Raw genomic sequence first — 115,343 nt, forward strand, 5'->3', positions numbered from 1 at the left:
TGCCGCATTATTAAACGCTACTACTCGATGCCATTGTGTGTCTGTAATTTGCTCGCCTTGTTTGTTTGTATAGCGATCTGTAGTGGCGATAGAAAATTTTACTAGTTTCTTACCATCGTTAAGATTTACGATTTCTGGATCTTGTCCTAGGTTACCGATTAATTGTACTTTGTTGCTTAAATTGTTCATAATAAATTAGTTTGTATGGATTATAAATGAGTTAACGCCATCGTTTGTTTTGATGACAGTGCAAAGATGAGAAGCTATCCAAGTTACAAACGTCTTTTAACCGTTTGCTTACGTTTAATTTCGTTTGTAAGTGTTTATCATCATAAATATAGGCTTCAGCATTCTTTGAGTCCACTCTATGAGAAAGAAAAAACTATAGCATTTATAGGACAGGTATATGATGAACCAAAGGAAAAAGCATGGTAAAGGCGTATTTGCAATGGTATAATTAAATTTATAAACAATTGTTGAAACAGCATAAAAGTTCTCATATACAACTAAAACCGCAATAGGTAGAACAAAGACAAAAAGTTCTTATATACGCCTTAAAAAAGGTGGTTAGTATATAGTTTTTGATTAAAATGCTCATATATACTAGTTGCTAAAAATCAACGATTTCGCAACATTGAAATTCATCGATCTTATTCTGAGCACGGTCTTAATTAAGTAGTATTAGGCTGGATATAATAGTGTAGTTTACCTCTCAAGTTGTTTCGATTCCATCATAACAACTTGTGTTAGGTAGCACAAATAGAATAGAAATCCGCACTAATACTCTGAAATTATGTCAGCTACAGAATGAACTTACAGAAATCAACGTCCCTTATACTCAGGTATAAAGGGCATAGATTCCTTATGAAGTTTTATTTTCATTTATTGACGAGTGGCAAATGATTGACATTTAACAACATTAGCGATAATTCATTTCAAAGAGAAGGCGGTAATTTAGATCAATGTAATATCTTTAAAGCAATCAACTAAGAATTTACGGTAAGGGTTGATGCGTGAAACGAATCATAGCCTTACCGTTAGGCTTCATTATAAACAACTAATAACCAATATAAATTCTGAGTCTAATTTATATATTTAGAGTTATATTTAAATCCAAAAAAAATAATGAAATATTACATCTACATATTTGTACTTATCGGATCAATTTTAATGGTAAATCAACATGCAATTGCACAAATAACTGTTCCCCAAACAGAGCAATTTCAAAATCGAATAGTGGATTCAATATTTTCTAAAACTTTAAATGAAAGCCGTAACTTTTGGGTAAGATTACCAGATAATTTTCAGCCAGGTAATGATGAAAAATATGCCGTGATTTATCTAATGGATGGATTTTCATTAGAAAGTACTTTGGAAGCTGTTTATGGTAATTATTGGGGGCATTACCTGCCACATATGATACTTGTTGGAATTTCTAATCGCAACAACCGAATAAGAGATTTAACTACTTCGCAGATAAAAATGAGACGTGGTAGTGCAATGAACGATGAAACTGGAGGTGCAGAAATCTTTACTAAATTTATGGAGGAGGAACTCATCCCATATATTGATAGTAAGTATCCAACCATGAACTATCGTACATTAATTGGACATTCTTATGCCGGATTGTTTACTATAAATATGTTGGTTAATCATAAACATCTCTTTCAAAACTATATAGCCATAGATCCAAGTTTGGATTGGGATGACCAAAAATTATTGAAGGAGGCAAAACAAAAGCTGAGTACAGAAAGTTACAAAGGCAAGTCCCTCTTTGTATCTTTAGCTGCAGAGCAGCTGCATATGTGGAATGAAGAAATAAACATGGAGAATATTATGGATGACTCTTCGGAATTTACTTTGTTTGCGCGTTCAATCATTGAGTTTTCAAATTATACTAAATCTCAAAAACAGAATGGACTAAATTTTTCATGGAAAGTTTATAATGAAGATTTACATGGTACAGTTCCATTACCATCCATAAGAGATGGGCTGATTTTTCTTTTTGAATGGTATCAATTTAAATCACCTCAAAAATATAATAATCCAGAGACCCCTATAGAAGAATTGGTTTCACTATTGAAGGTGCAGGAACAAATCTATACCGAACATTTTGGTGTTCCTACTGCACCAATGATAGACGAAATGTTAAATGGCTATGGCTACATGAATATGCAAATGGGACAACCTAAGAAGGCGTTCATGTTTTTTGAAATGAATATAAAATATAATCCAACAAGTGCAAATGCTTATGATTCGATGGCTGATTATTATGAATCTGAAAACGACAAAGAGAATGCCTTAAAATACTTAAACAAGGCCTTTGAATTAAGTGGTAAAGATTACTTTAAAGAAAGGATTGAAACTCTAAATAAAAAATAACGAAAGGCTAACAAAGTACTGTGGTAAAAAACAAGTAAAATCTGCTTTATTTAATCACTAAAGTACTTCTATAAGAATCATCGTAAATGAGTCCTGATTTTGCTATAGCAAAGGCTTGTTTTAAGAGCTTATTACAGACAGCAATCAAGGCTAGTTTTTTGCTCGTGTCTTCCTCTCGATCGTGCCTCAATCGTCGGAGACAAGTCGCAACAATTCGCTCATAAATTTCTCTACAGGTCTTGTTGTATTTGCACGCGTTAAAACTGCACATAAATAATAGGTTTCTTAATTTTTGATTTCCTATTTTACTGATTCTGGCGCGTCCTCTTACACTACTACCTGACTCTCTGATAGTAGGCGTTATTCCTACATAACTACATAATTGTGCTGCATTCTCAAACTTAGAAAAACCATCGGTCACCACTATTAAAAACAAGGCCGTTTTCTTGCCTATTCCTGGTACGGATGTTAGTAAGGTTAACTGAGCTTGTTGATCTGTACAACAAATATTTCCGTTAGTTCCAAAAACAGAAATATCGCAACCAGATTAGTAAAAATCAGCAGGTCTTTTGATTCCATATCCATGTTGTTTTATTCAAGTAATTGGATTTGTTTTAAGTAAATATTAGAACTATCGAACAAAGGTTGGTGTCCATGTTCCGCTTTCGCGAAAGCGGAATTATTATATAATTCTTAGAAAAAAATCAATGAGTTAAGGATATCGGTAGTATCGTTTTATAGATTCCTGTCATACACAAATGGTGTTTGATAATTTTGAGTAAGTCTTTCACTTTTTATTAAATTACCTATATGTACAATAGAATTTAAAAATGTTGATCAAATGAAATACAGCTTAATAATAATTTGTTTTTTGTTCTTGTGTAGTTGTGAAAAGAAAAAAAAAAATAAGCTCGATCCATACAGAAAATTGGTCAAAAAGAGCTGCGGCAATCAATGATGTAGATTCTTTAGTGTATGGAAAATCTTACCTATCTGTCTATTCTCAAATTTACAGTATTTCTGGTGAAAAAACACAAAATTTAACAGCAATGGTAAGCCTGCGCAATGTAAGTGAAACCGATACTATTTATGTTCTTAAAGCAGATTACTATGATACACATGGGAAGTCGATACGGAGGTATTTTGAACATCCTATTTATTTAGCGCCATTAGAAACTACTGAAATAATTATCGATCAACTAGATATCTATGGTGGCACTGGTTCTAACTTTATATTTGAATGGAAAATACCTCAAAACGCACCAGAACCACTTTTTGAAGGTATTATGACTTCTATTCTAGGAATTAATGGTTTATCCTTTACAACGGAAGCTAGAAGGCTGGAATAGGTTTCTGATAATCTCAAAATAGCTTAAAGAAAGAATAGGAACTGACAGATATTAATGGCTTTATCAGTGACTTAATTTGCGTAAAAGTTATTGAAATATGTCTTAATAATTAAGTTGACGATTATAATAATTAATGTTTACATTGATCAATTACCTGATAAAATAAGTATGAAATCTGAATACATCTTTATAATAGTCTGGATAGGATTAGTTATCGTTTCATTTATCGTTTTTTATATTTTAGGTAAAAAGACACTGTCTATCTTTCCAGAATTGAATAATGATCAAATTACTTTTAGAGTAAAAGGTGTTACTGGAAACTCAGATCGCTCTGCTTTGACTTATTTGGGTGGAGCGAAAAATGTCCTGGATGTAATTATTACTATTCACGAATTATGGGTTAAAACTCCTTTAATTTTTGCTCGATTTACCAAATTTTTTGACTTGCTACATAAAGTTCCATCAAAAGATATCTATGTTCTAAAAATAAATGATCGTTTTTTAAGTGTCACTTTTAGGACCAATAGCATTAACCCAACCACATTAAACTTAAGAATTAGAAAAAAAAGTTTGAAGCACTTTTTACCCAAATTATAAGTGAAAACACATCTTCTTTTTAACCCTAGAAATACCAGTTTTAAAAGACCTCTTTAGCCGTATCTTTGCAGCTTTCAATTTTGGTATATTCCACAGTACTTTTCTATGACATTACATGTCCAAATTACCACAAGAGCATAAGTTTATTGATCTTTCTGATTACGGAAGACCGGTAGCAAGAATCATTGCAGACTCTTTAAAAAACACGCGTTTTACTCCTATTCATGTGACCATATGGTTCATTATATCTGGCCTTCTTGCCATTTATTGTATTCTTAATGGTTATTTCTGGTTAGCAGCTTTCTTTTTAATTTTTAAATCTATTCTTGATGCAGCAGATGGAGAGCTGGCTAGAGTAAAACAAAAACCTTCTTATACGGGACGTTTTCTAGACTCTGTAGCAGACATTATTTTAAACGCAATGTTCTTACTTTCCATATGGTATATTACTGAAGGTAGTATATGGGTTTGTATTCTTGCCTTTTTAGGGTTACAGCTTCAAGGAACACTTTACAATTATTACTATGTCATCCTGCGCAGCAAGTTTAATGGCGACACCACTAGTCGCGTTTTTGAGACAACCACACCTATAGCTCTTGAAGGAGAAAAGCAATTGCATGTAAATATTTTATTTAAATTATATAAGTTGCTATACGGTACTTTTGACAAGTCTATTTATTATCTAGATCGTACTGCTGGAATAGGAAAAATATTTCCTAAATGGCTGATGACTAGCATATCTACTTTTGGATTAGGATTTCAACTACTTATAATAGCGATCATGCTTGTGCTAGGGTTAAAAGCTTCTATATTACCTTTCTTTTTAGGTTACACCATCATGGTATTTGTATTTATTGTGATCAGAAAGAGTTTTTATTAAATCGAGTATATTTAGAATAAGAGTTTTGTAAGAAGATTAAACGAACTGGTATTCAGTTAATTCAGTTAAAAAAAACTCTTATCAATCTGTAATGTTTTAAAGAAAACTATACTTAATAGAAAGGTGTAACTTACGGTATCAATTGATATTTTTGTTAAACCCTAACTAATTCAACCACTTTGGGAACTTTCAATAATATCATACGTTTTTTATTTAAAATATTTCTCTCTGCTGAAACGCGCGATAAAACAGAAAAGGTCATTCTTACTATCGCGATTGTAAGTTTCTTTTTGCATCTAGCATTTATATTTCTTGTTCAATTAAAGGTTCTAGAATTACCCTTTGAATCTGATTTGCTTGAAAACCCTATTTCGGCCGCTTATACTCCATTTTCATTCATATTGATTTATGAGGTATATCTCTTGATCTACTACTTACCTAAATCGTTTACAACCTATATTACAAAGCAATATGAAATTATTACATTAATCATTATACGTAAACTTTTTAAAGATTTATCTGCTTTAGAACTTTCTTCAGAGTGGTTTGAAATAAAAGGAGATTTGCAATTCACTTATGATTTACTAGGCTCTTTGCTTCTATTTTACCTCATATTTTTATTTCAAAAACAAGGACGAAGAAAGGTCATGGATCAAGAAAAGATTGAAAAAAGCGTTAAAAGCTTCATCAGTAAAAAGAAAATTATAGCGACGGCTTTAATTCCTTTATTGTTTGGAATGGCGCTTTATACTTTTATAGATTGGACGCTTTCTTTTTCTTTTAACTCTAGCGATTTAAATCCATTTGAAAGTATTAATGATTTATTTTTTGATGAGTTTTTCTCGGTGCTCATTATTGTTGATGTGGTGCTTTTATTGATATCGTTGTTCTACACAGATCAGTTTCATAAGATCATTAGAAATTCTGGTTTTATAATTTCCACTATTTTGATACGTATGTCTTTCGGTGTAAGCGGTGCTATTAGTACCATTCTAATTGTAGTAGCTGTATTGTTTGGTCTATCTATTATTTTCATTCACAATAAATATGAAAAAGATCTATCAAATATAGATAACGATACGATGCCATAAGATCGATACCTTCTCCCTATTTTTACGTCAGCTTTTAATCAAATGTTATTGATTAATTTGTTTTAATTTTCTATTCACTTATACCTTATTATACATCGTTTGTGCTGACACGTAAAATCATTCTTCCCGTAATAGTCGTATCTCAATTTTGTTGTACGTCCTTATGGTTTGCAGGAAACGGAATCATCGATGATCTGGTGAGAACTTTTCAATTAGAAGTTACCGCGTTAGGTCATTTAACCATTGCCGTACAATTAGGTTTTATTATTGGAACTTTATTATTTGCGATATTTTCCATTGCAGACCGATTCTCACCTTCAAAAGTATTTTTTACTAGTGCAATTCTTGCAGCTTTGTTCAATTTATGCATTTTATGGGAGAGTAATAATCTGATTACCTTATTACTATTTCGCTTTTTAACTGGTTTTTTCCTTGCTGGTATTTATCCCGTAGGAATGAAAATAGCCGCAGATTACTATGATAATGGTTTGGGAAAATATCTAGGTTTTTTAGTTGGCGCATTAGTTCTAGGAACCGCATTTCCACATGTGCTTAAAGGAATAACTACTGGCGATCAATGGAGATATGTATTGATGGCTACTTCTCTTCTTTCTTTAACTGGTGGACTGCTTATGTTTAGTCTAGTCAAAGATGGTCCTTTTAGAAAAGAAGGTTCAAAACTACAATTAAACGCTTGTTTTCAAATATTTAAAAACCCAGATTTTAAAGCAGCTTCGTTTGGATATTTTGGCCACATGTGGGAATTATATGCATTTTGGGCATTTGTACCAATCATTCTTAAAGAATACCTGCAATTGCATCCATCTATAGATTTTAACGTCGCACATTTATCTTTTGTTGTAATAGGAATAGGAAGTTTATCATGTGTAGCGAGTGGTTATATCTCGCAGCATATAGGAACCAGACGCACTGCATTCATGTCTTTATTATTATCAGGAATTTGCTGCTTAGTTGCTCCACTTCTTTTCAAGGTAGATTCAGAATATATTTTTATAAGTTTTTTACTTTTTTGGGGTATGACCGTCATTGCAGATTCTCCATTATTGTCTGCTCTTGTTGCTCATAATGCTCCAGCGGCGATTAAAGGAACCTCATTAACGATAGTAACTTGTATTGGTTTTGCGATAACTATTATAAGTATTCGGTTGCTTAATTCGTTAACGGCGATTTCAAACAGTGGCATGATGTATATGCCTCTTGCTATAGGGCCCATATTTGGTCTATTAGCTTTGAGAAAAAAGAAATTTAATAAAAAAGTATTGCCATCTTTATAAATTGAGAACCAAATCAGTTTATGAATTTTAATAAAATGATGGATGTTTATTCCGCTTTCGCGAAAGCGGAAACAAAAAAAGCAGCTCTATTTCTAAAGCTGCTTTGATTGTTTAAGAAAGGCCTTATCTATTGACCTTGCCCAAGAGAATAACCTAATTCTCCATCAAACTTATAAAGATTCTCTGTTTTTATAGCGTCAAGTTGCTCTACTCCTATCTTTTGAAGTAGATCTACAACACTTTGATTAAAGACCTTTTCTGTTCCTTCTGATTTTTCAAATCTACATCTCCAGTGATCCGTACAAAAAGTTTCTTCAAAACCTTGTGGCCATACTTTTACACCTCGATTTGTTATCATTTTCAATTCTAGATCTCCATTAGCTTTTCCTAAATGAGCGGCAAGATCATCTGCATTTGCTCCTTTCCAGTCTATAAATACATCAACACCTACGAGCTGTTTTGCCTGCGGCTGGCGACGTACATATTTTTTTATGGTGATTTTTGCATTGGTATCGTAGGCTACTTCTGGAAGATGTTTTGGTTTTCTACCTAAACGCTCAATAACGGCATCTGCAAAATCCATAGTATTAACTAGTCGCTTACTTGTACCTTCTTTATAAATATCTGCCGTGTGGATTCCTTCTTCAATCGCACAAGACCATGCATTTTTTATTTTCATCGCTACTTCCTGCTCTCCTAGATGATTTAACATCATAATCGCACCTCTTAATAATCCAGACGGATTTGCAATGTTCTTTCCTGCAATTAATGGAGCAGAGCCATGAATGGCCTCAAACATAGAACACTCTTCACCTATGTTAGAAGATCCTGCTAGACCTACAGATCCTGAAATTTCTGCTGTTATATCTGATACGATATCTCCATATAAGTTAGGCAAAACAACCACGTCAAAAAGTTCTGGCTCGTTTGCGATTTTTGCCGCTGCAATATCTACAATCCAGCTATCAGATTCAATTTCTGGATATTCGACTGCGATTTCTTTGAAAACCTTATGAAATAAACCATCTGTAAGCTTCATAATATTGTCTTTTACAAAACAACTTACTTTTTTACGATTATATAATTTTGCATATTCAAAGGCATAACGAACAATCTTCTCGCAGCCAGGACGTGTAATCAATTTCAAACACTGATAAACCTCATCAGTCTGTCTGTGCTCTATTCCAGCATACAAATCTTCTTCATTTTCTCGTACAATAACTACATCCATATCTGGATGTTTTGTAGCGATGTATGGAGCAAAACTATTGCAAGGACGTACATTTGCAAAAAGTCCCAAGGTTTTACGTAAGGTTACATTTAGACTCTTATATCCTTTACCTTGAGGTGTAGTTATAGGAGCTTTTAAGAAAATCTTATTTCTTCTTATGGTATCCCAAGCTTCATTAGGAATTCCAGTTGTATTACCAGAGAGATACACTTGTTCACCTATTTCTACTTCATCCCATTCTATCGGTGCATTTGCAGCCGTTAAAATTTTAAGTGTCGCGTCCATAATTTCTGGACCTATTCCATCTCCTTTTGCAATTGTGATTCTTTTCATTAGTTGTTATTTTAATATTTTACAAATAAACAGATATAATTACATAAGTAATAATTTATATTTATAATGATATGCATTATTATAATTTATGATTTAATCAAAAGAAATAAACTTTTTATGAATGAAACACCTTACCATTATATTTCAAGACACACAAAAATTTAGGCCAAATCACTGGCTTTAACAAAGAGTTTAAGGAACTATTAGAAATTGTTTATTTTTAAATAAAATAATATCAAAATGAGATTCATATTACTATCAATGATGATTTTTTTGAGTCTGGCATCTTATTCTCAAAACGCTGCTTTAACTCAATCTCCTTGGTACTTTACTCAATTAGAGCAAGGAACTACCATTACAACACAGCCGGTTTTGTTCCGTGGAGTAGGCACGACCATAACATTTAATACAACTACCTCTTTTGAAACTTATGCTTATAATGATATAACTGGAGACATAACTTTTGTAGCTAATAACACAGAGTTCATTTTCAACTTTGGAGTGGCGACCTTATCATTTGCAAATGATCCGGTAATAGACGGCTTTGATCAGGAATACACACAATTCTTTTTACCTTATCAAGGACAGACATTTACCTATTCCATTGTTACCTTAGGAAATATAACCACCTTGCGCATTACTAATCCGGTAGGAAAAATAGCGGTTTATCGAAATGCACCGTTAAGTGAAGCCTCTTTTCAATTTCCCAGCACAGAAATCTTTTTGTCACCAGACGGCAATAAAATCACCATTGATCCTAAGGGTAATACCTTAAGTCTTTTAAGTTTTGAATTATTTGATTTAAGCGGTAAGAGAATAGCAAAATCTCAAAATTTAGAAAATGCACAGATGGACATCAGTTATCTTCAAAACGGTTTTTATATTTTAAAAATATTAAGTAAAAATGGTAATTCTAAAACCTTTAAATTCTCTAAATAGTTCAATTCTTACCTCCTAAAAATGGTACAAACCTAAACTCGCCAAAAGTTTCTTTTGAAAAATCGGTAGCACTTTCTCTTATGATTAAAGTCATAATTTGAGGATCGCTACCTACTGGAATAACTAACCTTCCACCTATTTTCAGCTGCCCTAATAAAGTTGGTGGTATTTCTGGTGCACCACAAGTAACAATTATAGAATCAAAAGGCGCTTCTTCTGGTAATCCTTTGTAACCATCGCCAAAAACATATTTTCTAGGTCTGTAATTCAGTTTTCTAAAGAGTAAATTGGTTTTTTTGTACAATTCATTTTGACGTTCTATCGTATAGACATTTGCTTTCATTTCTAACAGCACAGCACATTGGTAACCGCTACCGGTTCCTATTTCCAGAACCTTATCACCTGCTTTAAGTTGCAACAATTGACTTTGAAAAGCAACCGTATATGGATGTGATATCGTCTGGTCTGCTCCTATAGGAAAAGCTTTGTTTTGGTAAGCATGTTCTAAAAACGAACTATCTAGAAACAAGTGTCTAGGCACCTGATTCATAGCCTCAAGTACGGCTGGATCGGTAATACCTTTTGACCGCATCAATTCTACTAACTGGCGACGTTTTCCTTTATGTATGTAGTTGTCTTTGATAAAGTCAAAAGTAGCTACCTGTGGTCTATAATCCGCTTTATAATTCCATCTTTTTTTCAACAATTTAGGATCCATAAAATGAACTTAAAATTTGCTATTCATATTTTTAATCAAAAATCATTTACCTACTTTTACAAAAATGCAATAACTATGCTCAAAGCAGGAGTTCTAGGCGCTGGTCACCTAGGTAAGATACATCTCAAATTATTACAACAAAGCAAGCGTTACGAACTTGTAGGTTTTTATGATGCAAATCCAGAGGTTGCTACTCAATTAGAAAAAGACTTAGGTTATAAATATTTCTCTAATGTAGATGAATTAATTGCAGCTTGTGATATGATAGATGTAGTGACGCCTACTTCCTATCATCACGCTAGCGGTGTGAAAGTTCTAGAAGCTGGCAAGCACTTATTTATTGAAAAACCAATAACTGTAACTGTAGAAGAAGCAAATGATTTGATCTCGCTTTCGCGAAAGCGGAATTTAAAAGGTCAAGTAGGCCAGGTAGAACGTTTTAATCCTGCATTTAAATCTGTGGCAGACCGTTTTGATAATCCTATGTTTATTGAAACACATCGACTGGCAGAATTCAACCCTCGTGGGACAGACGTGAGTGTGGTATTAGATCTTATGATACACGATATTGATGCTATTTTAAGTGTTGTAAAAAGTCCAGTAAAAAATGTAAGTGCAAGCGGCGTAAGTGTTATTTCTAAAACGCCAGATATTGCAAATGCACGTATTGAATTTGAAAACGGATGTGTAGCAAATCTTACCGCTAGCCGCATAAGTCTAAAGCAAATGCGCAAAGCTCGTTTTTTCCAGAAAGATGCTTACATATCTATAGATTTTCTGACTAAAAAAGTAGAAGTCGTACGTATGAAGGATGCTCCAGAGGTTCCTGGAGATTTTGATATGATCCTTAAAAATGCTGAAGGTATTAAGAAACAAATCTATTTTGACAATCCCGATGTAGAGGATAATAATGCCATTCTAGATGAGTTAGAAACCTTTGCAGATGCAATTGAAAATGATACCAGACCTATTGTTAATTTAGAAGATGGAACTCATGCGCTAGATGTTGCTTTGAAAATTATTGAAAACTTTAAATCTTTATGATAAACTATAGACTACTGATCATTGTACTTATTTTTTGCGGTCTATATAGTTGTAAAAATACTAATCCCAACCCTGTAGATGAAAATATCATTGTTAACGCGGTAGAAGTAGAACTTGATAAAAAACTGGACAGCATTCATAAACTAGGTCACACAAATGGTCTAGGCGTTGCACTAGTAAATGAAAAAGGATCCATTTTTGAATCAGGTTACGGTTACAGCGATCGAAAAATACGTGCTAATTATACCGCAAACACCATTCAACCTATAGCTTCTATTTCAAAAGTAATTTTAGGATTAACACTAGCTAAAGCCATTGAAGATGGTCATTTAACCCTAGAAGATGATATCAATAAGTTCCTAGATTTTGAAGTGCGTAATCCACAGTATCCTGAGATTCCTGTATTAGTAAAACATCTCGCTTCACATACCAGTAGCATCAATGATGGTGACTATTATGACCAGTCGTATATCAATCTTGAACCTGATGCCTCTGAGAATCCTAACATAGATCAAGAAGAGCTAGATAACTTTTACCCTATGGAAGATGCTAAATGTCTGGAAGCTTTTTTAAAGAATGGACTTACTAATCTGGATGTAGAAAGCTTAGATTATATTTATTCAGGACATTCACCAGGAACTGCCTATGATTATTCTAACATAGGTGCAGGATTGACTGCATTGGTTATTGAAAAAGCAACAGGCACCTCTTTTAAAGAATATTCTAAGAAAAATATTATTGCCCCATTAGGTTTAAAAAATACTTCATGGAATTTATCAGATTTAGACTCTAGAAAAGCGTCTACTTTATATTCTACGCTCGAATTGCGTCATCCTAATTACAGACTCATCACCTTTGCAGACGGTGGATTGTACACCTCACCTCATGATTTAGGTATAATTCTAACGGAATTAATACGCGGTTACAACGGTAACGGGACGCTGCTTAATACAGCTTCTTATGTTCAGTATTATAAGAAACAATTAGAAGCATCTAACTTTTCTGACCCTAAAACTATAGATCGAATCAATGATAATTTGAATCATGGAATATTCATTGAATATAATAATGAATATATAGGTCACACTGGCGGTGATCCCGGAGTGAATACCGTAATGTTTTTTGAACCAGAGAACAATTTGGGATTTATCATATTTCTAAATACAGATATTAACACACAAGAATCTTACAATAGCTTTTTAGATATTGGAAAAATATTAAGTGAAACTAATAAGAACATATTGAAAAAGAAAAATAGCATAGAATGAAAAATATTACAGTTATAGGTGCAGGAACCATGGGAAATGGTATTGCACACACATTTGCCCAATCAGGATTTAACGTTGCTCTAGTAGACATCTCTCAAGAAGCAATAGATAGAGGTTTAGGAACTATTTCAAAGAACCTAGATCGTATGATTGCCAAAGAACGTATTACTGAAGAAGATAAAGCAGCTACTTTAGGTAATATTACTTCATTTACAGATCTTAAGGAAGGTGTTTCAAAAGCAGATCTTGTTGTAGAGGCAGCAACTGAAAATGTAAATCTTAAATTGAAAATATTTGCTGATATGGACCAATTTGCTCCAGCAGATTGTATTCTATCGACCAATACTTCTTCTATCTCTATTACTCAAATCGCAGCCGTTACTCAACGACCAGAAAAAGTAATAGGCATGCACTTTATGAATCCTGTGCCAATCATGAAATTAGTAGAAATCATACGTGGTTATTCTACCAGTGATGAAGTTACAGAAACGATCATGACGCTTTCACGTGAGTTAGGTAAAACACCAACTGAGGTCAACGATTATCCTGGCTTTGTTGCTAATAGAATATTAATGCCTATGATTAATGAAGCGATTGAGACTCTTTACAACGGCGTTGCTGGTGTTCAAGAAATCGATACCGTGATGAAGTTAGGTATGGCACATCCTATGGGACCATTACAACTAGCAGACTTTATAGGACTAGATGTTTGTCTAAGTATTTTGAACGTAATGCACGACGGCTTCAAAAACCCTAAATACGCTCCTTCCCCATTATTAGTAAACATGGTTATGGCAGGTAAAAAAGGAGTAAAATCTGGAGAAGGTTTTTACGATTATTCTGAGTCTCGCAAAGCAGAAGTAGTTAGTAAGAGTTTTCTATAGTTTAAGAGCAATTAATGCCTAAAATAAAACCATTTAAAGGAGTAAGAGCCGCTGCAGATAAAGCTGCGCATTTGATCTCGCGCACTTATCAAGATTATGGTAAAAAAGAATTAAAAGCACAGCTTAAATACAATCCTTATTCTTTTTTACAGATTTTAAATCCAGGTTATAAGTTTAATCAAGAAATTTCTGGTGCAGAGCGTTTTAATCTAGTACGCAATAGATATTTAGAATTTAAGGAAGAAAATTATCTAGTTCAAGATAAGCAAAAGGCCTTTTATGTTTATGAAAACATAGATCCACATCATAGTTATACCGGTATCATTGCTGGAATTAGTACACAAGATTATGAAGATAACAAGATCAAAAAACATGAGGATACCTTAAGCTTAAGAGAGACTCTTTTTAAAGATTATCTGAAAGCCGTAGGTTTCAATGCAGAGCCTGTTCTACTTACTTATAAAGACAAGTCTAAGATTAATGAACTTATTAAAGAGATTAAATCTGAAGCGCCAGATCAACATTTTTCCACAACAGACTTTAATTCTCATAAAATATGGGCGGTTACCAGTCCAGAATTAATAGAATTGATCGAACAATATTTTGCAGATATTCCAGAACTTTATATTGCAGATGGACATCATCGCAGTGCTAGTTCTAGTTTATTATCTCAAGAAATGAATCCTGATCAAGAAAGCTATCATTATTTCATGAGTCTTCTAATTGCCGAGAGCCAATTGAACATCTATGAATTCAATAGACAGGTAAAGGACCTCAATGGACTTACTAAAGAAGAGTTTTTGATGAAATTAGATCAACACTTTAGAATCCAAAATCGCGGTCTCGAATTATACAAACCGTCTAAAAAACATCATTTCTGTATGTATCTAGATGGAGAGTTTTACAGCTTATACCTGCGCAAAACCGTTTATCAAATCAATAATGTATTAGATGACCTTGATGCACAGATGATGTATGATTTGATACTAAAACCTATACTAGGAATTGAAGATTTAAGAACAGATGACCGCATCCATTACAGTTATGGAAAGCACGATTTAATGCACATGAAAGATCGTGTGGATAATAAAGAATTTCAAGTAGGGTTTGGACTTTATCCTGCCACGGTAGAACAAATGAAATCTATTGCAGATGCAGAGCTTATCATGCCTCCTAAAAGCACCTTTATACGTCCTAAACTGCCTAGCGGATTAATAATTTACGAATTTTAGAAATGAGCAATATAAAAGAATCCTTGTTACGCTTTCGCAAAAGCGTGCAACCACAAGCGACATTAGTAGCAGTAAGTAAAACCAAACCTGTAAGTGATCTGGAAGTAGCTTATGAAGCTGGTCAACGACATTTTGGTGAGAATAAAATTCAGGAAATGACCGATAAATGGGAAACCATGTCCAAGGATATCCACTGGCATATGATAGGACACACACAACGTAATAAGGTCAAATATATGGCTCCTTACGTTCATTTGATACATAGTGTTGATTCTCCTAGATTACTGAAAGAGATCAATAAACAGGCAAAAAAAAACGATCGCGTCATTGATTGTTTGCTACAAATACATATCGCACAAGAGGATTCTAAATTTGGTTTTGATGAAGAAGAATTGATAGCTTTATTGAATGATGAAGCGTTCAAAGAATATAAAAATGTCCAAATTAAAGGACTGATGGGAATGGCCACTTTTACAGAGAATAAAAAACAAGTAAGAGAAGAGTTTCAATCACTTGCAACTACTTTCAAAAAGATAAAAGAAGACCATTTATTAAGTTCTAGACATAATTTTACAGAACTTTCAATGGGTATGACCGGTGATTATGAAATTGCATTAGAAGAAGGCAGCACAATGGTGCGTATAGGAAGTGCGATTTTTGGTAGTAGGAATTAGTCGCGTTTGTGTGATTTGCGTTTTATAAAAGATGAAAAAACAAATATGAAAGAGCGATAAAAAAAGGGATCTTTACATGTAAAGATCCCTTTTTTTAATGGATTATTTTTTCCTCTTCCTCAAGACTCCAGAAAGATCATAACCTGCAAATTTCTTCATATAAGATCTAGTCGTACTACCATAAGCATCTTTACTACCTCTATAACCATTTGATTTTAAAAACTTTTTTACGCCACCAGGTCCTGATAAGTGGGCAGCTGCTAATATTCCGCTTTCTGTAATTTCTACACCAACCATAGATTTACCTTTGTATTTCTCAATATAAGGTTTCAAGATTTTGTAATTGTATCTCAGATTTTGAATAAAAACTCTCTCTTGTAATCTTACAGAATTTAAGAAAGCAATCGTATCAGTAACACCAAAGTGTCTTAATGTAACTGCACCAAACTGATATTTACCCATGTAGCCTAGCGTATTCACTTGCCAGTGTTGACCTCTAGATTCTTTGAAAGCAAGCGCTTCTTTAAAAGATACAAAACTATCTTTACTAGAAGTAGCAAGAGAATAATCTCTTAAACTTATATCTTCACTTTCTTGTTGTTCTTCAAAAGGTCCCATTTCTAAAACCTCGGCAATAGTGGTCTCTTCAGATTTACTATTAGAAGAATCAGTCTTTACATAAGTATAAACCGAAAAGCTCATCAGTAATACAACTGGATAAGCTAGAAAACTCACATATTGTGATCTCATATTCTTTGTTTTCGAAAGCTACTGTCACTCTTTCTTTAAAGCGGCGCAAATTTACGACACTTTTCTTCTTAAAATTCAGGAGAATGTTAAAGAAGTCTTTTTAGCGCTCTTTATCTTGTTTTTATGTATTTTAACGATAAATAAATGATTGAAAAGAAAATATAATGCATTTCAACCTTTTTTAGCGACTTATAATTAACTAAAGATAAAAACAATAGAAATCTCTTATGATCTTTTAAGCGCAGTTATTAACAATAAATAACAATTAAAGAAAAAACGAACCGTTTTAAGGTTCATAATCAGAAGATTAACTTTGAATCTATTGAAGAATGAAGTAATTCTTACTTATTATTCTTTGCGATCCACCTTCTATATGCTGCAGCATTACGATTGTGTTGTGCAAGAGTTTTGGCAAATTTGTGGTAACCAAAATTCTGCACATTTGCTACAAAAAATAAATAGTCGTGACGTTCTGGATTCAATACTGCATTGATCGCGGTGAGGTCTGGTGTCACAATAGGTCCTGGTGGCAAACTTAAATATCTATACGTATTGTACGGACTATCAATTTCTAGATGCACATACAAGACCTGCTTTATTTGTTGGTTAAAATCTTTCTCTGATTTCTTTTTGGCATAAATAACAGTTGGATCTGCTTCCAGCTTCATACCTCTAGAAAGACGGTTTAAGTAAACCCCAGCAACTCTAGGCATCTCATCTACCTTTGCTGTTTCTTTTTGAACTATAGATGCAAGTGTATAAACTTCGGTAGGCGTTAGATCTTGTTTTTTGGCCTTTGCAAGCTTCTCTGCCGTCCAGAATTGTTTGTGATAAGCAAGCATTTTATCTCTAAAGCCAGCAGCACTGGTATTCCAGTAGGTCTCATAAGAATTAGGCAAATAAATACTCAATGCGGTATTTTCATTCAGTCCATTTTCCTTTAAAAAAGCTGGATCTGTCATTGCCTTCAGTAAACTTAGACTATCTGGTTCGATTTGTTCTGACAGTCTACCTGCCAGATTTTCTATACGCTCTTGATTATTAAAAGTTACCTTGATGGGTACATTTTGACTACGTACGGTGTTAATGATATCATTATTGCTAGAACCTTTTAGAATTAAAAAACGTCCAGGCTTCACATTTTCATTGTATTTTTTCTTTACCGCTGTAGTATGTAAATCGTCTCTATTCTCAACAGCTTCAGCAATAATCAAGAAGGCTTCATTATAATCTGCATCAGTAGGAATAAAAACTTCATAGGTTTCTGTCTCAAAATTAGTATTGGGCGCAAATAAAACAGCATATACATTATAAGCAAACAGCGCCATGATAACCAGTCCAACAAGGACGATTCCTAAGATGACTTTTTTATAGTTACTATTCATTAATCAGTTGATAAAGATGTTCGTTTTTATAAGATTTTTCTGTGGCAATCCAGTCTTTTTTAATTCCGCTTTCGCGAAAGCGTAACTTCTCAAACAACCTGCGACTGGATAAATTATCTTCACTTATACTTGCATATAATTGATGTAATCTGAGGTGTTTAAAAGCGTATTCTATAATAAGTTCTAATCCAGATGTGGCAAGTCCACGAGCGCGATCAGACTCTTGGGAAATCACGATACCAACGCCAGCACGTTTATGATAGGGATCAAAATCATACAAATCTACAACACCTTTAATTTCATTCTTAGCATTACAGATCGCAAGGCGCAATTGTTTTACTTCGTAAATATCACGATGTGCATTTTCTAGATATTCTCTAATCGTAAATTTTGAATAGGGTGTGATAGTATGACCAAATTCCCAAAGAGCAGGATTGTTCTCTAGTTCATAAATAAATTCTAAGTCTTCAGGATCTACAGCGCGCAAACTACATATGTCATTTTGTAACATCATACGTCTATTTCTCCTTTAAAAACCTGAACAGCAAGACCAGTTAACCAGATATTTTCATAACCTTGTGGTGTAGGCTGAAACGATACTTTTAAATCGCCGCCAGGTGTTAAAAGTTGTACTTCATTAGTACTAGTTTGTTGTGTGCTGTGCATGGCAAGCGCCACAGCTGTAACACCTGTACCACAACTTAATGTCTCGTCTTCTACGCCACGCTCATAAGTACGAACCTTAAAGAGGTTGCCACCTTGAGGTTCTACAAAGTTAATATTAGCACCTTCTTTCCCATAAACCTCGTTTCTTAAATGTCTTCCTTGCGTAAAAACATCGGTGTGATCTACATTATCTGTTAATTGCACATGATGTGGTGATCCTGTATTTGTAAACACATATCCATCAAACACTTGTACCACTGGAACATTACTCATTTGTAAACTTACCTGTCCGTTGTCAAATAAGTTTGCATGATGAACACCATCTGTAGCTTCAAAACTGGCAGAATCTTGAACCAGACCTAAATACTGCGCAAAACTAACAAGGCAACGGCCACCATTACCACACATACTACTTTCATTACCATCTGCATTGTAATAGACCATGGTAAAATCTAATGAATCATGGTTTTCTAGTAACATGAGTCCGTCAGCACCTATGCCAAATTTGCGGTCGCAAAGTCTGGCAATCGTATGGGTATCTTTTTTGTCAAAATTATTCTGACGATTATCGATAATAATAAAATCATTACCAGTTCCTTGATATTTAAAGAATGTGACCTTTTTCATATTTACAAAAATACAGTAAGTGATTGAATTTTTTGAGTGTTAAACAGCGTTAAACCTGTTTTTAAAAAACAATTATGGCATTATTTTTATGTTATTATAAAACAAAAACAAAACGCATATGAAATCATTTATTAAAACATTAGGGATAGCCATCCTAGGTGGCGTGATTGTTCTAGGATCTTATAAATATTTTCTTGAGAAAGATTCTCAGCAATTTACTCTTAAAGAAAAACAAACAACAGAAGAAAGCACTCCTGTAGTGCCAGTTAATTATGTGTCAACCACTTCTATAGGTGGCGTAGATTTTACAGAAGCTGCAGAAAAAACAGTTCATGCTGTGGTGCATGTTAAAAATAAAACCATCGCCAGAGGAAGACAAACCATGGCCGACTTGATGTACGGTCGTGTTCCCTATCGTGAAGCAATAGGAACTGGTAGCGGCGTCATTATTACAGAAGATGGCTACATTGTCACTAACAATCATGTTATCGATAACGCGCGCGAGCTAGAAGTGACCTTAAATAACAATACAACCTATAAAGCAGAGCTTATAGGAACTGAACCTAATAGCGATATTGCTCTTTTAAAAATTGATACGGACGAGGCACTTCCTTATATCGTATTTGGAAATTCTGACCAGACTAAGATAGGAGAATGGGTTCTTGCTGTAGGAAATCCTTTCAACCTAACCAGTACCGTTACCGCAGGAATAGTGAGCGCAAAAGGTCGTGATCTAGACACTAACGATCGCAAGGCACAAAGCTTTATACAAACAGATGCAGCGGTTAATCCAGGAAACTCTGGTGGCGCACTCGTAAACACAAACGGCGAATTAATAGGAATTAACACAGCGATTGCCTCAAAGACTGGATCTTATGTAGGTTATTCTTTTGCTGTTCCTTCAAATAATGCACGTAAAATCATTAACGACATTATGGAATACGGTTACGTTCAAAAAGGAATGTTAGGTATAAGTGGCGGAGATTTAAACGGAAATATCGCTGATGAATTAGGAATAGACGAAAGTGAAGGAATAGTAGTCGGTGATGTTATAGAAGATAGCGGCGCGGCAAATGCTGGATTAAAATCTGGAGACGTCATCACCATGATTGATGGTATCAAAATGACAAGGTTTTCTGAACTTACCGGTTACGTTACCAGCAAAAACCCTGGAGATAAAGTAGTTGCAAGAGTAATAAGTGATGGTAACTTTAAGGATATTACTATAGAACTTACTAAAAACAACACAGTGAGCATTCCATCTATAGAAATGGATTTACGCAACCTGACGGAAGCTGATCTTAAAAAGTATCAAGTAAAAGAAGGAGTAAAAATCGTTCAGACCACTGGTAACCTAGCACGATACAATATGAGAGATTACATTATTACAAAAATCAATGATTATAAAGTAAGTGATATTGATGATGTTCAAAAAATATTAAGAAATGTAGATCCTAATGCAACATTATTGATTCAAATGATGAATAGTAATGGAGAAATAGAACGATTTAGGTATACGCTGGATTAAGTTTAGGTTTAAGTTTAAGTTTAAGTTTAAAAATGCAAAATCTCCTGATAACTAATACGTTATTTGGAGATTTTGCATTTTATCAGTCTACTAGTTTGTACTCTGGATAAGTTTCTTCTAAGTATTCTTCTGCTTTTTGAGGGATTTCAACGTGCATGATGTAAATCATAATGAACATCAATACAAGAATAAAACTAAAAGAGCCTAATACCCAAATATTCATGGTCTGGAAGTTGAGACTTTTAGGTATTAAAATATTAAAAAGATATAGAGGCAAGAGTCCTATTCCTAATCCTGCACCGTAATTCAAAATAATCTCTTTAAATAGCCAGCTCTTTTCATTGCTCAAAAGAGCCTTTTTCTTTTTACGATAGCTAGAAATTACAAGTAATACAAAGTAAGCTGCAAAAATTGCGATTAAAACACCATAAAAAATATCAGAACTACCATCTACTAATCTTAAAACGTAAAATACAGTAACACTAAGCAAAACCAACATCAAAATTTTAGGCAGCTTAAAAAACTCCAAAACATGTTTCAAAATCAATTTAGAGTACTTTTTACCTAACGATTTCTGGCGCTCTTCTACCACTTCCATAAAACCAAAAACACCAAATTTCTTGAACTCTTTTTGAAGAGCATCGTCAAAGGATAATTCTGGATCAACTAGCCATTGTCTTTCAATGCCATTAGCGAGGTGATCTACCAATTCTGATTGAAGATCATACCATTCTACGTAATGTTTTCTTGTAAACTGGAATAGTTGCTCTATTTGAATTGCATTAACTTTCATATCAATAAGCGAGTTTAGGGTTGATAATTGCCTGCATGTTTTCCATATATTCTCTAAGTTCTGAAAGCATATTTACAGCTTCTTTTTTACCTTGTGGTGTGAGCGAATAATATTTTCTAATTCGGTTCTCTACTTTCTCTGCTTCTACTTTTAAATGACCTTCTGCCTGTAGTTTATGTAAAGATGGATACAAGGCTCCTTCTTTAATCTGCATACTACCACCAGTTATCTCTTTTACTTTTTGTGTAATTTCATAACCGTACATTTTTCCTTCTTGTTCTAGCAATCTCATGATTATAGTAGTAAGACTACCTCTATATAATTGATTATTTGACATACCTAAGAATCTTAGGTGTAAATATACATAAGATTCTTAGGTAAACTTAATTAAAATCGAAAAAAAATCAAAAATAAGTTTGTAGTCGCAGTTTTTTGTATGGCAAAAAACTGTGAACCAAATAATAATTACCTAATGAGTATAACTAATAGGCATGTCATTTTCTCGCTTTCGCGAAAGCGTGATGACCATCATACTCCATCATTAGATTTCGCAAAAAAGCTATAAATAATTGCAAAAATGTTTCACTATAACGTTGTAGTATGATTACTTTTGCAAAAAATTAAACACATTAAACCCACATTTATGAGTAACCATATAGATACTTATGAAAAAGAGCTCGCTTTTCAAACCGATAGGCGACGTGCAGCTGTTGCATTTATCAAAGCCGTAAGTGATTTATGGTACGATCGTTCTATCGAATTGGTTCTTTTTAGAAACCAACTGATCGATAGAAACGTAAGCGAGATCATCAATTTGCACGAGTATGCTGGTGAATTTGTACAGAAGCCTATATCCGTTTTTGATAGTGTGGAAATCGCACAGGCTATTTTAACATTAGACTTGCCACCTTCAAAACTAGATATAGGTAAGCTTACCTATGAGTACCACCTAGAGGAAAACGAGATGCAGGACATCATGAGTTTTGTAGTCAATAAACTAGGAGAAGCACAAAAATCTGAAGAAATTACTCCTAAGGATGTGGTATTGTATGGTTTTGGAAGAATAGGAAGGTTACTAGCACGTGAATTGATGTCTAAAGCTGGCAAAGGTAGTCAGCTAAGATTACGTGCAATTGTTACTAGAGGTGCCATCACAGAATCAGTTCTTGAAAAACGCGCTTCTTTACTGGCTCAAGACAGTGTTCACGGAGACTTTTCTGGTACGGTAAATTATAATCTAGAACAAGAGGCCTTAATTGTTAACGGTACTACTGTAAAAATGATTAGTGCAAATGCTCCTGAGGAAATTGATTATACCGCTTATGGTATTAATGATGCGCTTATTATAGACAACACTGGTGCTTTTAGAGATGATGTTGCTCTAGCGCGCCACTTAAAAGCAAAAGGCGCACATAAAGTATTGCTTACAGCACCTGGCAAAGGAATACCTAACATCGTTCATGGTGTAAATCATTTAGAGCACCATCCTGATCAGGTAGATATTTTCTCTGCTGCTAGTTGTACAACAAATGCCATTACACCTATTTTAAAGGCTATAGAAGATAGCTTTGGAGTAGTAAAAGGACATCTAGAAACCATACACGCCTATACTAATGATCAAAACTTAGTAGATAATATGCACAGTAAATACCGTCGTGGTCGTGCAGCTGCATTAAACATGGTGATTACAGAAACTGGTGCTGGAAAAGCAGTAAGCAAGGCATTACCATCCTTTGAAGGTAAACTTACTTCTAATGCTATACGTGTTCCTGTGCCTAATGGTTCTCTAGCTATTCTTAATTTAGAATTAGAAAACACTACTTCTGTAGATGCTTTAAATGCTACCTTAAAGAAATATGCCTTAGAAGGCGATCTTGTAGAACAGATCAAATATTCTATTGATAATGAATTAGTATCTAGCGATATTATAGGATCTAATGCTCCATCGATTTACGATTCTAACGCTACCATCGTAGGTCCTGACGGTAAAAACGTCGTGGTATATGTATGGTATGATAATGAATACGGATACAGCCATCAGGTGATACGTCTAGCTAAATACATTGCTAAAGTGAGAAGATTCACTTATTATTAGTCTGTTACTTGCTTAAGATTAGACTAAAACGTGAAAAACCATCTCAAATTGAGATGGTTTTTTGATTTTATATAGTTTCGCTTTCGCGAAAGCTTAACACTACAAATTCACCTTGCTCATGGTATCCACAGCCTTACTTATCAAAGTGTCTCCTTTAATTATTTCAAACGTTTCTCTATTTGCAGTATCATCATTTAAAACTCTTACTAATGTCTGGGCAACATCTGCTCTAGAAATTTCTCCTTTTTGATCTAGCTTATGAGAGAGTTTTATATGATTTGTGGCGCCATCATTAGTCAGTGAACCTGGTCTAACAATAGCATAATTAAGCTTTGAATTTTTTAAATATTTATCTGCATTATGTTTAGCTTCTAAATACTCTTTTAGATCTTCAGCTTTTTCTGGCTGGTCTGCTCCTAAAGAGCTGAGCATTACAAATTTCCTTATGTGATGCTTCATTGAAGCATCCATAAGTTTTTTAGCTCCTTCTTGATCTATTTCTTTTACGTTTTTCCCGCCTGAACCAGCAGCAAATATTACCTTATCCATGTTCTTGCAAGTATCCTCTATATTTTCAGATAAATCTCCCATGATCCATTTCACGTTTTGAGCTTTAAATTGAGCATTTTGATCTTCCATACGAATCATTGCATGAGGCTCAAAATATTGAGATTCACTTAATAAATTAATTATTTGTTTTCCCGTGGTGCCTGTTGCACCTGCTACTAATACTTTTTCCATATATTAATATACGGAAACAAAAAGAACACAACTCTTATGAAAGCTTAATTAACCTTAGTTTAAGTTAGTATTAGCGAGAAATTAATCTTTAATTAAGCTCGATTTAACAGATTTTGTAAAAGCTGACTAGCCTTAGTAATATGAGCCCATCTTTAAAATGGAATGAAAATCACCCAAAATAAAAATGGTTGTACTTTTACAGGAGAATCTATAAATAATACAGTCGATTGAAAAGTCTCGATTACTATCTGGAAAGAGCAGGAATCATCTCTAATTTTACTTTAGAATTACCTATAAATGCCTACGATTTTGCTAGCAGATTAGGTAACGCTAGCAGATATAGTACCATAGGCTTCTTCTCTGATTTTGAAGACGTTTTTTCATCAGATTATCGCACTTTAGTTAAAGGGTTGGTAACAGATAGGCAGTTTAAAATAAAACACCAGGCTAGACTATTAGACTTTTGTAAACATACGGCTATAGCTACCGGTCATATACAACCGACAAACTATGGGATAAAAGTTTCTGTAAAAATGAACTCCTTTAAAATCATCCTTTTTATCTACATGATAATAGCAACGGCTTACTTTATTATCGCGGCTTTAAGCGTTCTTATCGGCTTAATTTATGGAGATGTAATGTCAATAATATTTCTTCCTTTTTTATTCCTATTTGTCACCATAACTATAATTTTACCATATTTATTATTGTGCAATAGCACGAGAACTATGCAAGCCTTTTTTAAAAAGCAATTTCAATACTTAAGTCAATAAAACATATATGCATCTTAAACCGCTCACTTCTTTGCGTTTTCTTTTTGCTTTAATGGTATTTGTATCGCACCTAGATTTCTTAAAAACAAGTTCAACAAGCTGGTTGCGGTCTATTTATAAAGATGTTTTATCACATGGTTATATAGGAGTGAGTTTCTTTTTTATATTAAGTGGTTTTATATTGACTCATGTATATGAATCAAAATTAAACGGAACTAAAAATAAAAAAAAGAACTTCTTTATAGCTAGGCTAGCTAGAATTTACCCATTACATGTAGCGACTTTTATCATTGCAATTCCTCTGATGTTTTGGGGACAGGAAATTAATGGTAAAGGACTGCTTTTAGGACTTTCTAATATTTCACTTACACAAAGCTACTTACCTATTAAGGAGCTGTATTTTTCTTTTAACGGACCATCATGGAGTATTTGCTGCGAGGTCTTTTTCTATTTATGTTTTCCTTTTTTGCTGAGCTTATTCAAAAGATTAGAAAAGGGTAAGTATTATTTTACTGTTTTACTGGCTATTAGTATCATAATTCTCCCTCATTTTATACAAGAAAAATGGCATCACGGTCTCTTTTATATCCATCCGTTATTTAGGTTAGTTGATTTCATTTTAGGTATTATTCTATACGGCCTATTTAAAGAATTGAAATCAAAACAAGCTTTGGTGGATTTTACTAAGCTAGAATGCCTTGCTATTGCCATTTTTGTTCTGTTTTTTTCCTTGCGTAACTATGTTACAGAAACTAGTCTTTATAGCGTTTTCTACTGGATTCCTATGATGATGATTATCTTAGTATTTGCTTTTCAGAAAGGTAAAATTTCAAAGCTACTTAGTCACAAAACAGCTATCTGGTTAGGTGAAATCAGTTTTGGATTCTATATGCTTCACCATTTAATTATGCGTTTTTTCTTATTAGGTAATGGAAGGTATGAAGTGTTAAATAACGATTACATGATTATCGCCCTATTATTGACTACTTCTATAATTGCAGCAGGAATAAGTCATAAATTTTTTGAAGTACCTATGAATAAGTGGATACATAAAAAGTGGAATTAATCTATTGTGTTTTCAATTTTGCTTTCAAAACTTTTGAGGCTTGAGTGTAACCGCCATTATCACCATCTAGAAAATGAATGTGATAATCGTCAATAGCAGTTACAAAACAAGAAAGAATACTACTCGTACTGCTGTAATAACCATATGTGATTAAACCTTGTTTTTCTATTTCATTTAGATAAGTCAGTAACACCTCTCTTTGCTGGACTTTTCCAGTAATAACTGTGTTAATGGCGCCATCGAGTAGCAAAGTCTCTGTTAGTTGAATCATGTCGTTAAGGTAATTTCTACCGGTAGCAGTATTCTTAACAAACCAGCTGCCTATAAACGAACGCCACCAATTAGCTGCAAATTTTTGCCCAGTTACTTTTTTAAATTTCATTTTAACTTCGGCTTTGATCCGGCTAAAACTATGAACCATTTTTAATCTTTTAGCAGTAACGGGATGTCTATTCACATCACTACCATAAACATCCTCTATTTTTTCAAGTACCTGACTGTATACTTTAGATTGGTCAGCTACTTTATTAGCAGCTATTATAAGAGTTAATATCTCGTTTTGGTTTCTAGGCGGTTTTATCTTATCCCATTTACATTCCATTCCGTTTAAATCCAGGTTGTATTCTAGACCTTTTATCTCTTCTTCTTTTGAAGATGATTTTATGGAACGTTCTGCCATTTGCAAGGCATCACCTAAAATAATAGGCATCACATGCAAATCATTACGTTTGTATTTTAAAATTCTTAAACTAGCGCCTTCTTCTATCATAGCGCCTACTTTACGATAACCTACTCTAAGAAAGAAATTAAAAGATATAGAACATCGTTCTTGATGCAGCTGTAAAGCAAAAAGACAATCTGGTAAAATATCATCTGGAACAATGATTGTCGCCCCATCACCACCAAAAAAAAACGGGATTTCGATTCCTTTACTTCTTGAAATATTGAGGCAGGCTACAATACTTCCTGTTGCTGCTAGATTCACTAACTGCTGTTGACCATCTTTAACCGCTTGTGTAGAATTCTCAACGTCTGTTACTATAATATTCCACGATGTTGGAACATTTGTAAACGCTTCTTCATCTGCCATTAATTCATGTAAACTACCATGATGCAGCAATAATTTAGAATAAAAGGAGGTTTGGTTGACATTCATATTCAAACTTACATTTTTCAAAACGCGTCAATCACAAGGATTTGCCAAATATTTTTATGGTTCAAAGCTAACAAATTGTTTAAAAAACATAGATCCTATAACCATTTCTTAATGTCAGACGCTGTAAGAAGTAGTATTTTTGCAAAAAATCTCCCCTGATTATGAAAAATATATGGTTAACTATTGTTGTTGTTCTCGCTTTCGCGAAAGCGGAATCGCAAGTAGTCATCAACGAGTTAGACGCAGATACTCCTAGTACTAACGATAAACAATTTGTAGAACTTAAGTCTGATACACCTTTTTATTCTTTAAACGGATTTGTGCTAGTGTTTTTTAATGGCTCCTCAAATGTTAATAGTGGTATGGGAAGAAGTTATTATGCGGTTGATCTGGACGGATTAACTACAGATAATAATGGACTAATTGTTTTAGGAAGTTCTCTTGTATCTCCTGTTCCAGATTTTTACCTAGCAGAAAGTAATATACAATTAGGTGCAGATGCTGTTGCTGTTTACAGAGGTGATGATACAGACTGGCCGGACAGAACGTTTGCCACACAAACAGATCTTGTCAGCGCTTTAATTTATGATACAGATGATCCAGATAATGCCGCATTAATGTCATTGCTAGGCATTACCGTTCAATACAACGAGGACGAAAACAATAATAAAACAACTGAGTCCATACAAAGAAAAGCAGATGGAACTTATGAGACTAAAGCTCCTACTCCACACTCTTTTAATGATGCTACCGTAACTACATACAATGGCGTTAGTTTTACAGCTAGCAAAAACGAACTTACTGAGCCAGATACATTTGACATCACTTTTACATTAACTCAAACTCCTACAGTAGATTTTACATTAGGTTTTAGTTTAAACAATGGCAGTTTTGATAATACAGATTACACAGGTAACAATTCATTTACTATTCCAGCAGGACAGACTAGCACTACTTTATCGTTTACCATTGTAGATGATGCAATTGATGAAGGTGATGAAACCTTAGAAATAGATCTGGATAACAACTTACCAGTAGGTTTTAAACGACTAAAAGACAATGAAGAAATTTTTGTGATAGATAATGATTTTGTAGTAGCAAATTATGGAACACCACTAGCGCCTACTTATGGAAATGTGGCGAGTACAGCGCCAGCAAACTATTACAGTTCCTTAAATAACCTGTCTTCTCCACAATTAGAGCAAGCTATTACAGATCTAATTTCTGAAGAATTCACTGTGCGCATACACACCTATGATGATGTAACTGAGATTTTAAAAAAGGCAGACGTTTCTCCTTTAAACTCTAATAACATCTGGTTAATGTACACCGAGCAAGAAAGAAGAATTATAGATTTTCAAACTGGTAGCACTAATACTGGAAAATGGAATAGAGAACACATATGGTCGCGTTCTAGAGGTAGATTTTCTTCTATTGAATACGACGAAACAAATGATGGAATGTCTGTATGGACAGAAACAAATGCAGACAGCTTGCGCCATGGCAATAGCGATGCACACCATTTAAGAGCTACAGATGGTCCAGAAAACAGTTCTAGAGGAAATCAAAATTATCCTGAATACAATGGTCCAACAGGTTCACAAGGAAGCTGGCATGGCGATGTTGCTAGAGCTCTTTTTTACATGGATTTGCGATTTAACAACCTTAATATTGTTAATGGTACACCAGGAACTTCACCAGAAGGACAAATAGGTGATCTAGCTACCTTGATACAATGGCACAGAAACGATCCACCAGATGATTTTGAAATGAATAGAAACAATGTGATCTACACCTGGCAAATCAATAGAAATCCCTTCATCGATAATCCAGATCTAGCAGAGTATATTTACGGAAATCTAGTAGGACAAAACTTTACTTTATCAGAAAGTACAGAAGAACTTTCTAAAATTATTTTAAGTCCTAATCCATCTAAAGATATACTGAAGATTCAAAACATCAGTAATCCAATTGATATAATAATTTATGACACTTTTGGAAGAAAAACGCTTTCGCGAAAGCTAACACAAAATACAAACCTTACTCATAATCTAGCTTCTGGAATGTATCTGGTTCATTTAAAAGAAGGTGATTTTACTAAAGTAGAAAAACTGATTGTAAAATAATTTCAAAATAATATTTTTTCAAAAACCCATCTTAATAATCTTGAGATGGGTTTTATTTTGAATAAATTCTAATCCCCAATTTTAAATTTTCTTAAGTTTTTGAACAAAATAATTTTCACTAAATAATCCAATTAACATATCCATTTAAGCATGTAGAGTTGATCAATAATTACCTCTAAAACAAACGATCACTCTTTATAGAAATTTATAAATATTGTCAATTAATATTAGACATAAAGTTCTATAAGGCACAAATATTGATTACTATTATATTATAAAAAAACCATCCTACTTTTATGTGCGTGCATTATGGGATATACTGCTACAGCACAAACTGCAAATGATTCTGAAGATCGATTTGCAAAAAATGAAATCTCTTCAAACATTCTAGACCTCGTAATTGCCCGTTCATTAAATGTTACTTACGAGCGATTTTTTGATAATAATATTAGTATCACTGGTAGCGCTACTTTCTTTGACACCTATGGATATTATGATGCTGGATATTTAGAAGATACTAATGCATTTTCTTTTAGAGCAACTGCAAACTTTTATATAAGCAAAAGACGTCAATTTGAAGGGCTATTTTTTTTACCCATTATTAAAAATTCGCAGTAGTGAAGTAACAAGCGATTATGATATTTTCATTATAAACAGCCAAGGTGACTTTATACAAACAGACCGCCGCAAGTATGATATAAGCGGCTTTTCAGCCGGTGTTGAATTAGGTAATAAATGGGTAATTCAAGATAAATTTACCGTTACTGTTTTTGGTGAAGCAGCAAGAAATTTAGGTGGCAACCTAGAAGATGAAAATGCAGATCTAGGAAATGTAGAACCACGTTTAGGTATTAATTTTGGATACCGTTTTTAAGAATAAAAGAAATAGATATACAGCAGAGAAACATAAAAAATCCGATTTCAAAGAATGAAATCGGATTTTTACTTTTTATAAAACTTCTATAGGTTTAGTCCCACTTAGAACCAAAAAATTTAGAACGGTTTCCTTTTTTTCCTCCTGAACTATCTGAAGAACCAGAGTTTTCTCTTTTAGGCTTAGAATCACGGTTCTTAAAACTGCTTCCACCACTTGAACGTGAATCATCACCAGATCTAGAACTGCGACCTTTAAAACCACCGCCAGAGCTAGAGCTATCATCACGACGTCTTCCTTTAAATCCGCCGCCACTAGAATTTGAATCTCTACGACCTTTGAAACCTCCACTACTACCGCGGCCACCATCACGTCCACCGCCACGACTATTTCTTGATTCTCTTACTTCACCGTCATGAACATTTGCTCTTAGTTCGCGACCATTACGCTCTGCACTATTCAGCTTATCCATTTGAGAAGCTACTTCTTCTTTTACATCCATAAAAGAATGAGCACCATCTAATACTATACGTCCTATATCGTTACCTTTAATACCAGTAACGTCACAAACAAAACCTAATAAGGCTCCTTTATTCATATCATCCTTGCGACCTAGGTTGATAAAGTAGGTTTTCATACCTTCTTCTCTACCTCTCGATCTAGGCTTTCTCTCGCGATATTCACCACTATCTTCACGTGGTTTAGAGCGGTCATTAAGATCTGTAATAGAATTACGTTTATAAATCTTATTAAATTCTTGACTTAAAAATTTACCTATCAATTCATCTTTAGAAACATCTTCAAGACTAGTTTTCACCTCTTCAAAAAGCTCGTCTGTAATTTTATTATTTACTTCGAGACCTTTAATTCCTTCTGTCCATCTAGAAATACGTTTTGCGGTAATCGCTTCAAGAGCAGGAATTTCTCCTCTTTCAAAACTTATAGAGAGTTTTTTCTCCATAAATTTTAATTTACGCATATCGCCTTTGGTGATCAGTGCAATAGATGCTCCTTTTTTACCTGCGCGAGCAGTACGGCCCGAACGGTGCGCATAAAACTCAGGATCGTCTGGCAATGCAAAGTGAATTACATGAGTAATATCATCTACATCTATACCTCTTGCTGCTACATCTGTAGCGATAAGTAGTTTTAGGTTTTTATTTCTAAAACGTTTCATTGCGGCATCGCGTTGTGCCTGCGACATGTCTCCATGAAGTGCTTCAGTCGAATAACCATTATTATTTAGCTCATCTGCAACATTTTGAGTATCTCTTTTTGTACGACAAAATACCACACCGAACATGTCTTGATCAAAATCAAGCATTCTTCTTAAAGCCTCTGTTTTATCACGAGCCTTAAGTTGAACGTATTGGTGCGTAATATTTGTGTTAACAATATCTTCTCTATTAATGCGTACCTCTTCTGGATTTACCATGTAAGTGTCCACAATCTTTTTGATTTCTCTTGCCATAGTAGCAGAGAATAACCAGATGTTGCGACCTACGTCTGTTTTAGAAAGAATAAAATCAATGTCTTCACGGAAACCCATGTTCAACATCTCATCTGCTTCATCAAGAATCAAGAATTTTAATGCGTCTAGTTTAACCTCGCGACGTTTCATTAAATCCATAAGACGTCCAGGAGTAGCTACAATAACTTGAGCGCCACGTCTGATGTCTTTGATCTGTCCCATGATATTTGCACCTCCAAAAACAGGTACGACATTAAGTCTTCCCATTTTTTGAGACATCGCTTCTATCTGACGACAAATTTGTTGTGCTAGTTCACGCGTTGGGGCTAGAATTAATGCCTGCGTTTCTTTTGAGCTGGTATCCATTAGTTCTAGTAATGGTATTCCGAATGCTGCGGTTTTCCCTGTACCAGTCTGCGCCAGACCTATAAAATCTCCATCGTGCTTTAGCAAGATTGGAATTGCTTGCTGTTGAATCTCTGTTGGATTCTCAAATCCCATTTCAGCAAGGCCGTCTAATAACGGCTGAGTAAGCCCTAAGGCTTCAAAATTTTTCAAATAACTGTGTTTAATTATTTTGCAAAAATACAATTAATATATGAGAATTAATGTAGATCAAATAGCATTGATAAATTCCATACAATAAAGAGATTCACATCATAATTTGAAAAGGTAAATTAGTTTTTACCTATTTGATAAACAAATACTTGACATAATTTCTAAACATCCCATGAACCACTTGCACAAAAGACTTTGCTACAAGGTTGCTTGTTGCACAAGAACTTTTTTAAGAATTTACACATCTTAATGCACAAATTGAACAAATTCTTCTACAGATTTCCTTTCTGGTAAGTTTACTGGCATAGCTTTTTCATAAGTTCCTATATAAAAGAATCCTAAAAAGTCTTCTCCTTCAGCTACTTCAATACTTGCAAACTTTGTCATATCTGCAAATGCCTTAGGTGAACTCCAGTAGCAGCCATATCCTAAATCATGCGTTGTAAGCCACATATTTTGAACGCTCATACTAACCGCAGCTATTTCTTCCCATTCTGGGATGGATTCTTTTTCATCTCTTGATTTAAAAATAAGAATCATAGCACTGGTCATAGCCAGCTTATCTTGTAGTTTTTTAAGTTTAATAGAAACAGGCTTGCCCGTTTGCTCTACATAATGATCACACATAAAAACACCCAGCTGTTTTATAGCATCACCTTGAAGCACTTTATATCGCCATGGCTCTGTTTTTCTATGATTAGGTGCCCATCTAGCGCTTTCTAATATTTTCAACAAATCTTCATTTGGAATGTTGCCACCTGTATATTGCGCAGGGAAAACACTACGTCGCGTCTGGATCAATTGTTCTAATGTCTTTTTCATGATTTAAAGATAGTTGTTGTTCCGCTTTCGCGAAAGCGGAATACATAAAAGCTACTTCAACCTATTATAAAAAAGCATTACACGGAATTATACAAGTGCCAAACAAAGTAGTTATTTTCAAAAAGGTAAATGAAGAAACGTTTTTTAAGTAATGAACAGCACCTATGTTCTTGCAATTCTAAACTGTTCCAAAATGGTAATTGTTCTAATTGATTTATTGAATCCATTAGCTCTATAAAAACCTAGGCTTCATTCACCAACTATTTAACTGAAAAGGTTTTAAACTTTGGAAAGACGTATAAATAACTTCAACTTCCTTAAATTTAGATTCTAAATTTAACTTATGCTTACAAAAGTTTACGGAAGTGCCGTTTTTGGTGTGGAGGCTACCACTATTACTGTAGAGGTGAATGCAGATAAAGGAATAGGTTACCACCTGGTAGGTCTTCCTGATAAGGCGATTAGTGAGAGTTCTTATCGCATCACCGCAGCTCTTAAAAACGTAGGCTATAGAATGCCTGGGAAAAAATTAATTCTCAACCTTTCTCCAGCAGATCTTAGAAAAGAAGGTAGTGCTTATGACCTGCCGTTAGCCTTAGGTATATTAAATGCCTCTGGTCAGATCAAAACCGATTTATTCAAAGAGTACATCATCATGGGAGAACTATCTCTAGATGGGCAACTACAACCTATAAAAGGAGCTTTACCCATAGCGATTAAAGCAAGAGAAGAAGGATACAAAGGTTTTATTTTACCTAAACAAAATGCAAGAGAAGCAGCCATTGTAGATAATTTAAATGTGTACGGAGTAGATAACATTCTAGAAGTAATAGAATTTTTTAATGAAGGAAAAGAGTTAGCACGCACTATTGTTGACACTAGAGATGAATTTTTTCAAGCGCTAGAACATCCAGAATTTGACTTTGCCGATGTAAAAGGACAAGAATCCATTAAAAGATGTATGGAAATTGCCGCTGCAGGTGGCCATAATATCATTTTAATCGGTCCTCCAGGAGCGGGAAAAACGATGCTGGCAAAAAGGTTACCATCCATCTTACCACCGATGACCTTGCATGAAGCTTTAGAGACGACAAAAATACATAGTGTTGCTGGCCGTACTCAAGAAAAAGCGGGGTTAATGGCACAGCGCCCTTTTAGAAGTCCGCATCATACTATTTCTGATGTTGCTCTCGTCGGCGGTGGTGCTTATCCTCAACCAGGTGAAATCTCTTTAAGTCATAATGGCGTTTTATTTCTGGACGAGTTGCCGGAATTTAAACGTACTGTACTTGAAGTAATGCGACAACCACTGGAAGATCGCGAGGTGACCATATCTAGAGCAAAATTTACCGTTACCTATCCTTCCAGTTTTATGCTAGTTGCTAGTATGAATCCTAGTCCTGGTGGTTATTTCAATGACCCTAATGCACCAGTTCAAAGCAGTCCGGCAGAAATGCAGCGCTATCTAGGTAAAATTTCTGGACCACTACTAGACCGTATTGACATACACATTGAAGTAACACCTGTACCTTTTGAAAAATTAACAGAAGAACGTCTGGCAGAAAAATCTACTATCATCAGAGAACGAGTTACTGCAGCAAGAGATATTCAGACCGCTCGCTTTGTGGACAGTGAGAATACGCACTACAATGCACAAATGAGCGTTAAGGATATTAGAAAACATTGTATTCTAGACGACGCGAGTAAAGACATGCTTAAAAATGCGATGGAAAGATTAAACCTTAGTGCAAGAGCTTATGACCGTATTTTAAAAGTTTCTCGCACCATTGCAGACCTAGAAGGCGTGGAACAATTGAACGGATCGCACATTGCAGAGGCTATTCAATATAGAAGTCTAGATCGGGAAGGCTGGCTAGGATAACGGTAAAAAGTCTATTATATTGCTACCTAATTATATTTCACAATAAATCATTGTGGACTTTTTATGTAAATAATTACTATTGTCAAATAAAATAAATCTTTTAACTATATCAATGAAACCTACTGTACTTGCTTTAACAGATTTAAGAGAATCATTTCAAAATGATGCAGATATTCTATCTTCTATTTTAGATATGTTTCTAATAGAAGTACCGCAGGATTACCTTATTCTCAAAAATTGTATTGAAAACAAGGATTTTAAAGCGGCACGTCTACAAGCCCATAAAGTAAAATCTAGTTATAAAACCTTAGGTATTGACGATATGGCAAGTATTCTTCAAGAAATTGAAGATTGTACTAGAACAGAAACCGATCTCAACACGATTCCAGAATTGTTGTCAAAGTTTAATGAGAAATATGAGCATATAAATGCGCAAGTACTTTACACTAGAGAACAACTTTAAGCTTCTATAAAATCCTTATACTCGACAAAAAAAGATTCCATCTTATCCATATTTTTATGGAAAAAATCATAAACCGCAGGCCAGTCGGTTTGTTTCTGTATTTTAACTCTTTCGAGCATTATAAAAACACGAGAAATCATTTTCCCAGACTCTAATAAATAGTTTTCCTCAAAAATAATCTCATCGCTTACCTCTTCTAACATTATGTTTTTAAGGCTTACCAGTTTATCATAATAGTAGGCTCTAAAAACATCATCTTCGTGATTGATATCTATAGAAACAAGAGCCCTGCGATCTTCAAATGAAAACTTAAGAACAATATCTTTAAGTTTTGTATCATACAACATCCATTTGCGATCATATCGTTTACCGAACATGGTCCAAAATTGTTGACGTATTTGTTTTGCTTCTTCTTTAGAATACATTTTACAAAATTAATGTTTTAAACATCTGCTTAATAATAAATGGTCTTTAAAGTATTGATAACAGCATATAATCTTTGCTTGATTCATACTTAGAACCCACCGCTTATTTTTACCTTTGTATTATGTTTAAAAATGATACTATTGTTGCACTCGCAACTCCAGCTGGTAGTGGTGCCATCGCTGTGATACGACTTTCTGGATCTGAGGCTCATAAAATTGCCGCAGGTATTTTTATTCCCGCTTTCGCGAAAGCGGAATTACAACCATCTTCTGAAACCTATGCAAAACTAGGTGCTAACACGGTTACCTTAGGACACATATATGATGGTGATCGCATAATAGATGAAGTATTACTCACTAAATTTGATGCACCTAGATCCTATACTGGTGAGCATGTAGTAGAAATATCCTGCCACGGTTCTATTTATATTCAGCAAGAAGTTATTGCCGTTTGCTTGAAAAAAGGGGCGCGAATGGCACAAGCAGGAGAATTTACCCTTCAAGCATTTTTAAACGCAAAAATGGATCTTTCACAAGCAGAAGCTGTAGCAGACCTGATTGCAAGTGAAAGTGAAACGGCACATCAAATTGCTATACAACAAATGCGCGGTGGTTTTTCTAGTGAGTTGAAAGACTTAAGGTCACAATTACTCAATTTTGCTAGTTTAATAGAATTAGAATTGGACTTCAGTGAAGAAGATGTGGCTTTTGCAAATCGCGACGATTTAAAAAAATTACTGAACGCGAGTCAACAAACCTTGAGAAAATTGATCGATTCTTTTGCTTTAGGAAATGTATTAAAAACAGGTATTCCTGTTGCTATTGTAGGTGAACCTAACGTAGGGAAATCTACTCTACTAAATGCCTTATTAAATGAAGAAAAAGCTATTGTAAGCGATATTGCTGGTACTACTCGTGATTCTATAGAAGATGAAATTAATATAGAAGGAATACGTTTTAGATTTATCGATACCGCTGGATTAAGAGAAACGACAGATACTATTGAAGGAATGGGAATCCAGCGTTCTTATGCAAAAGCAGAACAATCTAAACTGGTTCTTTATCTACTAGATGCTACACAATTAAATACGGCGCCTCGCATTATCCATTGTTTAATGCGCATACAAATCATGCGAGAGAAATTTCCAGATAAACCATTAGTAGTCATTTTAAATAAAATAGATCAAATTACTGGATTAGAACATGCTGAAATCACCAAACAAATTACACAGAAATCTCCAGAAACTATTTTGATTTCTCTCAGCGCAAAATCTCATACAGGTGTAGAAGAATTAAAAACAGCGTTAGTACATAGCTTTAATAGCGGTGCACTTTCTCAAGATGAATCTATTGTGAGTAATGCTAGACATTTTGATGCTTTACAAAAGGCTTATAGCTCTTTATTAGAGGTTCAAGAAGGTATTGAAAACGATATTACAAGTGAATTTCTCGCCATAGATATACGTGCCACAGTAGAGTCATTAGGCATTATAACTGGAGAGATTACTAACGATGAGTTACTTGGCAATATCTTTAGTCAGTTCTGCATCGGGAAGTAACCTCTACAAAACAGATTTGAGCTGCCAAACAGTCTATAAGCATTCAAAAAACGCAAACCATGCGCTTTAATTAGTTCAAATAGAGCAATTTAAATTTATGTTTGTAAAGATTTTCATTTTGCAGTAAATGTAGATACAGTAGCGGCAAAATTTAATTTTAATGTGGTAGGCTTTGTAAATAACGGTCACACTCAAAACAATGTTTTATTAGAAAACCGCAACAACTTTATTCCAATCAATAGAACTGTTTTAAGTCAGGAAACCGTTAAGCGTTAAGGCTAAAACAAATTTAATATTATTGAAACAGTCTTAAAAAAAAGTATTACCACAACCCAACCTTTTGGAAATTGAAAATTTGAGTTTACGGAATTAAGGGAAGGAAATTAATTACGTTTAAAAACCAAAGAACTTTAGAATAACTCAATACCCTTATTAAAAATCAATAAGGAGAAAGTTTTAAGATGTTGGCAATAGTTATAGCCATGCTCTTTATTTTATATTGCATTTATAAACCTGTATTTCAACTACTTACTAACTCAACTACTTTCGTTTCTTATGTCCACAAATACCCATTAAACCAGTTGAATGGTCCCAATTTCTTCACTATTTAAATGATTATTTCAATATGATTATGATACTCGCTGAAAACCATCTATTTTATATAAATCAATACAAGTTAAACGAGTACAAATATTTTCTTTAAACGTTTCATCACTCATAAAACGATCGCTTATATAAGTTATAGATATGGTTACCATATGAAAATGATCTTTTTTCACTATAGCATTAAGACTTTTAAAAACCGATTGTATTTAAATTAATTAAACAATCTCAGAACTAAACTCTGATCCAAAATGAAAGGGTTGTCATTCCCTTGTTGAGCCTTTACTTTAACGTTTCTATCAATTTCATCTTGATCAACTGGATCTTGAATATGCCATAGAATTAATGTGTTTTTCATTGAATTGAAAAAATTATCATTAGCATAAGCAGCATACGTGTTTACGTTAGTGTTATTGTATATTGTGTAGAAGTAAAATACTGCTCTTGCTATATCTCCCTTTTTGCTTTCTCTAGGTTCAAAAGAACATTGTTGACTTGCGTCTAATAATGGAAAAATAGCATCGTTATCTTTTTCACTATAATCATCAATATTAGTAGAAGGAATTGAATTTAGCTCCGTATTCAAAACGTACCATGAATCAGCATCGGCATCATCAATTTCGCCAAATGGGCAATTATTTCTTGATGAATTAACGTTGTCCTTAGCAGGAAATAGGCTGTGCATGTCAGACCTATTAGGTTCTTCGTTTGCTCCCATACTTTGAGGGTATGCATGCTCTGCGTTAATGCCTAGATTAAAAGCGTGAATTGAAGCATCAGGATCAGTTGAGTAATCCATAATAATTGTAAAATCAGTATAAATTCCTTTTAATTCCAAGTTTATTGGGTTCATATCGATTGAACCATACATAACATCTCTTGCCGTAGCATACCCTAAAGTCCCAGCAGGTGTATAATTAGATTGCAAACAACTTAATAACCCTGCGTATGTAGTTTCAGTAGTACAGATTGTTGCGGTATTCACATTAACAATAGCATGCCACACTATACCATCAAAAATATTTAAAACATTTTTATCTAAATTATAAATTATTAATCCTTTAGAAAGAGTACTTACGTTTACAGCATCTCTTTCTAAAGTTGTCATCCTTGCAAGTAAAAAACCACCTTCAATACCAGAAATTTCAAGAGCAGCAGATGGATCAGGTGTCATCGTATTAACACCGACTTGTGCGACAGAAATAAAAGAGCAAAATAGAAACGTAATGATTAGAAAAAACTTCATATACTATTTACTAGACCTTTAGAATTATTGTTATTATCTAAATTCCAACCTCCAGAAATAGTTCGTTCAATTGATCCATTAATTGTTGTGCTATTTGATTCTTGTACACCAACGTCTATACTTAAAACACCGTTTGCAATTCCGTTGGCTGCCGTAAATGTCCCCCCATAACTAATGAATTCTACAAGACCTGAAGGATCACTTAATGCAATTCCATCGGGAGCACCATTTTGCAACACTACATCCCAAGTGTAATAACAATAAGAACCATCACAGGTTTGAGTGAAATTATCTAAGGTTTCAGTTTCATAACCAGTTCTTTCAGTAGCACTACCATTGTAAAGAGTAACTGTATATTGAGATAAATCTGATGGTTGACTTGTTACATCGCCACTTATCCTGATCTCAACAAACTCATTTACATCAATACCAACGTTTTCATAATGAAATTCATTAATACGACTCACGGGAGTTGTAATCACGGCCCCTTTCCAAGCAGATAAGACTTCTATTCCGTTTAACGCTCCAGTACGTGCAATTGGAGTTACACCAAAGGAAATGTATTTGGTTAATTCATTGTTTGTAAGTGTATAATTTAAGGATGTTGCTCCCACTATCGGACTGCTATTCGTTCCTATATTATCATCAGCAATAAACCATTGAAATTGCGATGTATCTTCAGAATCAAACTCATCATCTTCAAAATCATAATCCCCAGTTAAAGTACTAGACTCATTTAAGACACCAGTAAAATTAACATTTACTGCTCTAGGTACTGTATTCGTTGTGGGACAATAAATATCCTCCCATGCAGTACCATTGTAAACTTGTAAACATTGATCTGTACCATCAATTAAATAAATCATTAAGCCAGTTGCTGGATTTATAATATTATCTCGTTGTGATGCATCCATTCTAGGAATTAAAAGTCCTCCCTTTGTAGAAGTGATGTCTAATATTGCAGACTGGTCTGGTGTGCTAGTACCGATGCCTACTTGGGCGTTTATAGCCAAAGTTCCTATAAAATAAAATAAAAACCACCATCTCATATTCTAACCAATTTACAATATCAAATACATCAAAGTTTTACAATGAAAAGTTTTAATAATTTGGACTTTAAAAAGCCATTTTCTTTATCCTTTAGAACCTTATTTGTAATTCGTATTTACCAGATTCTGAATGTGAAAGTTAATTACTATTTGTATTGGGAAATAATCCTATACGAATGGAATCATTTTTAAGAACTACCAATTGAGTTAACATGGTTAATCAGGCACATTACTCATAAAGTATTTCAGAAATAGTTTATAGAATACTTTATTTTTATAAGAGGTTGATCCAGAAAATCTGATTTTCTTTAGTTTTTCGATCTGAAAGAAGATAACAAGAAAAAGTAAAAAACTAAGCGTGATTACGAAAAACAGGTGGTTTGCTAACATTTGAAAAATAAATTGTAATGATAAATGTACTCATTATGAATCAAATCAAGTCAATAAACAGTACAAACAAACCTTTTATCGATAATTTAATCAAAAGATGCTAAAAACGCTAGCCTTTTAACTTGATTTAACGGTGGTAAAAATCAGACTAAAATTTAAACCAAGTTATTAGAAAAGGATCGATTTACTTAATTTTCTAGATTTAAATAGAACAAAATAAGTTTACATCTATCATCCTTTGAAAATTAAAAATTAATAATTGTAAATAAACCCTTTCAACTATAAGAATCACGATCAAGTAGCAGATCTAGATATAGATTTTTCTTCCCATAATAACAGACTCTTTTCCCATAGCATGATAATGCTAAACAACGAATTATAATTTTAATATAAATACCTGTGTTTTAAAAGACCTACTTAAAGATAACTACTATATTTATTAGAATAATCTGCATAAAGCTTGATCACTATGTTCTACCCTACTGTTGTATTAAAAACCTTCAACAGCTTCTTGATTTAGGATCAGATGTATTTACACTCGTATAAATATAGTAAAGCACTAACCTGCAACATAAAAGATCACTGTATCATGAATCAAAACACTTAACCGAACACTCTTTAGATAGCATAGTTAGGTTAAAATCATTTATCTAGTAGTGTTTTAAGGAGCGTTTTTAATGAATAGAAAGTATTTCTTTAGGTAATTTCAAAGTTAAGGCTGTACCATCTTCTTCATTAGTAAGAAATGATAAGGTACCATTGTGAATCTCAGCAATCATTTTTGAAATGTACGTACCTAAACCTGTACCTCTTTCTTTACCAGAAGTCGTGTATTTATCAAAAAAAGAGTCTCTTATTTGTTCTGGGATCACGCCCTTATTACTAATCTTCACAGTAAATAAAGCGTCTGTTTCTATCTCTATTTTAATAGTTTCTTGATGTGGTGATGCTTCTAACGCATTGCGTAATAGGTTCTGAAACAAGTGCTGTAAATAAAACTCATCACCTTTCATTATAATTTTATCTGTTCCAGGATCACACTCTTTTTCTTCATGAAATAAACTAAAACTCGCTTCCTTTTCTTCAATCAATTCTTTTAAATCACTGGTTTCATTTGCAATGAGTCCAATTAAATCAAATGAAGAAATCTCGGGAATATATTTACCGCGTTCCATCATTGCAAAATCTTTTGCAGACGTTAAAAGTTTGATTGTATCCTTACCGATGTTTTTCAACATACGCACCCATTTTGTTTGATCAGGATTCAGTTCTGACTTTGATAAAATACTTGCTATAGAAACCATAGAACTCAACCTATTTCTCATATCATGTTCTGCCAGTCTATTTGCGATATCTTGAGTTTCAATCTTATTTTCTAAGATATCAATGGTCGTTTTTAAACGCTGTATGGTTAAGTTAAGTTCTAGCGCTTTTACCACTAAGGTCATTTTCTTCTTTACCTTAGTATCTTCATCATATAAAAAAGCTGCATTTGTAATTATCTCAAATTGCTGTTTATTTTTATCTTGCACGGTCCATCTTCCTTGAAGTTCACTTTGTTTCTCAAAAAAATCATCATGTAATTTATTAAGAACTCCTGTATATTCATCTGGGACTACAGTGGTAAAGAGCTTGCCTATTAGCTCCTCTTTGGTATAACCATATGTATCGCAATATGTGGTATTTACATCTGTAAAATAGCCATCTATATCTGTTATACAAATACCTATAGGCATTTGTTCAAAGATCTCATAGGACAGCTCATTATTTTTTTCAAAACTGCTCTTAATCATCGCAAGTTTCTTTTCTGTATCTTTCTGAAAGGAGTCCATGAGTTTTATTTTCTACAAATATACTACTGGTAATAATTGAGTAAATGGAAAAATGGGGCTTTACCTATTAAAATCAAATGTTTATAATGAAATAAATTAGAACTACTTATAAAAACAAACCCAACAAAGAATCACTTTATTGGGTTGAAGATGGTAATAATTCCGCTTTCGCGAAAGCGAAACAATTATCCTACTCTTTTACATCTTTCATCAATTCGATAATGGAACGTTCTAATTGTTGATCTATACCTTGATCAATCTTACCAGGCATATTTTTTACTTGAATCATAGGTTCTGTTTGATTATTTTCCATCCATTTTCCATTAATATCCTTTGCACTTATAGGAACAACGCCCCAATACGATCCATCTGGAAGTCCTTCCCAACCTGCAAAACTACAGGTTCCAGGCGTAGGCATTCCCACGGTTTTACCTATCTTAAGATCTGTGTAACCACAAGCAAAACAGTGGCCATCGCTGTATTGCGCTTCATTGATCATGGCTAGCGTAGGCTTTACCCATCGCGATGTAGGCTCGCCACCTACTACTTTATCTTCTGTAGCATAGGTAATAAAAGGTGTTCCTGTAAAGAACATCGCAAGATCTGCAACTAGATCGCCACCACCATTATATCTAGTATCGATAATCATTCCTTTACGGTCGTAAAATTTACCCATCATCTTTTCATAAATATCACGATATGGCCCATCACCCATTCCAGGAATATGAACATAACCTAGCTGACCGTTACTTTTCTTAGAAACTTCTTCTTCATTTTGTTTTACCCATCTTTTGTATAACAAACCTCTTTCTTCTCCTAGACTAATCGGTTTTACCGTAATTATTTTGTTCTTATCAGTTGCTGGATCATTGATCTCTAGTAACGTAAATTGATCGTTCTTGCGATTAAGGTATGTAGCAATATCTCTATTTGCGCTTATGGTATCGCCATCTATTTTTAAAATTACCATTCCAGCTTTGATATTAAAACCTGCTTTGTCTAGCGGCCCATCTTTAATCACTTCTGTGATTTTAATACCGTCAGTTTTATGATTGTAGTCCATAAAAACACCTAAAGAAGCCGTAGCGTCTGCATTGCTCATGTTAATATCTGCGCCACCAGCACCGGCATGAGAGACATTTAATTCTCCTAGCATTTCAGAGAGCAGCTCTGTAAACTCATGACTATTTCCTAAATAAGGTAAGTGTTTACCATATTCTTTTTTCATTAAATCCCAGTCTATTCCATGAAAATCTGGATGATAAAAAATAGCATTGGTACGTATCCATACATGATCAAACATTGCTTCACGTTCTGCCACGGCATCGTATTCCATCTCTCCAGATATCTTTACTCCTTCTTTTTTATTTTTATCCAGATCTATTTTTGAAATGCTACCACTACTTAAAAGAAATAAGTTTTTCATTTCTTTATCCCATTGCAAACTACCAGAGGAAGCGTTAAGTTCTATCGCCATTTTTGTTTCCTTAGTTCTCAAATCTGTTTCCCAAAGATTCAGCTTATCTTCAAACCTAGTGAGGTAATATAATTTACTACCGTCTTTATTAAGAATGGCATCACTTAGACTAGAAGAATGAATCGTAAAACGTTTGGTACGATCTTTCATTTCATCCCAATCAAATTTTAGGTCTAATGAATCTTTCTTAGTCTCCTTATCGTCTTTTTTCTTCTTTTTCTTTTTGTCTTTTTCCTCAGCTTTCTTTTTTGCTGCTTCTTCTAGTTTTTTAATCTCTTTTTGCAAGGCATATTCTTCTTTACTCAAATTAAATTCATCCCAAGCATCTTGAGTAAAAAACATAGAATACACATCACTTTGAGAAGAACCACTTGTAGCATAAGATTTTAATCCATCACGATTAGAGAACCAGATCATTTGCTTTCCTCCATTTACCCATTGTGGGCTAAAATCATAATAACCACTTTCATTTAAATTCACTTTCTTAGAACCATCAGCAGCTAGTAAAAGTACTTCACTATTATTTAAGGATAAACCCCAATCCATGAGTAACCATTTACTGTCTGGGCTCCAAGTAAAATTCTTATCTCCATCGCTCATGTGGAACAAATCTTTAGGAGTCATTAAAGTCACTTCTTCACCAGATTTCACGTCTTTTACCTTCAAGGTTCGTCTATCTTCAATAAAAGCCATTTTTTTACCATCTGGAGAATATTTTACCAGATAGTTCTCTTTATCGTTTTCTAAAACTGGTGTTTCTTTAATTAAGGTAGAAGCAAAAAAGAACGGTTCTTCATCCCTTATTTTTTCTGTTTTATAAACACTCCATTTACCATTGCGTTCACTGCTATAGACTACCGATTCACCTTCTGGACCCCAGGTTACAAAGCGTTCTGCTTCTGGAGTATTGGTAATTCTTTTTGTGAACGATTCCTCTACAGAGGTAACAAATACCTCACCACGAGCGATAAAAGCAATTTCCTTACCATTAGGAGAAACTTCCATTTCTCTAACACCGCCGTTTATAGAAATGAATTTATCGTTATTACTTATGGCTTGTGTGGTAATATTTACTTCAAGTTTTTTAGGCTCTTGACCTTCCTTCATGGTATATAATTTACCATCATAACTAAAACAAATCGTTCCATTTCCAACACTTAAAAAACGTACAGGATGTAGTTTAAAAGAGGTTAATTGAGTAAAATCGGTACCACTTAAATTGGTTTTATGTACATTAAAAGAACCACTCTTCTCACTCAAGTAATAAAATGACTTTTCATCATTAGATAAAACCGGCATTCTATCCTCACCAGGATAAGTGGTGATCATTTTATGCGTATTTGTAGCCGTGTCATAACTCCATATATCTCTGGTAATGCTCGATTCATGATGTTTGCGCCATATGTTTTCACCACCTTTTTTATCGTGATAAAGGATAGTTTTTCCATCCTTACTTACATTAAGAAACTCGGCCGGAATAGTAAATAATTGATCTACACGACCACCTAAAACGGGAACCGTATATACTTCTGGTTGTGAGCCTGTAGGAAACTGTCTATGATTTACGGCATCCATACGTTGCGCACCGAATAATACTGAAGCATCATCATGAGAAAAACTAAAAGGCTGTTCGTCTGCAGAATGAAAGGTAAGTCGCGTTGCAGCGCCGCCTTTTGCATCCATCACATACACATCAAAATTGCCATAACGGTTAGACGCAAACGCAATCTGTTTTCCATCTTTACTCCATACTGCTTGATAATCATGTGCTTCATGAAAGGTCAATTGCTGTGCATCGCCACCTTGTGCGGGGACTTTATACAAATCGCCTTTATAAGTAAAAACAATTTCTGTCCCGTCTGGCGAGATCGTATTGTGACGCAACCATCCTGCATCCTGTTGTGCTTGAAGACTTATAGCTGACAAAAGCAACGTCCAAAGGAATAAAATTTTCATAAATTGGTTTTAGTTATCTAATCAATAGACAGCTACAAGTTACAATAGTTACAGGTAAAATTGCTTTTTCAATAAAAAAGTTAATTGTTTTTCTCGCTTTCGCGAAAGCAAAATGCTCCAAATAATTCTAATTCAATAAATTATTAGATTTTTTAATTCTAAAAGCTTGTTCTAAACCTAGATAATTAGGATCGCCATGTTTTTCTGACCAGAAACCATCTAACACGTCTTTAGAAATACATTTATAAACAACAACGCCTTTAAAAACCTGATGTTCTTCATTTTTATAATTAAAGTTGATCACTAGAATATTATCCTTGAAAAAGCCCGTTCCTTTTTGAACCTGATCGCCGCTTATATTCCATAAAGCGACAATTCTTTGATGCGCATCGACAGAAAGTTCTAACGTGCCATCATAAGTACTTTTAAAAGCATCTTGATTTTGACCTTTAATTGTGTATTTTCCTATCAGATCGTTCACCTTCATTAGAGTTCCTTTTGCACAAATGTACTACCTAGAATTGTGAAGTATAGAACAATTACCTTTGCAGGATTATCATATGATCATGGCAAAGCAAGGAAAAGAAAAAAACACCAGAAATAAAAGTAAGCACACAGAACTTATTGAGCGTATTAAAAACAAAAAACGCGTTAAAAAAGAAACTCGTGCAGAGCGTTTAAAAGCGATCACAAAAGCTGCTCAAGAAGCTGCAAAAAAAGCCAATGAGTAACTTTAAGTATGGTAATAATGAGCGGTGTTTAATGGCAGGATTTTAACAGTAAAAACTGCTGTGTTTTCTAGTTTTGTTACCGTTACATATTACTAAATTAAAACTAGATGTCCTTCAAATTCTTTTTTATTCTTATCATTTCTATGCTGTTCCTGACCAGTTGCTCTGTAAAGAAATATAAGAATCTAGATTACCTGGCGCCGCAGGTAAAAGAAGCGCCTGCTCCTACTCTCAACATATTTGCAAAACGTAAAAAAGCAAATACTTTGCAACCGGTATTGATTTTTGTTTATGGTGGCAATTGGAATAGTGGTAAAAAAGAAACTTATAATTATGTAGGTCGCAACTTTGCCCGTCATGACGTGATTCTAGTAATGCCTGATTATACTAAAAGTCCGAAAGCTAACTATGAGGACATGACAAAACAAATAGCGCAATCCATCAAATGGACCAAAGAAAATATTGAAGCCTACGGTGGCGATCCTAACCAGATTTTTATTACTGGTCACAGTGCAGGAGCACATCTAGGAGCGCTAGCTGTAATGAATCCTTCATATAAAGTAGACATAAATACCGTAAAAGGTATCCTATTGAATGATGCTGCTGGACTAGACATGTATTCTTACTTATTAGAGAACCAACCTACCGCACAAGACGATTATATCGCCACCTGGACAGAACATCCAGAAAACTGGAAAGCAGCATCGCCTTATTATTTCATCGATAAGGACACGCCAAAAATGAAAATATACACTGGTACTAAATCCTATCGATCCATTATTAATGGAAATGAACGTTTTGTAAAAAAACTCAATGAGTATCAACCTGATGTCTCTATGGAATACCTAGAGAAAAAACACGCCGCAATGGTTGTTCAATTATTTTTCCCTTGGAATAAAAGGATTGATGAGATGGTACAATTCATGAAAAAGTGATAGAGTACCATTCTTTATTCTAGAAATTTGGTGTGTTGTTCTCGCTTTCGCGAAAGCGTAAGTAAAACACCCCAAAACAAACCTATCCTACTAGGTAGGAAAAAAGGCAGTGTTTTGGGGAATGGTGAAGATAAGAGATAAAAGACAGAAGTAAAAGCAAAACACAAAATTAAGAGGCCTTGAAATGGTACTTAAAAACAAGGTCCCAACTTAAAAAAGAGCTGCTTACAAATTCAAATAACGTTTAGGATTATATCGGGCAATCTGGTCAAATTCTGCTTCTGTCAATCCAGCTCTCATTTCTGCTAGAATTGCTTTATCGCTCTTGTGATTTCTTACTACATAAAAATCAGATCCATACAGTACTTTTTTACCTAGTTTACGGTTGCTTAGTGTTTGTTTTAACAAAGGCAGTATTTCTGTATCATGAAGTATATAACTTATGTCTGCATAGACATGATCATACTGTAAAATCATGCTACAAATAATGCTGTACCAGTCTACATATTTCCATATAAAAGCGGTTTTTCCTGGACTAGGTTCCTGATCTCTATTAAGAAAGAAATCAATTCCTTTATCTGGTTGTAAGAGCAGTTGTGAGGTGTAATTATCTCGATCGCTTTCTAAGAATTTATTCCATTGATCTTTCCCTCCAAAATGTGCAAAACACAATTTTAACTGGCTTAAATCTCCTCTAAAACTACCGTCTGGTTCATGAAAAATCTGTTGAAGCTTTGTAGCTTGTTCTTTATCTACATCCAGCAAGCATTGATGCAGCACTTTATGCAATAGATCAGGATCTAAAAGACATAAATAGTTCAATGGATGTGTAAAATTGTTACAAAAGTCTCGATTCTTGACTTCGTTAAGATGTAAAGGCTGTTCTTCTGGTTCTATGAAACAAGAATCGATATCGAGTGTTTTTATATCTTTCTCTTTACTGGCAGCGCGTTTCTCATTATTCATTTTTCCTTCTGTAAAAATAGGATGCTGATCCCATGCTGCTTTTTTAGTACCTCTATAAAAAATGGTTCCTTTTATGCAGTGCGTCATGATAGGAATATCCTGTTGCACGCAATATTTCCATAAAGGCAATAAACAGGCATCAAAAGGATAATATCCTAGTGCAGGATAGATTTTAATACCACTAAACTTGTGCTGTTCTATGTACTCGTACAAAAGGCATTTTTTATCTAAAATGACTTCTCCAGTTTCTGGATCTACTTGATAATCAAAATAAGCTGGATCTTTCATGCGCTCTGGATGTGCAAATACAAATGGATGAAAGGTGTTTTTATCCTGACTTCTATTTTTAATATACCGCAATCCATTCATTTGCGCCTGCATCGCGATCTTTTTATCTGCTCCTGTAGATCTATCAGTACTGTTGATGGTAACGTAATCTTTAAGATACATGTCGTACATTTTCTTTAAAGATCCTGCTCGCATGTATTGCATATCCATGGGCAAGGCTACAAAATGCGTATCTATAGGATATTGTTTTTTTAATCGGTCATAAATAAGGTATTGTTTCTTGTATCTAGAAAACAGTCCTATCTGTAAATAGCGGTAAAATAAATCTGTAAAATTTTTACCAGGCAACACCTTGAACTGTTTTAATAAAACAATCACCAGATTTCTAATAGATTTAAAAAAGAAGAGGACAACAAATGTATAAAGTAAGATGTAGCCAAAGTTCAATTCTGTAAAGAATAAACCGGTTTCTTTAAGCCATTTCAATGTATTAAGAGCTACTTCTCTTATACCATTGTAGGTGGTATCAAGATCAAAAAACAACAGTGAAACATAATAAACCAGTGAGGTAAAGAGATATATTTCTGTAATAAATTTTAAAACACCTAACAATCGTGTTCTCTTAAAGAAAATCTCAATCTTGTACCAAAATCGCAACCAAGCTTTATAGCGATTGGTATAAAAAATAGGTTTGATTTTACTTTGATATATCTTTAAAAACCAAATGACAACACGCAGTGATAAAAGATAATAGAAAGGCCACGGCACATAGCTTTTTGCTAGATAAGGCGGCACATAATCACTCGTAAAAACATGAGTATGACAGTTAACAATAGGTGGTTTTTCTTCTAGCATGATGGTGCGTTACATACAATAATGCTCCTACCGTGTCAGAAACGGTAGCAGCCCTTATTTTTATTGGAAGTTATTTGAATAATTGGGTTGTATTACTTCTTAATTCTATTGACAAAAGAAGTGAGATTAGTCGCATAACCTATCATAAATTGAGGAAATACGCCATCAGTTCCTGTGTGATAAGAAGTACCTAAACTGGTGTAAATACCTCCATCAGAATTCTGAGGATTTGTTAACCAATAAAAGTTTGCTTTAACATGAACCAGATCACCTTTTTGATTGAGCACGTTTTTTTCAAAATCAGTCGTTCCCAATTCTACTTGATCACTAAATTCAAAGCTCTCATAATGCAAGTTAATATCTGCCCCAAAGTTATTCTGTGGACGGAATTCAAAGTTTAAATAAGGTCCATGTCCTGTAGAAAAAACTTGTCCTTCTTGCACCTGATCTAGTCCACCAGTAGCAACTTCTGTAAATCTATATCCTGTGCGGTAAAAGCTTCCTTTATATCCTAAAGAAGTATTGAGAAACCAGCCTTTAGATTCATAAGTTAATAAGTCTAGATATAAATCTACATTAATATTACGCTTAGTAAACAGATCAAATTCATTTACACGATCGCCATTTTGAAATCCCATAAATCGAGTACTGTCTTCAAAACTATTATTTAACGCCACAGAAGTAGATACAAGAAACTGTCTGGTTGCAGTAACCTTTGACCAGTTTCTAGTATTCATAGGCACTAAAAGAGTCGCTTGTGCATTGAGCACAGAATTGCTGTTACTAGAATTTAACCCTAACACATCAGAATAAATGACACCAGTGAAAAAATCAAAAAATCTACGCTGTTTGACTGGTTGAGATCTTTCTTTCTCTGTTTTTGTATTTAATTTTACTTGATCGTTTGCAATAGAATAATTGAAAAATTGATCAGACTCAAAGTCAAAAACATCATTATAATCGATCGTAATTGCTTCACAGTTCTTAGTTATCGCTGTAACACTCATTCCATAAGTATTGAACCATCGCAATGGCACACTAAAAGAAGTATTTAAAAATATTATTTTTTCATTGTTGTACGTGGCTTCTACATATATAGAAGAGGCTTTATTATTGAAAAACTGTACGAGTGCTTTATTTATTTTAACTACTTCATTTGTTAAAACTACCTTAGGTCCTAGTTGATTGATCAGGTCATTTTCACAATTATCTGATGCTTCTTTCTTTCTAATTACCGCTTCTTTTTTCAAGACCAATCGTCCAGAATATTGGTCTTTTGCATTATCTATATCAGATAAAACACGCTGCTCTTCTTCTAATGAGGCTCTTTTGCGCTCAAGAATCTTTTCTTTAAGAGCGAGCAAGGCAGTCTTTTCAACTGCATCCAGTGTATTAAGGTTCAGATTTTCACTAAAAGAACCATTGATAGCTTGAATAATTCCTGTAGCAAGCACCTCTTTATAACTATCCCAACCATATTCGTCTGTGGTGGCAGTAACCGTGTCTTTAATAATTTGAAATTGAAACGAATTATCTTTCTCTAGATAATTCAATTGATACACCATACCATCGATGATAACCGTTTGCAGGTACTTGTATTCCTCGGTATTTTGAGAGTGAACTTGAATAGATAAAAGCGCAAAAAATAAGATGAGTAATGTTTTCATGGTTTAAGGATTGGTTTCTCTAAAGTTATGAAAAAACAAACTAGCGTCATCTACTCTTTATAGATTATTTTCATGTAGTGACATTAAAGTCAATACTATAGAATAATAGAAAGCATATGCTAGGTCTATTATTGTGGTCATTATGCTTTCGCGAAAGCGAGTAAAACACCAGCAAAAGAGTGTAAAAACCACCTTTAAATTACGAATAACTAATTTGCTAAATGAAGGCAAAACATTTTCTGTGCGAGTGTGGTCTATAATACATATCCATCAACTCAAAAACTCAAGACGATCCACTACCTTTGTAATATGCACAAACTACCTATCAACAATAGCTTTACCAACACATTACCAGAAGATCCTATTCAAGAGAACTTTACAAGGCAAGTCAGTGATGTGGCCTACTCTATCGCGACTCCTTTAAAGTTTGAAAAAGCCAGTTTGATTCATGTATCACAACTAGCTGAAGAATTGGGTTTTGATGTACAAGAAATCAAGGAAGAAGAATTTTTGAAACTTTTCACCGGTCAAGTTTTGTACCCTAACACACAATCGTATGCGATGGCTTATGCAGGACATCAATTTGGTAATTGGGCTGGACAATTGGGTGATGGACGTGCGATTAATTTATTTGAAATTTTAGAGAAAGATAAACGTTGGGCATTCCAATTAAAAGGCGCTGGTCCTACACCTTATTCCCGTCGTGGTGATGGTCTTGCGGTGTTGCGCAGCAGCGTTAGAGAACATTTATGTAGCGAGGCCATGCATCATTTAGGCGTTCCTACCACTCGATCGCTTTCCCTTTCTTTATCGGGCGATCAAGTTTTGCGAGACGTGATGTATGATGGTCATCCTGATTATGAAAAAGGAGCGATTGTATGTCGTGTCGCACCCAGTTTTATACGTTTTGGTAATTTTGAGTTGGCCGCGGCTCAAGGCGATAATGACCTGCTTAAAAAACTTGCCGATTATACCCTATCTACCTTTTTTACAGACATAAAAACAACTGGCAAAGAAGCTTATTTACAATTGTTTCAAGAAGTAACCGATCGTACATTAGAAATGATCCTGCACTGGCAACGTGTTGGTTTTGTGCATGGTGTAATGAATACCGATAACATGTCCATTCTAGGATTGACCATAGATTATGGACCTTACGGCTGGTTAGAACCTTATGATCACGGCTGGACGCCTAACACGACAGATCGCCAAAACAAAAGGTATAGATACGGCGCACAACCAGAGATAGGACTATGGAATTTGCTACAACTGGCAAATGCGCTCTTTCCGCTTGTTGAAGATGCAGTGCCGTTACAAAAGATCCTGGACAGTTATAAAATTAATTATCAAGTCCAGTATCTAGAAACGATGATGAATAAATTAGGCATCTATCACACGCATAAAGACGATCGTGATCTGATCCAGACCTTAGAAGAAAATCTACATCTTCATGAAACAGATATGACCATTTTTTATCGCGAACTAAGCAAGATTGATCATAAAACAGCTCAAAACGATGCTTTTAAGATCATTTCTATAGCTTTTTATCATATAGACCAACTAACTGAAGCGCGTAAAAATAGCTGGATAGCGTGGTTAGAAAGTTATGTGTTACGATTAGAACTAGATGTAAAAATGGAAACTGGTAATGCACTCGCTTTTGCGAAAGCGAGAACAGAAAAAATGAATGCGACTAATCCTAAGTACGTTCTTAGAAACTACATCGCACAATTAGTCATTGATGAAGCTGATAAAGGAGATTATCAATTATTAAATGACATCTATACCATGCTACAAAAACCCTATGAAGAGCAACCAGAATATGATAAATGGTACGCATTACGTCCAGAATGGGCAAGGGATAAAGTAGGTTGCAGTATGTTAAGTTGTAGTAGTTAGATATAACAAAGCCTATCACCATGGCTTAAAAAAAGTCTATGTTAAAACAAACAATTAAAGTTTGTGTTTAGGAATTATTCCATAATTTTGGAACATTTCCAAATGATTAGCTTTTGAACTTTAAAGAACAATATTACAGCGTTGTAGATATAGAAACTACAGGCAACAGAATGAGCAACAATCGCATGACAGAAATCTGTATTGTGCGTATGATGGGCGCTGAAGTTGTTGAAAAATATACGACTCTTATTGATCCAGAAAGTCTTATTCCAGATTTTATTACTGGACTAACTGGTATAGATAATGAAATGGTCGCGGCTGCTCCTATTTTTGCAGACGTTGCTCAAGAAATTGAACGCATGACTCGCGATTGTATTTTTGTGGCTCACAATGTAAATTTTGACTACAATATTATCCGTAACGAATTCAAACGTATAGGATTTGATTTTAAACGTAAAAAGCTTTGCACAGTCAGGCTTTCTAGAGAATTGATACCTGGAATGAATTCTTATAGTTTAGGAAAGCTGTGCAACTCGTTAGGGATTTCTCTAGAAAACAGACACCGCGCAGAAGGTGATACAGACGCCACCGTAACACTTTTTCAAAAACTATTAGAAATAGATCAAGATGGAACTAAGTTTGCTAAATTCTTAAAAGGAAATAGTAAAGAAGGGACATTTCCACCACATCTAGATCGCAATGTATTTAATGATTTACCAGACGCACCTGGTGTTTATCTTTTTAAAAATCAAGCGCGTAAAGTCATTTATGTAGGGAAAGCGATTAGTTTAAAGAAACGCGTTCTTTCTCATTTTTATTCTAAAACTAGTAAATCGTATCTAATGTGTCAAGAGATTCATCACATAGAACACATACCTACTGGTAATGAATTAGTTGCATTGCTTCAAGAAGCAGACTTGATAAGACATTATTATCCTAAATTTAATAGTGCACAAAAAAAACCTAGGGCTGCGTACCAAATTTTACACTATAAAAATCAGTTAGGTATCATTCAATTTGCTGTAGGCCTAGTAAAATCTTACGATTACTCTATAGTGACGCATTATGATCGTGCGCATGCGGTAGAACAGTTAGAACAATTATGTGCAGATTTTAATTTGTGCCCTAGATATTGCAGCTTTAAAACTCAAACAGTCTGCTCTTCTCATTATAAATTAAAAAGCTGTAAAGGTGTTTGTAAAAAAGAAGAGCTAGTTTCTCTTTATAATATCAGAGCAAAACAAGCTATTGAATCCTTACACAATCAAAACCCTAATTACATTATCAAACAACCTGGCCGCAATGCAGAAGAGACTTGCTTTGTTATGGTAAAAGAAGGAGAATATCAAGGTTATGGATTTGTAGATCAATATGCATCGATAGGTTCTATGGAAGATTGCGAGGATTATATAGATCGAAAAACAGCTAACTATCATACGAACCAAATCATAAGGTCTTATTTAAAAAAATATGGCGAGCAAAATGTAGTTTATGATCAACCGCTAGCTAGTTGATTTCATTCTGTTTAACAGAAAAATTTAAGATGAATTTAAAATATATTATGCATGTACAGTATTATATTTATAGAAAAAAAGTTATGGATTTAATCATTTCTCAAAACGGCTACAGCGACTATAAACGAAAGACAATTGAGTCGCATGACGATCACCAAGAAGATTCTTCTGATCAAGTGTGTAGAATCCCTTTACAAAGTTATTTATAACAAAAAATCCGATCTAACGATCGGATTTTTTGTTTGCGATAAATTTAAAATTTTCAATTCTTTTTCTTGTAACCTTTATATTCTTGAGCAAGGATCATTTGAAAGTTTATAAAACATATTTTTTATCCCATAATTATCTAGAAGTATGTTCTAATTCATATGTTCTCTGATTCTTATGATCTTTTATTAGTGTTTCAAAAATACTCATCCACTATCTTTACAGTCGTAAACTTCCAGAAGTTCCTATTTGCGTTTCATTTCCCGTTATTTTAGTAAAAGCTATTTTTGCTAGGGTTACCAAAGCATTTGTCTTAGTATCCCAATAATGCCCTTCTTCTGGACTAAAAATTAGAACGGTTAAGGATGGATCTTCCTTATTCTCAAACGAGTTATTATCTAATGGGTCATAATATGTATCGATCAACTCTTTGTTTTTAGATATTACAGTTGTTCCGTAAACGCTCAAAAATTCTTTGCTTGAACTATCTCCATAAATTAATTGAGTTTGTGCACTCGCTTCTATATTTGAGTTGTGCTCACTTCCATCTTTACTAAAAAACAGGATATCACCGCTATCTAATACATCCTTATGACTCATAGGTATGGCATGAATAGGTGCACTGCTTAAATTGGTTAACATCATGGCTGTTTTGATGTCTCTAGAAAGTTCTAGGTATTTTTCTCTTGCCTCTTTGTGTATTAAGTTTTTGTTACTCATGTTTTCCTTTTAATATAAGAATTACATATCGCCTCTTTCCTAATAAAAGCTGAATTAACTCGAGTTTTAGAAGTAAAAGTGCTGTTTTTATAGCATTATTGATGATGATCTCGCTTTCGCGAAAGCGTCAAAATTACCTACATACACGACTAAAAACGGCTTTTATTATCAATAACATGATTATCCTTTGCCTCTAAAATATCATCTATATCTTCTTTTGAGACATCTGTACCTTTATCGGTAATGATCAATTCTTCTTTGTATTTAAGAGCTGTAGAGTTAGGAGAAACACCAGTACCGTAGCGTTCTACATAGACTAAAATAAATTCTGCCCCGTAAAACAAAATAAGACAAGAATAAGAAACCCAAAGTAATAAAATGATAACTAATCCAGCTGCGCCATAAGCACTTGCCGGTGATGATTGTGTAAAGTAAATCTCTAACAAAAACTTTCCTGTTTCAAACAAGAGACCAGTTAATAGAGCGCCTGGCCATACCATTTTCCATTTCAATCTAGCATCTGGTAAATATCTAAACATCAATCCAAAAAGAAAAGAAATAATTCCTAAGGAAAGAAAGTAATTGATTAATAGTGCGATTTTGCCTAAATCTTCTGCTAGATTTTCTTGAATCCAATTTTGAAAAATAGCTATGGCAGCAGATAGCATGAAACTGATCAAAATTAGGAAACCTAAAACTAAAATGAATCCAAAACTTTTTACTCGATCGGTAATGATTTTATACCACGGTGTTTTAGGATTGATCTTTAATTTTCAGATTTTATTTAAAGCAAGTTGTAATTGATAGAATACTCCTGTTGCTGCAAAAATTAAGGTCGCCAGTCCTATCACATTTACAATAATACTATCGTTATCTAATCTAGCTGCTTGTAAAATTTCATTGAGATCTGATGCGGCATCATATCCTATCATCGATGTCAATCCATTAGTCAATCTTCCAGAAGCAATCTCATCATCCCATACGGTGCTTACCACATTAATAACTATAACTAAAAGTCCAGGTAAAGCAAGTATTGCATAATAAGCGACAGCAGCACTTAGTTGCCACACGTCATCATTATTCCATTTTTTTGCACTTTTCCATAATAAAGATGGTACATGTTTCCATTTAAAAATGTCTTTGATAGTTTTTTAACCCATATAATACTAAGTAACTAACAAATTTTAAAACTAACTACATGATTAATTATAGTTTAACGATCTTTTGAAAGTTATTGAGGCACATCTATTAATTCTCTGCATTTTGTAATGCATAAATAGCAAAACTACCTAACCAGTGTCCGCCAGCATAATCGTCTGCTACCAGATTAGGTAAGGTATTTGTGATATGCGCATCTGCTATTTCAGTAAGGTTAGTGTATTCTGGATATTGAGCAGCGAGTCCATAAAGTACCCAAGCACGACTAAGATTTAATCCATCAATATGAACCAATTTTCCATCCCTACGGTCGGATACTTTTCCTATCTCGATATCTAATTTGCCGTTCTCGATTCCAGGCAAAAATTCTTTTACCCAACTGTGAAATTCTTCAGCAGTTAAAACGCGACGCATGATATCTATTTCTTCTAGACAAGGCGATAAAAAATCATAACCACTAGGTTCCCAAGAGATAGGACAATTTGTGTCTTTGCTGTAAAATTCTTTGGCTGTAGTTTCTATGATAGATTGAAGAGCTGCGTTTTGTGCATGAACAGCATAATCATAAGCAAATGCCATCCCAAAAGCTGTATTCGAGTGCTCTCCTACTCTTATGGCATAATTTAACTTAGGTAAATATTCTATATAGCGCTGCGCGATAATATCAGAAAGTGGTTGTAAAATTCGAGCAAATTCTTTTCCTTCTTTTGATTGCCACGTATCTAATTCTTGTTGTAATTTGAGTAACCATGCCCAGCCGTAAGTTCGTTCAAAAGTTTTGTTATCCTTAGTATTTAAATAGGCGATTTCTACATTGATATTTTCGGCTGTGAGGTTGCGTTCTATTTTTAGAAGTAACTCCTCTCGAGTTTCTAATTCTGGAAACTGCTTCAACAAAGTAACCGCGCTCCAATAACCATGAACCGCGCTATGCCAGTCAAAACAACCGTAAAAAACAGGATGTTGCACCCTAGGCCGTTTTTGATCTTCTGGACTTGCTGTAACGTGTCCCATTTTATTGGGATATTCTGTCTCAATACAATGCAACGGTAACTGAGCAAGATTATTAGCTTGTTGTAAGTTGAGTTGAGGCGTTGGGATTTGATCTTCTACCACTACAATTTGCGTTTCATTATTCTCAGTAGAAGATTCTGAATCTACATTTTCTTTGCAGCTTAATAAGGCAAGAATTAAAAGTGAATAAAGGACGTATTTCATATATAAAGATGATTAAGTCTTTAAAGATACTAGTTTGTTCTGTGAATTACGTTTCAATTCCGCTTTCGCGAAAGCGGAATTTCATTACATCTTTTCCAACAAAACAACACCATTCTTAACCATAACGGTAACTTTACCATTCACAACAGGCAATTTCTTGATGGTGTAGGCATTACGTAAACGTTTTGCTTTTGGAAAAACTTTAGTGACATCTATTTCCATCAAACCATCTGGCAATCCGGCTCCAATGAGAACAATATCTTCATGACCGTTTTTATTATAGAATCGTGCTGCTAGTGTTCCTTCTCCTTCATGTGATAGGGAAAAATGTTCACCTGCGCCTACAGATTTATGTTTGTTCCTGAATTTCCCTAACTGTTGCCAGTGTTTTAAAACCTCTTGATTTCCATTATCAAAATCCATTACAGATCTTAAAGTTGCGTCTCCTACAGTTTCTTCTACAACTAATGATCTTGCTATTTCATCTCCGTAATAAATTTGTGACATTCCAGGCGATAACATCAACTTTGTAGCAGATTCCATCGCTCGTTCTCTTGTAGGATCAAAAGGCTGTCCATCATCATGAGAGCTGATGTAATTCATGAAATATGCTGGATCTTTTGGTTTTTCTGTCAACAAGTTTTTTCTAATACTGTCGTATTTTTTGAAAAGAGCTTTATAATCTTCGTTTGCAAAATATTTAAACCCAAAATCGATCATCGCATCATATCCAGAATCAAAATAATCTACCTCGCCGCTAGAAAAATCATAAGACCTTCCATTTACTGCAGAATAGCCATAAAGCTCTCCTAGAATAAAAAACTCGTCATCGTGAACCGTTTTTGTAGGATTATTTTGCTTCCATTGATCGTAAGCTAGTTTTGCCTGTTCATTAAAAGTTGTCCAAACTGATTCTTCCACATGTTTAACGGTATCAATTCTAAAACCGTCTACTCCAGTTTCACGAGCATAATCGGTGACCCATTTGATAATGTAATTTACTGGAGTTCTCATCAATCCAGACGTGGTGAAAAAGTCATCTAACTCTTTAATTTCTTGCTCATATCTTCCTTCTTTTTTCCATTTTGCTATAAGACTTTCTGGCAAATCAACTTCTTCTGTACTTTCTGTTCTTATATCTGGTAGGTTGTTAGTTAACGTACAAGTTACCGCGGTAGTTTGATCTTGATACGTACATCCAGGTCCAGTACGAACCCATTCTTCTGGCCATACAGGATCTTGCTCAGTTACCGGACCGCTATGGTTGATCACAACATCTAATAAAATTCTAATATCCTTTTCATGTGCTTTTTCTACTAGTGTTTTAAACTCTTCCATAGTTCCGTAAGAAGGTTCTACAGCGGTCCAATCCTTTGCCCAATACCCATGAAAAGCATAAGTAAATCCAGTTCCTTCATCTACTCCACCGTGAATTTGTTCCCAGATAGGTGTCAACCATATCGTATTAACTCCTAAATCAGTAAAATAACCTTCGTCAATTTTTTGAATGATTCCAGCAAAATCACCACCTTCAAAACCTCGTAACTTTGCCGTTTCTTGAGATCGATCGATAATGTTATCATTAGAAGTGTCCCCATTATTAAACCTATCGGTAAGCAAGAAGTATACATTTGCAGCACTCCAGTCAAAATATGCTGGTTCTTTAGCAATAATTTTTTCAACTACGGCGCTGTCTTTACAAGATATTGTTACTACTAAAATTAAAAATAAATAAAGATACTTTTTCATAGACATGAATTTGTTCTGTAAAAATAAAATAAGAAGTTCATTTTATACCATTATAGAATCCTAATATGATACAACGATTGCGTTGTGATAGAGATGTAGTAATTTTACATTTATAAATGCGACCAATTAAGTAATGGAAAAATACCTAGACATTTTTATAAAATCCTTTAATGGATACGCTTCTTACCTATGGAATGAAATCATGAATCCATCGTGGACCAATTATTTTTATTGGTTACTAGTGGTTTCTCTATTGGTCTTTGCTTTAGAGATCTGGCTGCCATGGAGAAAAAACCAAAAAGTATTACGTAAGGATTTTTGGCTTGATTTATTTTACTTGTTTTTTAATTTCTTTTTGTTCTCCTTAATAGGTTACAATGCCGTGTCAGATGTGTTTGTAGAACTTTTTAATGACGGTCTGGCCAGCATAGGTATCACAAATATTGTGGCTATTGAGGTAAGTAGTTTTCCTTTTTGGATGCAATTATTAATCATGTTTGTTATTGCAGATTTTATTCAGTGGAACATACATCGACTGTTACATAGAGTTCCTTTCTTATGGGAATTTCATAAAGTACACCACAGTGTGAAGGAAATGGGTTTTGCTGCACAGTTCCGTTTTCACTTTATGGAAACTATTGTTTATAAAGCTTTGCAATATTTACCGCTGGCGATGATAGGATTTGGGATCAATCAGTTTATTGTGATTCACATGATTGCTGTATTCATTGGACATTTGAATCATGCCAATTTAAATTGGGATTACGGTATTTTCAAATACATCCTGAATAATCCAAAAATGCACTTGTGGCATCATGCAAAAAAACTTCCAGAAGGTGCAAAATATGGGGTCAACTACGGGCTTTCTCTCAGTGTTTGGGATTACCTTTTTGGTACGGCACATATTCCTTATCATCAAGCCGAGTTAGAATTAGGATTTCCAGGCGATGAAGATTATCCTGATCATTTTGGCAGTCAGTTGTTAGAGCCATTTAAAAAAGATTGATCATTTTCTCACACAACCTTATGGCATTAGTTGCATCTATTATATGAAAAACCAAACCATAAGACTATGAAATACATCAAATTAAGTTTGCTGATTTGCGTCACATTTTTACTTTTTCCAAGTTGTAATAATGATGATGACAACACTAATTCATCAACTACTATTAAGGGAACTTGGCACTTGAAAAACGTTCGTGGTGGTTTTGTGGGAATCAACATAGACTATAATCGTGGCGAAGTCATTTATGATTTTAATTTAAATAACAATACCGTTGACATCACAAATAATATTCTTACCATTGGTCCTGAGGATATATACGCGGGACTGGACAGTGGAACCTATTCCATAAGAATTGAACAAAACGGAGCCATTGAAACGCTTTTTATTGACAATGTAGATAAAGGAACTATCGATTTACAGGGCAACACTCTTCAATTAGATGACAACATAGCGGCAGATGGATTTCTTACGGAATTTGAACGTTAAAATGAGAAACTATTCAACTGTAATTATTCCAGTTGTTTTTATGAAAGTCTTGCTTTCGCGAAAGAGAGACAAAAAATAACTTAATCTAAATAAGCCCCAGGACTAAAAACCACCTTTTTTAAGCCTATCAAATCTGCTAATTTTCTGTTTCCTGATATGCTTTTTCTTTATCCGTTAATTGCTGGAGTAACAACTTGTGATAATGACTTTTACTGAGTAAAGTGATTCTATAAACCATATTTCTAGAAGAAGCGCTTACCAATGTTGTATGACTACTTACACTAGTCTTTTCGGTAATTTCTAGTACAGTAATATGTGGAAAGTGCTCTAAATTTTGCCATTTCCCAAATTTTATAAAAAAGAAACTGTTGTATTCTTTTAATTTATTTTCTGCAACATCGATCAAGACACCTTTAGAAGAAAATATAATCGCAAAACCTATTAATGGAATGAAAATAACTTGAAGACCATTTGTAATGACACCTACAATACCAATAACTAAAATAAGGACACCTAAAATTCTAGTCATAGGTGGAAAGAAATTGGTTACTTTAAAATTCATGTTTATAAACCATAATGTTTTTTCAACATGTTTTCATACGTTTTCTCAGGCAATATTTTCTTAAGTACAATGGAAAACTTTTGCAAAAAGCTACCTACTTTATAATGTATGCCTGGATTTTCCTTTTGTAAGATTTCATAAATTTTTGTGGCTACTTCAATAGGATCTTGCCCGTCATCTACATGCTCGTCAATTAACTTTAAAGTATGTGCATAACCAGCTTCATAATCAGATCCTGAAACTACTGGTGCATGAAAACGTCCTGCAGCAATATTAGTAGCAAAATCTCCTGGCGCCACATTGCTAAAATGAATATTTAAGTGAGCACACTCCATACGATAAGCCTCCGTAGCAATTTCTAGCGCTCCTTTACTCGCGCTGTAAATTCCGCGATAAGGCAAACCCATATATCCTGCAATACTCGTGATATTTATGACACGGCCACTTTTTTGAGCTCTCATTTGAGGTAAGACCGCTTGTAAAACTCTCAATGGACCATAAAAATTAGTTTCCATAGCGTTTTTCACCTCTTCAATAGGTGTTTCTTCCATTGGACCTGTAATTCCTACACCTGCATTATTGATTAAAATATCCAGTTGTCCTTCTTTTTTTATCAGTTCTTTTACTGCCTTATTTATAGAGTCCTGATCTTGAACATCCAGTGCAAGTAATTTTATCGAGCTGTCTGGATAATTGGAAGGTGTTCTACTTGTACCGTAAACGGTGTAATTTTTTTCTTGAAGATATAGGGCTATAGACTTTCCTATTCCTGAAGAGCCACCGGTAACTAGAACTACTTTTTTCATAATCAACTTTAAATCAGATAGTTAAATTTGGGTATAAAGCACAAAAAAAGGCAAGCTACCTACATCACACTGCTACGACCGCTTACCTTTGCTGCGTTCCCGCCCTGGAGGAGTTCAACAGGAGCTAGTTGTGTAGGACTTGCCAGATGCAAATATACAGTCTAGTTTTAGTTACACAAAGGTTTTTCTCCATGAATTTTATGGCTATCTTTCGCATTGATAAAATTATATTATGAAATTGAAATATTCGGTTTTAATCTTGCTTGCAGCGCTCTCATTATCAAGTTGTAAAACAGATATCGATACTTTTAAACAAAATTTTAAACTTGAAGTTACTAATTCAAAATTAAAATGGCTGGAAGATGATACGGTAGAAATCTCTTTAATAGATGCAAATTCTATTCAAGTAGATAGTGTGATCTGGACTCAAAACGCTGCGCCTATCGATGGAGCTAGTGGAATGACGCTTTCGCAAAAGCTAACCAATCAACCCTATGGTAATCTTACTTTCAAAGCTACCGTGTATAAAAATGGTATGAATCATACAGTATCAACCAGTATTAAAAGGATGCCTACTACCAAGGCTGCTATTTATAACTATAGCATTGTCAATACCTACAAGCACGATGTGAATTCTTATACACAAGGGCTGGAATTTTATGGTGATTCTTTATACGAAAGTACTGGTCAATTTAAAGAAAGTGATTTAAGAATTACTAATGTAGAAACTGGAGAAACCATAAAGAAAATCAGTCTGCCAGACAATCAATTTGCTGAAGGAATGACTATCGTAAATGATAAAGTATACCAACTTACCTGGCAAAGTATGATAGGTTATGTATACGATCTGGATCTGAATAAAGTGGATAGCTTTACCTACAACCAGAGTAAAGAAGGTTGGGGACTTACTAATGATGGTAATTACTTATATAAAAGTGATGGTACCTCTAAAATCTGGAAAATTGATCCAGAAACCTATGAAGAATTAAGTTATATAGAAGTAACAGCAAATGATCGAATCGTTTCAAAAATTAACGAAATGGAATGGATCGATGGTAAGATATATGCAAATGTTTACACGACCAATCTAATCATGATTATCAATCCAGAAAATGGACTGGTAGAAGGTGCTATCAATTTAAACTCTATCACTAAGGAAATATCCAACTACTCGGCAAATGAAAATGTGCTGAATGGTATTGCTTACGATAAGAAAAATGACCGTCTTTTTATCACTGGTAAAAGATGGCCTAAAATGTTTGAAATAGAAATAGTAAAATAATGATTCAACCTGATTTACCATGTTTTACCGCAAAACGAAGTGTACAAACCAGTGAAATCGATGACTTGGATCATGTAAACAACGTTGTATACGTTCAATGGGCTGCAGAAGTTGCAAGAGAGCACTGGATAACTGTAGGAACAGAAGATATGATCAACGAATTTGGTTGGGTAATGCTCAAACACTGTATTGAATATAAAAAACAAGCTGTTCTAGGCGATGAGATTTTACTTAAAACCCAAGTAGGTAGAGCAACAAACGTACGTTATGAACGTTACATAGAAATATATAATGCCACCACAATGGACTTGCTTGCAAAAACAATTTCTGACTGGTGTGCTATTGATAAAACAGGAAAACCTGTAAAAATATCTCAAGAAATTAGAGATCTATTTGAAACATCATGAAACATATAATTACGGTACTCATTTGCATCATTGCTCTAGTATTTATTTCTTCTTGTAGAAATGACTTTGAATTTTCTAACAGTACTGGCAGTCTAGAGTTTTCTCAAGACACCATTTACTTAGACACGGTTTTTTCTACTATAGGTTCTAGCACAAGAACTTTTAAAGTGTACAACCGCAGTAGTGATGACATTGTTATTCCTAGAGTGGCTCTTGCGCAAGGAACTAGTTCTAACTATAGACTATCTGTAGATGGAGTTCCTGGACAAGTATTTGAAAATGTAGAATTACTCGCAAAAGATTCGATGTTTGTATTTGTAGAAACTACGGTAGATATCATGAATTTTACGTCAGGCACTCAGTTTTTGTATGAAGATACTATAGAATTTGATTCTGGTGCAAATCTTCAAACTGTAGAACTGGTTACTTTAATTCAAGACGCTATTTTTCTATTTCCAGAACGCGATGCTCAAGGAATTCAAGAAACCATTCTTTTAAACACTGATCCCGATGGAAATGAATTGAGAATTTCTGGCTTTTTCCTAGATGATACCGAATTGAATTTTACAAATGAAAAGCCTTATGTCATATATGGTTTTGCCGGTGTACCATCAAATAAGACATTGACCATTGATCCAGGTGCTAGAATCCATTTTCATTCTCAAAGTGGAATTATAGTAGCTAATAATGCAACCTTAAAAGTCAATGGAGCTTTGTCCACGACAGAAGATCTGGAAAACGAAGTGATTTTTGAAGGCGATCGTTTAGAACCTCTTTTTGATGATGTGGCTGGTCAATGGGCTGCCATATGGCTTACCGATGGTAGTAAGGATCATGAAGTTAATTATGCAACTATAAAGAATGCAAGCGTTGGGATTATTATGGATAATAATAATCCTACTTCTAACGGTGCAACTTTAAAAATTAATAATAGTAGGATTCTTAATAGTTCAAATTCTGCATTAGTAGGAACAACGGCTTCTATAGAAGCCACTAATTCTATTTTCCATAATTCTGGTCAGTCCACTGTTGTTGGTAGATTTGGCGGAGAGTATAATTTTAATAATTGTACCATTTCAAATTACTGGAACGGTAGTTTTAGACAAGATCCAACTCTACTACTAACTAATGTGATTTCCAATACCGATCTTACAGCAGATTTAGTTGCTGCTAATTTTACCAACTGTATCATTTACGGTGATCGCAATATAGAGTTGGCTTTAGTCGACGACGGAATTTCTACCTTTAATTTTAAGTTTGAAAATTCATTGATACGATTCAATGATTTCTCTAATAGTTTTGATGGGATTCCTGCCTACGATTTTAGTAACTCAAGTCTGTATCAAGATTGTGTATTTAATGAAAATCCATTGTTTGAAGATGTAGATGCCTTTAAACTGCGCATTGATAATACAGGTGGCGCAAATGGAATAGCAAATCCAGCATCAGATACAGCATTAGATATTTCAGGAATTTCAAGGCCAGCAATTGCTCCAGATGCAGGAGCTTTTGAAAGCACAGATCTTTCTGGTTAGTAAACCAAAAATCGATACAATAAAAAAGAGCCTTTCTCGCGATAGGCTCTTTTGATGTATTAGAATAAAAGTAACTTTACTTGATCAAACCATAACTACGGTTTACAAACTCTGTCAACTTCTCTCCTTTTAATAATCCTTGAGATAATTTGGCTAGATCAACACCTTGCTGGATCAATCCTGCTTTCTTTGCCTCATCTTTTTCATTGAAGATAGTTTGCACTAGATCATTATTCCCATTTACGACTAGGTTGTACATATCTGGCATTGCTCCCATCATCATCATGCCGCCGCCGCCAGTCGCTTGCATCTCTTTCATACGACGCATAAATTCTGGCTGAGTGATCATAAATGGTGCTGCATCACTACTCATCGCTTCTACTTGAACGGTATAAGTAGAATCTGCTATTGTTTCTGTAATTGCTTTTTGAAGTGTTTCTTTCTCTTCGACAGACAATTTAGAAATTTGTTCTTCTTCTTTCTTAATTAAATTATCTACATGCTCAGCATCTACTCTAACAAAAGAAATGTTCTCTTTAGAAGATTCTAGCTTTTGCATTAAGTGAGAGATAATAGGAGAATCTAATAACAGTACCTCATATCCTTTTGCTTTTGCTGCAGCGATGTAAGAATGTTGTGTTTCTTTATTAGAAGCATAAAGAACAACTGTTTTACCATCTTTATCTGTTTGCGACGGCTTGATTTTTTCAATCAATTCATCCCACAAGAAATAAGAACCATCAACCGTAGGATAAAGTGCAAACTTATCTGCTTTCTCAAAGAACTTGTCCTCGCTTAACATTCCGTATTCGATAACAATTTTGATATCGTTCCATTTCTCTTCAAAGCCTTTACGATCATCATTGAAAAGACTCTTTAATTTATCTGCTACTTTACGAGTTATGTAACTAGATATTTTCTTTACAGCACCATCTGCCTGTAAATAAGAGCGAGAAACGTTTAAAGGAATATCTGGAGAATCTATCACACCACGTAACATGGTTAAGAATTCTGGTACGATTCCTTCTACATTATCCGTTACATACACTTGATTTTGATACAACTGGATGCGATCCTTTTGTACATTTAAATCTTGTGTCATTTTTGGGAAGTATAATATTCCCGTTAAGTTAAAAGGATAATCTACATTCAAGTGAATGTTAAACAAAGGCTCCTCAAATTGCATAGGATACAACTCGCGATAGAAGTTCTTGTAATCTTTATCTTCTAATTCAGTAGGTTGCTTAGTCCATGCTGGAGAAGGATTATTGATGATATTATCTAGTTCTTGAGTAGGTGCTGGATCTTCCTCCTTAGCTCCTTCTGGCTTTTCAAGTGTTTCTGTTTTGGTACCAAATTTAATAGGCACTGGCATGAACTTGTTGTACTTGTTCAATAATTCGGTGATACGAGATTCTTCTAAAAACTCTGTCTCGTCATCAGATATATGAAGAACGATCTCTGTACCAAAATTTTGTTTATCACTAGGCTCTATCGTATAATTAGGAGAACCATCACAATACCAGTGTACTGCTGGAGCATCTTTAAAAGATTTTGTAATGATATCTACTTTATTTGCTACCATGAAAGCAGAATAGAATCCAAGACCAAAATGACCTATAATACCACTATCCTTTGCTGTGTCTTGGTATTTTTCTAGAAACTCTTCAGCACCAGAAAAAGCAACTTCGTTGATATACTTCTGCACCTCATCTTCTGTCATTCCTAAACCTTGATCGATGATATGAAGTGTTTTTGCTTCTTTATCAATTTTGATCTCAATTTGTTGATCTCCTAATTCTACACTAGCCTCTCCTATTCTTGCGAGGTGCTGTAATTTAAGAGTGGCATCTGTAGCGTTAGAAACCAGTTCTCTCAAAAAGATCTCGTGATCGCTGTATAAAAACTTCTTAATAAGCGGGAAGATATTCTCTACCGCTACATTAATCTTTCCTTGTTGTGACATAATAATTATTTATTCTATTTAGGTTTATAAATGTTCCGCTTTCGCGAAAGCAGGATTATCAATAACAAATCCACCATTTCAAGCCTTGTACCAATTAAAATATTGTGACAAGCTGGCAATATGTTGTGCTAAAAACAGACGTAAAGTCATAAAACAAGTCATCTTAAATTTTAATAACTTAAAAAAATCACATTTCACTTTTGAATGATTTAATTTTACAAAAAACAACTTTGTGGATATAGATTCAGACCTTTATGGTAAAGCATTACTAGATTATCATAAAGGAAATTATACCGAAGACATTATCGTTTTAAGTACCATAATGGAAGATGATGTCATGCCATTGCCTTATCTTTTTAGATCATTTGAAGAAATGCCGGTATTAGAAAAAAAAGCACTGGCATTAGCAAGCGGAAAAACACTTGACATAGGTGCTGGCGCAGGTATTCATAGCTTGTATTTACTAGAAAAAGGATTAGAAGTAATTGCTTTGGACCAAAGTAAAGGTGCTTGTGAAGTGTTGACCTCTAGACTACCAAATAGCAGCAAGGTGATTCATGACAGTGTCTGGAACCATAAGGGTAAATATGACACACTACTCCTATTAATGAATGGTACGGGAATATTCTCCTCATTACAAAACGTTTCTAATGGTCTAGAAAAACTCAAAAAACTATTGAATAATAACGGGCAGATTTTAATAGACAGTTCTGATTTAAAGTTTCTTTATGAAGAAGATGACGACGATGGACTTTGGGTTGATTCTACAAAGGAATATTATGGAGAGGTTACATTTTCACTTCAATACAAAGCAATGGAATCAGAACCATTTGATTGGTTATACATGGATTTTGAACTTTTAAAAACTTACGCTTTAAAAGCTGGTTTTAAGGTAGAGCTGGTTCAAGAAGGAAAATATCATGATTATCTAGCTAGGTTATCTATTTAAATCTTTAGAAAATTAAACAGGCGCATTACTTGTTTTTCTCTAACGCATTTTTATCTCTTGCTTACATATTTTGAACTATTCAAATAAAATCGCCATGGCAGATCTTTATCTTCTTCGGCATAATCGATTCCTACTCTTTTACTTGCTGTTATCTCGCTTTCGCGAAAGCGGAACTCCTTATTATCCTCAATCCAGATTTTATCTCCAGTCATATCTGCTCCATAATGAGATTTATCCAGAGCAAAAGCCTTGCTGAAATTTCCAGGTCCAGAAGTCAAGGTTTTATCGAGTTTTTCTTTTCCACGCCTTTCTAACATGACCTCTACTCCATCGATAGGTTCTACTGCTCTAATTAAAATAGCGTCTGCGTTATCGTGTGTATTGGTTATGATATTGAACAAATGATGAATCCCATAACATAAGTAAACATAAGCCACGCCACCTGTTTCATACATGATTTTAGTACGTTCGGTAAATCTGCCTAAATGCGCATGACAGGCTTTATCATCATAACCGCGATAAGCCTCTGTTTCTGTAATGATACCAGAGGTTCGTTTCCCATCGATTTTAGAAACAATTTTCTTTCCTATTAGATCTTTTGCTAATGCGACTACATCTTCTTGTTGGTAATAGCTGTGCGTTAGTTTCATAGGTTAAAAATAAAACACAAGTTCCCACGTTCACTTATATATAAGATGATTTTATGAAATGCATAGGTTTACTTCTATTAATATGTAGCTTTTCTTTTGCCCAAGATACTCAGAGACAATTCTCATTAAATTTTGAAACTGATAGCTATTCTATTTTACAAAAAGACATTCGCGTTCTAGATTCATTAATAAATTCTTATAATGAAGCTAGTATTGAAGAAATAACTATCATAGGCTATTGCGATGACCGTGCAAGCAAAGATTACAATATCAGACTGGCTATCCAAAGAGTAAATAGTGTAAAACGAGCGATACTTAAGAAAAAGTCAATTTCTGATTCTTTGTTCAAACTACATCCTAAAGGTGAGTTACCTCTCTATTCTAGCCTTAATAAAGAAAAACAAAGAGCAGATAACCGACGTGTAGAAGTAATGATCGTTTTTAATCAGGCCACATCAACTGAATCAAAAGAAGAAGACACAAACACTTTACAATCTTATAATGTCTTTACAGACAGTCTAAAAGTAAATGAAAAACTAGTCTTTAATAATTTAATATTTTATCCAGGAACCCATCGATTAAGAGAAATTTCTTATCCTGTTATGGATTCTATTATCAATTCATTGATGATTCATAAGAAATATGAAATAGAAATTCAAGGACACATATGTTGTAACGGCCCAAATGAACCTGGATTAGATAGAGATACCGGACAATGGAATCTTTCAACAGCTAGAGCAGAGCAAATCAAAAGGTTTTTTGTCAAATACGGATTAGACCCTTCACGTTTTACAACTGTAGGTAAAATGGCCAATTTCAAAACAGGGAAAGAAGATTTCTTTGATCGAAGAGTAGAATTGCACATTACCGCAATAAGAGAAAACGATAAAGAAGCAAACAAAGAAATGCCTTGAAAATCGATTACCTTTGTTGATTGAAAAAAACCTTATGTCTTTTGAAAAATTAGGACTCGATCCTGCACTTATAAAATCTCTTAACGATCAGCAATTATTAGAACCTACTCCTATACAGGAACAGGTGATTCCTGTGATTTTAAAAGGGAAAGACGTTTTAGGAATTGCTAAAACTGGATCTGGTAAAACGGCAGCCTATTCCTTGCCACTTCTTCAAAAGTTAAAAGGCATTGAGTCTAAAAACAGACACATCAGTGCGCTAGTGATGGTTCCTACTCGTGAACTAGCAGTGCAAGTAAGCGAGGTGATTAAAACATTTTCAAAAGCTCTAGATAGGCCATTAATCACCATGCCTGTTTATGGTGGTGTTAGTATCAATCCTCAAATGATGAAGATGAATACGGTGGACGTTCTTGTGGCAACGCCAGGACGATTGATCGAGCTTATAGAGGCAAATGCTGTTGTAGTTAAGGAGTGTAAGATTTTAGTGCTCGATGAGGCAGACAAAATGCTTTCTCTAGGATTTAAAGAAGAAATGGATGCCGTGTTGTATCATTTGCCTAAGAAAAAACAAAACTTATTATTTTCTGCTACATTAAGCAACGAGGTTAAGAATATACAAAAAGGAATATTGACCGATCCTGTTGTTGTAGAGATCGAAGAAGAAGAACAAGATTACTCTCTTATCAAACAAATAGGCTATCGTGTTACAGAAGAAAAACGAGGAGTTTTATTAAGACATTTGATTGAAGAACACGACATGCAACAAGTATTGATTTTCTGTTCTTCTACTTATCAAGTAGATCATGTTAATGATAAGCTTAATGTAAATAATATTAAATCAAAAGCTATTCATGGTAAAAAGTCTCAAGGTGTCAGAAATAAAAACCTAGCCGATTTTAAGAATTTTGCCGAGACAGGTGTGAGATGTCTAGTAACTACAGACCTTCTTTCCCGTGGTATTGATATTGAATTTCTTCCTTACGTGATCAATTACGAATTGCCGCGATCTCCTAAAGATTACATTCATAGAATAGGAAGAACTGGTCGTGCAGAAAATCCCGGAACAGCAATTTCTCTTGTTACAAAAGAAGAATCTAATCATGCACGCGTCATACAAAAGAAAACCAAATTAAAAATCTGGATGGAAGATCTACCAGAATGGAATTCGTAGGAAATTGAACTTGAACTTGAATTTGAATTTGAATTTGAACTTAGATAAAATTTAATGATTCGTAAAAAAATATTTTATTTAATTTTTATACTTATATACTGTAGGCTTCCCCTATTTCAAAATACCTCACGAACTGAAAGAACTTCTAAATTGAAAACTAAAACTTCACCTAATCATCCTTTTTAAAATCCAGACTCAAACTATTCACGCAGTGCCTTATTCCTGTAGGTGTCGGACCATCGTTAAACACATGTCCTAAATGACTGCCACAGTTAGAACACATGATTTCAGTTCTAATCATTCCGTGTGTCGTATCTCTTTTGCGCTCTATCGCTCCTTCTATCTCGTCATCAAATGATGGCCAGCCACAACCAGAATCAAACTTTTGATCAGATTTAAACAGCTCATTACCACAGGCAGCACAACTGTAAACACCATTTTCATAATGTGTATTATATTCTCCAGTAAAGGGTCTTTCTGTTCCTTTTTCTCTCAGAATGTGGTATTGATCTGGTGTTAGTTTTTCTTTATATTCTTGTTCAGTCATCTTTTGTTTTTTAGGTAATGAATGTCTTTGTTAAATCCGCTTTCGCGAAAGCGGAATACCAAAAAGCTCTTCACATGAGTCAAGAGCTTTTTAAAATTCTTACTTAAAAGTAAACTTATTTTCTTAACGCTGGTAACTCTTCTCCTTTAGGAACAAAGTCTAAAGCGATACCGTTGATACAATGACGCTTTCCAGTAGTTTTTCTAGGCCCGTCATTAAATTCATGACCTAAGTGCGATCCACAAGTGTTGCATTTTAATTCTGTACGAGCATAACCTATTTTATAATCTACATCGCGTTCAACCTGTCCTTCTATTGCACGGTCATAACTAGGCCATCCAGTTCCAGAATCAAATTTATATTCGTTCTCATACACTGGCGCTTTACATGCGGCACAAATAAGTGTACCAGGAGCATATTGCTTATTCAATGGACTTGTGTGAGGTCGCTCTGTTCCTGCTTTGCGTAATACATCGTATTCTTCGGCAGTTAACAGCTCTTTCCATTGGGCATCTGTTTTAGTTACCTCGTATTTCTTTTCTTGTTGTATTTCTTCTCCAGAAGAATTTATTGCTAGCTCTTTAGGTGTATTACCACATGAAATAGTCAACAAAGCAATTAATGCAATACTTATGTATTTGATCATCGGTATTTTTATTGCAAAATTAAGCAGTAATATCCCATTAAGGTGTTGCAATTCTGTTAACTATTGTATCAATTCTATCACAAAAGAGTTAAGAAAAATTTCAATAATTCTGACTTCTTAATCAATATGAAGCAGGATTCACAACGCTAAATGAAAAAACACGGCTAAGGATAAGACAAATCCATAACGGTATACTTCAGTCTACCTGAGGTGATGGGATCATTTTATTTTAAGTTTAAAGTCAAAACATATCCTTAGGAATCAATACAATATTGTTATTTTTGTATTATGAATAAGAAAGTAGCTATTATCATGGGTTCTACTAGCGATTTGCCTGTGATGCAAGACGCCATAGATATCCTAAAGGAACTAGAAATTGACATTGAAGTAGATGTAGTAAGTGCACACCGCACACCAGAAAAAATGTTTGAATTCGGTAATACAGCTCATGAAAATGGGATTGCAGTAATTATCGCTGGTGCTGGTGGCGCTGCACACTTACCAGGAATGGTGGCTAGTTTATCACCACTTCCGGTAATAGGAGTTCCTGTAAAATCTTCTAATTCTATTGATGGGTGGGATAGTATTCTTTCAATACTACAAATGCCTGGTGGCGTTCCTGTGGCCACTGTTGCACTTAACGGTGCAAAAAATGCTGGCATTCTCGCAGCTCAAATTATAGGAGCTACTCAAGAAGATGTGCGTGCAAGAATTATCAATTACAAAGAAACTTTAAAAGAAAAAGTTACTAAAGCAGCAGCGCAAATGCGTGAAAATGTCTAAAGCTTATAAATATTCATCCCTAATTATCATTGCACTAACCGTTATCTGGTTTTGTTATGAAATGACCTTGAGACACTCAGAAAAATGGCACTTTTTAACTGCAGGTGCTGTTAATTTTCTCACTGCAATTATCATTAATAGACAATTTACCCAAAAGGAATACAACTATTTAGGCATCATTCACGGCGTGTTCATGGTGACACTATTTGGCTATGGCTATTTCTTTATATAAACTATTTGTTTAACCTTCGTGATCAAAAGTTTAACAAAATTGTGATAACTATTTGATCTACGACCACTACTTTTACAATAATATGAGCGTTGAAAACAACCCCTTACTACAGGAATTTAATACATTTCAGAATACAGCACCTTTTTCTCAGATCAAGGAATCGCATTATGAATCTGCTTTCGCAAAAGCGATAGAAACTGCACAATCAGAAATCGATTTGATCACAGGAAATACAGCTGAGCCTTCATTTGAAAATACGATAGAAGCTCTTGATGAGTCTGGTGAATTATTGGGTCGTATTTCAAGTATTTTCTTTAATTTAAATAGCGCCGAGACCAATGACGAAATTCAGCGCATTGCTAGAGAAGTAAGTCCTAAGCTTTCAGAATTTGGTAACGACGTTACATTAAATGAAAAGCTTTTTAAAAGAGTAAAAGCAGTTTATGAAAATAGAGCTACAATCGATTTAACCGAAGAGCAAAAGACGCTACTGGAAAAACAATACAAACGCTTTTCTAGAAATGGAGCTAACTTAAGTGAAGCAAAAAAAACACGATTAAGAGAAATTGATAGTAAACTTTCAAAACTCACATTGTCATTTGGCGAGAATGTTCTTGCAGCAACTAATGCATATGAGCTACATCTAGAGGATGATTCTAGACTATCTGGATTACCAGAAAGCGCAAAAGAAGCGGCTGCAGAGGCTGCAAAAGCAAAGGATAAAGAAGGTTTTATTTTCAATCTTGATTATCCTAGTTACATTCCGTTTATGACCTATGCTGATGATAGAGAATTACGTGAGGAATTATCCAAAGCCTTTGGTGCAAAGGCTTATAAAGACGAGCATGATAATCAGGAAAATGTTCTAAATATTGCAAAATTGCGATATGAAAGAGCACAATTATTGGGTTATCAAACGCATGCTCATTTTGTACTTGAAGAACGTATGGCCAAAACGCCAGAAACAGTCAACCAGTTCTCTCAAGAAATATTAGAAAAGGCAAAACCAGCGGCTCAAAAAGAATTTGATCAATTGCAAGAGTTTGCTCAAAATCATACAGAAAATCCTGTTGAATCATTGAAAAAATGGGATGCTGCCTACTATTCTGAAAAACTAAAGCAAAAATTATTTAGTTTAGATGATGAGTTGTTAAAACCATATTTTAAACTGGAAAATGTAATCAATGGTGTTTTTGAAATTGCCAGTCGCTTATATGGATTGAGCTTTGAAGAAACTCAGGAAATAGAAAAATATCATCCAGATGTACTTACATACGTGGTTAAGAATGAAGATAATACATTAAACTCTATCTTCTATGCAGACTTTTTCCCACGTAAAGGAAAACGTAATGGCGCATGGATGACATCATTTAAAAATCAGTGGCATGATAACGGTCATAACATAAGACCACATGTTTCTAACGTATGTAATTTCACAAAACCTACAGCAACAAAACCTTCATTACTGACCTTTAATGAAGTAACTACTTTATTTCATGAATTTGGTCATGCTTTACATGGTATGCTGGCTGATACAAAGTATAGAAGCCTTTCAGGAACTTCTGTTTTTTGGGATTTTGTTGAGTTACCTAGTCAAGTTTTAGAAAACTGGTGCTATGAAAAAGAAGCACTAGAAATTTTTGCAAGACATTATGAGACTAATGAGGTAATTCCATTAGAATATATTGAAAAAATAAAAGCAGCTGCCAACTTTCAAGAAGGATTACAAACACTAAGACAATTGAGTTTTGGAATGATGGATATGAGCTGGCACGGAATTGATCCTACAGCAATCAATGATGTAAAAGTCCATGAAAGAAAAACTTTTGATCAGACAGATTTATATCCAGATGTAGAAAGTAGTTGTATGAGTACATCTTTTGCACATATTTTTCAAGGCGGTTATAGCGCTGGATATTACAGTTACAAATGGGCAGAAGTTCTTGATGCAGACGCTTTTGAAATGTTTCAAGAAAATGGAATATTTGATAGACCAACAGCAAAGAAATTTAGGGATAATGTACTCTCAAGAGGTGGAACAGAAGATCCTATGTTGTTGTATACTCGCTTTCGCGGAAGCGAACCTAAAATAGATGCATTATTAAAAAGAGCAGGATTAGTGGCATAAAAATTAAATTCAAAAATACCGTAGTGATAAGGTGTAAATGAAAAGAATAGAATAACAAGAAAAACTAAAACCAGTGCCAGAAGTTAAATTAGTACCAGAAAAATGGGTAGATCGTTACGGCGATTACCTCTTCAATTTTACCATAGGTCGAGTAAGCGATGGAATTATCGCGCAAGATTTGGTATCTGAAACTTTTCTGGCTGGTTTAAAAAGTGCACATCGATTTAAAGGAAATTCTACTGAAAGGACTTGGTTGATTTCAATTCTTAAACGTAAAATCATAGATCATTACCGCAAAGTCAATTCTAATAAAGGAAAAGCAGAAGTGCGCATGAGTTACCTATCCAGCAGCGATCAAGAAGGCGACTGGATGGAAGAACAAGCTGCAGATTTGCGAAACCCTAATGTAGAAGATGACATTGAGCAAAGAGAATTAGGAGAAGCTCTTGAAGAATGTATTGCTTGTTTACCTGAGCGATATGCTACTATTTTTGTGCAAAAAACCATAGATAATCTGGAAACCGAAACAATATGTAAGGAACATAATATCACGGCGTCCAATCTTTGGGTAATCATTCACAGAGCTCGCGTGCAGCTTATGGAATGTCTCAACAAAAAATGGCACAAGAACAACTAGTCTAATGAGTAGATTTTTTATCAATTGCGATCAAGCAAGTATTTTAAGCACAAGAGAACAATACGGAGACCTCAATCCAAAAGAGGCTTTCCGTCATAAATTGCATAAAGGACATTGTTTGCGATGTCGTTCATTTCATAAAAATAATGAACGTTTTCAACGCACTTTAAAAGGATTAAGGTGGGTTTCTTTAGGAATTGAACAAAAGAAATTAATTAAGAAAGCTTTAAAAGAGGCTATGAAAAAATAAGAATCAATGAAATGAAAAAAGAGCTCCGTAGCTCTTTTTTTTATGCTTTATTTCTTTCCATCTACCAGATATTCTTAAAGTAAGTAATACAAACCTAACCATAATAATGGAATGGCTTCCACAAGAAAACTAGCGTAGTAATCTGATTTGAATTTGTCTGAAAAGCAGATGGCAACTGTTGTAACTACGATCATAATTATTTCGTGAGAATAAATTAGTAATCCTCTACTATTGCCGTAAACAATAATTGTCAAATAGAATACACAAAGCACAATCCCCATGATTTTAGAGGTTTTTACACCTAATACTTGAGGTAATGTGCGTAAATTTTCTTCGTCATATTTCAAATCTCTTATCTCAAAAGGTATGCAAAGAGCAATAACAAGAGTAAATATTTTTAAGGTATGTTGATCTAAATATTTATCAGGTTCCATTAACATTCTATATTCTTCGGTATTTGAAAAACTATAAAACGTATCAACGTAGAGAAATTGAGGTATACCTACAACTAACACAGACCAAACTATTGCCACAGAGAATAATTTAAAAAATGGACTATACCTAAGCCCATTTCCTTTCCATATAGGTAAAGTATATAATAAGTTGATGATACAGACTATGATCAATAAGAACCATGCAAATTTGCTGAAATATATTGCGAGATATAGAGCAATTGCTGATGAGAGAGCTGTAAGAATTTTTAAAGTAATATTACTTTTTAAAGGCTGTTTCAACCAAATTAAACCATATTTGATTAAATTATATCCAGCTATCGCAGAACAAAATAAAAACACATAATATCCAAAATATGTGCCGAGATTATAGCTCTCGAGATATACGATGGCTAACGCCACAAAACAAACCGCCACATGCAAACTGCTACGTATATAAAAGTCTATAATGCTTTTTAATAACTTCATTATTCAAATTTACCTTGTATAGTTAATAACTCACTTAAAAAGGTTGAAAAATTGATTGAATTTATACAAACGCTTGTTAGTTTAAATACCTTAAACGACTACTTTTGCAACGAATTCAAGTAGAATTCATTATCTTAAAAATAGACCACACAAGTACTATGAATACAGATCGTTTTGCCCTTAGACACATCGGACCTCGCAAGGCAGACCTTGCTCCCATGCTAGAAAAAATAGGAGTTTCTTCTATTGATGAACTCGTTTATGAAACCGTACCAGCAAACATACGTTTGCAGCAAGATTTACAATTAGATCCTGCAATGAGCGAGTTTGAGTTCCTAAGCCACATTAATAAATTAGGTGCCAAAAACAAGCAATTCAGATCCTACATAGGTTTGGGATATAACCAGCCTATCACACCTGCGGTAATTCAAAGAAATATTCTAGAAAATCCAGGTTGGTATACTGCTTACACGCCTTATCAGGCAGAGATTGCACAAGGCCGTCTTGAAGCGCTGTTGAACTACCAGACCATGGTGACCGATTTAACAGGAATGGAGCTTTCAAATGCTTCATTACTTGATGAGTCCACTGCCGCTGCAGAAGCGATGACTTTGCTATTTTCTGTACGTGAACGTGCGCAGAAAAAAGAAAATATAGTAAAATTCTTTGTAGATCAAGATACGTTACCGCAAACTAAAGAGCTTCTAAAAACTCGTGCTATTCCATTAGGTATTGAGCTTGTAGAAGGAAATCCTATGGACATCGATCTTAACGGTGGATATTATGGAATCTTGTTACAATATCCTGGTGCGAGTGGAAATGTGGTGGATTATACGGCTTTCGCGAAAACGTGCAAAGAAGCAAACATACGTATTGCAGTAGCGGCAGATATTCTTTCCTTAGTACTACTAGAAGCTCCAGGCCATTGGGGTGCAGATGTGGTTGTGGGAACCACACAGCGTTTTGGAATTCCGCTAGGTTACGGTGGACCACACGCAGCCTTTTTTGCAACACGTGAAGAATTTAAAAGACAAATTCCAGGTCGTATCATAGGTGTCACTAAAGATACCGATGGAAAGCGCGCTCTACGTATGGCGTTACAAACACGTGAGCAGCATATTAAAAGAGATAAAGCCACGTCTAATATTTGTACTGCACAGGTTTTACTTGCTGTAATGGCTGGTATGTACGGTGTATACCACGGACCTCGTGGATTGAAGTTTATAGCAAATAAATTACATGCTCAAACCGCCACTCTAGCAGACGCAGTAGAGAAATTAGGCATTTATCAGACTAACGAGAATTACTTTGACACTTTAAGTTTTAAAGTAGATGCTGATAAAGTAAAAGCAGCAGCGCTAGAATTAGAGATCAATTTTTACTATCCAGATGCTAACACTGTTCAGGTTTCTTTAAATGAAACTACTTCTTTAGAAGATTTGAATGATATTGTTTCCGCTTTCGCGAAAGCGGTGAATAAAGACTTCTCTCCTATTACAAACGTTGAAAAGAAAACGACAAAACATTTAGGAAATGGACGTCAAACAGATTTCATGACCTATGAAGTCTTCAATTCCTACCATTCTGAGACAGAATTGATGCGTTACATCAAGAAATTAGAGCGCAAAGATTTGGCCTTAAATCACTCGATGATTGCTTTAGGGTCTTGTACGATGAAATTGAACGCAGCAGCTGAGATGTTACCACTTTCTAATCCACAATGGGGAAATATACACCCATTTGTACCATTAGATCAAGCGCAAGGTTATCAAGAAATGTTGAAGAAATTAGAACTGCAGTTAAATGAATGTACCGGTTTTGCTGGAACATCATTGCAACCTAATTCTGGTGCGCAAGGTGAATTTGCCGGATTAATGGCGATACGTGCCTACCACATTTCAAGAGGTGATGAACATAGAAATATATGTTTGATTCCGTCTAGTGCGCATGGAACAAATCCTGCTAGCGCGGTAATGGCTGGAATGAAGGTAGTCGTTACCAAAGCATTAGAAAATGGTAACATAGACGTAGATGATCTACGTGAAAAAGCGATACAATATAAAGATAATTTAAGTGCGTTGATGGTTACTTATCCATCGACACATGGTGTTTATGAAAGTGCGATTAAAGAAATCACTGGAATTATTCATGAATACGGTGGACAAGTTTACATGGATGGTGCTAATATGAACGCGCAAGTAGGATTAACTAATCCTGGAAACATAGGTGCAGACGTTTGTCACTTGAATCTTCACAAAACATTTGCCATACCTCATGGTGGTGGTGGACCTGGTGTAGGACCTATTTGTGTGGCGCCGCAACTTGTGCCGTTTTTGCCTACTAATCCTATCATCTCAACTGGTGGTGATCAGGCAATTACTCCTATTAGTGCAGCACCTTTCGGTAGTGCGCTGGCATGTTTGATATCTTACGGATACATCTGTATGCTAGGAGCTGATGGTGTGAAACGATCTACAGAATATGCTATTGTAAATGCCAACTATATTAAGGAACGTTTAAAAGGATCTTTTGAATGTCTTTACACAGGTGAGAAAGGCCGCGCAGCACATGAAATGATCATAGACTGTCGTCCGTTTAAAGAAAACGGAATTGAAGTAGTTGACATAGCAAAAAGATTGATGGATTATGGTTTCCACGCTCCTACGGTATCTTTTCCAGTAAACGGTACGATGATGATCGAGCCTACTGAATCTGAATCCAAAGAAGAAATGGATCGTTTTTGCGATGCGATGATTTCTATAAGAGAAGAAATTAAATTATGTAAAGAAGATGAGCCTAACAATCTTTTAAAGAATGCACCGCACACATTACAAATGATCACGAGCGATGACTGGGATTTACCATATACCAGAAAACAAGCTGCATATCCACTAGATTATGTAAGTGATAATAAATTCTGGCCTACCGTAAGACGTGCAGACGATGCTTATGGTGACCGTAATTTAATGTGTACTTGCGCTCCAATGGAAGAGTATTTAGATTGAAGATAGAATAAATTTCTGTCAACTTGATTTTATTATAGACAGTTATAATTTATAAGTGTACCTATCGATAATCTAAACGGGACAGCAATACTATAAAAAACCGAATCAGCTTTATGTTGATTCGGTTTTTTGTTAGCGATTTTTATATATTTATTTCTAAATAATTCAAAAACATGAAGACTTACCTAACTACAATTATATGTTTGATATTTGGTCTACATAGCTTTTCTCAAAACACCAACCTATCCGATGGAACTGTTTTTGATGGTGAACCTTATGTAGCCATCAACCCTAATGATTCTAATAACATTGTAGTCGCATGGATGGGATGGGTAAATGTGGCTAATCAATTTCAAATAAAAACTAAAACCAGTTTTGATGCTGGAAATAGCTGGAGCAATACTGGACTAATTCCGCATGTAGTGAGTAGTTATTCCTCTGCAGATCCATCTATAGCTTTTAATAATAACGGAGAAGTTTTTATAAGTTATATAGACTTTACAGGAACTACTCCACCGGTTACTGGAGGCGTTTACCTTGTTAAATCTTTAGATGGTGGCCTTTCATGGGGAAATCCAGTAAGTGTTATAAATACAACTTTTGATGGTACTAAATGGCCTATAGATAGACCATGGATGGCTATTGATCGTTCCACCGCCAGTACTCAAGGGACCATTTATGTAACAAGTATGAACTTAAATCGCACTAATGCTCCTTTCAATCCTTATGTTTCTATTTCTACTAATAATGGTGTTACTTTTTCTACTTCTTACTTAGATACAACTAATTGGTTAGCTGGTAGTGCAAATAATTTACCAATGCCATCTCCTATCGTAAGTAGTACTGGTGTATTTTATGCTAGTTATCCCTCTTTTGTTGTAACTCAAAGTCCATTTGCTCGTTTACTTTTAGCATCTTCAGATGATGCAGGAACTACGTTTACCCATCGAGCTGTTGGCAACATTATTAATCCTGTACCATTGACCAACTTCCCTGATGCTAAAAAAGCTGGTCTTTTATTGAGTAATCCAGCAAACGCAAGTCACATTGCAACTATAGGACTGAGAACTACAAATGGTGACCTAGACGTATTCTTAACAGAATCCTTTGATGCTGGTACAACATGGAACGCACCAATTAGAGTAAATGACGATCCTATTTCTAACGATAGAATGCAAGATCTAATTTGGGGAGACTTTGATAATGATGGCGATTTAGTGATCACATGGAGAGATAGAAGAAACGGTATCGATGGAACCTACTCTGCTGATTCTGAAATATATGCAGCTTACCGACCATTTAATGCTACTCAATTTCAGCCTAATTTTAGATTATCTAGTTTATTAATTCCATATGATCCTATACTCACAAGTTCTGGAAATGATTTTATGTCTGTTCAATTAGAAAATGATATAATACATGCTGTTTGGGGTGATCCTAGAAATGGGCATTTGAATATTTGGTTTCAAAAAACAGATACACAAGGAAATGTATTGTCTTTACAAGAAATTTCCTCAGATCAGCAATCAGAAATTAAAATATTCCCTAATCCAGCAAGTTCAAGTATAAACATTCAAGGTAAAAAAATACTTGAAGCAACTCTTGTTGATATCCAAGGGAAAGAAGTATTTAAAACTTCAAATAATTTAAATGTTGACGAGTTACAAATTCCTATCGAAGGTTTCTCTAATGGAACATACGTATTGCAAATCAAAACCTATGCAAGTCGATTGTATAAAAAAGTGATTATTCAAAACTAAAATTTAATTAAGGTGACTGTCCCTGATGCCTAAATTATAGATCCAATAATGATTTCTTTCAATGCAAAATTAAAACAAGGGTGAGGTTTCAACAAATACTAACCAGAATTCTCTATTAAAGAAAGAGGAATGTCCCATTTTTTTGATGCAATAGTTTTAGATGTTTTATGAAGTCTTTTATGAAATATAAGCAGAAAACAACCTTTTACTATTCACAGCATTATATATTTATCATTAAAACTTAAGATTCTTTGCATATTTCTCAATAATTTTAAAACTACCCCACATTCCACTGTTAAATATTAGGAATGAAGTACTTTAATCACTTTTTTTGCATTCCTAAGGATTGAATACAAGCTGAATGAGAGCAAAAATTACTGGAGTAGGAAGTCACATTCCTGATGTTGTAAGAAAAAATGAAGAGTTCATGAATCATGAATTCTTAAATAATGATGGAAGCTCTTTTGGTAGTGATAATGCGACTATTATAAAGAAGTTTGTTGCTATCACTGGTATAGATGAGCGCAGATACATAAAACCTGAGCAGGTAACTAGTGATATTGCTACTTTTGCCGCACTAAAGGCCATTGAAGATGCTAGTTGTGATCCAGAAACCATAGACTATATTATCGTTGCACATAATTATGGTGACATAGAAGAAGATAGCGGTTCTAGTGACATGGTTCCTAGTCTTGCCACTAGAGTTAAAAGTAAACTAGGCATTGTTAATCCGGCATGTGTTGCTTTTGATGTGCTTTTTGGTTGTCCAGGATGGGTTTTAGGACTCACTCAAGCAGATTCCTTCATCAAATCTGGACTGGCTAAAAAGGTACTTGTAATAGGTGCTGAGGCGTTATCGCGTGTTGTAGATCCACATGATAGGGATTCTATGATCTATTCTGATGGTGCTGGCGCTGTTGTAGTTGAAGCTAGTACAGATCAAAGTGGTATTTTAGGACAGGCTACAGCTACTTATACACATGAAGAAGCTTTCTTTATTTTTAATGAAACATCTTATAACAAAGAACTAAAAGATAAAACCAAATACATCAAAATGTATGGCCGTCGTATCTATAATTTTGCCCTTTCTAAAGTGCCAGAAGGAATGAAAGCGGCTATGGATCAAGCCGGTGTGGACATTAATGATTTGAAAAAAATCTTTATCCATCAAGCAAATGAGAAAATGGACGAGGCTATCGTAGATCGTTTCTATAAACTTTATGATATGGAAACCCCTAAAGATATCATGCCTATGATCATTCATAATCTTGGAAATAGCTCAGTAGCAACGGTTCCTACGGTTATGGATCTAGTAATTCATGGAAAATTACCACAGCACAAAGTAGAAAAAGGTGATGTAGTCATGTTTGCTAGTGTAGGCGCAGGAATGAATATCAATGCAATTGTTTATCGCTATTGATAATGATATATTTAAAAATGAAATCCCTTTTGAAAAGTACTTTTAAAAGGGATTTTTTTAAGGTAAATAATTTCAATTACTCATCACCTACAATATGTTCAATTGCAGCTGCTAGTTTGAAATCTTTTTCTGTAAGACCGTTCACGTCATGCGTTGAAAGAGTAATCTCTAAGGTTGCATAGGTATTGTGCCAGTCTGGATGGTGTTCCATTTTTTCTGCTTCCATCGCGATACGAGTCATTACAGAGAAACAGTCCATGAAGTTTTCAAATTCAAAAGTAGTGTGAATAGCATCATCATAATAATCCCATCCTCCTACATTTTCTAAATGCTTCTCTATTTGTGCTTCGGTTAATTTTTCCATTGTCGATTTATTTGTTGTCAAAGGTATTTTTTATTTTCCTTTTTGCCTCACCTATTCCTTCTTTAATTTTTCCTTTGGCTTGATCTAATTTTCCGTCTAATTCTTTGTCGCTCATAATCTTCATTTTTATTGATTGAACTAAATATAGTTTCGCTTTCGCGAAAGCGTACCCAAAAAAATCTTAATCCTGCACTAAAGGAATCTTAATACAAATTCTATCTCCTATCTTTGAAACATGAAAAAAATAGCCTTTTTTATTTTATTAGTTAGCACTACAGCCATAGCGCAAACGGACTCTTTAACGACCAGTAATTATGAAGATGCGTTGCATCTTAGAGAAATACCTAGACACAATTTAATTGTAGATCTAGGGATAGCGCAACCTACTGGCGACTATGCAGATATCGCGAGAGCTGGATTAGGTTTAGGAATGGAATACCTTTATTACACAAATAAAAAGTTAGGATTTGGTATTAGTTTGAGGCATCAATACAATGAATTCGGTTATATTGATTTTCAAAATGATAGTAGTACAGGAGTAACCAATAATAACTGGACCAATACATCCATTAGTGTTGGACCAACGTATTCTTACACTAGAAATAGGTTTCAGTTTGATGCTTTTTTAAAAGGTGGAATCGCTTTTCTCAATAATCCAGAGAATTCTGTTTCACAAATAGGTATAGGCAATACACAGATTTTTTCTAGTGATACAGAAAACAGTTCTTCTTCTAGCGCTTACATAGAAGGTGGCTTGAGGTTTAATTATTATTTCCGTAGATCAGTACAAGTATTCTTTTCACCTCAATTCAACACTACTTTAGGGAATCCTATTAAATACACGACCAGAGATAATACAGATGCAACAGTGATACAACCTAATATTTCTAGTCAAATAAATATGTCTAATCTCATATTTAACGTAGGTATAAAAATCGCTATTGGTAAAGAATATAGTAGTGGCGAGCTGCGTATAGATGACTAATATGAATTTGAAATCGAAATCGAATTTGCATTAGAATTTGAAAATGAAGTTTTTTCTATTGAATAAAATTTTTGAATACGGATCAGTAACTGTTTTAATTTTAACCTAGTCCGTGTTGGTACGCATAAAAGTAAATGAACATTTCTATTTTAAGAAAGGGAAAACAGTTTGGTGACAAGCGCAAAGAGTAACTTGAAAGGGTTTTATTGTTATATAATCTAAAATTATTCAAATACCAACCTCAATTTCCGTGGAAGCTATTTTTTTTTAATTGAAATTCAAGTTCAACTACTTTTTTTAACAAGTCTTTATTCTTTATGTTTTGTTTAAGAGTTACCTTTATACCTTAAACAAAACAACTTGAAACTATACCAATTTTCTTCGCAACAAAAACTTCCTATTTCTCTAGACGAGGCTTGGAAATTTTTAACTGATGCAAATAATTTAAAGCTTCTTACACCACCAGAACTGGACATGACTGTTCAATATGGTACAGAAAGAGGTATGTATCCAGGGCAACTCATTGAATACAGCGTCACGCCTCTTCCTTTTTATAAAACTAATTGGGTAACGCATATTACTCAAGTTGAAGAGAAGAAATTCTTTGTGGATGAGCAAATGTATGGTCCTTATGCCACCTGGCACCACAAACATTTTATCAGTGCGATTGATGGAGGTACATTGATGGAAGATTTGATTCACTATCGCTTGCCATTCGGTGTTCTCGGCAAATTAGGAGCACCATTTGTAAAGAAAAAGTTGGAAGAAATTTTCCGCTTTCGCGAAAGCGCACTTATCAAACACTTCGGTGCGTTTAATGAAAATACAAAGACAGTTCAAGATATAGAAACAACACAAAAACACGAAATACTCAATTAAAATGTCAAAAAACATATTACTCATAGGCGGAAGCCACGGAATAGGAAACGCAATTGTACAGCATATGCACTCAGGAAACAACGTGTATGTCGCATCTAGAGAAAATGAAAATTTACCTAGTGGTGTTACCCATATTCCGTTTGATGCATTGACCGAAGAGTTAGATACATCGACTTTACCAGAATCCTTAGATGGTTTTGTGTACTGTCCAGGAAGCATCAATTTAAAACCGTTCAAAATGTTGAAACAATCACATTTTGAAGACGATATGGAGATCAATTTTTTCTCTTTGATCAAGGCTACAAGATCTGTTCTACCATTGTTAACTAAAAATGGAAATAGTAGTATTGTTTATTTTTCTACCGTTGCTGTAGGAACTGGTATGCCATTTCACACTAGTGTAGCAGCTGCAAAAGGAGCCATAGAAGGTTATGCTCGCGCACTAGCAGCAGAATATGCGCCTACAGTAAGAATAAATGTTATCGCACCATCACTTGTTGATACACCTCTAGCTGGTAGACTGTTAAATAATGATGCCAAAAAGGATAAAATGGGTGAAATGCATCCATTAAAACGTGTAGGAACTCCAGAAGATATCGCAAGCGTTGCGTCATTTCTATTGAATCAAAATGAAGGCTGGATTACCGGGCAAGTAATCGGTGTAAATGGAGGAAAAGGCTCTTTGAGTCTGGGCTAGATAAAGACTATTAATCAATCATTAAAAGACTAAAGGTGAAAGAATAAAAACTTTTATCTTTAGTCTTTTAGTATTGCATAAAATTTAAAATGATCTGCTGTACTTGATGATTTCATTAAACTACGGTAGTAAAAAAAGCATTGTTTGCATGAGTAAGAAAGTAAATATTTTTTGGTTCCGTAGGGATTTAAGATTAGATGATAATGTAGGTTTCTATGAAGCCCTTAAAAGTGATCTTCCTGTTGTTCCTATTTTTATATTTGATAAGGATATTCTTGATAAACTTCCAGAAGATGACGCTCGCGTCACTTTTATTTTTGAAGAATTGCAGCGCATGCGTGCTACTTTACAAGAAGAGCAAGACAGTTCTTTAGCCATGTATTATGGTAAACCGATAGATATCTGGAAAAAAATTCTAGAAACGTATGAAATCGATACTGTTTTTACTAATCGGGATTATGAGCCTTATGCAAAAGAAAGGGATGAAAAAATAGATCAACTTCTTGCAGAGAAAAACATAGATTTCAAAACCTTTAAAGATCAAGTGATTTATGAAAAGGATGAAGTAGTAAAAAATGACGGCGATCCTTACGTGGTTTATACACCATATAAAAATAAATGGCTGGAACATTTCAGAGAAGATTTTGGTTCTGGTGAAGATCAGAAGTTTTATTACACCTCTGAGTATATAGGTAATACTATTAAAAATAGTCGTTTACCTAATGTTTCTTTAAGTGATATGGGTTTTGTCAAGTCTAAAATAGAAATTCCAGAATATACGGTCACTCCTACACTAATTGGAGATTATGAAAAGACTAGAAATTTTCCAGCAATTGAAAAAGGAACTTCTCGATTGGGTGTTTACTTAAGGTTTGGAGTAGTAAGTGTTCGTAAAATGGTACGCAAAGCAGACCATGCATCAGAAAAAACTTTTCTAAGTGAGTTGATCTGGCGAGAGTTCTTCATGCAGATTTTATATCACTTTCCACATACTAAAGACAAAGCTTTTAAATCAAAATACGATCGTATTGAATGGGTCAATAATGAAGCTCAATTTGAAAAATGGAAAGAAGGAAAAACTGGTTATGCACTCGTTGATGCTGGAATGCGTGAGTTAAATACTACTGGACACATGCACAATCGTGTACGTATGTTAGTCGCTAGCTTTTTAATCAAGCATTTACTTATAGACTGGCGATGGGGCGAGGCTTATTTTGCAGAAAAACTACTAGATTACGAAATGTCCAGTAATGTAGGTAACTGGCAATGGGCAGCTGGTAGTGGTGTTGATGCAGCACCTTACTTTAGAATTTTCAATCCTATTACTCAAAAAGATAAATTTGATAAGGAGAGAAAATATATTAAGGAGTTTGTACCAGAATTTGGTACTTCTAAGTATCCAGAAATGATGGTAGACCACAAAGAATCTAGAGAACGATGTTTGAAGGTTTATAAGGAAGCGGTATCGTGATGAACTTGAACTTGAACTTGAATTTAAATTTGAATTTGAATTTGAATTTGAGAATTTAGAATAATAATCGCTCTCGACTGCGCTGGAACTGATATTTTTCAAATAATAGTTTTAACTATTGATAGCTTTGAATTTTTAAAAGTATTTCTATTTGATAAAGGGAAAAATGGTTGGCATCAGGCGTAGCGAGCACCTCAAAGGGTTTTACGACATTGTCATTATAGGTGTATAAAAAAACAACAATCGTTCACCACTAACTTTGAACCGACATTGAGATATACTCTAACAGATTCTGCATCAAGTACAGAATTATTATTTATGAAGCAAAAGGTCAACATAGTATGGTTCAAACGTGATCTAAGATTACTAGATCACGAGCCGCTAATGCGTGCTTTAAATTCAAACACTCCTACTCTACTCCTTTATATTTTTGAACCTATTCTACTTAATGATGCACATTACAGTCAGCGACATTTTGATTTTATAAAGCAGTCGCTTGAGAATATGAATGAGAAATTAAGTAGTGTAGGAACTCAATTACTAATTATACAAAGTGACGCTATAAAAGCATTTGAAGTACTTCATTCTGTTCTTGAAATCAATAACGTATTTTCTTATCAAGAAACAGGTCTATTGATCACGTTTAAAAGAGATCTTGCATTAAAGAAATGGTTTGCAAACCATGGTATCAACTGGTCAGAATCTGTTGCAAATGGTGTAATACGTGGCATAAAAAATAGAATTCACTGGAAAGAGCAATGGATCGAATTTATGAATCAAGATTTTGATCATCCAGATTTTAATAACGCCACATTATTTAGTAAAAATAAAATTGCGCAAATAGCAACTCATTTTCAACCAGTCGACTTAGAAACAGCGTCTGATACTACTTTTCAAAAAGGTGGAACGACAACTGCTTTAAAGTATTTTGAAAGCTTCTTAGAAAAACGAATTAACGGCTACAATACTTATTATTCAAAGCCAGAAACAAGTCGTAAGCACAGCAGCCGTTTATCACCATATATTGCCTGGGGAAATGTAAGTATGCGCATGGTAGCAAAGAAAGCTGCAAGTTTTAAAAGTGTGATTAAAAACAAACGCAATTTGAACAGTTTTATGTCCAGATTGCGCTGGCAAGCCCATTTTATCGAAAAATTTGAAATGGAATATCAATTAGAATGGCGCAGTGTACATAAAGCTTATCGAGACTTAAACAAACCAGTAAACCTAGAACACCAACAAGCATGGCGTGAAGGGAAAACTGGTTATCCACTTGTGGATGCGGCAATGCGCTGTCTTAATGAAACAGGTTTCGTAAATTTCAGACTGCGAGCCATGCTCATGGGGTTTTTCACACATCATTTGTGGCAGCCTTGGCAGGATGCGAGCAACCATTTATCACAACAATTTTTAGATTTTGAGCCTGGTATCCATTATCCACAGTTACAAATGCAAGCCGGAGAGACAGGAATCAATATTGTAAGGGTTTATAATCCAATTAAAAACAGTTTAGAACACGATCCAGAAGGAGTATTTATCAAAAGATGGGTACCTGAATTGCAGGATTTACCATTGCGTTTTATTCATGAACCTTGGAAAATGACCGCTATGGAGGAGCAATTTTTAAACTTTCAATTAGGTAAGAATTATCCTGAGAGGTTGGTGGAGAATACGCTTTCGCGAAAGCGAGCTCAAGATGTACTCTATGGAATACAAAAAGACATCAAGAACAAGAACGAGTCTCGCAGAATAGTTGCTAAACATACCAATCCCAATCGAGAAATATGGCCTGGTAGTGATGAGTTAAGACCTTCTTAAATCAATTACTGCTATACTTCCTACTCAGTCTAAAAATGACCAATCCTAAAGCCAAAACCAATAAAGCCAGGAGAAATACGTAGCTCATTACTAAATTACTCCAGCTAGAAATTAATCCTAATAAAACTGGGCCAACTAGAAAGCCTAGAAACCCAATACCAGAAACCACCGAAATGGCTACAGAAGTATTCATTTCTTTAGACTTTGAAGCTAGTCTATATAATTCTGGAATAATCACTGAAGTACCTAAACCAAGAACCCCAAAACCCAAAACACTTATATAGAAATCTGAAAATAAAATTAATATATATGCGATGATAGCAATCACACAGCCTATTCCTATTGATTTTACAGAGCCTATTTTTTCACTAATTCCATCACCTAGAAATCTTCCTAAAGTCATTGTTAAAGAAAAGATTACAAACCCAAAGCCTGCCTGACTTTCAGTAACTTTAACGATATCAAATAAATATAAGTTGCTCCAGTGTTCTACTGCACCTTCATTAAATAAGATAATAAAGGCGATAATACATAATCCAAATACCGGTTTGATGTGTTTAAATATATTGGTATCTTCTTTTGATGTTCCTTGTTCTGTTTCTTTCATTTCACAATATTTTTTTGATAGAAAAAAATTGGAAACGATTATAATAAAAGACATCAATAACATATGATGACTAGGGTTTGTAAATTGAATAATTAAAAAACTTCCTAATCCAGCACCTATAAAACCGCCTAAACTGAAAAATCCATGTGCTGCAGACATGAAGTTAAAACGATCCTCTTTCTCTATAACAGAAACTAACGCGTTCATAGAAGTGCTGGTAAAACCAGAAAATATACCAGTTAATAATAAACTACCACAAAGCATATAATAATTAGGTACAAGCAAAGGTAAATTGAAGGAAATTGCAAGTAACAATATACCTACTTGCGTACAACGACCGATGCCTATCTTTTTATTAATAGCTGGTACAAAAGGTATAGAAACTACTAGACCACAAGCAGTAAAAAATAATGCCATGCCTATTTCTGCATCTGTAATGTCAAACTTCATTTTTACATGAGGTAGATATAATATCCATGTTCCTATTAGTATATTTATAGAAGTAAATACCCAAGCAGGCGCAAAATATCTTATATTAGAGAAAATATGCTGAAGTGATTTCAATGGTTCATTTTTGTGCAAAGAAACAACTACAAGGTTAATAATTGTTCTTTTTACAAAGTGTTTTAAGTAACGTTTGCATAATTTATTCATCTTATCAACTAGAATAACATCAATTATTTTTCAAACCACCAGTATTATAAATAAGATTTTTAATAGAACTAAAAAGTGAACATTATGAAAGAGCACATAAAATTATATACAGGATCATCGATTGAAGTAAATAGACTAGCATCCATTCTAGAAGAACAAAAAATAACCTTTATAGTAAAAAATCCGCATGAATCGGGACGACTGGCTGGTTTTGGTACTTCTGGAGAAAGTGTGGAACTGTTTGTTTTAAATTCAGATATAGAAAAGGCACAAAGTGTTATAAGCGATTATTAAGAATTAATTTGAAGTAACCGATAAAGCACAAATACTGATAATGCATAATGGTTGAAATTAAAATTCTATTCTTTGCATTACTTTCTTTTTTTGGTATTGAAGATGGTCGTATCGCAGCAAACAAAACGACGATTACCATTCAACCAGATAGTAAGCAAGAATCTGATAATGATCTAATAATGGAACGTTGGAATCGATTATTAGTTTCTCAAACTAATTTAATCTGGTCTAAAGAATTAGAATCCTTTACAAATAAAACACTGCGATTAGACTCTATTGATGGAAATATACGACCTTATATTACCATGAATTATTCAAGTGAAAAAGATTTACGACCTATGGGAATCTGGTACAATGAAGATGATAAGGTATTTTCTATAAATCATATTCCTATTTTTGGGGAAGCCTACACCTAAAGAACATTTAGAAACTAAAGATGGTAAAATAGAAGGGAATTATTGGAAATTTGATGGATCTAAAAACGTTAATTTCACGATCAAACCTTTTGAAAATTTACCAGAAAATTACATACAATTTATACAGAAAATGGAGCAAGTAATTAAAAAGAACCAGCAATAAGATAGCCTAATTATAGAAAAAGCATGGTCCATATAATGAAACAAATTGTATTTAATATGCAATAAATATATTTTAAACAATTGATATATAACATTATATGCAATTATGTTGTTTCTCCAAAAGAGATAAATCTAAAGCGTAAATAGTTTACAGTTTTAATTATGGCACGCTGGTTGATTATAATATAGTGTAGTTGCAAATAAGCAATTATATTAATACTTATAATTATGAAAAAGGTACTTACCCTAACACTCGTTTTACTTTTCGGTTTTGGTTTTTCTAATGCAGAGAAGATGGAAGATAACCGTCGCTACCATAATTATACTGAAAACTTTATTTTTAATCTTGATGGAATTGAGTTTGCGGTATTTCCAGATGGACAGTTTGACTTTAACTATTTACAAGATAGAAATGGTGTCAACGTATTCGTAAATACCGGAAACGTAAATGTATCTTTCAATACAGGATATGATTATAACCGCTTTGTACAGTATGATACATACGGCGCAGTCGTACAAATAGAACAAATTCCGATATTTTATGATGCTTACGGCCGCGTAAATCAAATAGGAGATATAAATGTTTTTTACAATAACGGATATATTAACCGTATAGGAAATTTAAATGTTTTCTATAGTCGTCCAGGAATTATCAATTATCATACAGGTTTTATAAATAGGTTCAATAGACGTTATATATACCAGCCTTGGCACGGTTTCTATAGTGTTCCGTTTGCAAATAGATGCATCGTTTATAATAATCCTTATAGAGTATCTTATTTCCCAATTCGTTATTCATGGAACCATCATAGATTACACTGGAATAGTGCTTCATATTATAATGGATTCTATGCAGGTGTTCATGTAAGACGTAATTTTTACAGACCTTATGATAGAGTTAATTATAGAAGTTTTGAAAGAGGACGTCGTGATGCTCGTGGTAGAGTGGTTGCCTTAAATAATAGATCTTTGAGAAATAGACAGGCAATTGCTTCAGGAAGAAGTCAGGTTACTAGAAATGATCGTGGAAGAAGTGTTGCAAGTACGGATAGAAACTCTGGTCGTAATACTACAGCAGTTAATACTAGATCTAATTCTAGAACTGGAAGAAGTACAACAGCTATCAATAGCAGAAGTAATAGATCCGTAGACGTTACTCCTAGAACTAGTAGAAGTTTGACAAGGACTTCTAATGCTACTATAGGAACTAGAAATACAGAAAGATCTGTAACTACTAGATCTACTAGAACAAATCGTTCTTTGAGAACGACACCTAATTCAAATAGAAATACGGCTACTACACGATCAACACGCAGTAACCGGCCAGTAGCAACTACTAGAGATACCTCTTCTCGAAACACTCAAGCGAGAAGCACTAGAAGCAATACCACTAATAATAGAGCAAGTCGCACGACCAACTCTAGAAGGAGTAATACACGAGGATAGATTGATCCTAATAACCATAAAGCCGATTCATTTTAGAATCGGCTTTTTTTATGGCATATATTTCTTGATAATAAAATTGATCTCTTTAGAATTTTTCATCTTATAAGTAGCGATTACATAGAAGAAAGAAATTAAAATAGATTTTAAGGCAATATTTAGAATAGGATGCCATGAAAAATCCCAAAAGTAAAAAACTCCAATAATTACCGCTATAAGTAGTAATGAATTCCATGTTTTTGATGTCCATGGATGCATTCTTAATTTATAGAATACATAGTACGCTTTCGCGAAAGCGTAGCACAAATAAGCAACACACGTAGCAATGGCAGCACCTATAATTCCTAATTTAGGAATAAGCAACCAGTTGAGTCCTATAGCCGCAATGGTCAATGCTAATCCCATCCATAAGGTAACTTTATACAATTCACTGTTGTAAAGAATAGCATTATTACTACCTAGTAAGTTCTCAGAGAATTTAGTTAGTCCTATTAAAAAAACCACTGGTAATGCAACACGTGTTTCAGGTTGCATTAAATTATAAAACTCATTTAAATTACAAATAATAATAACCATTAAAAACCCAGCAATAATGGTCAAGTTGAGAGAACTGCGTTTGTACAATTGCTCCACTTGATCCATGGCATTAGAATTAAAATGACCAGCAGTCAATGGATGTGTGATTTGTGCCATTCCTCTCGCTGGCACAGCTATTACCGTTGCTATAAAAACAGCAATTCCATAATATCCTATTTTATCAAGATCTATATATTGATTGAGCATAAACTTATCTAGATCAATCAATGCAGTAGAAATAGAACCTGCAATGATCATGAAAATACAATAATTAAAGAGTTGTTTTCTATTAGCAATCTGTTTTATTTTCAAACTAGGCCAATAGGTACTAAAAGCCATCAACTTCATTAAAAGCACTCTCAATCCATATATGATTACAATACTATAAATAAATTGTTCTTGATCAATCCAGCCAGCCGCAAGCATCAGTAAAGAAACGAGAGCAGCAGCACGATAAAAGACTTCTTTTAAAAAATTACCACCTATAGTTTTCATATGAACTTTTACCCAGGCATAAAAGATCTCAAAGTAAGCTTGAAAAATAGCAATTATAGGAATGCACCATAAATAAGTTCCTGTTAGTACATTTTTATCAGAAATGTATGCAGCTATCTGACTTTCAAATAAATAAATAACCGTTACTATAGGAATGATAATCCCTAAAGGCCACAATAACATTTGTGTTAAAAATGCGTCTTTCTCCTCTTTAGTTTTATAACTAGAGTAATACTTAACAATAGTGTTATGAATACCAAAGGACATTAGCGGGAAATATAAAAAGGCTGATGATAGAATGTAATTCCATAATCCATAATAATCATCTGTGAGGTAGACTTGGGCCAGTATCAAAACATTTAAAGCACCTAGAACAAATCCTAAACCAGTAATGGCAAGATTCCAACCTGATTGTTTAATGACTATTCCCATACGTATTCTATGGTTTTAGCAAGTATTTGAGTTAAATGTGATCGTTGATAACGCTCTATAAGATCATTAGAATTCCCATCATTTGCTCCTTTTTTATAAAGGCCGTAGAGATGAATAATTTGTTTCTTAAGGGCCATTTTCTGTTGGTGATTATAAAACTCTCCAGAGTGCGTGTCCGTAATAAGCAACTCTATATCTGCACCTTTAGGACCTAAAGCTATTATGGGACGACGGCTGGCAAAATATTCAAAAATCTTTCCTGGTAAAATAGCTTTTGTTTCCTCAGAATCAATTTCAATCAAGAGTAATACCTGTGCTTTAAACATTAATTCAATAGATTGATCGTGTGAAAGGTAACCTTCATTAGCTAACCTATTACTTAAGTTATATTTTTCAATGCTATCTAAAATATCTTCACTTACATTTCCAGCTAATTGTAGCTCTAAATCGTTTGCAAAACCTGTAATTTCTTTACAAAGTTCTTGTAAAGATTCCCATAATAATTGTGGATCACGATCTGATAATAAGGTGCCAATATGCGCCAAAACAAATTTACCGTCCGGCTGTTTCAAATTAGAATTGGGCTTTATATCATAACCATTAGTTATTAATTGAAGTGGCTTTGATGTTTTAGATTGAAATTCTTTACCAGTATGCGGACTAGTTACGATCAATAAATCTGCAGTATTAAGAACTTTTTGCTCTAATTTTTCGTGCTTTTTTTGAGCTCTGTCTCCTAACTTTAAATCTTTGTGATATCCTATCGTAGTCCATGGATCGCGGAAATCTGCAAGCCACTTAATCGACGGGACTAAGTGTTTTAATTCCAACCCTATTAAATGAACAGAATGCGGTGGACCAGTTGTGATAACAGTACATTCTGGATTCTCTGATAAAAATAGTTCAACAGCTCTTAAAACGTGCTGCTTCCATCCTATTCGAGCATCTGGAATGAATAAATTTCCACGAGTCCATACTAATGCTCGTTCTAAAAAACTCGCTTTCTTCTTTAAAATACCTCGTTGTAGGTTTTTGGTACGCTTTCGCGAAAGCTTACCTGCCATTCTACTAGGTTCAGTAATTCTAGCTTTTATTATAGAAACATTCTTAGGTATTTCTTTTTTAAGACTTTGATCCAGAACCGGATAATCCGGATTCTCTGGAATAACAACAGTTACTTCATAACCGTGATCTGGTAAATATTTGGCAAATTTCAACCAACGCTGTACGCCTGGTCCGCCGGCTGGTGGCCAATAATAACTGATGATTAAAACAGGCTTTTTCAAAGTTTAAGTGCGCTTTTTGAAAATGAAAAATAAACCACCTATAATTACAAGGAACAATATGATATTACTGATCAACATTACCATTGATCCAGTTTTTACAATTTCTGGAACAAACTTAAATACGATCTCATGTTTACCAGCAGGAACTTTTAAAGCTCTTAAAGCATAATTTACTCTAGCGATAGGAGCTTCTTTGCCATCGATCGTTGCTGTCCAACCGTATGGATAATACATCTCAGAAAAAACAGCTAATCCTTCTTTAGAATTGGAACTGCTATATGTCAACTGTTCTGTTTTGTAATCTTTCAATAAAATAGTTGCCGTAGTATCCTTATGAATTTCTTGAAGTCCTATCCTTTCTTTTTGCTCCTTTGTAATTATAGCAAGAGAATCTGAGTTAAGTTCTTTCAAAGAAAGAATCTCTTCGTTTTGATCCTGAACTGTTTTAAATTTATTTACAAACCAAGCATTACCGTTTTGAATAGGATTTTGCTGTGCAACCGTTCCATTTCTATCTTGTCCGATAATATATTTTGCATTGAACATAGCGAGAATTTCTAATTGTTCTTTGGTAATTCCCTGCTCGTTTGCAAAATAGAAATTCATAAGATCTTGAAATCTGCGAGGTTTTGCACCGTGATAACCTCCAAATGCTTGATGGAAATAAGGAGCTCTACCACTATTTACTGGATCTGATAATTGATCGTACACTCTAAAATGTGATTTATCTTGAAGTACTACTTCATCTGCTGGTGTTTTGTCAAATACAAAATCATATTCTCTAGCACTTACGTAGCTATCTTCATCAATATAATTGTTATTGAAACTTATTAAATCAAATAAAATCACTACTCCGCAAATAGTTAAAACTGCAGTTTCTTTAATTTTATCACTTAATAGAAGATAAAGTGCTGCGCATATCAACCCTACATACAGAAGAGCCTTAAAAGCATCGCTTTGAATCATCGCAAATCGATCTTCTTTTAATGCTTTTACATATCGAGATCCTAACTGTGGAAAATCTAGTAGGTATTCATCAAAAGGTCCATTAAGATTAAAAATATAAGAACCTAATAAGGCAATGATTAATAATAAACCACTAAATCCTGCACCAGCATAAAGCAATGCTTTTTTCTTTGTTTCTAAACTATTTTTCTCATTAAAAAATTGCCATAAACCTATTGCTGCTAGTATAGGTACGCACAATTCGATAATAACTTGTATAGAAGTAACTGCTCTAAATTTATTATAAAATGGAACATAATCTATAAAAAACTCTGTCAACCAACTTAGGTTTTTACCATAAGAAAGTAATAACGCTAATAAAATAGCGGCAATGGTCCACCATTTTAATCTACCTTTTATAAGGAATAATGCCAAAAACGCCAGAAAGACAACACTAACACCTAGATAGGCTGGCGCTTCTACAATGGCTTGATCGCCCCAATATTTGCGCTGGCTAATGGAAACCAATTGATTAAGATAATCTAATTCTTCTTCGCTCATACTAGACGGATCTATTCTAGAAAGTTGTGCGCGGCTTTTACTATCTTCATTGAAAACTTCTGCGCTTCCACCACCTGCAAATCGTGGTAAAATTAAATTCATACTTTCAGACATACCGTAACTGTAGTCTGTAATGTAATCGTAATCGAGACCGTTTGTTTTTTCTACGCTTTCGCCTTGAGCGTCAATACTTAAATTATTTATGCCTCGAGTACTTTCTTTTGAATATTGATTGGTAGCCAATAAGTTTCCTGCATTAGTTCCTAAAGCAAGAACACCAGCCACAAACATGATCAATATAGACTTGAAGTAATGCGATAAAATTTGTTTTTTAGCGGCGTCAATTAAATAAGCAACTGCTACTATGAGCAACATAAGCAGCAGGTAATAAGTCATTTGAGGATGGTTAGCTTGTAACTCTAGTGCCATGGCAATTGCTGTTACTATGAAACCAAACAAATATCGTTTTTGAAATACAAGAATAATACCGCTCAAAACCAAAGGAAAATAAGCAATGGCATGTGCTTTAGAATTATGTCCTGCACCTATAATAATTATGAGATATGTAGAAAAACCAAACGCTAATGCGCCTAGCAGTCCTATTTTCCAATCTACTCGCATTACAAGCATCAGAATATAAAAAGAGGCAAAATAAAGAAATAGATAATCTGCAGGACGAGGTAAAAATCGTATCGCTCTATCTAGACTATCAATAAAATCATAATCATAACGCGCGCCCAGTTGATAAGTAGGCATTCCTCCAAAAACCGCATCGGTCCAATACAACTCTTCACCAGTTTCTGCTCTATGATCAATCAGTTGTCTAGCGTTACCCTTGTATTGAACTATATCGCTTTGGTACAACTTTTTACCGCTAAGAATAGGATTAAAATAGGCTAATGCTGCAACTATGAAAACCACAAATACAGCTAGATGTGGTACTATTTTCTTGAAATTTAAATTCATGAAATTATAAGATGAATGAAAGAGGCAAATTAATCAATTTCCTCAAAGTCGATGTACTCACCTACCTTTTTATTTTCATTTGATTTGAAAGGCGCATTTTCTTTTGAAGAAGATTTGCTTCCTGCATTAGGATTTTGAAAGGGATTTTGTTGTCCTTGAAAGCCTGCTCGTTTTTCAAAACTTTTTTGAACTCGTTGCATTGCTTTCATTCCTAGCCATTTAAGAATAGCCTTACCAAAGTATCTCCACAATAACCTAATAGTTACAATGATGATCAATATGATTAATAGTGTCTGTAAAAATTTCAAAAAATAATCTTTTGTGTAAAAATAATAAGTGTATTCCATGTTACTCTATAAGAAATACTAAATTTGATCTAGAATTAGAATTTTATGAATCATACTTGTAAACATATATGTTTCTTTTTTCTTGTGTTTGTTACATCTCAATATTTACAAGCTCAATATACAGAAACAATCAACACTAATAATCCAGGAAGATCTCAAGGAGCATTTGCTGTAGGGAAAGGTGTTGCCCAAATTGAAGGCTCTTTATTCTATAGAGAAGATGATCATACTCTACAACGGTATGGACGTGATTATCTAGGTACCAGTTTTCAATTGCGATATGGTGCGGTTACAGAACGACTCGAGTTTTCACTTTTCGGTGAATTCAGTCGATTCAATCAAACGGACTTTAACAGATCTGTATCTTCAGAATCCTCTTTTGCAAACTTTTCAAGACTAACATTAGGAGCAAAATATTTAGTTTTTGATCCATTAAAGTTTTTTGGTGAGAAGAAAGTAAATTTGAAAAGCTGGAAAGCAAATAATCGTTTAAATTGGAGAGATTTAATACCAGCAGTGTCCGTTTATGCTGGTGCAAATTTAGATTTTACAGAAGGTAATCTTTTAACGCCACCGGATGATGCTCCTATTTCTCCTAGAATAGAATTGATAACTCAAAATAATTGGGGTCGCTGGGTATTTGTAACAAATATTGTTGCGGACAGGATAAGCACTGATTTCCCATCTTATGAATTACTATTGACGATGACGCATAGTATTAACGGTAAATGGGCTGTTTTTGGTGAGTTTCAAACCATCAAATCTGACTTTTATAGTGATGATCTTGGTCGTGGTGGTTTAACTTATTTAGTTAACAAAGACTGGCAGGTAGATTCTAGTCTAACTTTTAATTTCAAAGATACGCCTTCCATTTTTCAAGTAAATCTAGGAATGTCCTATAGACTGGACTTTCATAAGGATGCTCCTATTGAGCAAACCAAAAATCTAGATGGTACTGGCAAAAAGCGTAAAAAGTCGAAAAAAAACAAACTTAATCTTGAAGAAGATAACGGTGGCCTAAAATTATGATTGAAGTACGTCAAATAACCTCAAAAGAAGATATTAGAAATTTTGTAATGTTTCAATTAGAGCTTTACAAAAACAACTCATACTTTGTTCCCCCTATAATCAAGGATGAAGTCGCGATTTTTGATCCTAAAAAAAATCAAGTATTTAAAAATGCCGAATGCTGGATGTTTCTAGCTTATAAAGACAACAAAATAGTAGGTCGCGTGGCTGCTTTGATTAACCATATTGAAATCAATGAGCAGAAAAAACGTAAAATGCGTTTTGGCTGGCTTGATATGATTGATGACATTGAAGTTACAAAAGCATTACTTGCAGAGGTAGAGAAACTAGGCAAGGAACAAGATTTGGAATTCATGGAAGGACCAGTTGGTTTTTCAAACATGGACAAAGCAGGAATGCTAATTAAGGGTTATGATGAGCTCAGTACAATGATTACTTGGTACAATCATCCTTATTACAAAGAACATCTGGAAGAATTAGGCTTTGAGAAAGCAGCAGAATGGGTAGAGTTTAAATTCAAGCCGCCAGTTCCAATCCCTGCAAAAATTAATCGCTTTGCTGATATTATAGCAGAGCGTTATAAACTGAAGACACTTCAGTTTAGTACTACTAAAGAAATTTTACCTTATGTAGATGCAATGTTTGACTTGTTGAATAAAACATACAGTAACTTAGTAACTTATGTTCCTATACAACAATATCAAATTGATTTATATAAAGAAAAGTACTTGCCTTTTATCAACCCAGATTTCATTGAATTAGTGGTAGACGAAAATAATAAACTAATAGGTTTTGCGATTACTATGCCTTCATTTTCTAAAGCATTACAGAAAGCAAATGGAAAGCTTTTTCCTTTTGGTTTTATCCATCTTTTAAAAGCAAAAAAGAAAAATGATGAGGCTGCTTTTTATTTGATAGGTATTGATCCAGAATATCAAGGTAAAGGCGTGACCGCTATGATGTTTAGAAATGTGATTGTTAACTTTATGAATTATGGTGTTACAAAATGCGAGACCAATCCAGAACTAGAAGATAATCTAGCAGTACAAGCATCTTGGAAAAATTACGATCCTATTTTACACAAAAGAAGAAGAACTTATAAAAAGTTCTTGTAGTAGTATCATCTAAATTTGAGAAGTGGCAAAGTAATTACTATTTCAATGAATATTGTAATGTATCTCTTTGATGCTTGACCTAAAAGAAAAAATATGAAACTAACCTTACAACTAGCCGCTATCTATAATTTAATTTGGGGCGCATGGGTAGTTCTTTTTCCCAATCACTTCTTTGAACTTGTAGGTATGGAACCATTAAATCATCCTATGGTATGGCAAGGTATGGGAATGGTGATAGGTGTTTATGGTTTAGGATATTGGTGGGCCAGTTACAGTCCTATGAAACACTGGCCTATTGTCGCAGTTGGTTTCCTAGGTAAAATTTTTGGACCCATAGGTTTCTTATTCAATTATATCCAAGACATTGTTCCTTTTGAGTTTATTTATACGTTGATTACCAATGATTTTATTTGGTGGATTCCTTTTTTCTTGATTCTTAAAAAAGTTCATACCGATTATAAATGGCAACTACGTTAAAAAGAAAGCTACTCCTCTACTCTTTTGTAGCGTTTTATGCGTTTGCAGGAATCATGCATTTCATTACGCCCGAAGTATATCTAGAAGTCATTCCAGACTGGTTAGGTAATAAAGTCGTTCTTAATTACGCTGCAGGAGCAGTAGAGATAGGCGTTGCATTACTAGCATTATTTCGTTCTACGAGAAAGTTTTCAGGATTACTAACTATTGCCATGCTTGTAGCATTTATCATTTCGCATGTATATTTTATCCAGATAGGAAGTTGCGCAGGCGTGATGTGTATTCCAGAATGGGTAGGATATTTCAGGCTAATTGTTATACATCCATTACTCCTATATTGGGCATGGAAAATATCTAAATTATGAGCATTTTACAATTGATTCAATTACTCATTGATTTTGGACTTGTCGTTCTTATCTGGATGGTTCAATTGATTATTTACCCTAGTTTTTTACGTTATGAGAGTCATTCTTTAGGAAAATGGCACTTAACTTATACAGGTCGTATTACTATAATTGTTGCTCCTTTAATGATTGCACAAATTGCATTAGCGTCCTATTTATTAATCAACAGTGATAGTTATTATTATTTAGAGATCATTGCTCTAGGCCTTATTATTTTGAATTGGTTACTTACTTTTTTCATATTTATACCATTTCATCAGAGAATTGATTTAAATCCAACAGATAGAAAAGTACAGCGTCTTTTAGTACAAAACAATTGGATGAGAGTCCTAATGTTTTGTCTGACATTTGTTTGTCATGTTTGGCTTTATTTTTAATACTGACAGGTTTTTCACTATTTACAAATTAATTTATTTCAAGAAGTATTTTATAATTCCGCTTTCGCGAAAGCGGGAAAAAGATCAGTTTCATTCCTATTCTTAGAAGTTTTTTAAAATTATGTGGAGTCTTTATTCCCTTAAACGATAGGCTTTTTACTCAATTTTATAACATTATGCTAACTTTTACGTTACTTCATTTGTAACGGTTGAATACTTTTACCGACTTATAAAATGTTGTGAATGTCGTACTATTACTGGTCTGATACTATGTCAGAAAGATTAGTTTTGGTATGATTTTTGCTAAGTATATTACATCTGACAAAAGCTGTTAGGTCATTAATTTTTTAATCCTTATAATTTAAATGAGACAACTCAAAATCACCAAACAGGTTACAAACCGTGAATCAAAATCGCTGGATAAGTACCTACAAGACATCTCTAAAATTGATTTGATCACTGCAGAGGAAGAAGTGGAACTGGCACAGCGCATTAAGAAAGGTGATCAGAGAGCTCTTGAGAAGTTGACCACCGCAAATTTACGTTTTGTGGTTTCTGTTGCAAAGCAGTATCAAAACCAAGGGCTTAAACTTCCCGATCTCATAAATGAAGGTAACGCCGGACTCGTAAAGGCTGCAAAAAGATTTGATGAGACACGTGGTTTTAAATTCATCTCCTACGCGGTATGGTGGATACGCCAGTCCATCTTACAAGCACTAGCAGAGCAGTCACGTATCGTGCGTCTTCCATTGAACAAGATTGGTTCCATTAACAAGATTAATAAGGCTTTTTCTCATCTTGAGCAATTGCATGAACGTCCACCTTCTCCAGAAGAACTTGCAAAAGAACTGGATATGACAGTAAGTGACGTAAAGCAATCTCTTAAGAATGCAGGTCGTCACGTATCCATGGATGCGCCTCTTAAAGAAGGAGAAACTTCTAACCTATACGACGTTGTACGTAGTGGTGAGTCTCCTAATCCTGATAGAGAATTATTGCATGAATCTCTAACTCTTGAGATTACTCGTGCTTTAGAAACACTTTCTCAAAAAGAAGCAGACGTGATTTCTCTTTACTTCGGTATCGGAAATCAGCAACCTATGAGTCTAGAAGAAATCGGTGAAACTTTTGATTTAACTCGTGAGCGTGTACGCCAGATTAAAGAAAAAGGTATCAAAAGATTACGTCAAAACTCAAGAAGTAAGATCCTTAAATCATATTTAGGATAGAATATTTATTCTATCCTATTAGTAAAAGCACCTCTTAAAAGAGGTGCTTTTTTTGTGGTTATATTTCGCACACACTAAAAAATTAATGTTTTAAATACACAGCGTTACTTTAGGGTTATTTTTAAATAATTAGTGATATATCAAATGGCATATCTATATTATTTACGGTTAAAAAGATCTTTACTATCAAGTCTATTGAACATTCAGTTCTTAGAACATGATTAAAAAAATGCAAACACATACTATTAAAAGCATTTATAATTGCGGTGCAGCATGCGTTACTGGAAACTTTGTTTAAACTCCTATAAATTTAATAGGACAGTACCATTACTAGAGTAAAAAAATGTTTATGCTTATAATTCAGAAATAGAAATAAATTATTCCTGCTTTTAACTAATTATGATGCATTAATCACTGATCAACATCATTCTGTATTTCAAAAATTTCTATCGTATAGATACATGATAAAACAAACGTTCATGATTAGTATTTTTTGGTTGGATTAGATATGTAAACTAAGGAGAAATAATAATGTATTGCGTTAAGCAAGATCTAATAATTAATAGAGTGAAAATATTTCTAGTTTACCTAATTTTCAATGGAACTGAAGTCTATAACAGGTTTCATTTGAAACCTGTTATTCCTTTAGAAGTAAATAATTGATTTATATCTATAAAAATGCTGTGTTGACTAATAGATAGCTTTTTAGTAACAACCTATTTAAAAAATCATCAACAAGTACCGTTAATCTTAGGAAGACACTTCATCTAGATGGTCGTCCCAGTTGTTCACCTTTGGTTGACCAAACTTCCCTAAACTCTTTGCAACAACAGATGCAACAGTTGCATCACCTGTTACATTAACCGTTGTACGTAACATATCTAATGGTCGGTCTACTGCAAAAATTAGAGCTAATGCAACCGGTAATAAATCGCTTGGAAAATCAATAGATTCTAAAACAATAACAAGCATTACCATTCCCGCACCTGGTACAGCCGCACTACCTATTGACGCTAGTAAAGCAGTCAAAACTATAGTTAATTGCGCACTTAACGTTAAATCTATTCCTAAAGCTTGACAAACAAATACCGCAGCAACAGCTTGGTATAAACTTGTACCATCCATGTTAATGGTAGCACCTACAGGTAATACAAAACTGGACACTTCTTTTTCAACACCCATGTGTTCTTCTACACGTTCCATGGTTACTGGTAAGGTAGCAGCACTAGAACTAGTAGAAAAAGCTAATAACTGCGCAGGTGCTATCTTATTAAGAAACCAAAACGGTGATTTTTTAACGTAAATAGTAAAAATTAAACAATACACAACAATCATTAAAAATAAACCAGCAACTACAGTTAACGCATAATATAGTAAAGCAAGAAGCACTTCTGGATCGTCAGAAGTAACCACAACAGTTGCTAACAAGGCAAAAACGGCAAAAGGTGCGGTAAGCATGATCAAATCGACCATCTTTAGAACTACATCATTTAGACTATCAAAAAAGTCTTTTAAAGGTTTTGCTCTCTTCTCTCCTATTAATAACATGGATATTCCTAAAAAGATGGCAAAGAAAATAACTTGTAGCATTAAACTATTATTAGACATAGCAGATACAGCATTATCAGGAACCATATCCACAAGTGCTTGCAATGGACCAGCATCTTTTTGGGCTGCTGCAGTAGCTAATTTTCCTTTGATATTTTCATTACCTTCATAAGTAGAACTTAAGTTGGCAATTGTTTCTTCAGAAATTCCTTCTCCTGGTTGAAATAAATTAACCAGTCCCAAACCTATTGTGATCGCGATTACTGTCGTTGCTATATAAATTAACACGGTACGCAATCCCATATTGCGAAATTTTGCAATATCCTTTAAATCAGAAATACCTTTGATTAATGAAGCAAGAATTAATGGTACAGCAATCAACTTCAATAAGTTAACAAATATTTTACCGAAAGGTTCGATCCAGTCTCCTACAAATTCTTTACCCCAATCCACTTGAGTCATGATAAACCCAAAAGCAATTCCGAGTACCATACCTATTAATATTTGCCAGTGTAATGCTATTTTTTTCATGTAAAAAAGTCTTCTTTTAATCTATGAGGCGTAATATAAGTAAAGTTTTTGTGGTGATTCCGCTTTCGCGAAAGCGAGAATAAAAACAAAATGAAACTAAATTGAAAAACAACTAGTTGGCATATAAAACCTAATAAATAAATGTTGATTTAAATCTTTGATGTACGAGCTCTCAGAAAATGATCAGCCAAAACAAGTGCTGCCATGGCTTCTACTATAACTACTGCTCTTGGAACTACACAAGGATCGTGTCTTCCTTTACCTTGCATTTCTACCAAATTTCCATTAGAATTTATGGTTGCTTGTGCTTGCATAATCGTTGCAACAGGTTTAAATGCTACTTTAAAATAAATATCCATACCGTTAGAAATACCGCCTTGAATACCACCGCTAAGATTGGTTTTGGTAGTGCCGTCTTCTTTATAGAGATCGTTGTGATCGCTTCCTTTCATTTGAGAGCCTGCAAAACCACTACCATATTCAAAACCTTTTACGGCGTTAATGGAAAGCATCGCTTTACCTAGTTCTGCATGAAGTTTATCAAAAACTGGTTCTCCCAATCCAGCAGGAACACCTTGAATAACGCAAGAAATAATACCTCCTATAGTATCGCCTTCTTTTCTTGTTTCTAATATTTTTTGTTCCATCGCTTTCGCGAAAGCGATATCAGGACAACGCACCACATTATTTTCAATCTCTGAAAAATCAAGCTCTTGATATGGTTTATCCATAATAAGATCGCCCACGCTACTGGTATAGGCTGTTATATGAATTTGATCAAGCAATTGTTTTGCAATAGCGCCTGCTACTACTCTACTAGCCGTTTCTCTAGCACTACTACGCCCACCACCGCGATAATCACGATGACCGTATTTATCATCATATACTTTGTCTGCATGACTAGGTCTATAGGTTTCTTTAATATGAGAGTAATCCTTTGATTTTTGATTTTCATTAATAATTTGAAAACCAATAGGTGTTCCAGTAGTTTTTCCTTCAAAAATTCCAGAATAAAACTGTACCGTATCACTTTCTTTTCTTTGGGTTACGATTTTACTTTGACCTGGTTTCCTGCGATCTAAATCTAATTGAACTAAGTCTAAATCTATTTCTATTCCTGCTGGGCAACCATCAATAACACCGCCTAAAGCAATGCCATGTGATTCTCCATATGTTGTAACGGTAAATTGCTTACCAAAGGTATTTCCTGCCATAATTACAAATATAATGCATGGATTCCATTAGCTATGTATGGGATTCTTAAATGTATATTTAATTTTTTATCAATGTTTATGCCTTTTGATCTACTTTTCAATTTTAATTGATTTGAATAGATATTTTATAATCAATAGACAACATATTTTGAGTATAATTTTTATGAAGTCTATTATTTAATTCAACCGAAGCATTTACCTTCAAGTAATTTTGTAGTTCGATCATTTTCATAATTTTATTGATTCAGAATAGTGAAAATTCTAATATATTTGAAATTAAATAAACCGACCGTGATCAAAAAAATACTAATTGCCATTTGTATAATTTCCATCGTTTCATGTGATTCTAGCGATGATGAAGGTTCTAGAAGTAACAACAACTTTAATTATTTACCTCTAACGGTTAATAACAATTGGGAATATGAAGTAAAAACCGGCACAGATAGGTCCACAGAAACACTTACTGTTTCTTCTGTAACTGGAAACGAATACACTTGTACATCAAATCCAACAACAGCGGTTGGTTTTATGACACAAGTATTAACTGGTGGTACATTAAGAGCAGAATCAGGTAAATTAATAGGTAATGGAACGATCGATTTTGGTTTACTGGGATTGAATAATTTTAATGTTGCTATTACAGAAGGTACTTTATATGATCAAAATGCAAATCCACGAACCACATTGTATTCTACAAATGGTACTACATCACAGACATTGCAAGGCTTTGATATAAATTTTAATTATGAAGCAAAGACAGTACAACAAGCAAACGTTTCACAAATGACGGTAGAAGGTGTCACTTATACAGATGTGATTCATTCACAATTAATCATAAACGCAACTGTGACTACCGAAATTAATATTGTCGTTACGCAACAAGTACCCTTGTTGAATTCACAAGATATTATCGTGATAGACAATTATTGGGCAAAGGATATAGGTTTAATAAAGTCTGACAATCAACTGGATTACATGCTAGAGGATTTCTCTTCTTTAGGATTATCATTACCGGTACCGCAAAGTGCAAGTATTTTAACCGAACAAAGTTTGACTAGTTTTACAGTTAATTAAATTATAGTTATCAACCTGAAACAATTAAAAGGCTATCTATAAAATATTGTAATTCATGCATTTGACTTTCACCTGTCTTTCTGCCCAATCTACCAGCTATATACAGAATAATCCAAACTAAAATCATTAGGATCAAAATTATCAACGGAAGACGAACAGACTCTTCTAAAGTATAAGATGTATACAACCATATTGCTGCAGCTATAAATAAACCTGCAACAAGAAAATGAAGAAACATGAACATAGTCCAAACAGTAGGTTTAGGCCCATATAATCCTTTTAGAGAAATTTTTTCTCCAATAACTTCATGTAATTCTAAATGTAATTCTGGTGACCAAAAATGAGACTTATTTTTAGGGAAACGTATAAAAACATGATCATTTACCACACTAATAATGTATTTTTTATCTTTTTTATGAGTAAGGATTAATTCAAAAAAGACATCTCTAGTTATACAAAGCTCTCTCTTAAACCTAGGCCTTAAAACAATATCATTAGTTACATCCATAACATAAATGTACTGTCTTTTGACTAAAAATAAAACTCAGATAAATAAAAAACCGGTCATTTTCATTTAACTATTATTTTACCATTGTGTACATTTTTAGAGTCATCGAAAACTTTACAAAAGTATACACCTTTTGGATGATCAGATAAATCTATTTGAATGGTATTTTCTGCTACTGATTTAGAATATATTTTTTGTCCGGAAATGGTGTAAACAGCAATATTTTTAGTACCAATAAGATCAATCAATTGAAGTGTAAAACGACCATTACTTGGATTGGCATATAACTTTATTTTGTTTGTATCGGTTATAGATTTGGATAATATAGAATTATCTTGAAAAGAGTTAACAGAGAGCGTGTAGTTTTAATCTTTTAAAGATTCAACTCTATTTTTAAAATTCATAGTTACAAAATAAAATTACATTTTTCCTTTCGACATTTTAAGCTGTAAAATATTTCGTATTTGATAAAAGTATAACTATTTAAATACTATAAAGTGTTATAAACTAAAAAACCACCTACATAAGTAAGTGGTTTATAGCGTTTTAAACGATGTGAGCCCTAAAGGATTCGAACCTTTGACCGCCTCCTTAGAAGGGAGGTGCTCTATCCAGCTGAGCTAAGAGCCCTATTCTCAAATGACATGTCACCTAAGCGGTTGCAAATATAATATTATTTTATAAATCACAGCCTTTTTTTAAAATTAAACAAACTATTCTTAACTAGTACATTTTAACTCATTGAAATAGTTAATTTTGCAGAATGAAATTTTTTAAAAACACCTTTGTAATAGTAGTTTTTTCAGTGATTGCTACTGTTCAATCTCAAAATTTTAAACCAGATTCATACTCTATTACAGATGTTGAAGAGATGAGTACCTGGCAATTACTTAAATATGATGGAATAAATGCCTTTAATGGTATAGGTTATACGTATTCAAGACCTTTTAATTGGCAGAAAAGAGACTTCTATCGCGCAGGAGCTACCACTTTATTAGTTGGTGGTCTTTACACTTTTGATGAAGATTCTAGTGATTATTTTAGAGAACAGACAAATGATATTCCAGAACTTATAAAAGATTTTGGCTGGTACTTCGGAAGCCCTCAAAACAATTATGGAGTGACCGCAGGAATATATGCATATGGATTGTTTACTAAAGATCCTGAATGGAGACGTACAGGTGTTTTAATGATTTCCAGTGCCACTGCTGGTGGTTTATTACAACAGATACTTAAAACCATAACAGGACGAGCAAGACCAGAAACAGAATTAGGAAAGCATGAATTTAGACCTTTTTCAGGACAATCTGGATTCAGATCTTTCCCTTCTGGACATACCGTTCTTGCATTTACTACTGCGTATGCACTAGCTAAGCACTTTGATAACCCATACGTTAAAGCAGGAATTTATACCGTTGGTCTTATATCTCCAGTATCTCGTTTGTGGTCAGGCGCTCATTTCCTTACAGATGTGGTACTTAGTATGGCAATAACTATAGCCACGGTTGAGGCCGTAGATCGTTACCTAGATACTAGAAATGGATATGGCGATAAGCGCTATGCTAAAGGTAAAACCGGAAGAGATCCTAAGAAAATGGTGTTTAACTTTACAGCTACTTCTAATACATTAGGTGTTACTCTTAATTTTTAAAACGTTTAACGTTTTGAGTAATTTCCTAAACAAAAAACAAGTACCTTTGGATCAAATAAATAATAAATATGCCATCATATAGAGTTTTTGAAGAATACAATATTGAAACAACTGAAGAGATTAAAGGTAAATACCGTGATGTAATAACAGAATTAGGAGAAGATGTTCAAAGAGAAGGTTTACTAAAAACTCCTGAAAGAGCGGCAAAAGCTATGCAGTTTTTGACATCTGGATACGACCTAGATCCAGCAGAAATCCTTAAGGGAGCAATGTTTGCAGAGGATTATAATGATATGGTTATTATTAAAGATATTGAACTGTATTCATTATGTGAGCATCATATGTTGCCTTTTTTTGGGAAAGCTCACATTGCATATATTCCTAACGGGCACATAGTTGGACTTTCAAAAATACCTCGTATTGTAGATGTATTTGCCAGAAGATTACAAGTTCAAGAACGACTTACTCATGATATATTAGAGTGTATTGATACAACATTAAAACCTAAAGGAGTTGCTGTTGTAATTGAAGCTTCTCACATGTGTATGATGATGCGTGGTGTACAAAAGCAAAATAGCGCTACAACTACCAGTGGTTTTAGAGGTCAATTTGAAAAAGTAGAAACACGCGCCGAATTCATGAACTTAATTTCAACTAAATTACACTAAAGTGAATTTTTGGAACGTTATTTGAATATTCTATTCTTAAAAAAATATATGTTTCAATCAAAACGATCAAAGTTAATAGCAGGTATAGTATTAGATCTAATTGGTATGGCATCCGTACCTTTAGGTTTTACAGAGATATTGGACTTGGGTTGGGCACCGATAGCCGGATATTTAATGACTAAATTATATCCAGGAAAATCAGGAGTGGCTGCAGGAGTCTTAACAACAATTGAAGAATTAATGCCTGGAATGGATGTAATACCTTCTTTCACGATTATGTGGTGTTACACCTATTTACTTAAATCAACAGATAAAAAAGAATCTGATAAAAGTGTCATTGACGTTGATCATTTATAGAAAAAGCTCCTTTATTAAGGAGCTTTTTTTATTTTACTAATTCTTTAAAACCGTTCATCAATTTTCTGATTTTTGGATCAATGATTACCTGACAGTATCCTTGCTCTCTATTATTATTATAATAATTATCATGGATGTTTTCTGCAGGATAAAATGTAGTAGCAGGCGCGACTTCTGTAACTATAGGACTGTCAAAAATATGATTTACCTCTAATTCATCAATAACAGATTTTGCAATTTGTTTCTGTTCCTCATTTAAGAAAAATATAGCACTTCTATAATGAGTACCAATATCGTACCCTTGTCTATTTAAAGTAGTAGGATCATGAGTCGCCATAAATACTTGAATCAATTCATTAAAAGAAACTATTTGATCATCAAAAGTGATCTGTATAGCCTCTGCGTGGCCCGTTCTACCTTGTACCACTTCTCGATATGGAGGGTTTTTGATATGACCACCACAAAAACCAGACTTGACACTTTCTACACCTTTCACTCTTTGAAATACTGCCTCTGTACACCAAAAGCATCCACCAGCAACAATAGCTTTGTTCATTTTTTATTTACAATTTACGAAAGCAGCAATAGATCCCGATTTCTTTAACAACTCTTTAATGAATTAGCTGTTAGTAGACTTTAAATTTGCAATTAGTTAAAAAATAAAATGATTCACAAGCTATTTTTTTGTTTAGTAGTTCTTTTTAGTTCCGCTTTCGCGAAAGCGCAAACAACACCAACCCTACCTAAAGAAAAAGTACCTGACTCTATTCTTAAGAAAACAGAACAACCTGTTATTCCTGTATCGGTCAAAAAAGTAGATTCTCTTCTCAAAAAAACAGACACGATAACAGCAAAACAGTTGGTTAAAAAATCTCAACCAGAACCAGATTCTTTAGTCATCAATCGAAAAAAGTACAAAGCCACTAGAGTAACGACAGTACCCCAAATTGATGGTCAACCTTTTGAGAAATTTTGGGATAACATACCAGTAGGAAATAACTTTGTAATGGTTGAACCTACTAATGGTCAGAAAGAAAGAGATACACACAAAACAGAATTTAAAATAGCCTATGATGATAATGCACTTTATGTAGCAGCATACTTATATGATAATGATCCTGATACTATTTTAAGACAATTTTCTCAAAGAGATCAAATAGATGTACAGGCAGACCTTTTTGGTTTCTTCTTAAACACTTATAACAATCAAATAAATCAAACACGATTTTTTGCTACTAGTGCTAACGCATTAGGAGACGCCATTGCTGAAGGTGGTAGAGAAGATTTTAGTTACAATGTTGTGTTTAAATCAGAAACCAGCATCGGTCACAGAGGATGGTTTGTAGAGATGAAAATTCCTTATCGTACGTTAAGATTTCCAGAAATAGAAAAGCAAGACTGGAGTTTTCAAATATTTAGAAGAATACGTTCTTTGAATGAGGAATATACCTATAACTTTTTAGATATTACTCAAGGCATAGGAACACAGTACGATGCAATTATGACTGGTGTAGAAAATATCAATCCGCCGTTACGCTTAAATTTGTATCCTTATGCTACTGTCATTCATGACAGATTTGACGGTGTGAATACCACACAATATAACGCTGGTATGGACCTTAAATATGGTATTAACGATGCATTTACTCTAGATGCCTCTTTGATTCCTGATTTTGGACAGGTTGCCTTTGATCAGGTAGAACTTAATTTAGGACCGTTTGAACAACTTTTTGGTGAGAATAGAGCCTTTTTTAATGAAGGAACAGATTTATTTAATAAGGGTAATCTCTTCTTCTCTCGTAGAATAGGTCAAACTCCTAGCGGCTTTAATAATATTGACGTATTTGATGATGAGGATATTATAGATAACCCCAGTAATGCGCAGCTACTTAATGCAGTTAAAGTTACGGGAAGAACGGCAAAAAGATTAGGTATTGGTTTTTTAAATGCTATTACAGAAAAAACCGAGGCCACGATTGAAAATAATAATTCTGGAGAGCGCAGAACAGTTGTCACCGAGCCTTTTACAAATTACAACATGTTTGTGTTAGACCAGCAGTTTAGTAAAAACAGTTCTATTGCATTGTCTAATGCTAGTACCATAAGAAATGGTAGCTTTACAGATGCAAATGTGACGGCTATTGTTCTGGATCATAATGATAAAAATGGTGCAAATAATTATAACTCAGAAATTAAAATGAGTAATCGCTTCACTCCTACTGGTACAGAAACAGGTTACGCAGGTGAATTAAATTGGAGAAAAACAGAAGGAAAATGGCGACAACGTTTAGGATATTTTTTTAGAGATAAAAACTGGAATCCTAATGATCTAGGACGTAATTTTAGAAATAATACGCAAACTATAGCAGCAGACTTATCTTACAATCAATTCACGCCTACAGGTATTTTTAACAGATTTGATGTTGATTTAAGACTGCGTCATAGAAGGCAAATGGATCCTGATTTGCATACCAATACAGATATTACTTTAAATCCATTCTTTTTTACCAGAGAACGTCTTGCTTTTGGAGCAGATTTTGTGCTGTATTCTAGAGATCTCGATCAATTTGAATCTCGAAAAACAGGTCAGGTAGTGAGGTATGAACCTGGTTATTTCACAGGTGGTTTTATATCTACCGACTATCGTAAGAAGTTTGCAGTTGATTTTAGAATGGGCCGATTCAAACGTTTTGATGACACAGAAGAAAGCTATGACTTCAATTTCAGTCCTAGATATAGATTCTCTGATGAGTTTTTACTTATATATAGACTTTCATGGAATAAGAATAACAACAGGATTAGTTATGTAACTACCGATGGTGTAGAGCCCATTGTGAGTCGTCGTGATACCCATTCTGTAGAAAATACCATTTCAGGAACCTATAATTTTAATAATAAACAGGCATTAAGCTTATCGTTTAGAAACTTCTGGTCCAGAGCAACTTTTAGTCGTGATTTTAATGAACTTGCAAACGACGGTTCAGTCTTAGAATCTGATTATGAACTTTCTGAAGATTTTAATCCTGACGCAAACTTCAACGTGTGGAACCTTGACCTCTCTTATAGATGGCGTTTTGCTCCTGGAAGTGAAGCTTCTTTATTGTATCGCAACAGTATTTTTAACTTTGATAATCAAGGTGATATAGGTTTTCAAGACAGTCTTGTAGAACTGTTTACACAACCATCACGTCACAATGTATCTTTAAGAGTAACTTACTTCCTAGACTTTAACGATGCAAAACGATGGTTTAAAGCATAAAAAATCATTACTTTGTTATTATGATTAAAGCATCACAGATTTATAAAAGTTTTGGAGATTTAGAAGTTCTTAAAGGAGTAGATCTAGAAATAAAAGCAGGTGAAATTGCAAGTGTGGTAGGAAGTTCTGGTGCAGGAAAAACTACCTTACTCCATATTCTAGGCACACTAGAAAAGCCTGACAATAATAGCAATAGCGTTCTAGAGATAGATGGAACAGATATCATGAAATTGAAGGGCAAAGAGCTTAGTAAATTTAGAAATAATTCATTAGGATTCATTTTTCAATTTCATCAATTACTA

General features: G+C 34.2%; 105 protein-coding genes, 1 tRNA gene, 1 other RNA gene and 2 pseudogenes (1 of these 109 running past the window's edge). 63 read left to right on the forward strand and 46 right to left on the reverse strand.

Features of this window, described 5'->3' with window-relative positions; all coding sequences use genetic code 11:
- The coding region (locus ACTF54_RS06015) for a single-stranded DNA-binding protein (RefSeq protein WP_438968941.1) at positions 1-189 on the reverse strand (189 nt) is incomplete at its 3' end.
- 936 nt (positions 190-1,125) lie between these two features.
- Between ACTF54_RS06015 and ACTF54_RS06020 the strand changes: the two genes are divergently transcribed.
- Complete coding sequence (locus ACTF54_RS06020; RefSeq protein WP_438968942.1) at positions 1,126-2,382, forward strand: alpha/beta hydrolase-fold protein; 1,257 nt, start codon at positions 1,126-1,128, stop codon at positions 2,380-2,382.
- 46 nt (positions 2,383-2,428) lie between these two features.
- Here ACTF54_RS06020 and ACTF54_RS06025 read toward each other — a convergent pair.
- Positions 2,429-2,878: pseudogene (locus tag ACTF54_RS06025) on the reverse strand (transposase); the annotation flags it as partial.
- A gap of 391 nt (positions 2,879-3,269) precedes the next feature.
- On the opposite strand from ACTF54_RS06025, the gene ACTF54_RS06030 reads away from it, so the two are divergent.
- The 5 genes from ACTF54_RS06030 to ACTF54_RS06050 all read left to right on the forward strand — a co-directional run bounded on the left by ACTF54_RS06030 (position 3,270) and on the right by ACTF54_RS06050 (position 7,594).
- Positions 3,270-3,731: a DUF3124 domain-containing protein gene (locus ACTF54_RS06030; RefSeq protein ID WP_438968943.1), complete on the forward strand. Its 462-nt coding sequence runs from the start codon at positions 3,270-3,272 to the stop codon at positions 3,729-3,731.
- Between the two features lie 114 nt (positions 3,732-3,845).
- On the forward strand, positions 3,846-4,328 hold the full coding sequence (locus tag ACTF54_RS06035; RefSeq protein WP_438968944.1) for a hypothetical protein: 483 nt from the start codon (positions 3,846-3,848) through the stop codon (positions 4,326-4,328).
- A gap of 115 nt (positions 4,329-4,443) precedes the next feature.
- Entirely contained in the window at positions 4,444-5,208 is a 765-nt protein-coding gene (locus tag ACTF54_RS06040; protein ID WP_347197093.1) for a CDP-alcohol phosphatidyltransferase family protein, read from the forward strand.
- Between the two features lie 179 nt (positions 5,209-5,387).
- Complete coding sequence (locus ACTF54_RS06045) at positions 5,388-6,299, forward strand: hypothetical protein (protein WP_438968945.1); 912 nt, start codon at positions 5,388-5,390, stop codon at positions 6,297-6,299.
- 101 nt (positions 6,300-6,400) lie between these two features.
- Positions 6,401-7,594 carry an MFS transporter gene (locus ACTF54_RS06050; RefSeq protein ID WP_347197091.1) on the forward strand — a complete coding sequence of 398 codons (1,194 nt, stop codon included), beginning with the start codon at positions 6,401-6,403 and terminating at the stop codon, positions 7,592-7,594.
- 127 nt (positions 7,595-7,721) lie between these two features.
- On the opposite strand, the gene ACTF54_RS06055 is transcribed toward ACTF54_RS06050, so the two are convergent.
- Complete coding sequence (locus ACTF54_RS06055; RefSeq protein ID WP_347197090.1) at positions 7,722-9,158, reverse strand: NADP-dependent isocitrate dehydrogenase; 1,437 nt, start codon at positions 9,156-9,158, stop codon at positions 7,722-7,724.
- A gap of 240 nt (positions 9,159-9,398) precedes the next feature.
- On the opposite strand from ACTF54_RS06055, the gene ACTF54_RS06060 reads away from it, so the two are divergent.
- Complete coding sequence (locus ACTF54_RS06060; protein WP_347197089.1) at positions 9,399-10,097, forward strand: T9SS type A sorting domain-containing protein; 699 nt, start codon at positions 9,399-9,401, stop codon at positions 10,095-10,097.
- A 1-nt stretch (position 10,098) separates the two neighbouring features.
- Here ACTF54_RS06060 and ACTF54_RS06065 read toward each other — a convergent pair whose 3' ends face one another.
- Positions 10,099-10,740 (reverse strand): protein-L-isoaspartate(D-aspartate) O-methyltransferase, encoded by a 642-nt coding sequence (locus ACTF54_RS06065; RefSeq protein ID WP_347197098.1) that lies wholly within the window; start codon positions 10,738-10,740, stop codon positions 10,099-10,101.
- A gap of 150 nt (positions 10,741-10,890) precedes the next feature.
- Between ACTF54_RS06065 and ACTF54_RS06070 the strand changes: the two genes are divergently transcribed.
- From ACTF54_RS06070 to ACTF54_RS06090, 5 genes are read left to right on the forward strand one after another with little or no spacing between them, the layout of a single operon-like run.
- Positions 10,891-11,859: a Gfo/Idh/MocA family protein gene (locus ACTF54_RS06070; protein ID WP_347197088.1), complete on the forward strand. Its 969-nt coding sequence runs from the start codon at positions 10,891-10,893 to the stop codon at positions 11,857-11,859.
- A complete protein-coding gene (locus ACTF54_RS06075) occupies positions 11,856-13,127 on the forward strand; it encodes a serine hydrolase domain-containing protein (protein ID WP_438968946.1) in 1,272 nt (423 codons plus the stop codon). Before ACTF54_RS06070 ends, ACTF54_RS06075 begins: the two co-directional genes overlap by 4 nt.
- Positions 13,124-14,011, forward strand: a complete 888-nt coding sequence (locus tag ACTF54_RS06080) for a 3-hydroxyacyl-CoA dehydrogenase family protein (protein WP_347197086.1) — start codon at positions 13,124-13,126, stop codon at positions 14,009-14,011. Before ACTF54_RS06075 ends, ACTF54_RS06080 begins: the two co-directional genes overlap by 4 nt.
- Positions 14,012-14,025: 14 nt before the next feature.
- The gene (locus ACTF54_RS06085; RefSeq protein ID WP_347197085.1) at positions 14,026-15,243 is read left to right on the forward strand and encodes a DUF1015 domain-containing protein; all 1,218 of its coding nucleotides are present in this window, start codon (positions 14,026-14,028) and stop codon (positions 15,241-15,243) included.
- Between the two features lie 2 nt (positions 15,244-15,245).
- Positions 15,246-15,917 (forward strand): YggS family pyridoxal phosphate-dependent enzyme, encoded by a 672-nt coding sequence (locus tag ACTF54_RS06090; RefSeq protein ID WP_347197084.1) that lies wholly within the window; start codon positions 15,246-15,248, stop codon positions 15,915-15,917.
- A 102-nt stretch (positions 15,918-16,019) separates the two neighbouring features.
- Here the strand turns inward: ACTF54_RS06090 and ACTF54_RS06095 are convergent, their stop codons facing one another.
- The 4 genes from ACTF54_RS06095 to dapF form a co-directional block, all read right to left on the reverse strand.
- On the reverse strand, positions 16,020-16,667 hold the full coding sequence (locus ACTF54_RS06095; protein WP_347197083.1) for a peptidoglycan-binding protein LysM: 648 nt from the start codon (positions 16,665-16,667) through the stop codon (positions 16,020-16,022).
- A 341-nt stretch (positions 16,668-17,008) separates the two neighbouring features.
- Positions 17,009-18,052, reverse strand: a complete 1,044-nt coding sequence (gene mltG / locus ACTF54_RS06100; RefSeq protein WP_347197082.1) for an endolytic transglycosylase MltG — start codon at positions 18,050-18,052, stop codon at positions 17,009-17,011.
- Positions 18,045-18,563 (reverse strand): GNAT family N-acetyltransferase, encoded by a 519-nt coding sequence (locus tag ACTF54_RS06105; RefSeq protein ID WP_347197097.1) that lies wholly within the window; start codon positions 18,561-18,563, stop codon positions 18,045-18,047. Before ACTF54_RS06105 ends, mltG begins: the two co-directional genes overlap by 8 nt.
- Positions 18,563-19,345, reverse strand: coding sequence for a diaminopimelate epimerase (gene dapF, locus ACTF54_RS06110; RefSeq protein WP_438968947.1), 783 nt, complete (start codon positions 19,343-19,345; stop codon positions 18,563-18,565). The genes ACTF54_RS06105 and dapF overlap by 1 nt, the downstream gene beginning before the upstream one ends.
- Positions 19,346-19,463: 118 nt before the next feature.
- Here dapF and ACTF54_RS06115 point away from each other — a divergent pair, with 118 nt between their 5' ends.
- Entirely contained in the window at positions 19,464-20,873 is a 1,410-nt protein-coding gene (locus tag ACTF54_RS06115) for a trypsin-like peptidase domain-containing protein (protein ID WP_438968948.1), read from the forward strand.
- 82 nt (positions 20,874-20,955) lie between these two features.
- Here the strand turns inward: ACTF54_RS06115 and ACTF54_RS06120 are convergent, their stop codons facing one another.
- Both ACTF54_RS06120 and ACTF54_RS06125 read right to left on the reverse strand, forming a co-directional pair.
- The gene (locus ACTF54_RS06120) at positions 20,956-21,666 is read right to left on the reverse strand and encodes a hypothetical protein (RefSeq protein ID WP_438968949.1); all 711 of its coding nucleotides are present in this window, start codon (positions 21,664-21,666) and stop codon (positions 20,956-20,958) included.
- A 1-nt stretch (position 21,667) separates the two neighbouring features.
- On the reverse strand, positions 21,668-22,003 hold the full coding sequence (locus ACTF54_RS06125) for a PadR family transcriptional regulator (protein WP_438968950.1): 336 nt from the start codon (positions 22,001-22,003) through the stop codon (positions 21,668-21,670).
- Positions 22,004-22,309: 306 nt separating this feature from the next.
- Here ACTF54_RS06125 and ACTF54_RS06130 point away from each other — a divergent pair, with 306 nt between their 5' ends.
- Positions 22,310-23,761: a glyceraldehyde-3-phosphate dehydrogenase gene (locus tag ACTF54_RS06130; RefSeq protein WP_438968951.1), complete on the forward strand. Its 1,452-nt coding sequence runs from the start codon at positions 22,310-22,312 to the stop codon at positions 23,759-23,761.
- Between the two features lie 99 nt (positions 23,762-23,860).
- On the opposite strand, the gene ACTF54_RS06135 is transcribed toward ACTF54_RS06130, so the two are convergent.
- Positions 23,861-24,502, reverse strand: a complete 642-nt coding sequence (locus ACTF54_RS06135) for an SDR family oxidoreductase (protein WP_438968952.1) — start codon at positions 24,500-24,502, stop codon at positions 23,861-23,863.
- A gap of 227 nt (positions 24,503-24,729) precedes the next feature.
- Between ACTF54_RS06135 and ACTF54_RS06140 the strand changes: the two genes are divergently transcribed.
- Both ACTF54_RS06140 and ACTF54_RS06145 read left to right on the forward strand, forming a co-directional pair.
- Positions 24,730-25,275: a hypothetical protein gene (locus tag ACTF54_RS06140; protein ID WP_438968953.1), complete on the forward strand. Its 546-nt coding sequence runs from the start codon at positions 24,730-24,732 to the stop codon at positions 25,273-25,275.
- Between the two features lie 7 nt (positions 25,276-25,282).
- Positions 25,283-26,341 carry an acyltransferase family protein gene (locus ACTF54_RS06145; RefSeq protein ID WP_438968954.1) on the forward strand — a complete coding sequence of 353 codons (1,059 nt, stop codon included), beginning with the start codon at positions 25,283-25,285 and terminating at the stop codon, positions 26,339-26,341.
- Position 26,342: 1 nt separating this feature from the next.
- Here the strand turns inward: ACTF54_RS06145 and ACTF54_RS06150 are convergent, their stop codons facing one another.
- Positions 26,343-27,497, reverse strand: coding sequence for a DUF3095 family protein (locus ACTF54_RS06150; protein ID WP_347197122.1), 1,155 nt, complete (start codon positions 27,495-27,497; stop codon positions 26,343-26,345).
- 161 nt (positions 27,498-27,658) lie between these two features.
- Between ACTF54_RS06150 and ACTF54_RS06155 the strand changes: the two genes are divergently transcribed.
- The 3 genes from ACTF54_RS06155 to ACTF54_RS06165 all read left to right on the forward strand — a co-directional run bounded on the left by ACTF54_RS06155 (position 27,659) and on the right by ACTF54_RS06165 (position 30,497).
- Entirely contained in the window at positions 27,659-29,623 is a 1,965-nt protein-coding gene (locus ACTF54_RS06155) for an endonuclease (protein WP_347197121.1), read from the forward strand.
- A 309-nt stretch (positions 29,624-29,932) separates the two neighbouring features.
- On the forward strand, positions 29,933-30,241 hold the full coding sequence (locus ACTF54_RS06160; protein WP_438968955.1) for a hypothetical protein: 309 nt from the start codon (positions 29,933-29,935) through the stop codon (positions 30,239-30,241).
- On the forward strand, positions 30,198-30,497 hold the full coding sequence (locus tag ACTF54_RS06165) for a hypothetical protein (RefSeq protein ID WP_347197119.1): 300 nt from the start codon (positions 30,198-30,200) through the stop codon (positions 30,495-30,497). The genes ACTF54_RS06160 and ACTF54_RS06165 overlap by 44 nt, the downstream gene beginning before the upstream one ends.
- Before the next feature lie 94 nt (positions 30,498-30,591).
- Here the strand turns inward: ACTF54_RS06165 and ACTF54_RS06170 are convergent, their stop codons facing one another.
- Both ACTF54_RS06170 and ACTF54_RS06175 read right to left on the reverse strand, forming a co-directional pair.
- On the reverse strand, positions 30,592-32,526 hold the full coding sequence (locus tag ACTF54_RS06170) for a DEAD/DEAH box helicase (protein ID WP_438968956.1): 1,935 nt from the start codon (positions 32,524-32,526) through the stop codon (positions 30,592-30,594).
- A 246-nt stretch (positions 32,527-32,772) separates the two neighbouring features.
- Positions 32,773-33,348 (reverse strand): nitroreductase family protein, encoded by a 576-nt coding sequence (locus ACTF54_RS06175; protein WP_347197117.1) that lies wholly within the window; start codon positions 33,346-33,348, stop codon positions 32,773-32,775.
- 343 nt (positions 33,349-33,691) lie between these two features.
- Between ACTF54_RS06175 and ACTF54_RS06180 the strand changes: the two genes are divergently transcribed.
- A complete protein-coding gene (locus ACTF54_RS06180; protein ID WP_347197116.1) occupies positions 33,692-35,230 on the forward strand; it encodes a YifB family Mg chelatase-like AAA ATPase in 1,539 nt (512 codons plus the stop codon).
- A gap of 112 nt (positions 35,231-35,342) precedes the next feature.
- A complete protein-coding gene (locus tag ACTF54_RS06185) occupies positions 35,343-35,693 on the forward strand; it encodes an Hpt domain-containing protein (RefSeq protein ID WP_347197115.1) in 351 nt (116 codons plus the stop codon).
- On the opposite strand, the gene ACTF54_RS06190 is transcribed toward ACTF54_RS06185, so the two are convergent.
- Positions 35,690-36,118, reverse strand: coding sequence for a DUF4268 domain-containing protein (locus tag ACTF54_RS06190; protein WP_438968957.1), 429 nt, complete (start codon positions 36,116-36,118; stop codon positions 35,690-35,692). The genes ACTF54_RS06185 and ACTF54_RS06190 overlap by 4 nt on opposite strands.
- 122 nt (positions 36,119-36,240) lie before the next feature.
- Between ACTF54_RS06190 and mnmE the strand changes: the two genes are divergently transcribed.
- Positions 36,241-37,677: a tRNA uridine-5-carboxymethylaminomethyl(34) synthesis GTPase MnmE gene (gene mnmE / locus ACTF54_RS06195; protein ID WP_438968958.1), complete on the forward strand. Its 1,437-nt coding sequence runs from the start codon at positions 36,241-36,243 to the stop codon at positions 37,675-37,677.
- An 817-nt stretch (positions 37,678-38,494) separates the two neighbouring features.
- On the opposite strand, the gene ACTF54_RS06200 is transcribed toward mnmE, so the two are convergent.
- From ACTF54_RS06200 to ACTF54_RS06220, 5 genes are all read right to left on the reverse strand, one after another.
- Positions 38,495-39,526 (reverse strand): endonuclease, encoded by a 1,032-nt coding sequence (locus ACTF54_RS06200; protein ID WP_438968959.1) that lies wholly within the window; start codon positions 39,524-39,526, stop codon positions 38,495-38,497.
- Positions 39,523-40,575: a hypothetical protein gene (locus ACTF54_RS06205; RefSeq protein WP_347196320.1), complete on the reverse strand. Its 1,053-nt coding sequence runs from the start codon at positions 40,573-40,575 to the stop codon at positions 39,523-39,525. The genes ACTF54_RS06200 and ACTF54_RS06205 overlap by 4 nt, the downstream gene beginning before the upstream one ends.
- Before the next feature lie 1,064 nt (positions 40,576-41,639).
- Positions 41,640-42,797 (reverse strand): ATP-binding protein, encoded by a 1,158-nt coding sequence (locus ACTF54_RS06210; RefSeq protein ID WP_438968960.1) that lies wholly within the window; start codon positions 42,795-42,797, stop codon positions 41,640-41,642.
- Between the two features lie 190 nt (positions 42,798-42,987).
- On the reverse strand, positions 42,988-46,230 hold the full coding sequence (locus ACTF54_RS06215) for a S41 family peptidase (protein ID WP_438968961.1): 3,243 nt from the start codon (positions 46,228-46,230) through the stop codon (positions 42,988-42,990).
- A 127-nt stretch (positions 46,231-46,357) separates the two neighbouring features.
- Positions 46,358-46,717 (reverse strand): hypothetical protein, encoded by a 360-nt coding sequence (locus tag ACTF54_RS06220; protein ID WP_438968962.1) that lies wholly within the window; start codon positions 46,715-46,717, stop codon positions 46,358-46,360.
- A gap of 79 nt (positions 46,718-46,796) precedes the next feature.
- Between ACTF54_RS06220 and ACTF54_RS06225 the strand changes: the two genes are divergently transcribed.
- Positions 46,797-46,961, forward strand: a complete 165-nt coding sequence (locus ACTF54_RS06225) for a hypothetical protein (protein ID WP_438968963.1) — start codon at positions 46,797-46,799, stop codon at positions 46,959-46,961.
- A 107-nt stretch (positions 46,962-47,068) separates the two neighbouring features.
- A complete protein-coding gene (locus ACTF54_RS06230; protein ID WP_438968964.1) occupies positions 47,069-47,896 on the forward strand; it encodes an alpha/beta hydrolase in 828 nt (275 codons plus the stop codon).
- 225 nt (positions 47,897-48,121) lie between these two features.
- Here ACTF54_RS06230 and ACTF54_RS06235 read toward each other — a convergent pair whose 3' ends face one another.
- The gene (locus ACTF54_RS06235) at positions 48,122-50,005 is read right to left on the reverse strand and encodes a hypothetical protein (RefSeq protein ID WP_438968965.1); all 1,884 of its coding nucleotides are present in this window, start codon (positions 50,003-50,005) and stop codon (positions 48,122-48,124) included.
- Between the two features lie 92 nt (positions 50,006-50,097).
- Positions 50,098-51,672: a hypothetical protein gene (locus ACTF54_RS06240; protein WP_438968966.1), complete on the reverse strand. Its 1,575-nt coding sequence runs from the start codon at positions 51,670-51,672 to the stop codon at positions 50,098-50,100.
- Between the two features lie 309 nt (positions 51,673-51,981).
- Here ACTF54_RS06240 and ACTF54_RS06245 point away from each other — a divergent pair, with 309 nt between their 5' ends.
- Complete coding sequence (locus tag ACTF54_RS06245) at positions 51,982-53,571, forward strand: protein adenylyltransferase SelO (protein WP_438968967.1); 1,590 nt, start codon at positions 51,982-51,984, stop codon at positions 53,569-53,571.
- A 113-nt stretch (positions 53,572-53,684) separates the two neighbouring features.
- Positions 53,685-55,085 carry an exonuclease domain-containing protein gene (locus ACTF54_RS06250; RefSeq protein ID WP_438968968.1) on the forward strand — a complete coding sequence of 467 codons (1,401 nt, stop codon included), beginning with the start codon at positions 53,685-53,687 and terminating at the stop codon, positions 55,083-55,085.
- A 426-nt stretch (positions 55,086-55,511) separates the two neighbouring features.
- Here the strand turns inward: ACTF54_RS06250 and ACTF54_RS06255 are convergent, their stop codons facing one another.
- The 4 genes and pseudogenes from ACTF54_RS06255 to ACTF54_RS06270 all read right to left on the reverse strand — a co-directional run bounded on the left by ACTF54_RS06255 (position 55,512) and on the right by ACTF54_RS06270 (position 60,137).
- Entirely contained in the window at positions 55,512-56,012 is a 501-nt protein-coding gene (locus ACTF54_RS06255) for a pyridoxamine 5'-phosphate oxidase family protein (RefSeq protein WP_438968969.1), read from the reverse strand.
- Positions 56,013-56,161: 149 nt separating this feature from the next.
- Positions 56,162-57,082 (reverse strand): annotated as a pseudogene (locus tag ACTF54_RS06260) (YihY/virulence factor BrkB family protein).
- Positions 57,083-57,260: 178 nt separating this feature from the next.
- Positions 57,261-58,388, reverse strand: a complete 1,128-nt coding sequence (locus ACTF54_RS06265; protein WP_438968970.1) for a DUF2891 domain-containing protein — start codon at positions 58,386-58,388, stop codon at positions 57,261-57,263.
- A gap of 84 nt (positions 58,389-58,472) precedes the next feature.
- Positions 58,473-60,137, reverse strand: a complete 1,665-nt coding sequence (locus ACTF54_RS06270; RefSeq protein ID WP_438968971.1) for an alpha-amylase family glycosyl hydrolase — start codon at positions 60,135-60,137, stop codon at positions 58,473-58,475.
- A gap of 133 nt (positions 60,138-60,270) precedes the next feature.
- Between ACTF54_RS06270 and ACTF54_RS06275 the strand changes: the two genes are divergently transcribed.
- Together ACTF54_RS06275 and ACTF54_RS06280 are read left to right on the forward strand one after the other, a co-directional pair.
- Complete coding sequence (locus tag ACTF54_RS06275) at positions 60,271-61,143, forward strand: sterol desaturase family protein (RefSeq protein ID WP_438968972.1); 873 nt, start codon at positions 60,271-60,273, stop codon at positions 61,141-61,143.
- Between the two features lie 66 nt (positions 61,144-61,209).
- On the forward strand, positions 61,210-61,629 hold the full coding sequence (locus tag ACTF54_RS06280) for a hypothetical protein (protein ID WP_438968973.1): 420 nt from the start codon (positions 61,210-61,212) through the stop codon (positions 61,627-61,629).
- A 136-nt stretch (positions 61,630-61,765) separates the two neighbouring features.
- Here ACTF54_RS06280 and ACTF54_RS06285 read toward each other — a convergent pair whose 3' ends face one another.
- From ACTF54_RS06285 to ffs, 3 genes are all read right to left on the reverse strand, one after another.
- Positions 61,766-62,191, reverse strand: coding sequence for a hypothetical protein (locus ACTF54_RS06285; protein ID WP_438968974.1), 426 nt, complete (start codon positions 62,189-62,191; stop codon positions 61,766-61,768).
- Between the two features lie 2 nt (positions 62,192-62,193).
- Positions 62,194-62,997, reverse strand: a complete 804-nt coding sequence (locus ACTF54_RS06290) for an SDR family oxidoreductase (RefSeq protein WP_347196337.1) — start codon at positions 62,995-62,997, stop codon at positions 62,194-62,196.
- Positions 62,998-63,042: 45 nt separating this feature from the next.
- An RNA gene (gene ffs, locus ACTF54_RS06295) (signal recognition particle sRNA small type) lies at positions 63,043-63,142 on the reverse strand.
- Between the two features lie 87 nt (positions 63,143-63,229).
- Between ffs and ACTF54_RS06300 the strand changes: the two genes are divergently transcribed.
- From ACTF54_RS06300 to ACTF54_RS06310, 3 genes are read left to right on the forward strand one after another with little or no spacing between them, the layout of a single operon-like run.
- A complete protein-coding gene (locus ACTF54_RS06300; RefSeq protein ID WP_438968975.1) occupies positions 63,230-64,279 on the forward strand; it encodes a glutaminyl-peptide cyclotransferase in 1,050 nt (349 codons plus the stop codon).
- Positions 64,279-64,686 carry an acyl-CoA thioesterase gene (locus ACTF54_RS06305; protein ID WP_438968976.1) on the forward strand — a complete coding sequence of 136 codons (408 nt, stop codon included), beginning with the start codon at positions 64,279-64,281 and terminating at the stop codon, positions 64,684-64,686. The genes ACTF54_RS06300 and ACTF54_RS06305 overlap by 1 nt, the downstream gene beginning before the upstream one ends.
- Positions 64,683-66,221, forward strand: a complete 1,539-nt coding sequence (locus ACTF54_RS06310) for a hypothetical protein (protein ID WP_438968977.1) — start codon at positions 64,683-64,685, stop codon at positions 66,219-66,221. The genes ACTF54_RS06305 and ACTF54_RS06310 overlap by 4 nt, the downstream gene beginning before the upstream one ends.
- Positions 66,222-66,297: 76 nt before the next feature.
- On the opposite strand, the gene htpG is transcribed toward ACTF54_RS06310, so the two are convergent.
- Complete coding sequence (htpG, locus tag ACTF54_RS06315) at positions 66,298-68,187, reverse strand: molecular chaperone HtpG (protein WP_438968978.1); 1,890 nt, start codon at positions 68,185-68,187, stop codon at positions 66,298-66,300.
- Positions 68,188-68,419: 232 nt separating this feature from the next.
- On the opposite strand from htpG, the gene ACTF54_RS06320 reads away from it, so the two are divergent.
- Positions 68,420-69,136 carry a class I SAM-dependent methyltransferase gene (locus ACTF54_RS06320; RefSeq protein ID WP_347202384.1) on the forward strand — a complete coding sequence of 239 codons (717 nt, stop codon included), beginning with the start codon at positions 68,420-68,422 and terminating at the stop codon, positions 69,134-69,136.
- A gap of 50 nt (positions 69,137-69,186) precedes the next feature.
- On the opposite strand, the gene ACTF54_RS06325 is transcribed toward ACTF54_RS06320, so the two are convergent.
- Entirely contained in the window at positions 69,187-69,786 is a 600-nt protein-coding gene (locus ACTF54_RS06325) for a DNA-3-methyladenine glycosylase (RefSeq protein ID WP_438968979.1), read from the reverse strand.
- Positions 69,787-69,839: 53 nt separating this feature from the next.
- On the opposite strand from ACTF54_RS06325, the gene ACTF54_RS06330 reads away from it, so the two are divergent.
- Positions 69,840-70,700, forward strand: coding sequence for an OmpA family protein (locus ACTF54_RS06330; RefSeq protein WP_438968980.1), 861 nt, complete (start codon positions 69,840-69,842; stop codon positions 70,698-70,700).
- A gap of 34 nt (positions 70,701-70,734) precedes the next feature.
- Positions 70,735-71,874, forward strand: coding sequence for a DEAD/DEAH box helicase (locus ACTF54_RS06335; protein ID WP_438968981.1), 1,140 nt, complete (start codon positions 70,735-70,737; stop codon positions 71,872-71,874).
- Positions 71,875-72,043: 169 nt separating this feature from the next.
- Here the strand turns inward: ACTF54_RS06335 and msrB (ACTF54_RS06340) are convergent, their stop codons facing one another.
- Entirely contained in the window at positions 72,044-72,421 is a 378-nt protein-coding gene (msrB, locus tag ACTF54_RS06340) for a peptide-methionine (R)-S-oxide reductase MsrB (protein WP_438968982.1), read from the reverse strand.
- Positions 72,422-72,536: 115 nt separating this feature from the next.
- Positions 72,537-73,067 carry a peptide-methionine (R)-S-oxide reductase MsrB gene (gene msrB, locus ACTF54_RS06345; RefSeq protein WP_438968983.1) on the reverse strand — a complete coding sequence of 177 codons (531 nt, stop codon included), beginning with the start codon at positions 73,065-73,067 and terminating at the stop codon, positions 72,537-72,539.
- A 288-nt stretch (positions 73,068-73,355) separates the two neighbouring features.
- On the opposite strand from msrB (ACTF54_RS06345), the gene purE reads away from it, so the two are divergent.
- From purE to ACTF54_RS06370, 5 genes are all read left to right on the forward strand, one after another.
- A complete protein-coding gene (purE, locus tag ACTF54_RS06350; RefSeq protein ID WP_347196349.1) occupies positions 73,356-73,850 on the forward strand; it encodes a 5-(carboxyamino)imidazole ribonucleotide mutase in 495 nt (164 codons plus the stop codon).
- A complete protein-coding gene (locus ACTF54_RS06355) occupies positions 73,843-74,082 on the forward strand; it encodes a hypothetical protein (RefSeq protein WP_347196350.1) in 240 nt (79 codons plus the stop codon). The genes purE and ACTF54_RS06355 overlap by 8 nt, the downstream gene beginning before the upstream one ends.
- An 82-nt stretch (positions 74,083-74,164) precedes the next feature.
- Entirely contained in the window at positions 74,165-76,210 is a 2,046-nt protein-coding gene (locus ACTF54_RS06360; RefSeq protein ID WP_438968984.1) for a M3 family metallopeptidase, read from the forward strand.
- A gap of 73 nt (positions 76,211-76,283) precedes the next feature.
- Positions 76,284-76,847, forward strand: coding sequence for a sigma-70 family RNA polymerase sigma factor (locus ACTF54_RS06365; RefSeq protein ID WP_347202386.1), 564 nt, complete (start codon positions 76,284-76,286; stop codon positions 76,845-76,847).
- A 4-nt stretch (positions 76,848-76,851) separates the two neighbouring features.
- Positions 76,852-77,097 (forward strand): hypothetical protein, encoded by a 246-nt coding sequence (locus ACTF54_RS06370; RefSeq protein WP_347202387.1) that lies wholly within the window; start codon positions 76,852-76,854, stop codon positions 77,095-77,097.
- Positions 77,098-77,171: 74 nt separating this feature from the next.
- On the opposite strand, the gene ACTF54_RS06375 is transcribed toward ACTF54_RS06370, so the two are convergent.
- Complete coding sequence (locus ACTF54_RS06375) at positions 77,172-77,630, reverse strand: hypothetical protein (protein ID WP_438968985.1); 459 nt, start codon at positions 77,628-77,630, stop codon at positions 77,172-77,174.
- A gap of 545 nt (positions 77,631-78,175) precedes the next feature.
- Between ACTF54_RS06375 and gcvP the strand changes: the two genes are divergently transcribed.
- The 3 genes from gcvP (at position 78,176) to ACTF54_RS06390 (ending at position 84,202) form a co-directional block, all read left to right on the forward strand.
- A complete protein-coding gene (gcvP, locus tag ACTF54_RS06380; RefSeq protein ID WP_438969061.1) occupies positions 78,176-81,022 on the forward strand; it encodes an aminomethyl-transferring glycine dehydrogenase in 2,847 nt (948 codons plus the stop codon).
- Positions 81,023-81,195: 173 nt separating this feature from the next.
- Entirely contained in the window at positions 81,196-82,782 is a 1,587-nt protein-coding gene (locus tag ACTF54_RS06385) for a T9SS type A sorting domain-containing protein (protein WP_438968986.1), read from the forward strand.
- A gap of 361 nt (positions 82,783-83,143) precedes the next feature.
- A complete protein-coding gene (locus ACTF54_RS06390; protein WP_347195887.1) occupies positions 83,144-84,202 on the forward strand; it encodes a 3-oxoacyl-ACP synthase III family protein in 1,059 nt (352 codons plus the stop codon).
- A 76-nt stretch (positions 84,203-84,278) separates the two neighbouring features.
- On the opposite strand, the gene ACTF54_RS06395 is transcribed toward ACTF54_RS06390, so the two are convergent.
- Positions 84,279-84,566, reverse strand: coding sequence for a 4a-hydroxytetrahydrobiopterin dehydratase (locus ACTF54_RS06395; protein ID WP_347195886.1), 288 nt, complete (start codon positions 84,564-84,566; stop codon positions 84,279-84,281).
- 235 nt (positions 84,567-84,801) lie between these two features.
- Here ACTF54_RS06395 and ACTF54_RS06400 point away from each other — a divergent pair, with 235 nt between their 5' ends.
- From ACTF54_RS06400 to ACTF54_RS06420, 5 genes are all read left to right on the forward strand, one after another.
- On the forward strand, positions 84,802-85,551 hold the full coding sequence (locus ACTF54_RS06400; protein WP_438968987.1) for an autotransporter outer membrane beta-barrel domain-containing protein: 750 nt from the start codon (positions 84,802-84,804) through the stop codon (positions 85,549-85,551).
- A gap of 360 nt (positions 85,552-85,911) precedes the next feature.
- Complete coding sequence (locus tag ACTF54_RS06405) at positions 85,912-86,430, forward strand: SRPBCC family protein (RefSeq protein WP_347195884.1); 519 nt, start codon at positions 85,912-85,914, stop codon at positions 86,428-86,430.
- Between the two features lies 1 nt (position 86,431).
- Entirely contained in the window at positions 86,432-87,127 is a 696-nt protein-coding gene (locus ACTF54_RS06410) for an SDR family NAD(P)-dependent oxidoreductase (RefSeq protein WP_347195883.1), read from the forward strand.
- A 148-nt stretch (positions 87,128-87,275) separates the two neighbouring features.
- A complete protein-coding gene (locus tag ACTF54_RS06415; RefSeq protein ID WP_347195882.1) occupies positions 87,276-88,598 on the forward strand; it encodes a cryptochrome/photolyase family protein in 1,323 nt (440 codons plus the stop codon).
- Between the two features lie 270 nt (positions 88,599-88,868).
- Complete coding sequence (locus ACTF54_RS06420; protein ID WP_438968988.1) at positions 88,869-90,416, forward strand: deoxyribodipyrimidine photo-lyase/cryptochrome family protein; 1,548 nt, start codon at positions 88,869-88,871, stop codon at positions 90,414-90,416.
- A 1-nt stretch (position 90,417) separates the two neighbouring features.
- On the opposite strand, the gene ACTF54_RS06425 is transcribed toward ACTF54_RS06420, so the two are convergent.
- The gene (locus tag ACTF54_RS06425; RefSeq protein WP_438968989.1) at positions 90,418-91,587 is read right to left on the reverse strand and encodes an MFS transporter; all 1,170 of its coding nucleotides are present in this window, start codon (positions 91,585-91,587) and stop codon (positions 90,418-90,420) included.
- Between the two features lie 174 nt (positions 91,588-91,761).
- Between ACTF54_RS06425 and ACTF54_RS06430 the strand changes: the two genes are divergently transcribed.
- The 4 genes from ACTF54_RS06430 (at position 91,762) to ACTF54_RS06445 (ending at position 93,995) form a co-directional block, all read left to right on the forward strand.
- Positions 91,762-91,971 (forward strand): putative signal transducing protein, encoded by a 210-nt coding sequence (locus ACTF54_RS06430; RefSeq protein WP_347195879.1) that lies wholly within the window; start codon positions 91,762-91,764, stop codon positions 91,969-91,971.
- 47 nt (positions 91,972-92,018) lie between these two features.
- The gene (locus ACTF54_RS06435) at positions 92,019-92,387 is read left to right on the forward strand and encodes a hypothetical protein (RefSeq protein ID WP_438968990.1); all 369 of its coding nucleotides are present in this window, start codon (positions 92,019-92,021) and stop codon (positions 92,385-92,387) included.
- Positions 92,368-92,550, forward strand: coding sequence for a hypothetical protein (locus ACTF54_RS06440; protein WP_347195877.1), 183 nt, complete (start codon positions 92,368-92,370; stop codon positions 92,548-92,550). The genes ACTF54_RS06435 and ACTF54_RS06440 overlap by 20 nt, the downstream gene beginning before the upstream one ends.
- 227 nt (positions 92,551-92,777) lie before the next feature.
- Entirely contained in the window at positions 92,778-93,995 is a 1,218-nt protein-coding gene (locus ACTF54_RS06445; protein WP_438968991.1) for a hypothetical protein, read from the forward strand.
- A gap of 48 nt (positions 93,996-94,043) precedes the next feature.
- Here ACTF54_RS06445 and ACTF54_RS06450 read toward each other — a convergent pair whose 3' ends face one another.
- From ACTF54_RS06450 to ACTF54_RS06465, 4 genes are read right to left on the reverse strand one after another with little or no spacing between them, the layout of a single operon-like run.
- Positions 94,044-95,495 carry a polysaccharide biosynthesis protein gene (locus ACTF54_RS06450; RefSeq protein ID WP_438968992.1) on the reverse strand — a complete coding sequence of 484 codons (1,452 nt, stop codon included), beginning with the start codon at positions 95,493-95,495 and terminating at the stop codon, positions 94,044-94,046.
- Positions 95,486-96,781, reverse strand: coding sequence for a glycosyl transferase family 1 (locus ACTF54_RS06455; protein ID WP_438968993.1), 1,296 nt, complete (start codon positions 96,779-96,781; stop codon positions 95,486-95,488). The genes ACTF54_RS06450 and ACTF54_RS06455 overlap by 10 nt, the downstream gene beginning before the upstream one ends.
- 3 nt (positions 96,782-96,784) lie before the next feature.
- Complete coding sequence (locus ACTF54_RS06460; protein WP_438968994.1) at positions 96,785-99,253, reverse strand: YfhO family protein; 2,469 nt, start codon at positions 99,251-99,253, stop codon at positions 96,785-96,787.
- Positions 99,254-99,282: 29 nt separating this feature from the next.
- The gene (locus ACTF54_RS06465; RefSeq protein WP_347195872.1) at positions 99,283-99,561 is read right to left on the reverse strand and encodes a DUF4834 family protein; all 279 of its coding nucleotides are present in this window, start codon (positions 99,559-99,561) and stop codon (positions 99,283-99,285) included.
- A gap of 84 nt (positions 99,562-99,645) precedes the next feature.
- Between ACTF54_RS06465 and ACTF54_RS06470 the strand changes: the two genes are divergently transcribed.
- The 6 genes from ACTF54_RS06470 to ACTF54_RS06495 all read left to right on the forward strand — a co-directional run bounded on the left by ACTF54_RS06470 (position 99,646) and on the right by ACTF54_RS06495 (position 104,231).
- Entirely contained in the window at positions 99,646-100,629 is a 984-nt protein-coding gene (locus ACTF54_RS06470) for a transporter (protein ID WP_347195871.1), read from the forward strand.
- Positions 100,626-101,744, forward strand: a complete 1,119-nt coding sequence (locus ACTF54_RS06475; RefSeq protein WP_347195870.1) for a GNAT family N-acetyltransferase — start codon at positions 100,626-100,628, stop codon at positions 101,742-101,744. The genes ACTF54_RS06470 and ACTF54_RS06475 overlap by 4 nt, the downstream gene beginning before the upstream one ends.
- A gap of 93 nt (positions 101,745-101,837) precedes the next feature.
- The gene (locus ACTF54_RS06480) at positions 101,838-102,221 is read left to right on the forward strand and encodes an alkyl hydroperoxide reductase (protein ID WP_347195869.1); all 384 of its coding nucleotides are present in this window, start codon (positions 101,838-101,840) and stop codon (positions 102,219-102,221) included.
- Positions 102,206-102,586 (forward strand): DoxX family protein, encoded by a 381-nt coding sequence (locus tag ACTF54_RS06485; RefSeq protein WP_347195868.1) that lies wholly within the window; start codon positions 102,206-102,208, stop codon positions 102,584-102,586. Before ACTF54_RS06480 ends, ACTF54_RS06485 begins: the two co-directional genes overlap by 16 nt.
- The gene (locus ACTF54_RS06490; protein WP_438968995.1) at positions 102,583-103,002 is read left to right on the forward strand and encodes a hypothetical protein; all 420 of its coding nucleotides are present in this window, start codon (positions 102,583-102,585) and stop codon (positions 103,000-103,002) included. The genes ACTF54_RS06485 and ACTF54_RS06490 overlap by 4 nt, the downstream gene beginning before the upstream one ends.
- A 365-nt stretch (positions 103,003-103,367) precedes the next feature.
- Positions 103,368-104,231 (forward strand): sigma-70 family RNA polymerase sigma factor, encoded by an 864-nt coding sequence (locus tag ACTF54_RS06495; RefSeq protein ID WP_015363810.1) that lies wholly within the window; start codon positions 103,368-103,370, stop codon positions 104,229-104,231.
- Between the two features lie 750 nt (positions 104,232-104,981).
- Here the strand turns inward: ACTF54_RS06495 and ACTF54_RS06500 are convergent.
- Both ACTF54_RS06500 and aroC read right to left on the reverse strand, forming a co-directional pair.
- Positions 104,982-106,310, reverse strand: coding sequence for a dicarboxylate/amino acid:cation symporter (locus ACTF54_RS06500; protein WP_347195866.1), 1,329 nt, complete (start codon positions 106,308-106,310; stop codon positions 104,982-104,984).
- A gap of 149 nt (positions 106,311-106,459) precedes the next feature.
- Positions 106,460-107,524 carry a chorismate synthase gene (gene aroC, locus ACTF54_RS06505; protein ID WP_438968996.1) on the reverse strand — a complete coding sequence of 355 codons (1,065 nt, stop codon included), beginning with the start codon at positions 107,522-107,524 and terminating at the stop codon, positions 106,460-106,462.
- Between the two features lie 291 nt (positions 107,525-107,815).
- Between aroC and ACTF54_RS06510 the strand changes: the two genes are divergently transcribed.
- The gene (locus ACTF54_RS06510; RefSeq protein WP_347195863.1) at positions 107,816-108,598 is read left to right on the forward strand and encodes a chorismate synthase; all 783 of its coding nucleotides are present in this window, start codon (positions 107,816-107,818) and stop codon (positions 108,596-108,598) included.
- Positions 108,599-108,608: 10 nt separating this feature from the next.
- On the opposite strand, the gene ACTF54_RS06515 is transcribed toward ACTF54_RS06510, so the two are convergent.
- The 3 genes from ACTF54_RS06515 to ACTF54_RS06525 form a co-directional block, all read right to left on the reverse strand.
- Positions 108,609-109,106 carry a GTP-binding protein gene (locus ACTF54_RS06515; RefSeq protein WP_438968997.1) on the reverse strand — a complete coding sequence of 166 codons (498 nt, stop codon included), beginning with the start codon at positions 109,104-109,106 and terminating at the stop codon, positions 108,609-108,611.
- Positions 109,107-109,168: 62 nt separating this feature from the next.
- Positions 109,169-109,432, reverse strand: a complete 264-nt coding sequence (locus ACTF54_RS06520; RefSeq protein ID WP_438969062.1) for a T9SS type A sorting domain-containing protein — start codon at positions 109,430-109,432, stop codon at positions 109,169-109,171.
- A gap of 230 nt (positions 109,433-109,662) precedes the next feature.
- Positions 109,663-109,736, reverse strand: a tRNA-Arg gene (locus ACTF54_RS06525).
- 133 nt (positions 109,737-109,869) lie between these two features.
- On the opposite strand from ACTF54_RS06525, the gene ACTF54_RS06530 reads away from it, so the two are divergent.
- From ACTF54_RS06530 to ACTF54_RS06540, 3 genes are all read left to right on the forward strand, one after another.
- Positions 109,870-110,757, forward strand: a complete 888-nt coding sequence (locus ACTF54_RS06530; protein WP_347195860.1) for a phosphatase PAP2 family protein — start codon at positions 109,870-109,872, stop codon at positions 110,755-110,757.
- Positions 110,758-110,825: 68 nt separating this feature from the next.
- On the forward strand, positions 110,826-111,425 hold the full coding sequence (folE, locus tag ACTF54_RS06535) for a GTP cyclohydrolase I FolE (RefSeq protein ID WP_347195859.1): 600 nt from the start codon (positions 110,826-110,828) through the stop codon (positions 111,423-111,425).
- 48 nt (positions 111,426-111,473) lie between these two features.
- Positions 111,474-111,782, forward strand: a complete 309-nt coding sequence (locus ACTF54_RS06540) for a hypothetical protein (RefSeq protein WP_438968998.1) — start codon at positions 111,474-111,476, stop codon at positions 111,780-111,782.
- A 28-nt stretch (positions 111,783-111,810) separates the two neighbouring features.
- Here ACTF54_RS06540 and msrA read toward each other — a convergent pair whose 3' ends face one another.
- Positions 111,811-112,338 carry a peptide-methionine (S)-S-oxide reductase MsrA gene (gene msrA / locus ACTF54_RS06545; RefSeq protein WP_347195857.1) on the reverse strand — a complete coding sequence of 176 codons (528 nt, stop codon included), beginning with the start codon at positions 112,336-112,338 and terminating at the stop codon, positions 111,811-111,813.
- 108 nt (positions 112,339-112,446) lie between these two features.
- Between msrA and ACTF54_RS06550 the strand changes: the two genes are divergently transcribed.
- Both ACTF54_RS06550 and ACTF54_RS06555 read left to right on the forward strand, forming a co-directional pair.
- Positions 112,447-115,041, forward strand: coding sequence for a DUF5916 domain-containing protein (locus ACTF54_RS06550; protein WP_438968999.1), 2,595 nt, complete (start codon positions 112,447-112,449; stop codon positions 115,039-115,041).
- A gap of 20 nt (positions 115,042-115,061) precedes the next feature.
- Positions 115,062-115,343 carry the start of an ABC transporter ATP-binding protein gene (locus ACTF54_RS06555; protein WP_347195855.1) on the forward strand. Its footprint extends 378 nt past the window's final position, so the window shows 282 of its 660 coding nt (coding positions 1-282); its start codon is at positions 115,062-115,064; its stop codon lies beyond the right edge, outside the window.

This window comes from Nonlabens sp. (assembly GCF_965657255.1).
Classification (GTDB): domain Bacteria; phylum Bacteroidota; class Bacteroidia; order Flavobacteriales; family Flavobacteriaceae; genus Nonlabens.

What these genes read in the sequence shown, in the direction of transcription:
- ACTF54_RS06020 (WP_438968942.1), top strand. Translation starts at nt 1,126, where the DNA reads ATGAAATATTACATCTACATATTTGTACTTATCGGATCAATTTTAATG.
- ACTF54_RS06040 (WP_347197093.1), top strand. Translation starts at nt 4,444, where the DNA reads ATGTCCAAATTACCACAAGAGCATAAGTTTATTGATCTTTCTGATTAC.
- ACTF54_RS06055 (WP_347197090.1), bottom strand. Translation starts at nt 9,158, where the DNA reads ATGAAAAGAATCACAATTGCAAAAGGAGATGGAATAGGTCCAGAAATT.
- ACTF54_RS06060 (WP_347197089.1), top strand. Translation starts at nt 9,399, where the DNA reads ATGAGATTCATATTACTATCAATGATGATTTTTTTGAGTCTGGCATCT.
- ACTF54_RS06070 (WP_347197088.1), top strand. Translation starts at nt 10,891, where the DNA reads ATGCTCAAAGCAGGAGTTCTAGGCGCTGGTCACCTAGGTAAGATACAT.
- ACTF54_RS06075 (WP_438968946.1), top strand. Translation starts at nt 11,856, where the DNA reads ATGATAAACTATAGACTACTGATCATTGTACTTATTTTTTGCGGTCTA.
- ACTF54_RS06080 (WP_347197086.1), top strand. Translation starts at nt 13,124, where the DNA reads ATGAAAAATATTACAGTTATAGGTGCAGGAACCATGGGAAATGGTATT.
- ACTF54_RS06085 (WP_347197085.1), top strand. Translation starts at nt 14,026, where the DNA reads ATGCCTAAAATAAAACCATTTAAAGGAGTAAGAGCCGCTGCAGATAAA.
- ACTF54_RS06090 (WP_347197084.1), top strand. Translation starts at nt 15,246, where the DNA reads ATGAGCAATATAAAAGAATCCTTGTTACGCTTTCGCAAAAGCGTGCAA.
- ACTF54_RS06095 (WP_347197083.1), bottom strand. Translation starts at nt 16,667, where the DNA reads ATGAGATCACAATATGTGAGTTTTCTAGCTTATCCAGTTGTATTACTG.
- mltG (WP_347197082.1), bottom strand. Translation starts at nt 18,052, where the DNA reads ATGAATAGTAACTATAAAAAAGTCATCTTAGGAATCGTCCTTGTTGGA.
- ACTF54_RS06105 (WP_347197097.1), bottom strand. Translation starts at nt 18,563, where the DNA reads ATGTTACAAAATGACATATGTAGTTTGCGCGCTGTAGATCCTGAAGAC.
- dapF (WP_438968947.1), bottom strand. Translation starts at nt 19,345, where the DNA reads ATGAAAAAGGTCACATTCTTTAAATATCAAGGAACTGGTAATGATTTT.
- ACTF54_RS06115 (WP_438968948.1), top strand. Translation starts at nt 19,464, where the DNA reads ATGAAATCATTTATTAAAACATTAGGGATAGCCATCCTAGGTGGCGTG.
- ACTF54_RS06120 (WP_438968949.1), bottom strand. Translation starts at nt 21,666, where the DNA reads ATGAAAGTTAATGCAATTCAAATAGAGCAACTATTCCAGTTTACAAGA.
- ACTF54_RS06125 (WP_438968950.1), bottom strand. Translation starts at nt 22,003, where the DNA reads ATGTCAAATAATCAATTATATAGAGGTAGTCTTACTACTATAATCATG.
- ACTF54_RS06130 (WP_438968951.1), top strand. Translation starts at nt 22,310, where the DNA reads ATGAGTAACCATATAGATACTTATGAAAAAGAGCTCGCTTTTCAAACC.
- ACTF54_RS06135 (WP_438968952.1), bottom strand. Translation starts at nt 24,502, where the DNA reads ATGGAAAAAGTATTAGTAGCAGGTGCAACAGGCACCACGGGAAAACAA.
- ACTF54_RS06145 (WP_438968954.1), top strand. Translation starts at nt 25,283, where the DNA reads ATGCATCTTAAACCGCTCACTTCTTTGCGTTTTCTTTTTGCTTTAATG.
- ACTF54_RS06150 (WP_347197122.1), bottom strand. Translation starts at nt 27,497, where the DNA reads ATGAATGTCAACCAAACCTCCTTTTATTCTAAATTATTGCTGCATCAT.
- ACTF54_RS06155 (WP_347197121.1), top strand. Translation starts at nt 27,659, where the DNA reads ATGAAAAATATATGGTTAACTATTGTTGTTGTTCTCGCTTTCGCGAAA.
- ACTF54_RS06160 (WP_438968955.1), top strand. Translation starts at nt 29,933, where the DNA reads ATGGGATATACTGCTACAGCACAAACTGCAAATGATTCTGAAGATCGA.
- ACTF54_RS06175 (WP_347197117.1), bottom strand. Translation starts at nt 33,348, where the DNA reads ATGAAAAAGACATTAGAACAATTGATCCAGACGCGACGTAGTGTTTTC.
- ACTF54_RS06180 (WP_347197116.1), top strand. Translation starts at nt 33,692, where the DNA reads ATGCTTACAAAAGTTTACGGAAGTGCCGTTTTTGGTGTGGAGGCTACC.
- ACTF54_RS06185 (WP_347197115.1), top strand. Translation starts at nt 35,343, where the DNA reads ATGAAACCTACTGTACTTGCTTTAACAGATTTAAGAGAATCATTTCAA.
- ACTF54_RS06190 (WP_438968957.1), bottom strand. Translation starts at nt 36,118, where the DNA reads ATGTATTCTAAAGAAGAAGCAAAACAAATACGTCAACAATTTTGGACC.
- mnmE (WP_438968958.1), top strand. Translation starts at nt 36,241, where the DNA reads ATGTTTAAAAATGATACTATTGTTGCACTCGCAACTCCAGCTGGTAGT.
- ACTF54_RS06200 (WP_438968959.1), bottom strand. Translation starts at nt 39,526, where the DNA reads ATGAAGTTTTTTCTAATCATTACGTTTCTATTTTGCTCTTTTATTTCT.
- ACTF54_RS06205 (WP_347196320.1), bottom strand. Translation starts at nt 40,575, where the DNA reads ATGAGATGGTGGTTTTTATTTTATTTTATAGGAACTTTGGCTATAAAC.
- ACTF54_RS06210 (WP_438968960.1), bottom strand. Translation starts at nt 42,797, where the DNA reads ATGGACTCCTTTCAGAAAGATACAGAAAAGAAACTTGCGATGATTAAG.
- ACTF54_RS06215 (WP_438968961.1), bottom strand. Translation starts at nt 46,230, where the DNA reads ATGAAAATTTTATTCCTTTGGACGTTGCTTTTGTCAGCTATAAGTCTT.
- ACTF54_RS06220 (WP_438968962.1), bottom strand. Translation starts at nt 46,717, where the DNA reads ATGAAGGTGAACGATCTGATAGGAAAATACACAATTAAAGGTCAAAAT.
- ACTF54_RS06225 (WP_438968963.1), top strand. Translation starts at nt 46,797, where the DNA reads ATGGCAAAGCAAGGAAAAGAAAAAAACACCAGAAATAAAAGTAAGCAC.
- ACTF54_RS06230 (WP_438968964.1), top strand. Translation starts at nt 47,069, where the DNA reads ATGTCCTTCAAATTCTTTTTTATTCTTATCATTTCTATGCTGTTCCTG.
- ACTF54_RS06235 (WP_438968965.1), bottom strand. Translation starts at nt 50,005, where the DNA reads ATGCTAGAAGAAAAACCACCTATTGTTAACTGTCATACTCATGTTTTT.
- ACTF54_RS06240 (WP_438968966.1), bottom strand. Translation starts at nt 51,672, where the DNA reads ATGAAAACATTACTCATCTTATTTTTTGCGCTTTTATCTATTCAAGTT.
- ACTF54_RS06245 (WP_438968967.1), top strand. Translation starts at nt 51,982, where the DNA reads ATGCACAAACTACCTATCAACAATAGCTTTACCAACACATTACCAGAA.
- ACTF54_RS06255 (WP_438968969.1), bottom strand. Translation starts at nt 56,012, where the DNA reads ATGAGTAACAAAAACTTAATACACAAAGAGGCAAGAGAAAAATACCTA.
- ACTF54_RS06265 (WP_438968970.1), bottom strand. Translation starts at nt 58,388, where the DNA reads ATGAAATACGTCCTTTATTCACTTTTAATTCTTGCCTTATTAAGCTGC.
- ACTF54_RS06270 (WP_438968971.1), bottom strand. Translation starts at nt 60,137, where the DNA reads ATGAAAAAGTATCTTTATTTATTTTTAATTTTAGTAGTAACAATATCT.
- ACTF54_RS06275 (WP_438968972.1), top strand. Translation starts at nt 60,271, where the DNA reads ATGGAAAAATACCTAGACATTTTTATAAAATCCTTTAATGGATACGCT.
- ACTF54_RS06280 (WP_438968973.1), top strand. Translation starts at nt 61,210, where the DNA reads ATGAAATACATCAAATTAAGTTTGCTGATTTGCGTCACATTTTTACTT.
- ACTF54_RS06285 (WP_438968974.1), bottom strand. Translation starts at nt 62,191, where the DNA reads ATGAATTTTAAAGTAACCAATTTCTTTCCACCTATGACTAGAATTTTA.
- ACTF54_RS06290 (WP_347196337.1), bottom strand. Translation starts at nt 62,997, where the DNA reads ATGAAAAAAGTAGTTCTAGTTACCGGTGGCTCTTCAGGAATAGGAAAG.
- ACTF54_RS06300 (WP_438968975.1), top strand. Translation starts at nt 63,230, where the DNA reads ATGAAATTGAAATATTCGGTTTTAATCTTGCTTGCAGCGCTCTCATTA.
- ACTF54_RS06305 (WP_438968976.1), top strand. Translation starts at nt 64,279, where the DNA reads ATGATTCAACCTGATTTACCATGTTTTACCGCAAAACGAAGTGTACAA.
- ACTF54_RS06310 (WP_438968977.1), top strand. Translation starts at nt 64,683, where the DNA reads ATGAAACATATAATTACGGTACTCATTTGCATCATTGCTCTAGTATTT.
- htpG (WP_438968978.1), bottom strand. Translation starts at nt 68,187, where the DNA reads ATGTCACAACAAGGAAAGATTAATGTAGCGGTAGAGAATATCTTCCCG.
- ACTF54_RS06325 (WP_438968979.1), bottom strand. Translation starts at nt 69,786, where the DNA reads ATGAAACTAACGCACAGCTATTACCAACAAGAAGATGTAGTCGCATTA.
- ACTF54_RS06330 (WP_438968980.1), top strand. Translation starts at nt 69,840, where the DNA reads ATGAAATGCATAGGTTTACTTCTATTAATATGTAGCTTTTCTTTTGCC.
- ACTF54_RS06335 (WP_438968981.1), top strand. Translation starts at nt 70,735, where the DNA reads ATGTCTTTTGAAAAATTAGGACTCGATCCTGCACTTATAAAATCTCTT.
- msrB (WP_438968982.1), bottom strand. Translation starts at nt 72,421, where the DNA reads ATGACTGAACAAGAATATAAAGAAAAACTAACACCAGATCAATACCAC.
- msrB (WP_438968983.1), bottom strand. Translation starts at nt 73,067, where the DNA reads ATGATCAAATACATAAGTATTGCATTAATTGCTTTGTTGACTATTTCA.
- purE (WP_347196349.1), top strand. Translation starts at nt 73,356, where the DNA reads ATGAATAAGAAAGTAGCTATTATCATGGGTTCTACTAGCGATTTGCCT.
- ACTF54_RS06355 (WP_347196350.1), top strand. Translation starts at nt 73,843, where the DNA reads ATGTCTAAAGCTTATAAATATTCATCCCTAATTATCATTGCACTAACC.
- ACTF54_RS06360 (WP_438968984.1), top strand. Translation starts at nt 74,165, where the DNA reads ATGAGCGTTGAAAACAACCCCTTACTACAGGAATTTAATACATTTCAG.
- ACTF54_RS06370 (WP_347202387.1), top strand. Translation starts at nt 76,852, where the DNA reads ATGAGTAGATTTTTTATCAATTGCGATCAAGCAAGTATTTTAAGCACA.
- gcvP (WP_438969061.1), top strand. Translation starts at nt 78,176, where the DNA reads ATGAATACAGATCGTTTTGCCCTTAGACACATCGGACCTCGCAAGGCA.
- ACTF54_RS06385 (WP_438968986.1), top strand. Translation starts at nt 81,196, where the DNA reads ATGAAGACTTACCTAACTACAATTATATGTTTGATATTTGGTCTACAT.
- ACTF54_RS06390 (WP_347195887.1), top strand. Translation starts at nt 83,144, where the DNA reads ATGAGAGCAAAAATTACTGGAGTAGGAAGTCACATTCCTGATGTTGTA.
- ACTF54_RS06395 (WP_347195886.1), bottom strand. Translation starts at nt 84,566, where the DNA reads ATGGAAAAATTAACCGAAGCACAAATAGAGAAGCATTTAGAAAATGTA.
- ACTF54_RS06400 (WP_438968987.1), top strand. Translation starts at nt 84,802, where the DNA reads ATGAAAAAAATAGCCTTTTTTATTTTATTAGTTAGCACTACAGCCATA.
- ACTF54_RS06410 (WP_347195883.1), top strand. Translation starts at nt 86,432, where the DNA reads ATGTCAAAAAACATATTACTCATAGGCGGAAGCCACGGAATAGGAAAC.
- ACTF54_RS06415 (WP_347195882.1), top strand. Translation starts at nt 87,276, where the DNA reads ATGAGTAAGAAAGTAAATATTTTTTGGTTCCGTAGGGATTTAAGATTA.
- ACTF54_RS06430 (WP_347195879.1), top strand. Translation starts at nt 91,762, where the DNA reads ATGAAAGAGCACATAAAATTATATACAGGATCATCGATTGAAGTAAAT.
- ACTF54_RS06435 (WP_438968990.1), top strand. Translation starts at nt 92,019, where the DNA reads ATGGTTGAAATTAAAATTCTATTCTTTGCATTACTTTCTTTTTTTGGT.
- ACTF54_RS06445 (WP_438968991.1), top strand. Translation starts at nt 92,778, where the DNA reads ATGAAAAAGGTACTTACCCTAACACTCGTTTTACTTTTCGGTTTTGGT.
- ACTF54_RS06450 (WP_438968992.1), bottom strand. Translation starts at nt 95,495, where the DNA reads ATGGGAATAGTCATTAAACAATCAGGTTGGAATCTTGCCATTACTGGT.
- ACTF54_RS06460 (WP_438968994.1), bottom strand. Translation starts at nt 99,253, where the DNA reads ATGAATTTAAATTTCAAGAAAATAGTACCACATCTAGCTGTATTTGTG.
- ACTF54_RS06470 (WP_347195871.1), top strand. Translation starts at nt 99,646, where the DNA reads ATGAATCATACTTGTAAACATATATGTTTCTTTTTTCTTGTGTTTGTT.
- ACTF54_RS06475 (WP_347195870.1), top strand. Translation starts at nt 100,626, where the DNA reads ATGATTGAAGTACGTCAAATAACCTCAAAAGAAGATATTAGAAATTTT.
- ACTF54_RS06480 (WP_347195869.1), top strand. Translation starts at nt 101,838, where the DNA reads ATGAAACTAACCTTACAACTAGCCGCTATCTATAATTTAATTTGGGGC.
- ACTF54_RS06485 (WP_347195868.1), top strand. Translation starts at nt 102,206, where the DNA reads ATGGCAACTACGTTAAAAAGAAAGCTACTCCTCTACTCTTTTGTAGCG.
- ACTF54_RS06490 (WP_438968995.1), top strand. Translation starts at nt 102,583, where the DNA reads ATGAGCATTTTACAATTGATTCAATTACTCATTGATTTTGGACTTGTC.
- ACTF54_RS06495 (WP_015363810.1), top strand. Translation starts at nt 103,368, where the DNA reads ATGAGACAACTCAAAATCACCAAACAGGTTACAAACCGTGAATCAAAA.
- ACTF54_RS06500 (WP_347195866.1), bottom strand. Translation starts at nt 106,310, where the DNA reads ATGAAAAAAATAGCATTACACTGGCAAATATTAATAGGTATGGTACTC.
- aroC (WP_438968996.1), bottom strand. Translation starts at nt 107,524, where the DNA reads ATGGCAGGAAATACCTTTGGTAAGCAATTTACCGTTACAACATATGGA.
- ACTF54_RS06515 (WP_438968997.1), bottom strand. Translation starts at nt 109,106, where the DNA reads ATGGATGTAACTAATGATATTGTTTTAAGGCCTAGGTTTAAGAGAGAG.
- ACTF54_RS06530 (WP_347195860.1), top strand. Translation starts at nt 109,870, where the DNA reads ATGAAATTTTTTAAAAACACCTTTGTAATAGTAGTTTTTTCAGTGATT.
- folE (WP_347195859.1), top strand. Translation starts at nt 110,826, where the DNA reads ATGCCATCATATAGAGTTTTTGAAGAATACAATATTGAAACAACTGAA.
- ACTF54_RS06540 (WP_438968998.1), top strand. Translation starts at nt 111,474, where the DNA reads ATGTTTCAATCAAAACGATCAAAGTTAATAGCAGGTATAGTATTAGAT.
- msrA (WP_347195857.1), bottom strand. Translation starts at nt 112,338, where the DNA reads ATGAACAAAGCTATTGTTGCTGGTGGATGCTTTTGGTGTACAGAGGCA.
- ACTF54_RS06550 (WP_438968999.1), top strand. Translation starts at nt 112,447, where the DNA reads ATGATTCACAAGCTATTTTTTTGTTTAGTAGTTCTTTTTAGTTCCGCT.